This window comes from Stenotrophomonas sp. 80084_Sma (assembly GCF_056481995.1).
On sequence record NZ_CM151177.1, the window covers coordinates 169,337 to 280,958 of the forward strand.

Consider the following 111,622-nt stretch of genomic DNA (forward strand, 5'->3'; position numbering starts at 1 on the left):
ATGTCGCCGGTGGCCACGCCGATCACTTCACCATTGTCGCCGTACAGCACCTCGGCTGCGGCGAAGCCGGGGAAGATCGCCACTTCCAGCGCTTCGGCCTGCTGCGCCAGCCAGCGGGTCACTTCACCCAGGCTGATGATGTAGTTGCCTTCGTTGTGGAAGCACTCCGGCAGCAGCGCATTGGGCGTGCTGCGTGCGCCGGTTTCGCTGAGGAACAGGAATTCGTCGCGGGTGACCTTCTGCTTCAGCGGTGCGCCGCGCTCGGCCCAGTCCGGGAACAGTTCGGTCAGCGCGCGCGGATCCATCACGGCGCCGGACAGGACGTGCGCGCCCGGTTCGGAGCCCTTCTCCAGCACGCACACCGACAGGTCGCGGCCGGCTTCGATCGCGCGCTGGCGCAGGCGGATCGCGGTGGCCAGGCCGGCGGGGCCGGCGCCGACGATCACCACGTCGAACTCCATTACTTCACGCGGGGGCAGGGCGTTGGCTTCAGCGCTCATCGATTGCATGACTCGTGGGTAGGGCCGGCATCGGGGCCACCGGCGGTGCCTGGGAATCGCGCGTGCAGCCACGAGCGAAACGGTTGTTTGAATGTGTCAGGGTACCGGGCCGCGCGTGATCGAGCTAGATCGACGATGTTCACGTCATGATTGCTGCGGTGCAGCGTAATGCACGTGGCCGGGTAGGTGCCAACCTTGGTTGGCACATTGTTTCACCGCCCGGACCCGCTTCCGTGTGGACCAAGGTCCACACCTGCCAGACGCGATGCTTGCGGATGACCGACAATGGCCGGGTCCTGACTGCGCGTGAGTGCCATGGCTTTGCATCCGTACGATCTGTTCGATGTCCGTTCCCTGCTCAACGAGGAAGAGCGCGCGGTGCAGGAGAGCGTCGCCCGCTTCACCAACGAGCGCGTGCTGCCGATCATCGGCGATGCCTTCGACCAGGCCCGCTTCCCTTCAGAGCTTGTGCCGGAGATCGCCGCGCTGGGCCTGCTCGGTGCCACTCTTCCGGCCGAATACGGCGGCGGCGACCTCGGTGCGGTCAGCTATGGCCTGATCTGCCAGGAGCTGGAGCGCGGCGATTCGGGCCTGCGCAGCTTCGTCTCGGTGCAGAGCTCGCTGTGCATGTACCCGATCTATGCCTACGGCAGCGAGGAGCAACGCCAGCAGTGGCTGCCGGCGATGGCGCGCGGTGAGCTGATCGGCTGCTTCGGCCTGACCGAGGCACACGGCGGTTCCGATCCGGCCAGCATGAAGACCCGCGCGGTGCGCGACGGCAGCGACTGGCGCATCAGCGGCAGCAAGATGTGGATCACCAGCGGCCCGGTGGCCGATCTGGCCATCGTCTGGGCGCAGACCGAGGACGGCATCCAGGGCTTCGTGCTGGAAAAGGGCATGGCCGGCTTCACCACGCAGGAGATCAAGCACAAGATGAGCCTGCGCGCGTCGCTGACCGGCGCGTTGTTCTTCGACGACGTGCGCGTGCCCGACAGCCACCGCCTGCCGAACGTGAAGGGCCTGAAGGGCCCGCTGGGTTGCCTGACCCAGGCCCGCTACGGCATCAGCTGGGGCCCGATCGGCGCTGCCATTGCCTGCCTGGATGAAGCGCTGGGCTATGCCAAGGAACGCGTGCTGTTCGGTCGCCCGCTGGCGGCCACGCAGAGCGCGCAGATCAAGCTGGCCGAAATGGCCCGCCGCATCACCACCGCGCAGCTGCTGGCGCTGCAGCTGGGCCGCCTGAAGGAAGCTGGCCAGCTGCAGCCGCAGCAGGTCAGCCTGGCCAAGTGGAACAACTGCCGCATGGCCATCGACATCGCCCGTGAGTGTCGCGATCTGCTGGGCGGGGCCGGCATCACCACCGAGCATGTAGCGATCCGGCATGCGCTGAACCTGGAATCGGTGATCACCTATGAAGGCACCGAGACCGTGCACCAGCTGGTGATCGGCCGCGAACTGACCGGCATCAACGCGTTCTAGGCGGTGCGGGGAACACCATCCACGCATGGCGTGGATCTGCTGCACATGGCACCTGCCACGGCCACCTGGGATGTGCTTTGGTAGGTGCCAACCTTGGTTGGCACATTCCTTCAGCGCGCGACCGGGCATCGGTGCGGACCAGGGTCCGCACCCACCAGAAGCAGGTCCACACCCACCTGAGGCGGTTTACGCGCCGCCAGCAAACCCGTGCTGCCGCCACGCTTCGTACATCACCACCGCAACGGTGTTGGAAAGATTGAGGCTGCGGTTGTCCGGCCGCATCGGCAGGCGCAGGTGGCGGCCATCGGGCAAGGCATCGAGCACGTCCTGCGGCAGGCCGCGGCTTTCCGGGCCGAACAGGAAGGCATCGCCATCTTCAAAGGCCACGCTGTCGTAGCGCACGCTGGCCCGGGTACTCAGTGCGAACAAGCGCTTTGGTGCGATCCGCGCCAGCGCGGTGTCCAGGTCGGGGTGGACCTGCAGGCGCGAGTACTCGTGGTAGTCCAGGCCGGCGCGCTTGAGCTGCTTGTCTTCCAGTGCGAAGCCGAGCGGCTCGACCAGGTGCAGCTGCGCGCCGGTGTTGGCGCAGAGCCGGATCACATTGCCCGTGTTGGGCGGGATTTCCGGTTGGAACAGGATCACGTGGAACTGGGGCGCGGCATTCATCGGCGCAGTGTACCTGCGACGACCGCCGCCTTTACGGCGCACGCCCTGCGCTGGGCAGGGCGGCACCGCTTACGGGCGCAGCAGGACCTGGGCGGTTTCGGTGGCCAGAGCCTGCAGGTCGGCGGCGCTCGGGCGCACCTGCAGGGCCGGCAGGTTGACGATGACCGAGTTGGCGACGTTGGTGGCGGCAGCAGCCAGGGTGGCGGCGTAGCGCTGGGCTTCCATTTCGGCGGCCAGGGCGACGCGCTGTTCCAGGCTCGGGCGCACTTCCACCGAGGCCAGGGTGGTGATCGGCATCGCGGCAGCAACCGGGGCGGCAACGTAGCCGTTGCGCTCGGCCAGCTGGTCGGCGCTCGGGCGCACTTCCACGGTGGCCAGGGTCGGGATGCCGCTGGCCTGTTCCCAGGCCTGCTGGGCCAGCTGGTCGGCGGCCGGGCGGACCTGCACGGTGGCCAGGGTCGGGATGGATTCGGAGGCCTGCACCGACGAAACAACCGCGGTGCCGGCGATCAGGGCGATGGCGATGGCAATGGTCTTGGCGTTCATGACGGGGCCTGTTTAGTGTTGGTGATCAGTGGTGTGGTAGTAAGGTAGTACACCGATTCTGGGCTTGCAAGGAAAATTTTCGGTTTCCTGCATGTGTTCAGTCTTCAGTCAGCTTTCATCTGAAGCCCTTCCTGGCGCAGGAAGTACCAAGCAATCCCCGTGCCAACTTTTAGTTGTTGATTTGCAAGAGTTTTTGTTTGGTCGAGAAGTGTCCGGTAGGCGGACACCTGTCCATTCGATGTGCTGCGGACACTGTCCGGACGGTCCTGGCGGGCGCTTGTGACCGGTCAGGCAGCGCAGATCGGCGCTGCGGATGGGGCACAGGGGCAAACACCCCCAGTGACTGCTGGCCGATTCCTGCCGCTGCGTGCGCAGGCTAGGATCGGGGTTCACCTATGTGACCAAGGATCCGGATATGTCTCTCGCCCTTCGCCCGCGCGCTGCACTGCTGGCCGTCGCCCTCAGCACCGCCCTGGGCACGCTTGTGCCTTCCCATGCGCTGGCGGCCAAGCCGGCCGCACCGGCCAAGGTCGATATCCCGTATGAGCAGTTCACCCTGCCCAACGGCCTGCGCGTGATCGTGCATACCGATCGCAAGGCGCCGATCGTCGCCGTCAACGTCTGGTACCACGTGGGCAGCAAGGACGAACCGGCCGGCCGTACCGGCTTCGCGCACCTGTTCGAACACCTGATGTTCCAGGGCAGCGAAAACCACGACGGCGAATTCTTCGAACCGTTCAAGCAGGTCGGTGCCACCAACCAGAACGGCACCACCAATACCGACCGCACCAACTACTTCGAGAACGTGCCCACCACCGCGCTGGACATGGCGCTGTGGATGGAGTCGGACCGCATGGGCCATCTGGTCGGTGCGATCGACCAGGCGGCGCTGGACGAGCAGCGTGGCGTGGTGCAGAACGAGAAGCGCCAGGGCGAGAACCAGCCCTACGGTCAGGCCTGGGACCAGCTCAACAAGGCGCTGTACCCGGTAGGCCACCCGTATCACCACGGCGTGATCGGTTCGATGAACGATCTGAACGCGGCGTCGCTGGATGACGTGAAGACCTGGTTCCGCACCTGGTACGGCCCGAACAATGCGGTGCTGGTGCTGGCCGGCGACATCGACCTGGCCACTGCCAAGGAAAAGGTCGGCAAGTACTTCGGCAGCATCCCGGCCGGCCCGACCATGGCGCAGCCGGCAGTGAACGTGGCCAAGCGCAACGCCGACACGCGCGAGACGATGACCGACAAGGTGCCGCAGGCGCGCATCTACCGCGCCTGGAACGTGCCGCAGGTCGGCACCACCGATGTCGATCAGCTGCAGCTGTTCGCGCAGGTCCTGGGCGGTGCCAAGTCCTCGCGCCTGAGCCAGCGCCTGCAGCACCAGGACAAACTGGTGGACAGCATCGCCTCGGGCCTTTCGACCTCGCAGCTGGGTTCGAACTTCGTGATCATGGCGACGGTCAAGCAGGGCCAGGACCCGGCCAAGGTCGAGAAGATCATCGACGAGGAACTGGACCGCCTGATCAACCATGGCCCCACCGCGGCCGAGCTGGAGCGCGCCAAGACCGGTGCCCGCGCCGGCTTCATCCGCGGCATCGAGCGCATCGGCGGCTTCGGCGGCAAGGCCGACGCACTGGCCGAGTGCGCGGTGTTCACCGGCGACCCGGGCTGCTTCCGCACCTCGCTGGCCAACATCGAGAAGGCCAGTGCCGCTGATCTGAGCCGGCTGGGCGCGCAGTGGCTGGACAAGGGCAGCCACACCCTGGTGATCGCACCGGGTGAGCGTGTGGCGCTGAAGGAAGACCCGAGCCAGGCACCGAAGCCGTTCAACGTTCCCGCGGTGGACCCCAAGTACAGCACCCTGCCGGAGCAGGTCGACCGCAAGGCCGGCGTGCCGCAGACCCGCGAGTTCCCGCAGCTGAAGTTCCCGGCGCTGCAGCGCGCCACGCTGAAGAACGGCACCCAGGTGATCCTGGCCGAACGCCACGAGATTCCGGTGGTGCAGTTCAGCTACCAGTTCCCGGGCGGCTTCAGCGCCGACCAGGGCCGCAAGCCGGGCACCGCCAACTTCACCATGAGCCTGATGACCGAAGGCGCCGGCAAGCTCGGCTCGCTGGCCTTCGCCGATGCTGCCGATGCGCTGGGCGCCAGCCTGGATGCCTCGGCCGGCCTGGACTCGATGAGCGTGGACCTGTCGGCACTGAAGGAGAACCTGGCACCGTCGCTGGCGCTGTACCGCGACCTGCTGCGCGAGCCGCGCTTCGAGCAGGGTGAGATCGACCGGGTCAAGGCGACCTGGATCGCCGGCATCCAGCAGGAGAAGGTCAACCCGGGTGCGGTGGCGATGCGCGTGCTGCCGCCACTGCTGTATGGCAAGGGCCACCCGTATGCCATTCCGTTCACTGGCAGTGGTGATGAGGCGGCGATCAGCGGCCTGACCCGCGAAGATCTGGTTGATTTCCACCACGACTGGCTGCGCCCGCAGAACGGCACCCTGATCGTGGTCGGTGATACCACGCTGGCGGAAATCGTGCCGCTGCTGGACAAGCAGCTGGGCGACTGGAAGGCTGCCGGCGATGCTCCGCAGGTGAAGGCGGCGACCGACGTCGCATTGCCGAAGGGCCCGCGTGTGTTCCTGATCGACCAGCCGGGCGCGGTGCAGGCCAACCTGTTCGCCGGCCAGGTGGTCGCGCCGTCCAGCGCCACCAGCTCGACCCGCTTCGATATCGCCAACGGCGTGATCGGTGGCGACTTCACCTCGCGCCTGAACATGAACCTGCGTGAGGACAAGCACTGGTCGTACGGTGCGCGCAGCAGCGCGATCAATTCGGTGGGCCAGCGCCCGTGGATGGCCAGCGCGCCGGTGCAGATCGACAAGACCGGCCCGGCGATGGCGGAAATGCGCAAGGAAATCGCCGCGTTCGCCGACGGCAGCAAGCCGGCCACCGCCGCCGAGGTCAACCGCATCCGCAACATCCAGACCCTGAGCCTGCCCGGTGCCTACGAGACCGCCAGCGCGGTGGCGTCGACCATCGGTTCGATCGTGCAGTTCAAGCGCCCGGATGACTACGTGCTGCGCCGCAAGGCCGAGATCGAGGCGATGACACCGGCACAGGTGCAGCAGGCCGCCGCCGAGATCAAGCCGCAGGCGCTGACCTGGGTGGTGGTGGGTGACCTCAAGCAGACCGAAGCGGCCGTGCGCGCGCTGAACCTGGGCGAGGTGACGGTGATCGATGCCGAAGGCAATCCGGTCAAGAAGTAAGGCAATACCCGGCCCGCCATGGGGCGGGCCGGCTCCTCCGGTAGTGCCGGCCGCTGGCCGGCAACTCCGTGACCCGAAGGCGGGGTCAGGCTCCCCTGCGGGGGATCTGACCCCACCCACCCACCGGCTACCCCCGATTCAGGCTGTTCAGGCAGAATCCCCCCATACCCTCCCAGGATCTGCCCATGCGCGTTCTGCTGCTTTCCTCCCTGCTGCTCACCGTCACCGCCTGTACCTGGGTGCCGATCGAACCGGCCGGCAAGGCGACCCGCGTGCTGCCGGCAGGCCCGGTTCCCGCTGGCTGCATCGCCAAGGGCGAGGTGGTGGTGACCGTGAAGAGCAAGGTCGGCTTCTACAACCGCAACCCGCTGCGTGTGCAGGAAGAGCTGGAAACCCTGGCCCGCAACGAGGCGCCGAGCGCCGGTGCCAATGCCGTGCAGGCCGCCGCGGCTCCGGCCGATGGCAGTCAGCGCTTCGCCGCTTTCCAGTGCCCGCCGCGCTGAACGCTTCACCATACGGCCAAGCCTGAATTCGTAAAGATGCGGTGAAGGCCCCGGGGGTTATAGAATAGCGCCCCCTTTTGCCTGAGCCTTGGCGCTAACCTCGATGCTCTTCAAGAATGTCTCGATCGCCGGCCTGGCACACGTTGATGCGCCGCACACGCTGACGACCAAGGAAATCAACGAGCGGCTGCAGCCGACGTTGGATCGCCTCGGTATCCGCACCGACGTGCTCGGCGATATCGCCGGCATCCATGCCCGCCGCCTGTGGGACAACGGCGTGCTTGCGTCCGATGCCGCCACCATGGCCGGCCGCAAGGCGCTGGAAGACGCGGGCATCGATGCAACGCAGGTTGGCCTGCTGGTCAACACCTCGGTCAGCCGCGACTACCTGGAGCCGTCCACGGCCTCCATCGTGTCGGGCAACCTCGGCGTCAGCGACGAGTGCATGACCTTCGACGTCGCCAATGCCTGCCTGGCCTTCATCAACGGCATGGATATCGCGGCGCGCATGATCGAGCGCGGCGACATCGACTACGCGCTGGTGGTGGATGGCGAGACCGCCAACCTGGTGTACGAGAAGACCCTGGAGCGCATGACCGCCCCGGACGTCACCGCCGACGACTTCCGCAACGAGCTGGCCGCCCTGACCACGGGTTCGGGCGCCGCCGCGATGGTGATGGCGCGCTCGGAGCTGGTGCCGGATGCGCCGCGCTACAAGGGCGGCGTGACCCGCTCTGCCACCGAGTGGAACCAGCTGTGCCTGGGCAACCTGGACCGCATGGTCACCGACACCCGCCTGCTGCTGATCGAAGGCATCAAGCTGGCGCAGAAGACCTTCAGTGCCGCCAAGATCGCACTCGGCTGGGCCGTGGAAGAGCTGGACCAGTTCGTGATCCACCAGGTCAGCCAGCCGCACACCGCTGCGTTCATCAAGAACTTCGGCATCGACCCGAAGAAGGTCATGACCATCTTCGGCGAGCACGGCAACATCGGCCCGGCCTCGGTGCCGATCGTGCTGAGCAAGCTCAAGCAGCTGGGCAAGCTGAAGAAGGGCGATCGCATCGCGCTTCTGGGTATTGGCTCGGGCCTGAACTGTTCGATGGCTGAAGTGGTCTGGTAAGCAGCCCGCTGCCCGACCTCCTGTAGAGCCGAGCCATGCTCGGCTCACGCGCGCAGCGCGGCTCTTCCGCAGCGGACCGGAGAGCAGCCGAGCATCGGCTCGGCTCTACACCGCGCCGCGATTCTCCCCAGGTACTCCGCATGCGCGATCTTCCCGGTTACCCCGCCCACCCGCAGCGCTTCGAGGTCCGCCCCGGCCTGTCGATGAACTATCTCGACGAAGGCCCGCGCGATGGCGAAGTGGTGGTGATGGTGCATGGCAACCCTTCGTGGAGCTATTACTGGCGCACGCTGGTGGCCGGCCTGTCGGACACGTACCGCTGCATCGTGCCGGATCACATCGGCATGGGCCTGTCGGACAAGCCCGATGACAGCCGCTACGAGTACACGCTGCAGTCGCGCGTGGACGACCTTGATGCGCTGCTGAAGCACCTGGGCATCACCGGTCCGGTGACCCTGGCCGTGCACGACTGGGGCGGCATGATCGGCTTCGGCTGGGCGCTGTCGCACCACGACCAGGTGAAGCGCCTGGTGGTGCTCAACACCGCCGCGTTCCCGATGCCGGCAGCGAAGAAGATGCCGTGGCAGATCGCGCTGGGCCGGCACTGGAAGATCGGCGAGTGGATCATCCGCACCTTCAACGCGTTCTCGTCCGGTGCCTCGTGGCTGGGTGTGGAGCGGAAGATGCCGGCCGATGTGCGCCGCGCCTACGTGTCGCCGTACAACAGCTACGCCAACCGCATCAGCACCATCCGTTTCATGCAGGACATCCCGCTGTCGCCGGCCGACAAGGCCTGGTCGCTGCTGGAGCGGGCCGGCAAGGCGCTGCCGTCGTTCGCCGACCGCCCGGCCTTCCTCGGCTGGGGCCTGCGCGACTTCGTGTTCGACCACCACTTCCTGAAGGGCTTCCAGGCGGCGCTACCGCAGGCCCAGGTGCATGCCTTCGAGGATGCCGGGCATTACGTGCTGGAAGACAAGCACGAAGTGCTGGTGCCGGAAATCCGCGCGTTCCTGGACAAGAACCCGATCTGAGGTGTGCCGACCAACGGTCGGCACCCACCGGAAGAGGACATGGGTAGGTGCCGACCGTTGGTCGGCACACCCGAAGGGTTCATGAGGTTGCCGGCCAGCGGCCGGCGCTACCACTACGCCGCGATCGGCGCCTGCGGTGACGGGCTGTTGCCGTTGTCGTCCGGGTGGTCGTCGTCGTTGCCCGCTTCGTCGCGCCAGCGCCAGTCGGCCAGGGTCAACGGATCCAGGCCATAGGCAATGCGCGCCTTGTCGCACTGCGGGCTGGCCTTGCCGTACTCCCACGATGCATCCACCTCACGGCACACGCTGGGCCGGTTGGGGTGGATGGTGCAGCGTGAATACACGCCGATCTGCGCATCCAGCGCCACGCAGCGCACCGGCTTGGAGTGGGTGCCGCGCATGCACAGGCGATGCGGGTCCAGCACCTCGGTCAGCTGGTGCGGTACGCCGCCGGGGGTGACCTCGTCTGATTCCATCCAGTGGAAGGCCACGCGGTATTGGGTGCAGCAGGCGCCGCAGGTCATGCAGGGATGTTGCATGGGCAAGCCGCCTCGGGCGGCAGTCGGAATCAGGAACGAGGGTGCGGATTTTCCACGAAGTTCGCCGCCGCGCAAGAAATTCCGTAAGCGGCGACAATGAACGGATGAACCGACCCTGCAATATTGCCTCCCGTTTGCCTGAACTGGCGCGTGAACGGCCCGACCAGATCGCCATCCGCTGCCCGGGCCGCCGTGGCGCCGGCAACGGCATGGCCGCCTACGACGTGACCCTGGATTACCGCCAGCTGGACGCCCGCAGCGACGCCATGGCGGCTGGCCTGGCAGGCTACGGGATCGGCCGCGGGGTGCGCACGGTGGTGATGGTGCGGCCGTCGCCGGAGTTCTTCCTGTTGATGTTTGCCCTGTTCAAACTGGGTGCGGTGCCGGTGCTGGTCGACCCGGGCATCGACAAACGCGCGCTGAAGCAGTGCCTGGATGAGGCGCAGCCGGAGGCTTTCATTGGCATTCCGCTGGCACACGTGGCGCGGTTGGCGCTGCGCTGGGCGCCCTCGGCGACCCGCCTGGTCACCGTCGGCCGCCGCCTCGGCTGGGGCGGGACCACGCTGGCCGCGCTGGAGCGCGCCGGTGCCAACGGGGGGGCGATGCTGGCCGCCACCGATGGCGAGGACATGGCCGCGATCCTGTTCACCAGCGGCTCCACCGGCGTGCCCAAGGGCGTGGTCTACCGCCACCGTCATTTCGTCGGCCAGATCCAGCTGCTGGGCAGTGCCTTCGGCATGGAAGCGGGCGGCGTGGACCTGCCGACCTTCCCGCCGTTTGCCTTGTTCGACCCGGCGCTGGGCCTGACCTCGGTGATCCCGGACATGGACCCGACCCGGCCGGCACAGGCCGACCCGGCACGCCTGCATGACGCCATCCAGCGCTTCGGCGTGACCCAGCTGTTTGGCTCGCCTGCGCTGATGCGGGTGCTGGCCCGTCACGGCCGGCCGTTGCCGACGGTGACCCGGGTGACCTCGGCCGGTGCGCCGGTGCCGCCGGATGTGGTCGCCACCATCCGCAGCCTGTTGCCGGCCGATGCGCAGTTCTGGACCCCGTACGGCGCCACCGAGTGCCTGCCGGTGGCGGTGGTGGAAGGCCGCGAGCTGGAGCGCACCCGTGCCGCCACCGAGGCCGGTGCCGGTACCTGCGTGGGCAGCGTGGTTGAACCGAATGAGGTGCGCATCATCGGCATCGATGACGCACCGTTGGCCGACTGGTCGCAGGCGCGCGTGCTGGCCACCGGCGAGGTGGGCGAGATCACCGTGGCCGGACCGACCGCTACCGACAGTTACTTCAACCGCCCGCAGGCCACCGCGGCGGCGAAGATCCGCGAGACGCTGGCCGATGGCAGCACGCGCGTGGTGCATCGCATGGGTGACGTGGGCTACTTCGATGCGCAGGGCCGCCTGTGGTTCTGCGGCCGCAAGACCCATCGCGTGGAAACCGCACAGGGGCCGCTGTACACCGAACAGGTGGAGCCGGTGTTCAACACCGTGCCGGGTGTGGCGCGCACGGCACTGGTTGGCGTTGGCCCGGCGGGTGCGCAGGTGCCGGTGCTGTGCGTGGAACTGCAGCGTGGCCAGAGCGACAGCCCGGCATTGCGCGAGGCGCTGCGCGCCCAGGCCACCCTGCGATTGCCCGAGGCGAACCTGCAGCACGTACTGATGCACCCCGCGTTCCCCGTCGATATCCGTCACAACGCCAAGATCGGCCGCGAGAAGCTCGCCGTCTGGGCCAGCGCCGAACTGGAGAAGCGCGCATGAAGATCCTGGTCACCGGTGGTGGTGGTTTCCTTGGCCAGGCGCTGTGCCGTGGGCTGGTCGAACGTGGCCACCAGGTGCTGGCGTTCAACCGCAGCCACTACCCGGAACTGCAGGCCATGGGCGTGGGCCAGATCCGCGGCGATCTGGCCGATGCGCAGGCGGTGCTGCACGCGGTGGCCGGCGTCGATGCGGTATTTCACAACGGCGCCAAGGCCGGCGCCTGGGGCAGCTATGACAGCTACCACCAGGCCAACGTGGTCGGCACCGACAACGTGATCGCCGCCTGCCGCGCGCACGGCATCAGCCGGCTGGTCTACACCTCCACGCCCAGCGTGACCCACCGCGCGACCCACCCGGTGGAAGGCCTGGGGGCTGATGAGGTGCCGTACGGCGAGGACTTCCAGGCACCGTATGCGGCGACCAAGGCGATCGCCGAACAGCGCGTGCTGGCGGCCAATGACGCCTCGTTGGCGACGGTGGCGCTGCGCCCGCGCCTGATCTGGGGCCCGGGCGACCAGCAGCTGGTGCCGCGCCTGGCCGAACGTGCGCGGCAGGGCCGCCTGCGGCTGGTCGGCGATGGCAACAACAAGGTCGATACCACTTACATCGACAACGCCGCGCTCGCGCATTTCCTCGCCTTCGAAGCATTGGCACCGGGCGCGGCTTGTGCGGGCAAGGCCTACTTCATTTCCAACGGCGAACCGCTGCCCATGCGCGAGCTGGTCAACAAGCTGCTGTCCGCGGTGGGGGCACCAACGGTGGACAAGGCGATCAGCTTCAAGACCGCTTATCGAATCGGTGCGGTCTGCGAGCGGCTGTGGCCGCTGCTGCGCCTGCGTGGCGAGCCGCCGCTGACCCGCTTCCTGGCCGAGCAGCTGTGCACGCCGCACTGGTACAGCATGGAGCCGGCGCGCCGTGACTTCGGCTACGTGCCGCAGGTCAGCATTGAAGAAGGGCTGCGCAGGCTGAAGGCTTCATCTGCCGCATAGGTCGCCATCACTGGTTGCACACCGCCAGATCGGGAGGATGGACCCACGCCATCCAACGGCCCGGACATCTGCGAGGAGCACCATGCTGCATTACGCCGTTATTTTCTTCGTCATCGCCATCATCGCTGCCGTGCTCGGCTTCTCCGGCATCGCCGGTGCCGCCAGCAACATCGCCTGGATCCTGTTCGTTGTGTTCCTGGTACTGGCAGTGATTTCGATGTTCCGCAAGCGCGGCTAGAAGACCGCTGGGTAGTGCCGGCCGCTGGCCGGCACTGCTCTTTCCGGTGGGTGCCGACCGTTGGTCGGCACGCCATGGTCTGGTAGGTGCCTACCTTGGTTGGCACGCCTTTTGTAGAGTCGAACATCGCTCGACGCTACAGAGACACAGAGCGCCTCAACACAGCGCTGTGCAATCCGCGATCGGCTTCATGGCGCTCCAGCGCCAGTTCGATCAGGCGCGTGATCAGCGTGGTGTAGTCCACACCGCTGGCGCCCCACAGCTTCGGGTACATGCTGATGCGGGTGAAGCCCGGCAGCGTGTTGACCTCGTTGATGACGATCTCACCGCCTGCGGTGAGGAATACATCCACGCGCGCCATGCCCGCACACTCCAGCGCCTGGTAGGCCCGCAGCGCGATCTGCTGGATACGCGCCTGGGTTGCAGCATCGATATCCGCCGGCACGACCACCTCGGCGCCATCCTCGTTGATGTACTTGGTGTCGTAGGCGTAGAACTCGTCGTGCACCACCACCTCGCCGCACAGGCTGGCCTGCGGCTGTTCGTTGCCCAGCACCGCGCACTCGATCTCACGGCCGACCACCGCCGATTCGACCAGCACCTTGTGGTCATAGCGCAGCGCCAATGCAAGTGCCTCGGCGAAGCCCGCCGCATCCTTGACCTTGCTCACACCCACCGACGAACCCTGGTTGGCCGGCTTCACGAACAACGGCAGGCCGAGCTGCGCGATCACCGCATCGACATCGACGTCAGCGGCCTGGTGACGCCGGATGCACAGCCACGGTGCCACCTGCAGGCCAGCGTCGCGCAACAGGCGCTTGGTCACGTCCTTGTCCATCGCCACCGCCGAGCCCAGCACCGGCGAACCGACGAAGGGCAGGTTCGCCATGCGCAGCATCCCCTGCAGCGCACCGTCCTCGCCCAGCGGCCCGTGCACGATCGGCAGCACCACATCGATCTGGCCCAGCGCGCTGGCCGCATCGGACGGCTGCAGCTGTGCCTGCTCAGCACCCGGGCGTACCGCCAGCGACGTGCCGGACCGATGCAGCGCGATGCGCGACGGATCATCGGCATTTATCAGGAAGGTATCCGGCTGGCTCAGATGCCACTGGCCCTGCTTGTCGATACCGACCAGCACCGGCTCGAAGCGCTCGCGATCAAGCGCATCGAGGATGTTCTTCGCCGACTGCAGCGAAACTTCGTGCTCGGAGGACTTGCCCCCGAAGATGATGCCGATCCGGGTCCGTGCCATGGTGTTGCGATGTCCTGTGCGTTGCGTGGCCTCATAGCATGAACCTTCATCGGCCCTCCGCGTGAGGCACAGATGAACCAGAAATCCATCCACGCATGGCGTGGATCTAGCGTCCTCCATGGCCCATCAATAGGGGGTCAGAGCCCGTTGCGCAGCAACGGGATCCGACCCCGGATAGCCTGACAGATCGCAGGAACCTGTCGAAGGCGGGGTGGGGCCGGTTGCGGGGGCGTGAGCCGCATGGGCCCGAGGCATGCCTCGGGCGGGTTGGGCAGGACGCCCAACCCCGGTCTTGCCGTGTGCGCAGGACAGCGCACACGAGCATGCGGCGACCGAGCTTACAGGGACGTACTTGCAGCGGCCCCCGCAACCGGCCCCATCCCGCCTACCCACGGAATGCCCGCTGTTGCTTCGGCTGTTGCCGTTGCCGTTGCCGTTGCTGTTGCATCTGCGGGTGCCGGGCGGCAGCCCGGCCCAAGCCCCCCACCCACGCAGGTAGAATGCGCACATGGCTCTCTCCCTGCTCAAGTCCCTCAAGCCGGTCGCTGGCCGCGCCCTGCAGATCGCCCTGAACCGCGCGCTGGCGCTGGATCCGGATACCCGCCATGCACTGGCCAGCCTCGACGGCCGGCACATCGACCTGACCCTGGAAGCGCCGTCGCTGGCCATGCGCATCAGCGTCGACGGTGATGCACTGCGGGTCGGCCCGGTGGACGCGCAGGAAGCCGACCTGGCCGTGCGCAGCAGCCTGGCCGGCGTGCTGGCGCAGCTGCCGCTGCTGGCCAACGCACGGCGCGGCGACAACAACGGCAAGGGTCGCGTGCGCGTGGCCGGTGATGCCGAACTGGCGCGTCGCCTGCAGCAGCTGGCCAAGGGCTTCGACCCTGACTGGCAGCAGCCCTTCGTCAGCGTGTTCGGCGAGGTGCTGGGCGTGCAGGTGGCCAACACCCTGCGCGGTGCCCTTCAGCACGCGCGCCAGGGCGCGATCGACCTGGCCCACAGCGCCGCCGAGTTCATCACCGAGGAATCGCGTGACGTGGTGCCGCGCGCCGAGCTGGATGCCTTCCACGACGATGTGGACGTGCTGCGCGATGACGTCGAACGCCTCGGTGCCCGCGTGCAGCGTCTGCGGGGTGCTGCATGAAGGCCGTGCTGCGTGCCAGCCGCATCGGCCGGGTGATCCTGCGTTACCGCCTCGACGACCTGTTGCAGGGCACTCCTGCCGAGCGCTGGCTGCGCCTGGCCAAGCCGTTCGTGCCGCGCGCCTCGGCCGACATCGCCGCTCAGTCGCGCGGTGCACGCCTGCGTCTGGCGCTGCAGGATCTGGGCCCGATCTTCGTCAAGTTCGGCCAGATCCTGTCCACCCGCCGCGACCTGGTGCCGCCGGATGTGGCCAATGAACTGACCCTGCTGCAGGACCGGGTCAAGCCGTTCGATGGTGAGACCGCGCGTCGCATCGTCGAGGAAGCGCTGGGCCTGCCGGTCAGCGAAGCCTTCGCCAGCTTCGATACCGAACCGCTGGCCTCGGCCTCGATCGCGCAGGTGCACGCGGCGACGCTGGCCGATGGCCGCCAGGTGGTGGTCAAGGTGCTGCGCCCGGGCATCGAGAAGCAGATCGACGCCGATATCGCGTTGCTCAATTCGCTGGCTGCCCTGGTCGAGCGCACCCACCCGCGCGCCGACAAGATCCGCCCGCGCGAAGTGGTGGCCGAAGTCGAGAACACCCTGGCTGCCGAGCTGGACCTGCAGCGCGAAGGCGCCAATGCCAGCGTGCTGCGCCGCTTCTGGGAAAACAGCGACGATCTGTACGTGCCGGAAGTGATCTGGAGCCACACCGCCGAGCGGGCACTGACCCTGGAACGCGTGTGGGGCATCCCGTCCGATGACATCGCCGCACTGGACAAGGCCGGCATCGACCGCAAGGCGCTGGCCGCCAAGGGCGTGCGGGTGTTCTACACCCAGGTGTTCCGCGACAACTTCTTCCACGCCGATGCGCACGCCGGCAACATCTGGGTCGACACCGATCCGGCGCGCCGCGCCAACCCGCGTTTCATCGCGCTGGACTTCGGCATCATGGGCCAGCTCTCGCAGGAAGATCAGTACTACCTGGCCGAGAACTTCATGGCCATCTTCAACCGGGATTACCGCCGCATCGCCGAACTGCACGTGCAGGCGCGCTGGATGCCGGACAACGTGCGCATCGATGACCTCGAGGCCGCCGTGCGTTCGGTGTGCGAGCCGTACTTCACCCGGCCGCTGTCGCAGATCTCGCTGGCCGAAGTGCTGATGAAGCTGTTCCGCGTGGCCCAGCGTTACCAGCTGACCCTGCAGCCGCAGCTGATCCTGCTGCAGAAGACCCTGCTGAACATCGAAGGCGTCGGCCGCCAGCTCGACCCGCAGATCGACATCTGGGCGGTGGCCAAGCCGGTGCTGGCGAAGATCCTGCGCGAGCGTTACAGCCCGCGCCGGGTGGTACGCGAGATCGGCAAGCGCCTGCCGGAAATCATGACCCATGCGCCGGACATGCCGCGCCTGGTGCACGCCTGGCTGACCCAGCAGGTGGAAGGCCGCCACGAACTGTCGATGCGTTCGCGCGACCTGGCCGCACTGGATGCCAGCGTGCAGCGCCTGCAGAAGCATGCGGTCGGCGCGATCACCGGTGTCGGCCTGCTGGCCATCGCTGCACTGATGTATGTGCTGCAGCCGCCGGGCTGGTACTGGGGCGACGTGCCGGCGTGGAGCTGGCTGTCCGGTGCGGTCGGCGCAGTGGCGCTGCTGCGCGCGTGGTGGAAGTAGGCCCCATGCTGCAGGCACTCAAGGACGAACTGATCCGCTTCGGCGCCGACAACGACGCACGCGAAAGCGAGCGCGGCCGACGCATGCTCAACATCACGCCCGACACCGGTGAATTCCTGTCGGTGCTGGTGCGCTTCGGCAACGCTCGCCGGGTGCTGGAAATCGGTACGTCCAACGGCTATTCCACGCTGTGGCTGGCCGAGGCAGCCACAGCCATCGACGGCCACGTGACCACGCTGGAGTACGCCGACGACAAGGTGGCGATGGCGCGAGCCACGTTTGCACGGAGTGGCCTGGGTGATCGCATCAGCCTGGTCCGTGGCGATGCCGGGCTCTGGCTGGCGCAGGCCGCCGATGCCTGCATCGACCTGCTGTTCCTCGATTCGGACCGCGGGCAGTACGCCGGCTGGTGGCCGCAGCTGCGCCGCGTGCTGCGTCCCGGTGGCCTGCTGGTGGTGGACAACGCCACCTCGCATGCGGAAGAGATGCAACCGCTGCGCGTGCTGCTGGACGCTGATCCGGACTTCAGCACCAGCCTGGTGCCGGTGGGCAACGGCGAGCTGTTGGCCGTGCGCAGCGCCTGACCGCTCTACAGGTAGGTGCCAACCTTGGTTGGCACGCGGTTGCCGGCCGCTGGCCGGCAACCGCAGCCATCCGATTGCCCGGAGGCAGCCGGCCAGCGGCCGGCTCTACCCCATTCAGTGCCCAGCCCCGATAATCCTGCCGTGAGCACCGAACCCGATACCCTCGCCGCGGTCGAGACCGACACCGCGCCCCTGCAGCTGCTGCACCTGGATGAGCGCCTGGCCGTGGTCAACAAGCCTGCCGGGCTGATGGTCCACGACAGCAAGCTGGCCCGTGGCGAAGACGACTTCCTGGCCGACCGCCTGCGCGAGCAGCTGGGCCGCCCGATCTTCCTCGTGCATCGCCTGGACCGGGCCACCAGTGGCTGCCTGCTGCTGGGCTTCGACCGCGATACCGCCAGTGCGCTGGGCAAGGCCCTGATGGGCGGCGAAGTGCTGAAGGACTACCTGACGGTCTGCCGGGGCTGGCCGGCCGAGCTCACCTGGCAGGTCGATCATGATCTGGACGGCGGCCCGGGCAAGCCGGTGAAAAAGCCGGCGATCACCGACTTCCAGCGCCTGGCCACCGGCGAGCTGTCGGTGCCGGTCGGTGAATTCACCAGCTCGCGCTACGCACTGCTGCGCTGCCAGCCGCAGACCGGACGCTTCCGGCAGATCCGCCGGCACCTCAAGCACCTCTCGCATCACATGATCGGCGACACCAGCCACGGCGATGGTCGCCACAACCGCATCTTCCGCATGCAGGGCGTGCACCGCATGCTGCTGCACGCCGAGCGCCTGCGCTTCCCGCATCCGGACGGTGGCGCGGTGGACGTGCGTGCGCCGTTGGACGGTGGGTTCCAGAAGGCGCTGGACCTGTTCGGTTGGCAGGTGGATACCGATTGACGGTAGTGCCGGCCGCTGGCCGGCATCTGCGCGATTCCAGATGTAATGGGGAGCCGGCCAGCGGCCGGCACTACCTCATTTCTTTTCCGGCTCGTTGACGATCGCTTCCAGATCCTTCTGCAGGTCCGCAAACAGCGGCTGCATGCGCGCCTGGATCGCGACCATCACGTTCTGCATCAGCGCCGGGGTCTTGTCCAGCAGGCTCTGGCCGGCCGCGCTCTCGTAGAACTCGGCCATCGCCAACACGTCTTCCTTGCTGAAGGTCTTTTTGTACAGGTCCACGTACATCGGCCGCAGCTGCTGCCAGGACAGGGCCTGGCGCAGGGTCTGGCTGGTCCGCGCCTGGATCCGCTTCAGCTGTTCCTGCTGCTGGGCATTGAGCTGGCGCTGTGCGGCTACCTGCTGGAACTGCTGCTGCTGCATCGCCTCGATCTGCGGCAGCATGGTGTCGATCATGCTCTGCGCGCGCGAGGCCGACAGCAGGCGGTTGATGTCGCCATCGGTCGGCGGCGCGGCCAGGGCCGGAACGCTGGCCACGGCCAGCGCCAGCAGCAGGGCGGCGCGGCGCAGCAGGGACGGCAGGGCGGGTACGGTGCGGGTCATGCGGGGCTTCCTGCAGTACATGGGACGGCCAGCATACCCGCAGCCAAGGCGAAGGCGGCGTGTTCGGTACCTGATCGGCGGCATACGGGGCGCGATGCCGCACTCCGGTGCGTGGCTGCCGCTACAATGCGCGGATGGGCAGTGGACCGGTCACCATCAGCGCGCAGCTTGAAATCCCCGACGGCGAGATCGTCGAGCGGTTCGTGCGTGCCAGTGGCGCCGGTGGCCAGAACGTCAACAAGGTCTCCACCGCGGTGGAACTGCGTTTCGATGTGGCCAACTCGCCCTCGTTGCCCGAACCGTTGCGCGCGCGCCTGCTGGCGCGGCGTGACCGGCGCATGACCGGCGAAGGCGTGCTGGTCATCGACGCGCAACGTTTCCGGACCCAGGATCGCAATCGCGAGGATGCGCGCGATCGGCTGGCGGCCTTCATCCAGGCCGGGCTGAGCGTGCCCAAGCCGCGCAAGGCCACCAAGCCGACCCTCGGGTCGAAACTGCGTCGTCTGGACGCCAAACGCGGGCGCGCGCAGATCAAGCGCGGGCGCTCATCACGTGACTGGGAGTGATTGCTTGAACAACCCGACTTCGTTGCTGCCGGCCGTGCCGCCGCAGATGCCGCAGGTCAAACCCAACGCCTTCCTGCGCTGGCTGGCGCGCTGCACCCTGCGCATGGGCGGCTGGAAGGTGACCGGTACCCTGCCTGACATCCCCAGGCTGGTCTTCATCATCGCCCCGCATTCGTCCAACTGGGATGGCCTGTGGGGCATGGCCGCGAAGATCGCGCTGGGCATGAAGGTGAAGGTGCTGGGCAAGGCATCGCTGTTCTGGTGGCCGCTCGGCCCGCTGCTGCACAAGCTGGGTGTGATCCCGCTGGACCGCAGCTCGCCGCAGGGCACCGTCGGCCAGGCCGTGGACCTGCTGCGCAACAACGAGAAGATGTGGTTCGCCATCACGCCCGAGGGCACCCGCAAGGCCGTGAAGGACTGGAAGGCCGGCTTCCTGAAGATCGCGCGGATGGCCGACGTGCCGATCCTGGCCGCGTATTTCCACTACCCGGAGAAGACCATCGGCATCGGCCCGCTGTTCACGCCGACCGGCGATGACGCCGCCGACATGGCCGCCATCCGCGAGTTCTACCGGCCCTGGATCGGCAAGACCCGCGGTACGGTCTGAGCCGGCCGCAGGCTGCCGCATAGACGCCACGTCCGGCACATGCCGGGCGAGCGCGACAGGAGTAGGGTGGAGGGCTGGTATCCCGTACCGTCTGCCCAAGGAGTGTTTTACATGTCGCGTACCGTAGTCCTGGCCGCCGCCATCAGCCTGGCGCTGGCGGCCTGTTCCGGCAAGGAGTCCACCCCCGTGTCCGATGCCCAGAAAGCCCCGGCCCAGCAGCCGGCCGAAGCCTCCACCAATCCGCTGCTGAGCGCCAGCACGCTGCCGTTCCAGGCGCCGCAGTTCGACAAGATCAAGGACAGCGACTACCTGCCGGCGTTCGAAGAAGGCATGCGCCAGCACCTGGCCGACGTGCGCAAGATCGCTGACAGCAGCGAGCCGGCCACCTTCGACAACACCATCGTGGCGATGGAGCGCAGCGGCGAGACGCTGAACCGTGTGTCGCGCATCTTCTTCGGCCTGGTCCAGGCCGATACCAACGATGCGCGCCAGAAGATCCAGGAAGACGTGGCGCCGAAGCTGGCCGCGCACCAGGACGAGATCAACCTCGATCCGAAGCTGTTCGCGCGCGTGAAGTCGCTGTACGACCAGCGTGACACGCTGGAGCTGGACCCGGTGCAGAAGCGCCTGGTCGAGCACTACTACGACGGCCTGGTGCGCGCCGGTGCGCAGCTGTCCGATGCCGACAAGGCGAGTCTGCGCAAGCTCAACGTGGAAGAGACCACCCTTTCCACCCAGTTCCATACCCGCTTGGTGGCCGCCACCGCCGCTGCGGCCGTCGTTGTCGACGACAAGGCCAAGCTGGCCGGCCTGGACGAGGACGCGATCAACAACGCCGCCAACGCCGCCAAGGACCGCAAGCTGGATGGCAAGTTCCTGCTGCCGCTGCAGAACACCACCCAGCAGCCGGTGCTCGGCTCGCTGAGCGACCGCGACCAGCGTGCCGCCGTGCTGAAGGCTTCGGAAACCCGCGCCGAGCGTGGCGATGCCAACGACACCCGGCAGACCGTGCAGCGCCTGGCCCAGCTGCGTGCGCAGAAGGCCAAGCTGCTCGGCTTTGACACCTTCGCCGACTACCAGCTGGGCGACCAGATGGCCAAGACCCCGGCCGCCGCGCTCAAGCTGCTGACCGACACCGTGCCGGCCGCCACCGCCAAGGCGCGCGCCGAGGCCGGCGAGATCCAGAAGGTGATCGACGCGCAGAAGGGTGGTTTCCAGGTCGCTGCCTCGGACTGGGACTTCTACGCCGAGCAGGTGCGCAAGGCCAAGTACGATCTGGACGAGTCGCAGATCAAGCCGTACTTCGAACTGGACAACGTGCTGCAGAACGGCGTCTTCTACGCCGCCACCCAGCTGTACGGCATCACCTTCAAGCCGCGTACCGACATTCCGACCTACAACCCGGACATGAAGGTGTACGAAGTGTTCGACAAGGACGGCACCTCGCTGGCCCTGTTCTACACCGACTACTTCAAGCGTGACAGCAAGTCCGGCGGCGCCTGGATGGACGTGTTCGTCGAGCAGGACGGCCTGACCGGTGCCAAGCCGGTGGTCTACAACGTCTGCAACTTCACCAAGCCGGCCGCCGGCCAGCCTGCGCTGATCAGCTTCGACGACGTGACCACGATGTTCCATGAGTTCGGCCATGCGCTGCACGGCATGTTCTCGAACGTGAAGTACCCGTCGATCGCCGGTACCGCCACCTCGCGTGATTTCGTCGAGTTCCCGTCGCAGTTCAACGAGCACTGGGCGCTGGATCCGAAGGTGTTCGCCAACTACGCCAAGCACTACAAGACCGGCGAGGCGATGCCGCAGGAACTGGTCGACAAGATCCTCAAGGCACGCAGCTTCAACCAGGGTTATGCGACCACCGAGTACCTGTCGGCCGCGCTGCTGGACCTGGCCTGGCATACGCAGAAGGCCGATGCGCCGCTGCAGGATGTCGGCGCCTTTGAAGCCAGTGCGCTGAAGAAGTTCAAGGTCGACCTGCCGCAGGTGCCGCCGCGTTACCGCACCACCTACTTCGACCACATCTGGGGTGGTGGTTACTCGGCCGGTTACTACGCCTACTTCTGGGCCGAAGTGCTGGACCATGACGCCTACCAGTGGTTCACCGAACACGGTGGCCTGACTGCGGCCAATGGCCAGGAGTTCCGCGACAAGATCCTCTCGCGCGGCAACAGCGTGGAGCTGTCGACCCTGTACCGCGATTTCCGCGGCAAGGACCCGTCGGTGGAACCGCTGCTGAAGTTCCGCGGGCTGAAATAAGAAAGCGAAAACGGCGGGGGCAACCCCGCCGTTTTTCTTTCTGTAGCGTCGAGCTTGCTCGACATTCTTCTGTAGAGCCGAGCCTACGCTCGGCTGCGATTCCCGCCCTTGTAGAGCCGAGCCATGCTCGGCTGCCTTTCGATGAAAAACCAGTCGAGCATGGCTCGACTCTACAAACAACGTTACGTCCCCACGTGCACCCGGTTCGCCTGCTCGGCCAGGCCCAGGTGATCCAGCGCGATATCCAGCGCCAGCACATAGCTCTGCGCGCCGTAACCAGCGGCGATGCCCAGGCGCTGGCCGACACCGGCCGGCAGGCACGGCTCGGCCACTGCACCGTCGTCATGCACTTCCACATAGGCGTTGTGCAGGTAGGGCAGCAGGCGCTGCAGGCGCAGGCTGTTGGCACACGCACCCGGATCCAGCAGGGTCACCTCGCCGCGACTGTGGTCGGCCACGCGCAGCGCGTCCAGCAGTTCCTGTTCCGAACCACAGGCACGGATCGCCACGCTGGTGCCGGCGTCGATCGCACGATGCACCAGTGACTTGAGTACCGGTGCCGGCAACGGCATTGCCGTGCGGATCAGCGCACCGGCCGCTTCCGGGCCACGGATGATGAAGATCGACATGGCTCAGCCCTCCTGTGCCAGACGGCGGCCGACAATGGCCAGCGACAATGGATACCCCGCCTGCTGGCTGCGCTGGTCCACCACCACCGCAGCAGGACCATGCTGCAGGCGCAGGCGCGCATCCAGGCCGGGTTCGCTGGGTGACTGCAGTTCGATGTACTGCGCCGGCAACCGTTCCAGCGCCGCCTGCAGCGCGCCGCCCTCGGCCTGCCATTGCGCCTCGTCGGCCACGCCGACATCCAGCAGCACCCAGTCGGCCGAGCGCGCCTGCGGCTGGCACAGGCACTGGCGCACTTCAGACAGGCTGGCGCAGTCGCTGCACAGCACGCGATGGCCGGCCAGCTGCGCCGGCAGCTGCGGACGCGGCGCCGACGAAGATGCGTGGCGGATCACCAGGAGGGTCATACAACACCTTGCGGAATGCGCCCTGTGGCGCGGTGGGCACACGATGCGCGCGGTGGCCGTAAAGGTGCGATGCCCGCGCCCGGGCCGGGGCGTAAAACCTGCGTAACCCGTGTCCGGCGCTACCGGGAACCTCCTGCGCCCGGATGTGGTCTGATAGCGCTACCACTTGCTCGGAGCCTGTCATGGATGCTGTTGCCCGCCCCCCGTTTTCCGAACGCGCGCTGGTCTGGCTGAAGAAGGAGGCGCTGCCGTTGCTGGTGATGCTTGGCCTGCTCGCCGCCGCCCGCGATACCCTCGCCAACCACTACGTGGTGCCCAGCGGCTCGATGCAGCCGACCCTGCAGCCCGGCGACCGGGTGGTGGTGGACATGCGCGCCTATGGCCTGCGCCTGCCGTTTACCGGCAAGGAACTGATGGCGACCGGCACCCCGCAGCGCGGTGAAGTGGCGGTGTTCGATTCACCGGCCGACGGCACCCGCCTGATCAAGCGCGTGGCGGCGGTGGCCGGTGACCATGTGCAGATGCGCGAGGGCCATCTGAGCATCAACGGCCAGCCGCTGCAGATCGCCGACCTGCAGGACGTGGAAGCCTTCGGCGAGCGCCGTGCCCGCCTCGACCTGGACATGGGCGGCGGTCCGGACATTGCCGACCTGGTGGTACCGGCCGGCAAGGTGCTGGTGCTGGGTGACCACCGCGGCAACAGCTTCGACGGTCGCTTCTTCGGCTTCGTTGACGCCGACAAGCTCTACGGCCGCGCCGTGGCGGTGTACTACCGTCGTGGCGACGGTTTCGAGTGGCAGCGTCTGTAAGCTGAATTGATACTTCTTATGTATCAATCCTGACCTACCAGGTTATGGATCGACTGGATCGACGGGCCTAGTCTGAGGCCCGTTCCCTCCCACGCTTGGCCGCCCCACCGGCCCATCGATCCCATGACTGGCGAAACCGCGGCGGCCGTCGAACGCCGCCCCCCCACTGTCGATCCCATCGCCGAGACCCGCATCCAGCAGGGCACGCCAGCCTTCCGCCGCACCGCGCTGGCGCTGTTCCTGGCCGGCTTTTCCACCTTCGGCCTGCTGTACACCGTGCAGCCGCTGCTGCCGGAGTTCAGCCGTCACTTCGGCGTGTCCGCCGCCGGCAGCGCGATGTCGCTGTCGTTGACCACCGGCACGCTGGCGGTGGCGATGCTGCTGGCCGGCCTGCTCTCCGACGCGGTTGGCCGTCGCCCGATGATGATCGCCGCGCTGCTGGCCTCGGCCACGCTGTCGCTGTGCACGGCGCTGGTGGATGACTGGACCACGCTGCTGGTGCTGCGCACGCTGCTCGGCCTGGCGTTGAGCGGCGTGCCGGCAGTGGCGATGACCTACCTTGTCGAGGAAATGGACAGCCGCGCGCTGGGCCTGGCGATGGGCCTGTACATCGGCGGCAACGCCATCGGTGGCATGAGCGGGCGCCTGCTGGCCGGCATCATCGCCGACCATTGGGGCTGGCGATGGGGCATCGGCGTGGTTTCGATCATCGCCATCGCCAGTACCGTGCTGTTGTGGCTGCAGCTGCCACCGTCGCGGCACTTCCATGCACGTCGCGGCGGCCTGCGCCAGTTGCCATCACGCTGGCGCACGCTGTTCGCCGACCCGGGCCTGCCGTGGCTGTTCGCCACCTCGTTCGTGCTGATGGGCGTGTTCGTCACCCTCTACAACTACCTCGGGTATCACCTGCTGGCGCCGCCGTACCACCTCAGCCAGACCGTGGTCGGGCTGATCTTCAGCGTGTACCTGGTGGGCACCTTCAGTTCGGCGTGGATGGGCCAGCAGGCGACGCGTTACGGGCGCGGGCGCATCCTGTCGATCTCGTTCGCACTGATTGGTGCCGGCATCGCGCTGCTGGCGATGCCGTGGCTGAGCACGATGGCACTCGGTATCGCGCTGGTGACGTTCGGCTTCTTCGGCGGTCACTCCGTGGCCAGCAGCTGGGTCGGCAGCCGCGCCGGCGCGATGCGCGCCGAAGCCTCGGCGCTGTACCTGTTCGCCTACTACCTGGGTTCGAGCGTGCTCGGTGGTGTGGGTGGCCTGGCCTATGCGGCGTGGGACTGGCTGGGCGTGTGCCTGTTCGCCGCCGTGCTGACCCTGATCGGCGGTGGCATCGTCTGGGCGCTGCAGCAGCGCGCCCCTCAGCCGGTGACGGCGTGAACCTGCTCTGGTAGATGCCGACCTTGGTCGGCGCCGTGGCCGTGGGCCAACCAAGGTTGGCCGCTACCGGGTGGGTTGCACCTCACCCTTCCGCGAACGCCTCACGCAACAGCCCGGCGAAGTTGCGGATAAGCGGCGTCACACCCTCGCGGCGCCAGGCCAGCTGCACTTCCGAATGCGCACCGGCATCGGCCAGCGCGACGAAGCGCGCGCCCTCCACCCGGATGTGGTCGCACGACGACGGCAGGATCGCCGCACCCAGGCCAGCAGCGGCCAGACTGATCAGCGTCGACGCCTCACCGGCCTCCTGCACGATGCGCGGGGTGAATCCGGCGGCCGCGCACAACGCGATCATGTGGTCATGGATGCCCGCACCGGCGCTGCGGCGGAATGCCACGAACGGCTCCTGCGCGAAATCGCGCAGCGACAGCGTGCCCACCTTCGAAAGCCTGCGCAGGGCAGGGTGGTCGGCATGCACGATCAACGCCAGTGGATCGACGAACAGGCTGTGCGCCACCAGTTCCGGCGGCAACGCGCGCTTGCGGATGATGCCCACGTCCAGGCGGCCATCGAGCAGCGCATCGATCTGCTGCAGGGTGTTCATCTCGCTCAGCTGCAGTCGCACCTGCGGATAGCGTTGGCGGTACTGCAGGATCGAGCGCGGAATCTGCGGCGACAGTGGCGTCGCGCGGGTCAGCCCGATGCGCAGCTCACCCTGCTCGCCGCGCTGCGCACGCTGTACCTCGTCCACCGCCGTTTCCACCTGCTGCACGATGGCCCGTGCACGTTCCTGCAGCAGCTCGCCCGCCGGCGTCAGCTGCACACGACGGTGGCTGCGTACGAACAGGCGCGCACCGATCAGGTCTTCCAGCTGGCGGATCTGCTGGCTGAGCGGCGGCTGCGACATGCCCAGCCGCTCCGCCGCCTGGCCGAAGTGCAGCGTGTCGGCGACGGCAAGGAAGTAACGCAGATGGCGGAGTTCGATGGACATGGGTCCAGTCTAGCCAGACCGGCACCGGGCTTGTCGCCTTCTTCGATCGCTTTTCCGCCAGTCGAGCATGGCTCGACTCTACAAAATCCGGTTTCGATCATTTGCAGCGGGGGTCAGAGCCCATTGCGCAGCAACGGGATCCGACCCCGACAGATCGCGGGAATCTGTCAGAGGCGGGACGGCGTGGGTGGGCAGGACCGTTGGCGCCATGGATGGCGCCATCGAGCCCCCATGGGTGAGGGCGCTTTGCTTGCAAAGCACTGCTTCGCAAGCGCCCGAACGCACAGCCGCCAGCGGCTGGGCCGGACCGCGGAGCGGGGTTTACGGCGTGTCCTGCCCACCCACGCCGCCCCGCCATCCCACGGATAGCCCGCTGTTGCCGTTGCTTCGGCTTCGGCAGGTGCAGGGCGCAGCCCTGCCGCACACCCTCACCGCTCGGAATGCCCGCTCTGGTCGTAATCGCGCGGACTGAACAACTCCGGCTGGATCAGCTCCACAAACGCCCGCGCCTGCGCCGACAGCGCCTTGCCACGCCGCACGATCACCCCGTAACTGCGTTCCGGGAACCAGCGCTTCATCGACCGCGCCGCCAGCCGCTCGCGGTCGGCCTCGTTCAGGCACAGCGCCGGCACGATTGAAATGCCCATGCCCATCGCCACGTACTGCTTGATCACCTCCCAGCCACCCACTTCCAATGCCACGGTGTAGGCGATGCGGTGGCGCTGGAATACCTGGTCGACCAGGCGGTAGGTGATCTGCCGCTTCGGTGGCAGCACCAGCGGAAAACGCGCGATGTCGGCCAGTTCCAGCTCGCCACCGCTGGCCAGCGGATGGTCGTGCGGCGCGATCAGCACCTGCTCGAAACGGTAGGCCGGTGCGTAGCTGAGATCGGCCGGCACATCGGTCATCGAACCGATCGCCAGGTCGGCGGCGTCCTCGCGCAGCAGGTCGGTGCCGTCGGCGCTGATCGCGTTGTGCAGGGTCAGGCGCACGTCCGGATGATGCAGGCGGAAGCGTTCGACGATCTTCGGCAGCAGGTACAGGATGGTCGAGCTGTTGGCGGCGATGTTCAGTTCGCCCGCGTCCAGGCCGCGCACCTTGTCGCGGAAGCGCGCCTCCAGCCCGTCCAGGCTCTCCACCAGTGGCTGCGCCATCTCGTACAGCAGCTGGCCCTCGCGGCTGGGCACCAGGCGGCGCCCGCTGCGTTCGAACAACGGCACCCCCAGCTCTCGCTCCAAGGCCTGCAACTGCAGGCTGATAGCCGGCTGGCTGACGAAAAGCGCCTCAGCCGCCCGTGAGACCGAGCCCAGGCGCACGGTCTGGCAGAACGCACGCAGCGGTTTCAACCGGTCGGATTTGTAGGAAAAACGAGGACTTGGCGAAGGGCGCGTGGTCATGGCGTCACAAGTATTAGCACAATTTATGTAGAGCATTGCAAAAACTGTTTTGCCAAATACTCGATACCGGCGGCACCGTGGAGACGTTCCCCCACCGCTGGAGTCGCCCCATGTCCGCCGTCGCTTCCGCTGTTCCCACCCCCGCCAGCAAGGCCACCCCCGGTATCGCCCTGGCGACCCGCGTGGCCGGCCAGGACACCCTGCTGCCGGCGCCGCTGCTGGCCCTGCTGGTGTCGCTGCACCGTGCGGTGGAACCGGGCCGGCAGGCACGGCTGCAGGCACGCCGCGTGCGCCAGGCGTTCTTCGACCAGGGCGGCCTGCCGGACTTCCGCGAGGACACCGCCGCGATCCGCAGCGGCGACTGGCGTGTTGCCCCGCTGCCGGCCGCGCTGCAGGACCGCCGCGTCGAGATCACCGGCCCGACCGACCCGAAGATGGTCATCAACGCGCTGAACTCCGGCGCCAAGGTGTTCATGGCCGACTTCGAGGATTCGACCTCGCCGACCTGGCGCAACCTGCTGGCCGGGCAGCAGTCGCTGGCCGCCGCGGTGCGTGGCGATCTCGAGTACACCGCACCGGCATCCAACGGGAAGGCCGGCAAGCACTACACCTTGCGCCCGTTCGACGAACAGGCGGTGCTGATCGTACGCCCGCGCGGCTGGCACCTGGACGAGAAGCACGTGCGCATCGATGGCCAGTTCATCGCTGGTGGCCTGTTCGATGCGGCGGTGTTCGCCTTCCACAACGCCCGCACGCTGCAGGCCAAGGACCGCGGCCCGTACTTCTACCTGCCCAAGCTGCAGAGCATGGAAGAGGCGGCGCTGTGGGAGACCGCGCTGTCGCACATCGAGGGCATGCTCGGCCTGCCGCACGGCCAGATCAAGGTGACCGTGCTGATTGAAACCTTGCCGGCAGTGTTCGAGATGGACGAGATCCTGCACGCGCTGCGTGACCGCATCGTCGGCCTGAACTGCGGGCGCTGGGATTACATCTTCTCGTACCTGAAGACCTTCCGCCGCCACGCCGACCGCGTGCTGCCCGAACGCGGCCAGGTGACCATGACCCAGCCGTTCCTGAAGGCGTATTCGGAACTGCTGATCCAGACCTGCCACCGCCGCGGTGCGCATGCGATGGGCGGCATGGCCGCGCAGATCCCGATCAACAACGATGCCGCTGCCAACGAACAGGCGATGGCCCGCGTGCGCGCCGACAAGCTGCGCGAAGTGACCGCCGGCCACGACGGCACCTGGGTCGCGCATCCGGCGCTGATTCCGGTGGCGATGGCGATCTTCGACGAGCACATGCCCGGTGCGAACCAGCACAGCGTGCTGCGCCAGGATGTGCGCGTCGGCCGCGACGAACTGATCGCGCGGCCGCCGGGCACCATCACCCGCGCCGGATTCGAAGGCAACGTGGAAGTCTGCGTGCGCTACCTGGCCGCCTGGCTGGATGGCAACGGCTGCGTGCCGATCCACCACCTGATGGAGGACGCGGCCACCGCCGAGATCAGCCGCAGCCAGCTGTGGCAGTGGCTGCATACGCCGGGCCAGCAGCTGGACGATGGCACTGCGATCGACCTGGTGCTGCTGGATTCCACCCTCTCGCAGCTGCCGGCACGGCTGGGCGATACCGCCGCGCTGCCCGGTGGTGCACGCATCGGCGAGGCCATCGCCCTGCTCGGCGAACTGAGCCGCAGCGAAGAGCTGACTGATTTCCTGACCCTGCCGGCCTACGCGCGCATCGACTGACCGACCGCTCGCAATTCCGCCGTTTCCCTCCCCGCTGCACGCACGAACCGAACTGGAGAAAGACATGAGCAAGCTGCCCACTGCCGAACAGATCCAGCACGACTGGGATACCAACCCGCGTTGGGAAGGCATCCAGCGCAACTACAGCGCCGCTGACGTGGTGCGCCTGCGCGGCACCGTCCACATCGAGCATTCGCTGGCCCGCCTGGGTGCGGAGAAGCTGTGGGCGACGCTGCATGAGCGCGAGTTCGTCAACGCGCTGGGTGCATTGACCGGCAACCAGGCCATGCAGCAGGTCAAGGCGGGCCTGAAGGCGATCTACCTGTCCGGTTGGCAGGTGGCGGCCGACGCCAACCTGGCCGGGCAGATGTACCCGGACCAGTCGCTGTACCCGGCCGATTCGGTGCCGGCGGTAGTCAAGCGCATCAACAACACGCTGCTGCGCGCCGACCAGCTGCACCACGCCGAAGGCAAGGACGACATCGACTTCCTGCAGCCGATCGTGGCCGATGCGGAAGCCGGTTTCGGCGGCGTGCTCAATGCGTTCGAACTGATGAAGGCGATGATCGAGGCCGGTGCCGCTGGCGTGCACTTCGAAGACCAGCTGGCCTCGGTGAAGAAGTGCGGCCACATGGGCGGCAAGGTGCTGGTGCCGACCCGCGAGGCCATCGAGAAGCTCAACGCCGCGCGCCTGGCCGCCGACGTGCTGGGCGTGCCGACCCTGCTGGTGGCGCGTACCGATGCCGAGGCCGCGGATCTGCTGACCAGCGACATCGATGGCAACGACAAGCCGTTCGCCACCGGCGAGCGCACCGTGGAAGGCTTCTACAAGACCCGTAATGGCCTGGACCAGGCGATCAGCCGCGGCCTGGCCTATGCGCCCTATGCCGACCTGGTGTGGTGCGAGACCGGCAAGCCGGACCTGGAATTCGCACGCAAGTTCGCCGAGGCGATCCATGCGAAGTTCCCCGGCAAGCTGCTGGCCTATAACTGCTCGCCCAGCTTCAACTGGAAGAAGAACCTGGACGACGCCACCATCGCCAAGTTCCAGAAGGAGCTGGGCAGCTACGGCTACAAGTTCCAGTTCATCACCCTGGCCGGCTTCCATGCGCTGAACTACGGCATGTTCAATCTGGCCCACGGCTATGCACGTCGACAGATGAGCGCGTTCGTGGAACTACAGGAAGCCGAGTTTGAAGCGGCCGAGCGCGGCTTCACTGCGGTCAAGCATCAGCGTGAGGTTGGCACCGGCTACTTCGATGCGGTGACCCAGGCGATCCAGCAGGGCCAGTCGTCGACCACCGCATTGACCGGTTCGACCGAGGAAGAGCAGTTCCACGGCGGGCGCAGCGAACGCGCGGCGTGATGCGGTAGTGCCGGCCGCTGGCCGGCAACCGCGTGATCCTTCGGGCACCACAGGGAAGCCGGCCAGCGGCCGGCGCTACCGAAGCTTCGGAATCCGATCAGGGTGGCCAGGGAAGGGCCAGACAACGCCGGCCGGTCGGGGGACCTGCCGGCGTTGTTGTATCGATGCAAGGGAGCAGCGCGCAGCCAGCGTCAATCAGGCGCACCCACGCGTGCCGGCAACTTGGCCGAAAGCCTGTGAAATCCAGCATCGGATTGATCCAGCAGGGGTTTTGCCCGGACACCCGTGACCAGAACGGGCCACCACCGATCTTCACATCAATCAAGATCGGCAGACGGGTCAAAATGAGATAGGGCGCACACTTTAAAGCGGTGCTATGCTCCGCGGCTCACCAGGGGACGCTGGCGGCGGGTGCAGGGAATGACCGGCAGGGGTGCGGCCGAGAACAGTGATGTGACGTCAGGTATCGCCCGGGTGGCGATGGCCGAGATCGTGCACGCGCTGCTTTCCGCTGCCGAGGTTGCATTGTTCGCCAGATTTGCCCGTCCATGCAAGCTTCATGCCGGACAGTGGTTGTTCCAGCGTGGCCATCGCGGCGAACGGATGTATGTGATCCTCCAAGGCCAGATCGAACTGGACTTCGGAGAGGACCTGGTGATCAAGACGCTCGGCCAGCATGAGTTCTTCGGTGAGCTTGGCCTGCTGGTCGGCGATCACCTGCGCAGCGCCAGTGCACGCGCGCTGGCCGACTGTGAAGTACTGGAGCTGGGCCCGGCCGACTTCCATCGCCTGGTGGAATCCGATCCCGGCCTGGTCGCCTACTTCCTGCGCCGTACGATCATGCGCGTGCTGACCAACGAGCAGGCGCTGATCAGCCAGCTGCGCCGGCGCAACCACGATCTGGAAACCGCGCTGGACAACCTGTACATCACCACCCACCAGTTGACCCACACCCGTGAACTGGTACGTACCGATGAACTGACCGGGCTGCACAACCGTCGTGGCCTCACCCTGTACCTGCAGGAATGCCGCGCCGATGGCGAAGGGTTGCCGCAGGCACTGCTGCTGATCGACTGCGACCGCTTCAAGCAGATCAATGATCGCCACGGCCACCAGGCCGGCGACCGTGTACTGCAGAGCATGGGCAACATCCTGCGCTCGATGGCCGGTGAGCAGGACCTGGCCTGCCGCCTCGGCGGCGATGAGTTCTGCCTGATCCTGCGCCGTGGCAACCATGAGATCGTGCAGCACGCGGCCGAGTTCATCCTCAGCGCGGTGCATGGCCTGCTCGAACGCAGTCATGGCACGCCGCACGTCAGCCTGGTCAGCATCGGTGCCAGCCTGCTGGCGCCGGAGGCGGGCTGGAGCGAGTGGTACGCCAACGCGGACCGCGCGCTGTACCAGGCCAAGCGCGATGGTGGCAACTGCCTGCGCTGGGCGGATGCAGCGGACATACCTTGATCGGGAGAGACCGGCGATGAATGGCGACAACGGAACGTCGACGCCGCACAACCAGCAACTGCGTGCGCTGCTGTTCACCGATCTGTGTGATTCGCTGCTGCTGGTCGAACGCATCGGCGATGTGGCTGCCGCCGAGCTGTTCCAGGAACACGACCGCTTGGTGCTGGCGCTGCAGCAGCGCTGGCACGGCCAGCTGATCGACCGCTCCGACGGATTGTTCATGCTGTTCGAGCGCCCGATTGATGCGCTCGGATTCGCCCTGGATTACCAGCGTGGCCTGCAGCCGCTGGGGCAGGCGCGTGATCTCCGACTGCAGGCGCGGGCCGGGTTGCACGTGGGTGAGGTCATCCTGTGGAACAACAGCTCGGAATCGATCGCGCTTGGAGCCAAGGCTGTGGAGGTGGAGGGCCTGGCCAAGCCGATGGCAGCGCGCCTGATGCAGTTGGCTCCCCCCGGACAACTGCTGATGTCGGCGGCTGCTGAATCGGTGGTGCGCCGTGCAGCGACGGAGCTGGGTGAACTGGGCGGTCGCCTGCAGTGGAGGTCATTCGGTCGCTGGCGCTTTCGCGGTGTGGCGCAACCGATGGAAGTGCTGGGCGTGGCGGTGGCGGGGAAGGGCATGCTTTCCCGGCCGCGTGCCAGCGACAAGGCGCGCCCTGATGTTCCGGTCTGGCGGCGTCCGCTGGCGATGGCCGCGCAGGCGGCCCTGATTGTCTCTGTCGGGCTGGGCCTGTGGCTGCTGGCCCGACCACAGCCGGCGATTGCCTTCGCCGAACGCGACTGGGTGGTGATGGCCGATGCGCGCAACCTGACCGATAACCCGGTCCTGGACGACGCCCTGAACCAGGCGTTGCGCATCGGGCTTGAGCAGTCGCGTTACGTAAACGTGATCAGCGACATGAAGGCGCGCGACACCATGGCGCGCATGTTGATGCCAGAAAACACCGAGATCGATCGTGCGGCCGCTGTCCAGATCGCAATGCGCGATGGCGCGCGCGCGGTACTCGATCCCTCGATCCGTGAGGTACACGGCCAGCTGCGTGTGGCCGTCGATGTCGTCAATCCTGCCACTGGCGAGACCGTCTACTCGGTTTATTCCGATGGCAAAGGCCTGCCTTCCGCGCTGACCTCCAGTGACCAAGTGGTGGTGCAATTGCGATCGCGGTTGGGCGAAGCGATGGCGCAGATCGGCAAGACATCGGCACCGTTGCCGCAGGTGGCAACAGCCAACCTCGACGCACTGCATGCCTACGCACGCGGACAGCTTGCCTATGGCCGCGGACAGACCGAGTCGTCGTTGAAATTTTTCCAGATCGCAACGCGCATTGATCCTGACTTCGCCATGGCCTATGTCGGGCAGATGCGATCGATGTTCAGCCAGGGCCAACTGGAGGACGCGCGCGGTTTGCTGACCAAGGTCAGGACGCTGCGTCATCGGCTGAGCACGCGTGAGGGCCTGTATCTGGATGCATGGCAGGTGGAGCTGGAGTCCGGTTCTGAATCCGCCGCTGGCGAGGCCTGGAAGGTACTGGCCGATCTGTATCCGGATCATCACGGGGCCAGCGTCAACCATGGTCTGGCCGAGTTCGTGCTGGGCCACTACGAAAAGGCGGAGCAGGCCGTTGCCCATGCCAACGTGGAGCAGAACCCGTTGCGCAGCGTGACGCTGGAGCTGCTCGGGCGCATCCAGTTGGCACGGGGAAAGGTCGATGAGGCGGTAGCAACGCTGCATCGTGCCATGCAGCTCGCCGAAGGTCGCCCGAACCGGCAGCTGGTTGCGGCGCTGGCCGTGTCCGGGCGAAATGCAGAGGCCAGTGCAGTGCTGGCGCGGTTGCCGGAGAACGGGCCGGGACGGTGGCTGGAAGGGACTTCACTGGCCATTGATGAGGGGCGATTCGAGGAGGCGTTGGCAGCCTCGGTCGCGTCCGCAGGCCGGTGCAATGGCGGTCCCTTCGTATGTGATCTGCTGGGCACGGTCAATTTGGCTGTTCACGCCGCGGCGGCTCGATGCGTAGCGCCACGCGACTTCGCAACGCAGGCCAGCGCGCTGCTGCGGAATGCGGCACGCCCCGAAAACGGTGAACGCGGACAGTATCTGTATTTCGCTGCGGCCAGCTTGTATGCGGCACAGCGCTTGGGCCTGCAATCCTCGATCGGCCGGCAGGTGGCCGAGCTTGACGTATTGGCGGCCGACGCCGTCGACCCACGTGCGCGCCAGTTGGCGGCGGTGGTCAAGGCCAATGCGTTGCATCTGTCCGGTGACAGCGCGCAGGCAATCAAGATGCTGCAGGCGATGGTTGATGGCAGCGAGCTGTTCCAGGTCCACAGCGTGCTGGCAGCGGCCTACGCCGCACAGGGCGCGATACAGGAGCAGCAGTCGCAGCTGGACTGGATGCGTCGGCACCGCGGGCGCGCCTATACCGAATTCGCAGGCTCGTCCGTGTTGCAGGCATTGAATGTAGGCGACAGCCAGCGTGGGCCATCACGCCCGGGATGCGCCCTCTCACCGGACGCATCCTGAGCGATCGGCACCAAGGTCAGGGCGTCGGTGCCTGCGAACCGTCGATGAAGCAATGCGGATGGCTGAACACCGCGCGCTCGGTCAGCTGCTGCACCAGATTGTCGCGTGCAGCGGCCAGATCTTCATTGGAGGCCAGGTCGGCGGACAGCATGCAGCCCTGCGCGGCGGCACCCGCCTCGACACTGATCTGCTGCAGGGCTGTTGCCGGGTCCTGCTTGAATGCTGTGCGGAAGTCTGCGTCGGTGGTGAGCAGATCAAGCAGCGTGGTGGCGTCAGCGAGGGACAGTGGGGATTTGCGGTTGGTCATGAGCGTGGGATCCAAGGAGACAGGGAAGGTCGAACAAGTGGCGCGTGCCTTTGACCGTAGTCATAGCGGCGCGGATCGATGGGTCTTGAACGCGGTACTGGGCCATACTTACCCAGCTCCACCGGCAGCACATTGCCGGAATCCCATTTGCCACAGGAACGTCGATGACCTCTTCGCGGTACCGCCGATGCCACGCGCTGGCTGTTGTTCCCGATGAACAACCATCGTTCTCCCTGAACAGCCTGCTGGCTGGTGGAACCGGTGTGGAGTTCGTGCAGCAGTTGCAGGTGCGTGCTGCCCATCTCGATCAGCCTGTGACGCTCGATGCCGACGCTTGTGCGTTGCTGTTGCAGACCAGCGCCGAGCGCTGGCAGGTCTTGCCGGATGACCTGCAGAACCGCGCCCGAGTGGCATCGCTGCTGGAGGCGGGGTTGCTCATCGCCGAGAAGGGCGCGCCCGAGGCGGCGCGACAGGCTGACCAGCGTGTTCGCGACGGACACTGGTGGGCCTTGTCAGCCATCCATCATCGCCATTCCCGCTGGGCGGGCGTAGACAGTGCCGGCGATATGGAGAAGCACCGGATGGTGACCGCACAGGACCTGGTGCAGCAGCTCGGCAAGCCACCGGCCGAAGCCCCGGTGCGGCAGCCGGGTGCCATCGCTCTGCCGGTCGCGGCACCCGATGCCGTGGCACAGCTGTTGGCTGCACGTACCACCTGCCGCAACTACGCCGAGGACAAGCCTCTATCGCTGGAGATGCTGGCGGGCATGATGCAGCACGTGCTGATGGCGCAGGCACAGGTAGAAACCGAACCCGGCGTGCGCTTCCTGAAGAAGAACGTACCGTCCGCGGGTAGCCTGCATCCGCTGGAAGCGTACGTGATTGCGCGCAAGGTCGATGGCCTGCAGCCTGGGTTGTATCACTACCATGCTGTGGCTCACGAGCTGGCACGGCAACAGGCACAGCCCGCCCAGCTGGACGATTTCTGCCTGCGCCTGTTGTCGGGCCAGCACTGGTTCGCTTCGGCCCACGCCATGGTGGTGCTGGTCTGCCGTTTCGGTCGCAACTTCTGGAAGTACCGCAACCACGCCAAGGCCTATCGCGCCGTTAGCCTGGATGTCGGCCATGTGTCGCAGGCACTGTATACAGCGGCCACGGCCAATGGCTTGGGCGGCTTCGTCACCGCGGCGATCAATGAGACGGAGATCGAGTCGCTGCTGGGGTTCGACCCGATGGTCGACGGCGCAATGGCGGTGTGCGGATTCGGTTGGCGTGCGCAGAGCATGACCACGGCGGAGCTGGACCCTGCGGGGCATGTCTGGAAGCGCGAGGCCCGCGATTGAACAAGCCCGGCAGGGCGCTGGAGTACCCAGCGCCCCTTGTCGGGTGCATTACTGGATGATGCGGTGGACGTGACCGGCTTCGAAGGTGAAGACCACGGTCATGGATGCGCGGTGGCTGGAGAGATAGTTCACCAGGGCATCGCGGGCCTGGCTCAGCTCTTCCTTGCTGGCCAGCTTGCCGGTGCTCAGGCAGGGCGGCACCTGCGCCATCGAGTCGAATGCCAGGCCGATCTGCCGGCAGGCCTGCAGCGGGTTCCTGCTGAACTGCGCACGGAACACATCATCGCTGCACAGGCGGTCGAGCAGGGCAATGGCGGTTTGCGGCTCAAAGCGCGGCGACTCGGTGGTGGTGTGTTCGCTGGAGAACCGGGTACGAGTGGATGGCAACATCGAATCTACCTCTGAAGTGGATTGAGGGGCGTTCAAGCGGCCTGCGGTACGGCGGAGTGGTGCACGCTTCCCTGCAGATGCCCGGATTCGAACATGAAGGGGACAGTGAATGCGGCGCGCTGGGCCAGGAGCGCGGCGATCTGCTGGCGCACCTGTTGGAACTCTTCCTTGCTGGCCAGGACGTTGTGGATGGCGCAGGGGCTTGTGCCGGACTGTGCCTGCAGCCCATGCCGCGCCATCGCAGCGCCGGCATCGGCTGTGAACTCTGCGCGGAAGGCGTCGTCAGAACACAGCAGGTCGAGCAGCCGACCGGCATTGACAGTGGTCATCGGGGACTTTGCGGACATCGCAAACACTCCTTGTGGGTCAATGTCCGCCGATTAAACCACGTGTGACTACCGCGAGCGTGCCGCAGCGCAGCGTCAAGCAAGGCGCGCCGAGCCGGTACAGGCCAGTGGTCCTGCTGGGCATGGCACCGTGGTTCCAGAAACGTTGGAAGAGCGCACCGGAGATGCCAGCTTGACGTTCCTGCGACACAGTTTCAGGGCGGTGTCCAGGTCGGAGGCGTCGTCGGCGACCTGGCCCATCGAGCACGAATTTGGCCTAGATCCGCGTTCCGAGGGCGTCCTCGCCGTATGCGGTTTTGGCTGGCGCGCCCCGACCATAACCACGACCGAACTGGACCCGGCAGGTGTGATCTGGAATCCCGAGGACCGCGCGGTCTGAACCCACGCGGCCCCCGCCACGTCACGCCGCTTCGAAGTCCACCAGCACCGCACCATCACCCACCTGGTCGCCGGCCTTGGCGCGGTAGCCCTTCACCGTGCCGTCTGCCGGTGCCTGCAGGGTGTGCTCCATCTTCATCGCTTCCAGCACCACCAGCGGCGTGCCGCGCTTGACCTCGGTGCCGGCCGCGACCAGTGTCGCGACGATCCTGCCCGGCATCGGCGCCAGCAGGCTGCCGGCATCGGCCACGGCGTGGTCCGATTCGCCCACCGGATCGTGCAGGGTGAAGCGGTGCTGGCCATCGGCGCCGAACAGATACAGCTGGTCGCCTTCGCGCAGTAGCTGCAACGACCAGCGGCGCTCGCCCAGCAGCACGGTCAGATGCTGCGCATCGGCCGTGCCAAGCACCTGCACCGGCGCGGCGTCATCGCACTGCACGCGCCAGCCATCGGTCTGCGTCCACACCTTCAGCGTGTGCTTGCGTTCGCCCTGCTGCAGCGGCAGCACGCGCGGTGCCGATGCGCCAAGGCGCCAGCCGTCCTGGGCCTGCCACGGCGAATGCGGATCGCGCGCGTCGGTGCTGGCGCCGCCCGTGCTTGCAACCGCAGCCACCGCAGCCAGCTGCCACAGGGCATCATCCGTGTCGCCCACTGCACTCAATGCCGCCTGCTCGCGCTCGATAAGCGCGGTGTCCAGCTTGGCCTGCGCGAACGAATCGGTGTTCACCAGGCGGCGCAGGAAGCCGGCATTGGTGGTCACGCCCACCACCTGGCAGTCCGCCAGCGCCTGGCTCATGCGGCGCAGGGCGGCATCGCGGTCCACGTCCCAGACGATCAGCTTGGCAATCATCGGATCGTAGTACGGGGTGATGCTGTCGCCTTCCTCCACGCCGGTATCCACGCGCACATGGGCCGACGGGGTCGGCAGGCGCAGGCGGCGCAGGGTGCCGGTGGAGGGCAGGAAGCCCCGGTCGGCATCTTCGGCATACAGGCGCGCTTCGATAGCGTGGCCGTGGATCGCCAGCTGTTCCTGGCGCAGCGGCAGCGGCTGGCCCGAGGCCACGCGCAGCTGCCACTCCACCAGGTCGGTACCGGTGATGTACTCGGTCACCGGGTGCTCGACCTGCAGGCGGGTGTTCATTTCCATGAAGTAGAAATCGCCGTCCGGGCCGGCAATGAACTCCACCGTGCCGGCACCGACGTAGCCCACCGCGCGCGCTGCATCGACTGCCGCCTTGCCCATTGCAGCACGACGTTCTGTGCTCATGCCCGGCGCCGGCGCCTCTTCCAGCACCTTCTGGTGGCGGCGCTGCACCGAGCAGTCGCGCTCGAACAGGTACACCGCCTCACCGTGGCTGTCGCCGAACACCTGGATCTCGATATGGCGCGGGCGCTCGACATACTTCTCGACCAGCACGTGGTCGTTGCCGAACGCCGAGGCCGCCTCGCGCTGGCAGCTGGCCAGTGCATCGACGAAGTCCTCGCTGCGCTCGACCTTGCGCATGCCCTTGCCACCGCCGCCGGCGCTGGCCTTGATCAGCACCGGGTAGCCGATGCCGTCGGCCTGTGCGCGCAGGAAGTCCGGCGCCTGCTGGTCGCCGTGATAGCCGGGGGTCAGCGGCACACCGGCCTTGGCCATCAGCGCCTTGGCCGCGCTCTTGTCGCCCATCGCGCGGATGGCGCTGGCCGGCGGGCCGATGAAGGTGATGCCGGCCGCCGCGCAGGCATCGGCGAAGTCGGCATTCTCGGACAGGAAGCCGTAACCGGGGTGGATCGCCTGCGCGCCGGTCAGGCGTGCGGCATCGAGCAGGGCATCACCGCGCAGGTAGCTCTCACGTGCGGCGGCAGGACCAATGTGGATGGCTTCGTCGGCCAGGCGCACGTGGCGGGCGTTGCGGTCGGCATCGGAATACACCGCCACGGTGGCGATGCCGAGGCGGCGGCAGGTGGCGATGACGCGGCAGGCGATCTCGCCGCGGTTGGCGATCAGGACTTTGGTGAACATGGCAACAGGCTCGGTCATGGCACGGGTTACATGCGGAACACGCCGAAGCGCGTCTGCTGCGGGGCGGCGTTGAGGCTGGCCGACAGCGCCAGGGCGAGCACGCGGCGGGTGTCGGCCGGATCGATCACGCCGTCATCCCACAGGCGCGCGCTGGCGTAGTACGGATGGCCCTGCTGTTCGAACTGCTCGCGGATCGGTGCCTTGAACGCATCCTCTTCCGCCGCCGGCCACTGGTCGCCCTTGGCTTCGATGCCATCGCGCTTGACCGTGGCCAGCACGCTGGCGGCCTGTTCGCCGCCCATCACGCCGATGCGCGCGTTCGGCCACATCCACAGGAAGTTCGGCGAGTATGCGCGGCCGCACATGCCGTAGTTGCCGGCACCGAACGAACCACCGATGACCACGGTGAACTTGGGCACCTTGGCGCAGGCCACGGCCATCACCAGCTTGGCGCCGTCCTTGGCGATGCCGCCCTGTTCGTACTTGCGGCCGACCATGAAGCCGGTAATGTTCTGCAGGAACACCAGCGGGATGTTGCGCTGGGTGCACAGCTCGATGAAGTGCGCGCCCTTCAGTGCCGACTCGGAGAACAGGATGCCGTTGTTGGCGATGATGCCGATCGGGTAGCCGTTCAGATGCGCAAAGCCGGTCACCAGCGTTGCGCCGTAGCGCGGCTTGAATTCATCGAAACGCGAACCATCGACCAGGCGCGCGATCACTTCGCGCACGTCGTAGGGCTTGCGCGTGTCGGCCGGGATCACCCCGTACAGGTCGTATGCCGGCAACAGTGGTTCCTCGTTGGCCTGCACCGCCATCGCCGGTTCCGGCTTGCGCCAGTTCAACTGCGCGATGATCGCGCGCACCCGTGCCAGCGCCTGCAGGTCGTTGTCGGCCATGTGGTCGGCCACGCCGGAAATGCGCGTGTGCACGTCGGCACCGCCCAGTTCCTCGGCCGTCACCACTTCACCGGTGGCCGCCTTCACCAGCGGTGGGCCGCCGAGGAAGATCGTGCCCTGCTCGCGCACGATCACCGTCTCATCGCTCATCGCCGGCACATAGGCGCCGCCGGCGGTGCAGCTACCCATCACGCAGGCAATCTGCGGGATGCCCTGCGCGGACAGGTTGGCCTGGTTGTAGAAGATGCGGCCGAAATGATCGCGGTCGGGGAACACCTCGTCCTGCAGCGGCAGGAAGGCGCCACCGGAATCGACCAGGTAGATGCAGGGCAGGTGGTTCTGCTCGGCGATCTCCTGCGCGCGCAGGTGCTTCTTCACCGTCATCGGGTAGTAGGTGCCGCCCTTCACCGTGGCGTCGTTGGCCACGATCACGCATTCCACGCCGCTGACGCGGCCGATGCCGGCCACCACGCCCGCGGCGGGCACGGCGTCTTCGTACATGCCGTGCGCGGCCAGCGGCGCGATTTCCAGGAAGGCGCTGCCGGGATCGAGCAGGGCGTCGATGCGGTCGCGCACCAGCAGCTTGCCGCGTGCGGTGTGCTTGGCGCGCGCGGCTTCGCTGCCGCCCAGCGCGGTGCGGGCGAGGGTGGCATGCAGGTCGTCGACCACGGCCTGCATGGCGGCGCGGTTGCTTTCAAACGTTTCGCTGCCCGGTTGCAGCTGGCTGTTCAGGACGGTCATCGCGTTGGCCTTACAGGGTGCGCTGGAACAGTTCGCGGCCGATCAGCATGCGGCGGATCTCCGACGTGCCGGCGCCGATTTCATACAGCTTGGCGTCGCGCCACAAGCGGCCGGTCGGATATTCGTTGATGTAGCCGTTGCCGCCCAGGATCTGGATCGCCTGGCCGGTCAGCCAGGTGGCCTTCTCGGCGGCGTACAGAATGGCACCGGCGGCATCCTGGCGGGTGGTGCGGCCCTGGTCGCAGGCGCGCGCGACGGCATAGACGTAGGCGCGGCACGCGCCCAGGCCCACGTACATGTCGGCGATCTTGGCCTGGATCAGCTGGAAGCTGCCGATCGGTTCGCCGAACTGGTGGCGCTCGTGCACATAGGGCATGACCACGTCCATGGCCGCGGCCATCAGGCCCAGCGGGCCACCGGACAGCACCACGCGCTCGTAATCCAGGCCGGACATCAACACGCGCACGCCACCACCGACCTGGCCCAGCACGTTTTCTTCGGGAATCTCGCAGTCCTGGAACACCAGCTCGCAGGTGGGCGAGGAGCGCATGCCCAGCTTGTCCAGCTTCTGCGCGGTGGAGAAGCCCTCCATGCCCTTCTCGACCAGGAACGCGGTGATGCCCTTGGCACCCGCTTCCATGTCGGTCTTGGCATAGACCACCAGCACGTCGGCGTCCGGGCCGTTGGTGATCCACATCTTGTTGCCGTTGAGCACGTAGCGGTCACCGCGCTTGTCGGCGCGCAGCTTCATCGACACCACGTCCGAACCGGCACCCGGCTCGCTCATCGCCAGCGCGCCGACCAGGCTGCCGTTGCACAGGCCGGGCAGGAAGCGCTGCTTCTGTTCTTCGTTGCCGTTCTTGCGTAGCTGGTTCACGCACAGGTTGGAGTGCGCGCCATAGGACAGGCCGATGCCGCCGGAGGCACGCGAGATTTCTTCCATCGCCACCACATGGGCCAGGTAACCCATGCCGGTGCCGCCGTATTCTTCTTCCACGGTGAGGCCGAGCAGGCCCTGTTCGCCCAGCTTCGGCCACAGGGCCAGCGGGAACTGGTTGCTGGCATCGGCCTCGGCGGCCAGCGGTGCGACCTCGGCGGCGGCAAAATGGGCCACGCTCTGGCGCAGCAGGTCGATGTCTTCGCCAAGATCGAAGTTCAGGGATGGCACGTGCATTGTGGTGGCTCCACGGCGGGATGGCAGGAAATGGACGCACCCGGCGGGGGAGCGGGCGGCGGTCTGCAGGACCGCTGCCCGCACGGGCGATTGGACCCCAGCGTAGCGGGGTTCGGGTAAGAAGTGAATACAAATTCAAAAATTGAAACTAGAATCAAAACATGGCCTACAAACGCTCTGCACTGATGGAAGAACGCCTGGCCGGGGCCCGTGAACGGATCCTGCTGGCCACCCGTGAGCTGGTCGCCACCGGCGGCTGGCGCAATGCCCCGGTGACCGCCGTGGCGACCCAGGCGGGGGTGTCCACCGGCCTGATCTACCGCCACTTCCCGTCCAAGGCCGAGCTGTTCGTGGAGGTGCTCAACGCCGCGGTGGCCCACGAGGTCGCGATCATGGAGCGCATCGCCAGCGGCCCGGAGGTGGCCAGCGAGCGCCTGCGGTTGGCGATCACCGCCTTCGTCCGCCGCGCCCTGGCCGGGCCGGGGCTGGCGCATGCCTTCATCGTCGAACCGGTCGACCCGGACGTGGAAGCCGAGCGCATGCGTGGTCGTCGTGCCTTCGGCGACGTGTTCCTGCGGCTGGTGGAGGAGGGCGTGGCCGCCGGTGAGCTGCCGGCGCAGGACGCGCATGTGGCCGCCGCCTGCCTGGTCGGCGCCTTCACCGAGGCGATGGTCGGCCCGACCGCGCCCAGCCGCGAAGCACACCGCGACGAAGACGCACTGGTGGATGCGATCTGCAGCTTCTGCCTGCGCGCGATCGGCGCCCGGTAATCCGGTAGAGCCGGCCGCTGGCCGGCTTCTGCACGATCCATCCGGCGGGCTGGCGATGCCGGGCAGCGGCCGGCACTACCGGGTCCGAATGCTGCGCCGCACCAGCAGTGACGCCTGTTGTCGCACGCAAAGCGCGTTCTATACTCGGTCCATCACGCAGTCGCTCAGCCGTGGTCCAACGACTATCAGCCAGGGGTAACGAAGAGTGCGGAATTACGATCTGGAGTTCCTGAAACGCTTCTCCATGGTGATCGCGCTGCTGGCGACCATCACCCTCGGCCTCATCCTCCTTGCCGCTTACATCCACACCCGGATTCCGCCCGAGGTGTCGCCGACCGCGGCCAAGCGCACCGAACAGCGCATCTCGCCCACCGGCGCGGTCTATGCCGGCAGCACCGGCGCCGCCGCGCAGGCTGCGGCCAAGGCCGCCGCGCTGGCCAAGGCCGCCTCGCAGGTGGCCTACGGCGGCACCAAGGACGGCAAGGTCATCTTCGACAACCTGTGCACCGCCTGCCACACCACCGGCGTGGGCATGGCGCCGACGCTGGACCATTCGCACTGGGACAAGCGCATCGCACAGGGCAAGGACACTCTCTACAAGCACGCCATCGAGGGCTATACCGGTCCGGATGGCGGCATCATGCCGCCCAAGGGCGGCAACCCGGCGCTGACCGAGGAACAGATCCACGCCACCGTGGACTGGATGCTGGGCAACCTGAAGTAACCGGTAGTGCCGGCCGCTGGCCGGCAACCACGCATTGCACGAAGGTCATGAGGTTGCCGGCCAGCGGCCGGCACTACCAGGCTTTGCCCACCAAGGCCTGATCGCCCATATCCCCCCGCTGCGCAGGCGGGGTTTCGCATTTCAGGGTTAGTCTGTGCGCCTATTCCATGGAGTCGCCCGTCGATGCGCCGCCGTTCCCTCGCCCTTGCCCTGTCCCTGCTGCTGCCGGCCGGCGCCTTTGCCCAGGCCCAGCCGCAGGCCGCACCGGTCGCGTCGCCGTCCGCCGCGCGCAGCAGCGCCACCGTGGTGCTGACCACCGCGCCGGCCGACTGGCGTGCGCTGGATGGCCAGCGCGTGCGCATCGCCGCACCGCTCACCCTGGCCGGCACCGATGGCCTGGAGCGCTTTGGGCAGCTCACCGTGGCCTTCGATGGCCGCCTCTGGCAGCCGACCGAAGTGGCCGCGCCGGGTACTGCCGGCTATGAGCAGGTGATGGCCGACATCCAGCGCCGCCGCCTGCTGCTGGACGACGGTAGCGAAGCCCGCGACCCGGCCAGCGTGGCCTACCTGCCAGCCAACCCGGTGCTGCGCACCGGCATGCAGCTGCGCAATGTGGAAGGTGTCGTGCACGTGGACGCACAGGGCCGTCCGCGCCTGCAGGTCGAGGGTGCACTCACGTTGCCCGAGCTGAAGCGTCCGGCGGTGCCGACGGTGCCGGGCAGCCTGCATATCGCTGCATTCAACCTGGAGAACTTCTTCAATGGCGATGGCCAGGGCGGTGGCTTCCCGACCCTGCGCGGCGCGCGCACGCTGGAAGAGCACAAGGCGCAGGTCGGCAAGCTGGTGGCCACGGTCAACGCGCTCGGTGCCGACATCGCCGCGTTGATGGAACTGGAAAACGATGGCTATGGCCCGCAGTCGGCCATCGCCGAACTGGTCAGCGCCCTCAACGCCGGTCTTGCCGCCGACAAGCAGTGGGCCTTCGTCGATGCCGGCGAGGGGCCGGGCAGCAACCCGATCCGGGTTGGCATCATCTATCGCAGGAGCGCGTTCAAGCCGCTGGGCAAGCCGTTGACCAGAACCGACGGTCCTTTCGCCGAACACAGCCGCGCACCGCTGGCGCAGGCCTTCCAGGGCAAGGGCGCACCGTTCATGGTGGTCGCCAACCATTTCAAGTCCAAGGGCTGCCGTGATGCCAGCGGCGGCGATGCCGACCGCAACGATGGCCAGGGTTGCTGGAATGCCACCCGGGTGGAATCGGCAAAGCAGTTGAACCAGTGGGTGCAGGCCGAAGCTGGCCGCCTGAAGGTGAAGGACGTGGTGCTGCTGGGCGATTTCAACGCCTACGCGATGGAAGACCCGATCCGCACCCTGCATGACCTGGGCTGGCAGGACGCATTCAAGGTCGCCCAGGTCGAGCATCCTTACAGCTACGTCTACAACGGCTATACCGGCCGCCTCGACCATGCGCTGCTGAGCCCGGGCATGGCCCAGCGCCTGCGCGGTGCCGCCGAGTGGCACAGCAATGCCGACGAACAGGACGCCAGCGGCTACCAGGGCCGCAACGTGCAGGGCCCGTGGCGCAGTTCCGACCACGATCCGCTGCTGCTGGGCTTCGATAAGTAACGCCCAGCGTCGGGTCGGATCCCATTCCACCGAAATGGGCTCTGACCCCGAGGCCGGGCTCAGCCCCAGGCGATCAATCCAATCGCCAGCACCGCCAGCGCCAGCCCGGCGCGGTTCCACTTCGTGGTGGCCTCGCCGAAGGCGAACACGCCCACCAGCGCGCCCAGCACCACCACGCCGATGTTCATGCCGGCGAACACGGTGGCCGGGTTCTCCGGCATGGACTGATGCGCGTGCACATAGAAAAGAATGTTGCCGCCGTTGAGCAGGCCCAGCAGCGCGCCCGCACCGAGGTTGCGCCAAGCCAACCGGCTGCGGCCACTGGCGTGCCGCCACAGCTGCAGTGCCAGCATCAGCACGAAGGCCACGCTGAAGCTGGCCAGCACCGCCGCCATCGACGGCGTGCCGGACAGCGCCACCTGCTTGAGCAGCACGTCGACCACCGCGAACCCGGCCCAGACGCCCAGCAGCCAGCCCCAGCCGCCGGGTGAGGACGCCACCGCCGGGCCGCGCGGGCGCAGGCTGATCGCCACCATCGCCAGCAGGCCCAGGCCGAGACCGGCGAGCTTCCACGGCGTCGCAGTCTGGCCGAAGAACAGGAAGGCGGCGGCCAAAGACAGCAGCAACGACAAGCGCTGCGCCACGTCGCTGCGGACGATGCCGGCCACCGCCACCGCGCGGCCCAGCACCAGGAAGATCGATGGCAGCACCACCGCCAGTGCCAGCAGCGACAGCCACGGGGCATGTGGCGCGCGCAGTGCGTCCAGCGGCGGCTGCAGCACCACGGCGGTGAGCGTTGCCGCCACCAGATAGTTCCAGGTGACCATCTGCGAAACATCCAGCTGGCGGCGTCCGGCCACCTTCAACAACACCGAAACCAGCACGCTGCAGATCACGGCCAAGGACAGGTAGAGCATGGGGCGGGCACAGGGCAGGGGCAGGGGACGGTATCATGGTGCCATGCACAAGCCTTCGTTCCCCGTCGCCCCCGGCGAAACCGCCTGCCTCGAACTGGCCGGCCCGGCCGGCCCGCTGGAAGTGGTCGTCGACCTGCCCAAGGCCGATGTGCCGGCGCAGCCGATCGTGGCCATCATCTGCCATCCGCTGTCCACCGAAGGCGGCACCCTGCACAACAAGGTGGTCACCATGACCGCCACCACCCTGCGCGAGCTTGGCATCGCCACGGTACGCTTCAACTTCCGCAGCGTCGGCGCGTCGGCCGGTGAGTTCGACCATGGCGTGGGCGAGCAGGATGACCTGAAAGCCGTCGCCGCCTGGGTGCGCAGCCAGCGGCCCGACGACCGTCTGTGGCTGGCCGGTTTCAGCTTCGGCTCGTTCGTATCGCTGAAGGCGGCTGCCGCGCTGCAGCCGGAAGCGCTGATCTCGATCGCACCGCCGGCCGGCCGCTGGGATTTCGATGGCATCGCGCCGCCGGCCCGCTGGCTGGTGATCCAGGGCGAGCAGGACGAGATCGTCGACCCGCAGGCCGTCTACCAGTGGCTGGACACGCTGGACGTCCCGCATGAGCTGGTGCGCATGCCCGAGACCAGCCATTTCTTCCACCGCAAGCTGATCGACCTGCGCGGCGCGCTGACCCACGGCGTCAAGCACTGGCTGGGCGCAGCGGCATGAGTGCAACCGAGCTGACCCCGTCGCAGCGGTACGCGGAAGGGGTTGCCCGTGGCGACTGGCAGAACGACCCGGCCCAGCACGCAGCGCTGGCCGAACTGGACCGCATCCACCTGGGCCTGGTCGACAGCGCCGAAGACGGCTGGCTGGACCGCCTGTCCTCGTTCTGGAAGAAGCCCGAGCCGGTGAAGGGTCTGTACTTCTGGGGCGGCGTCGGCCGTGGCAAGACCTTCCTGGTCGACCTGTTCTACGACGGCCTGCCGATCAAACAGAAGTACCGCACGCATTTCCACCGCTTCATGCGCAGCGTCCACGAGCGCCTGCGCGAGCACCAGGGGCAGAGCGACCCGCTGGCGAAGATCGCCCAGGAATGGCGCAGCAACCTGCGGGTGCTGGTGCTGGACGAATTCTTCGTCACCGACATCGGCGACGCGATGCTGCTGGCACGGCTGCTGGAGCGCCTGTTCGCCGAGGGCGTGACCCTGGTGACCACCTCCAACACGGCGGTGGAGAACCTGTACCTCAACGGCCTGCAGCGTGAGAGCTTCATGCCGGCCATCGGCCTGCTGCAGCGCTTCTGCGTGGAGCTGTACGCCGAGGGCACCGAGGATTACCGGATGCGCGCGCTGACCCGCTCGCCGGTGTACCGCGCACCGTTGGCTGCCGACAGCGATGAGTGGCTGGCCACGCGCTGGAACGAACTGAGCGGCGGCCAGCCGGCCAAGCCCGGCAACATCGAGATCGAAGGCCGCAAGATCCCGGTGCGCGGCCGTGGCAAGAGCATCGCCTGGTTCGATTTCGCCGCGTTGTGCGAGGGCCCGCGTGGCCCGTCGGACTACATCGAGATCGCGCACGAGTTCAACACCGTGCTGCTGGGCGGCATCCCCGCCTTCGACCGTTTGAACGAAGATGCCGCGCGCCGCTTCGTCAATCTGATCGACGAGCTGTACGACCGCCACGTCAACCTGGTCTGCACCGCCAGCACCTCGCCGATCGAGCTGTACACCGGCCAGCGCCTGCAGGGCGCGTTCGAGCGCACCGCCTCGCGTTTGATCGAGATGCAGAGCGCCGAGTACCTGGGTACCCCGCACCGGGCGTGAGGGTGCCGCTGGTTGTAGAGCCGAGCCCATGCTCGGCTGCTTCAAATATTCCGGTAGAGGTGATTCATGAGCCAGGAAATCGACAAGCACGTTGCGCGAGCCCTCGTTGACCTCGCCATATTTCTCGAGTTTTCGGCGGATGATGTAGTGGATCCCGATGCTGCAATCCAGCGGCTCGAACAACTGGCTTCGACATTGCAGATGATGGACTTGGAGTCCCGATCATCGTTGTGCTCGCAGTTCAGAAGCATCGCAGTGGACTATTCAGATGAGCAGGCAGGCTTTGTGGAAAGCCTGGGCGAAGCGCTGGGGCTGATCGAGAAGTAATCTACTCGTCTCTACAGGCTCAGGATTGTTCGGGTATCCGGGCTGTCTGCCGGCCAGCGGCCGGCACTACCCCGCAGCGCCCCCGGTAGTGCCGGCCGCTGGCCGGCATCCACAGCGCAGCTATCTGCTTGGCACCACCGCATCATCCTGCGGCTGCTCGCGCACGCTGGCCGCCACCTGCACGCCCTCACTGCGCTGGATCAGCCGCAGCGGCTGCCCTTGGTAGCGGACCTCCAGCGCGTCGTGGGCCTCGGCCACGGCGGCCACCAGCGGGCACAGCGCCTGCGCGCGGGCCTCGATGCGCTCGGCGCGGCCTTCCAGCTGCTGTTCCATCTGCGCGTCCAGGCGGTCGGCGCGTTCCTCCATCGCATCGCTGCGGCCGGTGAACACCTGCCACAGCACGCTGCGGGCGATGGACGCGGACAGCGACTCGGCCATGTCCTGCACCTTGGCCTCGAAGCCCGGCCCGAACACTGCCTGTTCCCAGTAACCCTTGCCCAGCGTGCCGCCGATCCAGTCATCGGCCTGCCGGCGCAGGCGCCGGACCTTGCGGCTGTTGGCGGTGCCGGTGAGGCTCTCATAGACCCCGTCGAGCACGTCGAAGCTCAGCCCACTCACTTCATGGGCCAGCGCGGTGGCCGCCGGCATCAGCTGCCGCGCCCCGGCCTCCATCTGCCGCAGGCGGGCGGCGTCGGCCTCGCTGACCGGCACGACCGTGTCGTCCAGGCTCAGCACGCCATCGTGGAACACCACCTCGTGCGGCGCCTGCGGGCCATGCCGCAGCCAGATGCCGCCGCTGTCCACCAGCACGTCGTAGTCGGTATGGATGCCGCACTGGTCCGAACGCAGGTCCGGCCCCTCGGCGGCCAGCGCTGGGGCAATGAACAGGGCAGGCAGCAGGGCCAGCGCGGGCAACCGCAGGTGCATCGGAGCATCCTTTTCCGGGAGCGAGCGGCCAGCATCCGCTGCCAGCGCGCGGGCGTCACCGGCCGGAAGTCACCCGTCCACCGGATTCCCACCGGCTGCCCACCAGCTATCCACAGGGTTGTCCCTAGCCAGTTTCATCACTGTCATGTGAAGCTGTCATTGTTCCGTTTTCGCGGTGCGTTGTACCACCGCGATGACGCCTTTCGGGCTTGACTGCGCAGCCCGTTCCGGCAGGTCTGAAGCGTCTGATCCGGGCGCCGATGGCACGATCCTTGCGGCGCAAGGGATTGCCGAATTTCACTACATTTGGCGTTGACGGACCCCATTACCCCCACTATCTTGTGGCCGTCGGTCGCAGCAACCCCAATTCCAGGGGGTGCCCGGGGTACCCATCCGCGATCGTCAACGGCAGTGGCAGGCGCAGGGTCTCATCCCCTGCGACGCCGTCCTGCCATCCTGGGCTGTCATGTCCCGGGCTGCGTCACCCGATGCATCGAGCACCCACCAATCACGCCAAGAGGACACACGCCGTGACCACCGAATCCAGCGCCACCATCGAGAAGGAAAGCGAATTCCTGTTGACGTCGCCGCCGACGGCCAACGCGATGAGTGTGACCAAGCGCAATGGCACGACCGAACTGGTGGACCTGAACAAGATCGTGCGCGCGGTGCAGCGTTCCTCCGAAGGCCTGCACGCCGTCGATCCGATGCGCGTGGCCACCCGCACCATTTCCGGCCTGTACAACGGCGCCACCACCCGCGAGCTTGACGAACTGTCCATCCGCACCGCCGCCCTGCTGATCGGTGAAGAGCCCGAGTACGGCCGCCTCGCTGCGCGCCTGCTGGCCAACTACATCGCCAAGGAAGTCTCGGGCCAGGAAATCTACGCCTTCTCGCAGTCGGTCAGCCGTGGCCATGAAGTCGGCCTGATCAACGACCGCCTGCTGAACTTCGTGCAGACCAACGCGCGCAAGCTCAACGATGCCATCGACATCTCGCTGGACCTGAACTTCGATTACTTCGGCCTGCGTACCCTGTACGACCGTTACCTGCTGCGCCATCCGCACACCCGCAAGGTGATCGAGACCCCGCAGCAGTTCTTCCTGCGCATTGCCAGCGCGCTGAGCGAGGATGTGTCCGAGACCCTGGCGCTGTACAAGCGCATGGGCAACCTGGACTACCTGCCGTCCAGCCCGACCCTGTTCAATTCCGGCACCACCCACGAGCAGCTGTCCTCGTGCTTCCTGCTGGATTCGCCGCAGGACTCGCTGGAGTCGATCTATTCCAAGTACGGCGACATCGCCCAGCTGTCGAAGTTCTCCGGCGGCATCGGCGTCAGCTACACCCGCGTGCGTTCGCGTGGTTCGCTGATCAAGTCGACCAACGGCCACTCCAACGGCATCGTGCCGTGGCTGAAGACCATGGATTCGTCCGTGGCCGCGGTGAACCAGGGCGGCAAGCGCAAGGGCGCAGCCTGCGTCTACCTGGAAACCTGGCACGCCGACGTCGAGGACTTCCTCGAGCTGCGTGACAACACCGGTGACGAAGCCCGCCGTGCGCACAACCTGAACCTGGCCAACTGGGTGCCGGACCTGTTCATGAAGCGCGTCGAGGCCGACCAGGAATGGTCGCTGTTCGATCCGCGCGTCGTGCCGGAGTTCACCGATCTGTTCGGCGAAGCCTTCGAGCAGGCCTACCTGCAGGCCGAAGCCCAGGGCAAGGCGAACCGCACCATCTCCGCGCGCAAGCTGTACGCCCGCATGATGCGTACGCTGGCCGAGACCGGCAACGGCTGGATGACCTTCAAGGACAAGTGCAACCGCGCCAGCAACCAGACCCTGCGCGCCGGCAACGTGATCCACCTGTCCAACCTGTGCACCGAAATCCTGGAAGTCACTTCCAACGATGAAACCGCAGTGTGCAACCTGGGTTCGATCAACCTGGGCAACCACTTCGACGAGCACAACGAGTTCGACTTCGAGAAGCTGGCCGAGACCGTGCGCCTGGCCGTGCGCCAGCTCGACCGCGTCATCGACCTGAACTTCTACCCGATCGAAACCGCCCGCCGCGCCAACCTGCGCTGGCGTCCGGTCGGCCTGGGCTGCATGGGCCTGCAGGACGTGTTCTTCCGCAAGCGCCTGCCGTTCGACAGCGCCGAAGCCCGCGCCCTGTCGAAGAAGATCGCCGAAGCGATCTACTTCCACGCGCTGGAAACCTCCTGCGAGCTGGCCCAGGAACGCGGCAAGCACCCGTCGTTCAACGACACCCGCGCCGCCGGTGGCGAACTGCAGTTCGACGCCTGGAACGTGGTGCCGGAAGACACCGCGCGCTGGGATGCCCTGCGTGCCCGCATCAAGGAGCATGGCCTGCGCAACTCGCTGATGATCGCGATTGCACCGACCGCCACCATCGCCTCGATCGCCGGCTGCTACGAGTGCGTCGAGCCGCAGGTGTCCAACCTGTTCAAGCGCGAGACCCTGTCCGGTGACTTCCTGCAGGTCAACCGCTACCTGGTGAACGAGCTGAAGAAGCTGGGCCTGTGGACCGCCGACATGCGCGATGCCATCAAGCTGGCCGAAGGCTCCATCGCCGGCGTGGCGCAGATTCCGGAAACGCTGCGCGAGGTCTACCGCACCGCGTGGGAACTGCCGATGCGTTCGCTGATCGACATGGCCGCCGAGCGTGGTGCCTTCATCGACCAGTCGGCCTCGCTCAACCTGTTCATGGAAAGCCCGAACATCGGCGCGATGTCTTCCATGTACATGTACGCCTGGAAGCAGGGCATCAAGACCACCTACTACCTGCGTTCGCGCCCGGCCACCAAGATCGCCAAGACCACGGTGAGCAGCGCAGCCCCGGCCAAGGTGTTCAGCCCGGACGAAGCCATCGCCTGCTCGCTGGAAAACCCGGAAGCCTGCGAGGCCTGCCAGTAATCAATCTGATTTGGAGGTTCGATCATGTCGTGGAATCTTAGAAAGAAGCCCACTGGCGTTAAGAAGATCCGTCCGATTCAACCAATCAAACCGATCAAGCCCATCAAGGCGATCCAACCACTGAGGCCGATCAAGCCGATTGCTCCACTTGGTTATACCTATTACTGGAAGCCAGATAAGTGAGAGTTGGAGTGGTGGAGACTTGTTGAGAGCTTTGGCACAAGGATGTGCCTTTGTGATCTCGTTGAGAATTCTTCACGAAAATCGTTTAGTACTTATTGTCTAACGATCTGAGTGCAAATCTGAGTAAAGGAAACACCCATGGCCGACAAGCCCAAGCAGATGCTGCTCGATCCCGGTTTTGAACTGACCCTGCGCCCGATGCGCTACCCGCAGTTCTATGACATGTACCGGAATGCGATCAAGAACACCTGGACGGTGGAAGAGATCAACTTCCAGATCGACATCACCGACCTGCACAGCAAGATGTCGCCGGGTGAGCGCCACCTGATCCACCGCCTGGTCGCGTTCTTCGCCACCGGCGACTCGATCGTGTCCAACAACCTGGTGCTGAACCTGTACCAGCACTTGAACGCGCCGGAAGCGCGCATGTACCTGTCGCGCCAGCTGTACGAAGAAGCGCTGCACGTGCAGTTCTACCTGACCCTGCTCGACAACTACCTGCCGGATCCGGAAGAGCGCGTCAAAGCCTTCGCCGCGGTGGAGAACATCGACTCGATCAAGAAGAAGGCCGACTTCTGCTTCAAGTGGATCGACTCGATCCAGGACCTGAAGCGCATCGAGACCCGTGCCGAGCGCCGCCAGTTCCTGCTCAACCAGATCTGCTTCGCCGCCTGCATCGAAGGCCTGTTCTTCTTCGCTGCCTTCGCCTACGTGTACTACTTCCGTTCGCGCGGCCTGCTGCCGGGCCTGGCCTCGGGCACCAACTGGGTGTTCCGCGACGAGAGCGCGCACATGGAGTTCGCGTTCGAGTCGGTGCGCGTGGTGCGTGAGGAAGAACCGGACCTGTTCGACGACGAGATGAAGCAGCAGGTCTACGACATGCTGGCCGAAGCCATCGAATGCGAAGTGCAGTTCGCCGAGGACGTGCTGTCCGGTGGCGTGGCCGGCATCTCGACCCGTGACATGCGCCAGTACCTGCAGCACTGCGCCGACCAGCACTTCGCCAAGCTGGGCATGGAAAAGAAGTACAACGTGCGCAACCCGCTGCCGTTCATGGAACTGCAGGACGTGCAGGAACTGACCAACTTCTTCGAACGCCGCGTCTCTGCCTACCAGGTCGGCGTGCAGGGCGAAGTCGCCTTCGACATGAACTTCTGATCGAAACGATCAGATCTGTCGCAACGAAAAACCCCGGCCAACCCCGGGGTTTTTTGGTGGGGGGGGGGGGGCCCGCCGGGGGGGGCCCCCGGGGGGGCGCCGGCCGGCGCGGCGGGGGGGGGGGGGTGGGGGGGGCTTGCTCGACTGCCGTTCGCGCAAAGCGGTCGAGCAAGCTCGACTCTACAATCAGCGTCGCCCTTCCACCGCCATGCGTACCGCCAGCCCGGCCAGCACCGTGCCCATCAGCCAGCGCTGCACCACCTGCCAGGTCGGGCGCGCGGCCAGGAAACCGGCGATGCTGCCAGCGGTCAGCGCAATCATGCCGTTCACGGTCACACTCACCGCGATCTGGGTGGAGCCCAGCACGATCGACTGCATCAGCACACCGCCTTCGCCGTCCGGATGCAGGAACTGCGGCAGCAGCGACAGGTACATCACCGCCACTTTCGGGTTCAGCAGGTTGGTCAGGAAGCCCATCGTGAACAATTTGCGCGGGCTGTCCTGCGGCAGTTCGCGCACCGCGAACGGCGAACGGCCACCGGGCTTGAGCGCCTGCCAGGCCAGGTACAGCAGGTACAGCGCGCCGCCGATGCGCAGCGCGTCGTAGGCGAACGGCACGGTCATCAGCAGGGCGGTGATGCCCAGTGCCGCACACAGCATGTAGAACACGAAGCCCAGCGCCACCCCGCCCAGCGAGATCAGGCCTGCCATCGGCCCCTGGCAGATCGAGCGTGAGATCAGGTAGATCATGTTCGGTCCGGGCGTGAGCACCATGGCCAGTGAAACCAGCGCGAAGGCCAGCAGGTCGGAAGTGGCGGGCATGGGCGGTCCTGGCAGTGGGCGTGGCGCAGTTTAACGCCTGCCGCAGGCGCGGCCTGCGCAGGCACCGCTGCCGGGTGACCGTTGCACGTGCATTCCGATGGCCATCACGCCGGTCGCTTAGAATTCGCAGCACCCCACACCGAAGCCCCCCATGACCCCCATCCCCGAGACCGTGCCGCCCACCGAAGTGCGCATGGCCGAAATCGTCTTTCCCAACCACACCAACCACCTTGGCACCCTGTTCGGTGGCCAGGCGCTGGCGTGGATGGACAAGGCCGCCTTCCTGGCCGCCGCCCGTTACTCGCGCCGCACCGTGGTGACCGCGCGCAGCGACCAGGTCGACTTCAAGCTGCCGATCCGCATCGGCCAGATGGTGGAAACCATCGGCCGCATCGTCGAAGTCGGCCGCAGCTCGATGAAGGTGGAGGTGGAACTGGTCGCCGAAGACCTGCACAGCGGCGAGCGCAAGCTGTGCACCCGCGGCCACTTCGTGATGATCGCGCTGGACGAGGAAGGCCACCCGATCGCGGTACCGCCGCTGCCGGCGGCCTGACCCGGCCAACGGACCGGCGCTTGCGGGGGCGCCACCGCGCCCCCATCTGGCAGCCATGACCCTGCCACTGACCGACTTCATCGACCGTGCCCAGCGCCTGTTCGTGCTGACCGGCGCCGGCTGCAGCACCGCCTCGGGCATTCCCGATTACCGGGATGCCGACGGCCAGTGGAAACGCACGCCGCCGGTGACCTACCAGGCCTTCATGGGCGAGGCGGCCACCCGCCAGCGCTACTGGGCGCGCAGCCTGCTCGGCTGGCCGCGCTTCGGCCTGGCCCGGCCCAACGGCACCCACCAGGCCCTGGCCGCGCTGGAACGCCGCGGCACGCTGCAGGTGCTGCTGACCCAGAACGTGGACGGCCTGCACCAGCGCGCCGGCAGCCACAACGTGATCGACCTGCATGGCCGCCTGGACCTTGTGCGCTGCATGGGCTGTGAGCGTCGCAGCGATCGTGAAGGCTTCCAGCAGCGCCTGCTGGACGCCAATCCCGGCTGGGACGCGCTGGAGGCAGGCATCGCGCCCGATGGTGATGCCGATCTGGAGACCGATTTCTCCGCGTTCGTGGTGCCCGAGTGCCCGCATTGCGGCGGCCTGTTGAAGCCGGATGTGGTGTTCTTCGGCGAAAACGTGCCGCGGGAGCGCGTGCAGGCGGTGCAGGAGCACCTGCAGCAGGCCGACGCCGTGCTGGTGGTGGGTTCATCGCTGATGGTCTATTCCGGCTTCCGCTTCGTGCAGGCCGCAGCCAAGGCGGGGCTGCCGGTAGCCGCGTTGAACCGTGGCCGCACCCGCGCCGACGACCTGCTGCAGTTCAAGGATGAACGGGACTGCGCCGAGGCGCTGGCCGCGTGGGCTTCGTCCTGAGCCGAGCACACGCTCGGCTGCACGCCCACCGCGAAACAGCGATCCATCCAGACGGTTGATTCGCAGGCCGTGCGGCGGTGCAATACGCACCCCCTACGTCGTTCATCACCGTCTTGAGCCAGCTGTTTTCGCCGATCTCGTTCGGCCCCCTGACCCTGTCCAACCGCATCGTCATCGCGCCGATGTGCCAGTACTCCGCCGAAGATGGCCGCGCCAGCGACTGGCACGCCATGCATCTGGGCAACCTGGCGCAGTCCGGTGCCGGCCTGCTGATCCTGGAAGCCACCGCGGTCGAACCGCGCGGCCGCATCAGCTGGGCCGACCTGGGCCTGTGGGATGACGGCACCGAGGCCGCACTGGCGCAGGTGCTGGCCAGCGTCCGCCGCTGGTCGCCGATGCCGCTGGGCGTCCAGCTGGGCCATGCCGGCCGCAAGGCCTCGGTGAGGCGTCCGTGGGACGGTGGTGGCCAGTTGCCGGCTGATGATGCGCGTGGCTGGGCCACCGTGGCGCCGTCGCCGCTGCCGTTCCATGCCGCCGATCCGGCACCGCAGGAACTGGACGAGGCCGGCATCGCCGAGGTCATCGCCGCCTTCGCCGCCAGTGCGGTGCGCGCCGAGCGCCTGGGCTTCGAGCTGATCGAGCTGCATGCCGCGCACGGTTATCTGCTGCACCAGTTCCTGTCGCCGCTGAGCAACCGCCGCACCGATGGCTACGGTGGCTCGCTGCCGAACCGCCTGCGCCTGCTGGTGGAGGTTTTCGATGCTGTGCGTGCGGCAGTGTCCGACAAGGTCGCGGTGGGCGTGCGCATCTCCGCCAGCGACTGGGTCGATGGCGGCTGGGATCTGGTGCAGAGCGAAGCGCTGGCGCAGGTGATGGACGCGCGCGGCTGCAACTTCCTGCATGTCTCCAGCGGTGGCCTGGACGAGCGCCAGAAGATCACCGTCGGCCCGGGCTATCAGGTGCCGTTCGCGGCGGCGATCAAGGCCAAGGTGCGCATGCCGGTCATCGCCGTGGGCATGATCACCGAGCCGGAGCAGGCCGAATCGATCCTGCGCCATCGCCACGCCGATGCGGTAGCCCTGGCGCGCGGCATCCTCTACGACCCGCGCTGGCCGTGGCATGCCGCCGCCGCGCTGCGTGACAGCGTGGAGCCGGCACCGCAGTACCTGCGCTGCGAGCCGCGTGATGCGCGCGGCGTGTTCAAGACGCGCTGAGGCTCACACCCGCCAGGCCGGCGCCATGCCGGCCTGCAGGTGCTCGAACAGCGCGCGGATCTTGGCAGTGAAATCGCGGCGGTCGCTGACGCAGAAATAGACCTCCATCGGCTCCGGGCGCCATGCAGTGTCGGCGCCGAACACTGCCTGCAGGCGGCCATCGCGCAGGTACGGCTCTGCCACGAATGCGGCCAGCCGGGTGATGCCGGCACCGGCTGCGGCCAGCGTCGCCAGCGCATCGATGTCATCGCAGACCATGCTCGGCGGCAGTGCGGCGTCCACGCGCTGGCCATCCTTCAGCAGTCCCCAGCGCAGCGGCCGGCCGTCGGTGGGAAAGCGGTGCAGCAGCCCGCGATGGCCGCTCAGCTCGGAGGGTTGCTGCGGGGTGCCGTGTGCCTTCAGGTAGGCCGGCGAGGCGCAGAACACGAACGGCACGCGCGCCAGCTGCCGTGCGACGACCCCGTCCTCCAGCTGTGCACCGATGCGGATGCTGGCATCCACCGCTTCCGGGCCGTGCTGCACGGCGCGATCGGTCAGCCGCAGCTCCAGCTGCAGTTGCGGGTAGCGCTGCTGCAGCGAAGGCAGCAACGGCGCAAGCACGTGGCGACCGAACGCGCTGCTGCTGGCGATGCGCAGCGGTCCTGCCGGTTCGATGTCACCGGAGGTGACCATCGCCTGCGCGCGCGCCAGGTCGGCTTCGATGTGGCGCACCTGCGCCAGGTACAACGCGCCGGCCTCGCTGAGGGCCAGCTGGCGCGTACTTCGGTTCAGCAACCGTACGCCCAGATGCGCCTCCAGCCGGTTGATGTTCTGGCCGACTGCGGTGGCGCTGATGCCAAGGATGCGGGCCGCTGCGGCAATGCTGCCGGTCTCTGCGGTGCGGGTGAAGCTGCGGATCAGTTGCAACAGGTTCATGACCGACCAGCTTGCCATGGAGAAACCCAAGTATCGCTTGGGACTGAACCAAGCAGGTCGGTTGCATCGGTGACCATCGATCCCGAGGACAGGCTGCTGCCCTACACTCGGGCGATGCGCCCCGATTCCATCCTCACCCTGTCCTGCCCCGACCGTACCGGCATCGTCTACCGCGTATCCGGCCTGCTGTTCGACCACGGCTGCAACATTCTCGACGCCCAGCAGTTCGGCGACGAGGAGAGCGGCCGCTTCTTCCTGCGCGTGCATTTCGATCGCGATGCTGGCCTGCCGCTGGAGACCGTGCACGCCGCCATGGCCACGCTCGCCGCCGGCTTCGGCATGGACTGGCAGCTGCATGATGGCCGCCGCCGTGCACGCCTGCTGGTGCTGGTCAGCAAGCAGGGGCACTGCCTCAACGACCTGCTGTTCCGTGCCCACAGCGGCCAGCTGAAGGTGGACATTGCCGCAGTAGCGTCCAACCACGCCGACTTCGCGCCGCTGGCGGCGTCCTACCAGGTGCCGTTCCACCACCTGCCGGTGACCGCTGATACGCGCGCGGTGCAGGAGCAGCAGATCATCGACCTGGTCGAGCGCGAACGCATCGATCTGGTGGTGCTGGCGCGCTACATGCAGATCCTGTCACCCACGCTGTGCCGCGCGCTGGCCGGCCGTGCGATCAACATCCACCACAGCTTCCTGCCCAGCTTCAAGGGCGCGCAGCCGTACCACCAGGCACACGCGCGCGGGGTCAAGATCATCGGCGCCACCGCGCACTACGTCACCGAGGATCTGGACGAAGGCCCGATCATCGAACAGGACGTGGCCCGCGTGGACCACGCGATGGCGCCGCGCGAGCTGGTGCGGCTGGGCAGCGATACCGAATCGCTGGTGCTGGCGCGCGCCGTGCGCCGCCATGTGGAACACCGCATCCTGCTCAACGGGCACCGTACGGTCGTGTTCCGGTAATCGCCCATCCCGCGTCCGCCGGGCATGGCCCGGCGCTACCACGGGTGCTATCCGGTAGTGCCGGCCGCTGGCCGGCAACTGCAGAGATCCCGAGGTTGCCGGCCAGCGGCCGGCACTACCGAATCCTGATTTCATCCAATGAAAAGCCCCCGGTTCGGCCGTCCCGCGATCTGTAGGGGGGGCGTAGTTAGGGGGCTGGATGAATCGATTGTGTTGTCGTGGGCAGGAGCGCGCAAGCGGCATAAGCGACGTGCGCGGTAGCGCCGGGCCATGCCCGGCGGTCACGCCTCAGGCGATCGAAATCCCCGCCTTGCCCAGCGCTTCACGCACCATCGCGTCGTTGGCGTCGGTCACCGGCTTGGTCAGCTCCCACAGGAATTTCACCCGGAAGCCGGACTTCACCGCGTCCTGCGCGCTCCACAGCACGCAGTAGTCGCGGGCCAGGCCGCACACGTGCACTTCGCGGATGCGGCGTTCGTGCAGCCAGCCGGCCAGGCCGGTGGCCGGGCGCTCGCCATCGGGGCCATGGTTCTCGCGGAAGGCGCTGTATGAATCCACCTGTTGGCGGGTGCCCTTGCGCAGAATCAGGTCGGCCACGGTCCAGTCCACGCCCGGATGCAGCGCGGCACCGGCGCTGCCCTGCACGCAGTGGTCCGGCCACAGGGTCTGCGGCTGCGCGTGCAGCAGGATGGTCTCGAAGGGGCGTTGGCCGGGGTGCTGGCTGGCGAACGAGGCATGGTCGGCCGGGTGCCAGTCCTGTGTTGCCACCACGGTGCGGTAGCGGCGCTGTGCCAGCAGATCGGCGATCGGTGCCACCAGCGCATCGCCTTGGTCGCAGGCCAGCGCGCCACCGGGCATGAAGTCCGGCTGCAGGTCGATCACCAGCAGGGCGACATCGGCGGGCAGGGCGGTCATGGCAGTTCCGGTACAGCAGAAGGGGCGACCAGCGTGGCCGCCCCATGCCCACACGTCAATCGCCCTGCGGCGTCTCAGCGTCCTGCCCGTAGTACAGCAGGCCGATCTTGATCCGTTCGCGGCCATTCTCGCGGCGGTGACGGTTGGCATCGCGCAGCGAGTACACGCAGCCGCAGTATTCCTGCTGGTAGAACTGCTCGCGCTTGCTGATCTCGATCATGCGGCTGGCACCGCCGCCCTTGCGCCAGTTGTAGTCCCAGTACTGCAGGCCTTCATAGCGCGACGCGGCACGGATGCCGCAGTCGTTGATCTGCGCCATGTTCTTCCAGCGCGAGATGCCCAGCGACGAACTGATGGTGTCGTAGCCGTGCTCGTGCGCATACAGCGCGGTGCGCTCGAAACGCATGTCGAAGCACATCGTGCAGCGGATACCACGCTCGGGCTCGTTCTCCATGCCGCGTGCACGGCTGAACCAGTTGTCCGTGTCGTAATCGCAGTCGATGAAGGGAATGTTGTGCTGTTCGGCGAAGCGGATATTCTCCTGCTTGCGCAGCTCGTACTCCTTCACCGGGTGGATGTTGGGGTTGTAGAAGAAGATCGCGTAGTCGATCCCGGAGGCGGTGATCGCCTCCATTACTTCGCCGGAACAGGGCGCGCAGCACGAATGCAGCAGCAGGCGCTTGCCGTCGGCGGGCAGGGTCAGGGTGGGGCGTTGGAGCTCGGTCATCGTCAGGTACCGCATGGACCGCCGGCAACGGCGGTGGCCCATGCATCAGCGCGTGGGTGAACAGGGCTGGCCGGATACCGTGAACAGGACGCGCGCGGCCGCATCGCCTGCACGCGCAGGACAACGACGGCCCCGGCAACCTCCCCGCGGAGATTCCAGGTCGAGTCAGGGGACGGTCGTGTCCCCCGGCCGGGGCCGGTATTCGGGCTGATGGACACGGGCCGCAGCCCACCTACTACCCGCCGCTTCCCAGGCGTGAGCCCAGTGCTGTTGGCAGGATTCGTTTCCATTCACCGCTGCGGGGCAGCTCCGGAATGGGCGCGCGAGGCGCCTTCACCGGATTCCCGTTTAAATCCCTGCCGCCATCAAGGCCACGGCAGGGATACCTTCGGCGTGCCAACGGTGGACGCGTCGAGGCCAATGGTCAAGGGCCAATGAAAGCGCAGGGCTGTGGCTCGCTTCTCAGGCTGTGAGAGCGCCTCTTGCCATACTGGGCACCGACAGACGGGAGGTGGCTCGTGGCGGCGAAGTACTGCGATCTGGTCATGAAAGGCGGCATCACCAGCGGCATCGTGTACCCCAATGCGGTACTGGCGCTGGCGCGCGAGTATCGCTTCAAGAGCATCGGCGGCACCTCGGCCGGCGCCATCGCTGCAGCCGTAGCGGCCGCGGCGGCATGCGGTGATCGCCGCCAGCAGGCCGGCGAGCACCTGCCCGGCGATGCCGGCTACGGCGGGCTGTCGGCGGTGTCGGCGCAGCTGTCGCGGCGCGGCTTCATCTACAGCCTGTTCCAGCCGGCACGGGGGGCGCGCGCCGCCTACCGGTTGCTGGTGGTGCTGACCGGCAATGCCCGCCTGCCACACAAGCTGCTGTGCCTGGCCATCGCGGTGTTCGAGATTGCGCCACTGGAGGTGCTGGTGTCGCTGGCGCTGCTGCTCGGCCTGGGCTGGTGGGGCGGCGATTGGAGCGGCGTGGCCGCCACGCTGCTGCCATCACTGCTGTGCGCGTACGGTGCCGGCGTGGCCGGTGCCGCGCTGCGGGTAGCGCGGGTGGCGCGCCGTAACCTGCTGGGCCTGTGCAGCGGCCTCGGCCGCGATGCACGCACGCCGGCGTTGACCGAGTGGCTGCATGAATGCCTGCAGCAGCTGTCCGGCAAGCCGCTGGATGCACCGCTCACCTTCGCCGACCTGCACGATGCGCCGCGCTATGCCGGCGAGCCGGACAGCCCGCATGCGATCAGCCTGCAGATGATCACCACCTGTGTGTCGCACAACGAGCCGCGCACGCTGCCGCTGGGCGGCGCGCAGTTCTGGTTCCTGCGCGAGGAGTTCGAGCAGCTGTTTCCGGCCAGCGTGGTGCAGTGGCTGGTGACGCAGGCCGGCCCGCCACTGGAGGTGGATGGGCGCCGGTACTACCACCTGCCGCAGGGCCCGAAGCTGCCGGTGCTGGTGGCCACGCGCATGAGCCTGAGCTTCCCGCTGCTGATCAGCGCGGTGCCGTTGCATGAGCCCTCACGCCGCGAGCGTCGCTGTGAACCGACCGCACCTGCGGCCGACCAGGAGCACAACGTCGCCGACAGCATGGAAGGGCTGACCAGTGCCGGGCAGACCTGCGGACCGGTGATCACCGCGTTCCGCATCTGCTGGTTCTCCGATGGTGGCATCAGCAGCAACTTCCCGATCCACCTGTTCGATGCCGCGTTGCCGCGCTGGCCGACCTTCGCCATCAATCTGGTCTACCCGCAGCACGCCGAAGACGTGAGCCACGGCAGCAGTGGCCGACAGGCGCTGGAACATGCTGTGTTCCTGCCCACCGAGAACCGCCACGGTTGGCAGCGTACCTACCAGTCGATCGCCACGCCGTTGGCGGCCGCCGAGCTGGGCCGCTTCCTGTTCGCGGTGGTGGCGACCATGCAGAACTGGCGCGACCTGCTGCAGGCGCGTGCCCCGGGCTACCGCGACCGCATCGTGCATGTGAGCCTGCAGGGCGACGAGGGCGGCATGAACCTGGACATGCCGCAGGACGTGCTGACCCGCATCGCCGACAAGGGCAGCCTGGCCGGTGCGCGCTTCTGTTCGTTCTCGTTCGAGAACCACTATTGGATCCGCTGGCGCAACCTGGCCTCGGCCTACCAGCGCTACACGCTGGAAGTGGCGCGCACCGACGACCCGGCGCAGCAGGTACTGGCCTACCGCGCGGCGTACTCGATGGTTGCCAGTGGCCAGCCGACGCCACCGTCGTACAAGCTGGGCTCGGAAGACAAGCGGCTGGCATCGCAGCAGTTGTGGGGGCTGATGGTCGAGCAGGGACGTACCTGGGAGGACCTCGGCCCGGACCTCACCGACGGCGCACCGCGCCCGCTGCCGCAGATGAAGGTGACGCCGATCTACTGACCCGGTAGTAGATCCACGCCATGCGTGGATGGAACCCCATCGAAATCGAATATTTCGAACATTCATCGAAGAGCATCCCTGCACGACGTGGATCCACCGTGTCGACCAAGGTCGACACCTACCCACAGCAGCAAAGGATGCCGTTTCGACAGCTCGCGGAGACCTGTCGAAGGCGGGTGGGTCCGGTTGCGGGGGCGTGAGCCGCATGGGCCCGAGGCATGCCTCGGGCGGGTTGGGCAGGACGCCCAACCCCGGTCTTGCCGTGTGCGCAGGACTGCGCACACGAGCAAGCGGCGACCGAGCTTACATGGGTGAGGGCGCTTTGCTTGCGAAGCATTGCTTCGCAAGCGCCCGAACGCACAGCCGCCAGCGGCTGGGCCGGGCCCCGGAGGGGGACTTGCAGCGTCCCCCGCAACCGGATCCACCCCGCCATCCCACGGAAAGCCCGCTGTTGCTTTTGCTGTTGCCTTGGATTGAAGCAGGTGCAGGGCGCAGCCCTGCCGAACCAACCCTACCGCCCCGGCAACTGCGCGAATGCGCGCTGCATGCAGTCCTCGCGCGGGCACACCCGGCACCCCGGTCCGATCGACACCGAATTACCCGGGCTCTGCACATCCAGCCCCAATGAATACACCAGCCGCTCGGCATGCTGCAGATCGCAGCCCAGCGCCACCGCGAACGTCTTCCGCGGTTGGCCATGGCCGACCGGGCCGCTGCTGACCTGCCGCGCCAGCCAGAAATGGCGGCGCCCGTCGGGCATGCGCGCGGTCTGGGTAAGGATGCGGCCGGGCTGGTTGAACGCCTCGTAGACGATCCACAGGGGGCACGAGCCGCCCACCTGCGAGAAGTGGAAATCGGTGGCCGAATGACGCTTGGACACATTGCCGGCGCGGTCCACGCGGATGAAGAAGAACGGCAGGCCGGGTGCGCTGCGCCGTGCCAGCGTGCTCAGCCGGTGGCAAACCGCTTCGAAGCCGACGCCGAACTGATGCGCCAGCAGCTCGATGTCGTAGCCGCTGGCTTCGGCCGCACGCAGGAAGCGCATGTACGGCATCACCAGCGCGCCGGCGAAATAGTTGGAGAGACCAATCCGCGCCTGCGCGATGCGTGCCTCATCGGTAAACCCTGCGCGCGCCACCACCGCATCGATCTGCGGCAGGTAGCCATGAAGGGCCAGCTCGGCCGCCATCTGGAACGCCTGCTGTCCGGGCTCCAGGTAATCGGGTAGCCACAGCCGCCGCGCACCGGCATCGTATTGCCGCTTTTCGCGCCCGGCCTGCAGTGCGGCCACTTCCACCAGCACGCCATGGCGGTCGGCCAGCAGCTGGCGCAGCCGCGGTGCCACGTGCCCGGGCGACAGCCCCCACTCGGCGAACAGCTGCTCGGCCAGCTCGTCCAGCTCGGGAATGTGGTTGTGCATGCGGTTGAAGAACTCGCGCACCTGATCGCCAGCGGGCAGGGTGCTGCCGGCGCCGGGCTCGCCCAGCTGGAATTCCAGCGCGGCGGCATGCTCGCGCAGCGCCAGGTGGCGGCGGTGCAGGTCCAGCAGCGCGCGGCTGACCTGCGGCAGGTTGCCGGCCAGCGCGCGCAGTTCGGTGGCGCTGACCTCGGCCAGGCCAAGGTCGCGCAGGGTCTCGCCCAGCGCTTCCTGCAGCGCGGCGGGCTCATCGTCGTCGAACAGGGCGGAAACATCGCCCAACACCTCGCCCAGCTTCTTCTGCACGGCCGGCGTCAGTGGGCGCTTGTTGCGCTCGATCTGGTTCAGGTAGCTGGCCGACAGCCCCAGCGCCCGTGCCAGATCCGCCTGGCTGTAGCCGCGCTGCTCGCGCAGCCGCAGCAGGCGCAGGCCAAGTTGTCGCTGGGGGGCTGAATAATTCACAGAATTAACATGAATCGTCTGGCGTGTTGGCCAGATTAAGCGGATTCAGCCCGGAAATCGAGGTGGGTGCTGTGAATAATGCCAAGCATCTTTCGCACCCTGTGGGATTGTCGTCATGACTGTTGCAGCGCCCCGTATCCGCATGCTGATCGATGGCCAGTTCGTTGAATCGGCCACCTCCCACTGGCAGGACGTGATCAATCCGGCCACCCAGGACGTGCTGGCCAAGGTGCCGTTCGCCACCACCGGCGAAGTGGACGCCGCCGTCGCCGCCGCCAAGGAAGCCTTCAAGACCTGGCGCAAGACCCCGATTGGCACCCGTGCGCGCATCTTCCTGAAGTACCAGCAGCTGATCCGCGAGAACATGAGCGAGCTGGCCCACATCCTCACCGCCGAACAGGGCAAGACCCTGCCGGACGCCGAAGGCGATGTGTTCCGCGGCCTGGAAGTGGTCGAGCACGCCGCCGCCATCGGCAACCTGCAGCTGGGCGAACTGGCCAACAACGTGGCCAATGGCGTGGACACCTACACGATCATGCAGCCGCTGGGCGTGTGCGCCGGCATCACCCCGTTCAACTTCCCGGCGATGATCCCGCTGTGGATGTTCCCGATGGCGATTGCAACGGGCAACACCTTCATCCTCAAGCCGTCCGAGCAGGACCCGATGGTCACCATGCGCCTGGTCGAGCTTGCGCTGGAAGCCGGCATTCCGAAGGGCGTGCTGAACGTCGTCCACGGTGGCGAGGAAGTGGTCAACGCGATCTGCGACCACCCGGACATCAAGGCCGTGTCGTTCGTCGGTTCCACCCGCGTCGGCACCCACGTCTACAACCGTGCCTCGCTGGCCGGCAAGCGCGTGCAGTGCATGATGGGCGCCAAGAACCACGCCGTGGTGCTGCCGGACGCCAACAAGGAGCAGACCCTCAACGCGATGGTCGGTGCCGCCTTCGGTGCCGCTGGCCAGCGCTGCATGGCCGCCTCCACCCTGGTGCTGGTCGGTGAAGCACGCAACTGGGTGCAGGACCTGGTCACCAAGGCCAAGACCCTGAAGGTCAGCGGCGGCACCGTCGCCGGCACCGACGTCGGTCCGGTCATTTCCTGCAGCGCCCGCGAGCGCGTGGAAGGCCTGATCGCGTCGGGCGTGGAGCAGGGCGCCAAGCTGGTGCTGGATGGCCGCAAGCCGCAGGTCGATGGTTTCGAGAAGGGCAACTTTGTCGGTCCGACCATCTTTGCCGGTGTCACCACCGACATGCGCATCTACCAGGAAGAAATCTTCGGGCCGGTGCTGGTCATCCTCGAAGCGGAGACGCTGGAAGAGGCCATCGCGATGGTCAACAGCAACCCGAACGGCAACGGGACCGCACTGTTCACCCAGTCCGGCGCCGCCGCGCGCAAATTCCAGGAAGACATCGACGTCGGCCAGGTCGGCATCAACGTGCCGATCCCGGTGCCGGTGCCGCTGTTCTCGTTCACCGGTTCGCGCGCGTCCAAGCTGGGCGACCTGGGTCCGTATGGCAAGCAGGTGGTGTTGTTCTACACCCAGACCAAGACGGTCACCGCGCGCTGGTTCGATGACGAGACGCTCAGCCACGGCGTCAACACCACGATCAGCCTGAAGTAACGGCAGGAGCAGCCATGAGCCACTCGATGACGACGGAACTGGAAGAAGCGCAGCAGGCGTACCGCGAGGCGGCGCACGACTTCGCACAGGCCGAACTGGCGCCGCACGCCGCGCGATGGGATGCGGAGGGCATCTTTCCGCGCGAGGCGATCGCCAAGGCCGGTGAACTGGGCTTCTGCGGCCTGTACATGGACCCGGAAGTGGGCGGCAGCGGCCTGAGCCGACTGGACGCCGCCGTCGTCATCGAGGAGCTCGCCAACGTCGATCCGTCGACCGCGGCGTACATCAGCATCCACAACATGGCCTCGTGGATGGTGTCCAAGTGGGGCCAGCCGGCACTGCGCGATGCGTGGGGCACCGATCTGTCTTCGGGCAACAAGCTGGCCTCGTACTGCCTGACCGAACCCGGTGCAGGTTCCGATGCGGCCTCGCTGAAGACCACCGCCGTGCGCGATGGCGACTTCTATGTGCTGAACGGCTCCAAGGCCTTCATTTCCGGCGCCGGTGCCACTGAACTGCTGGTGGTGATGGCGCGTACCGGTGGTGCCGGTGCCGGCGGTGTCAGCGCCATTGCGGTGCCGGCGGACCTGCCGGGCATCAGCTTCGGCCGCAAGGAAGAGAAGATGGGCTGGAACAGCCAGCCCACCCGTGGCATCACCTTCGAAAACGTCCGCGTGCCGGTCAGCCACCTTCTGGGAGAGGAAGGCGGCGGCTTCAAGCTGGCGATGAAGGGGCTCGATGGCGGCCGCATCAACATCGCCGCCTGCTCGCTGGGCGCCGCGCAGGGTGCGCTGGACGCTGCACGCCGCTACATGGGCGAGCGCCGCCAGTTCGGCAAGGCACTGGCCGAGTTCCAGGCCCTGCAGTTCAAGCTGGCCGACATGGTCACCCAGCTGGTGGCCGCCCGGCAGATGGTGCACACCGCTGCGCGCAAGCTCGATGCCGGTGCCAGCGACGCCAACGTGTGGTGCGCGATGGCCAAGCGCTTCGCCACCGATGCCGGTTTCAACGTCTGCAACGAAGCACTGCAGATCCATGGTGGCTACGGCTACATCCGCGAATACCCGATCGAGCGCCTGCTGCGTGACTGCCGCGTGCACCAGATCCTGGAAGGCACCAACGAGATCATGCGGGTGATCGTTGCCCGTCACCTGCTCAACACCGAAGAGGAACTGCGATGAAGGATTGGCGTACCCAGGAGCACGTAGGCCTGAAGGTCGAGGTGGATGGCCACACCGCCATGGTCACCCTGAACAACCCGCCGGCGCATACCTGGACCGTGCACAGCCTGTCGGCGCTGCGCGACCTGGTGGGCGCGCTCAACGCAGACCGCGACATCTACGCGCTGGTGATCACCGGTGACGGCGAGAAATTCTTCTCCGCCGGTGCCGACCTCAACCAGTTCGCCTCCGGCGACAAGGCCGCTGCGCGTGAAGCCGCGCGCCGCTTCGGTGAAGCCTTCGAGGCGCTGTCCGGTTTCCGTGGTGTGTCGATTGCCGCGATCAACGGCTACGCCATGGGCGGTGGCCTGGAATGCGCGCTGGCCTGCGACCTGCGCATCATTGAAGACCATGCCCAGGTTGCGCTGCCGGAGGCCACCGTCGGCCTGCTGCCGTGCGCCGGTGGCACCCAGAACCTGCCGCGCCTGGTCGGCGAGGGCTGGGCCAAGCGCATGATCCTGCTGGGCGAGCGCATCAACGCCGACACCGCACTGCGCATCGGCCTGGCCGAAGAAAAGGTCGGCAAGGGCGAAGCCAAGGCGCTGGCGCTGGAATGGGCGAAGAAGGCCGGCAAGCAGAGCCCGACCAGCATCGCCGCCTGCAAGACCCTGGTGCAGGCCACCCGCACCGGCACCCACGCTTCGGCGCTGGTGGCCGAACGCGAAGCCTTCGTCGATCTGTTCGACACCGCCGACCAGGTCGAGGGCGTGACCGCCTTCCTGGAAAAGCGCGCCGCGCAGTGGAAGAACGCATGAGCACCGACACCGCTGCCGACGACGCACCGGTGCTGTTCGAAGAGCGCGCCGCCAGCAACGGCACGCGCATCGGCATCGCCACGCTCAATGCGCCGCGTACGCTCAACGGTTTCTCGCTGCCGATGGCGCACCTGCTGCTGAAACAGCTGAATGCCTGGGCCGACGACGATGGCATCGCCATGGTGGTGCTGCAGGGCGCCGGCGAAAAGGCGTTCTGCGCCGGCGGTGACCTGCACAGCCTGTACAAGAGCATGGTCGCCTTCCGCGAGGCCGGCCGCAGCGACATCCGCGAGAACGACTACGCGGCCGAGTTCTTCGACGTCGAATACCGCGTCGATTACCTCATCCACACCTATGCCAAGCCGATCCTGTGCTGGGGCCATGGCATCGTGATGGGCGGTGGCATCGGCCTGATGTCCGGTGCCAGCCACCGCGTGGTCAGCGAGCGCTCCAAGCTGGCCTTCCCGGAAATCACCGTCGGCCTGTTCCCGGATGTGGGTGGTAGCTGGCTGCTGCCGCGCGTACCGGGCAAGGGCGGCCTGTTCCTGGCGCTGACCGGCGCGCTGCTCAATCCGGGCGACGCCATCTACGCCGGCCTGGCCGACGTGCACGTGGCCGAAGAACGCCGCAGCGCGGTGTTCGATGCGCTGCTGCAGGTCGCGTGGTCCAGCGATGCCGCACACAACCACGAACGGCTCAGCCATCTGCTGCAGTCGCATGCCAGTGACGCCGCCACCGGCCCGTTGCTGGCCAATGCGGCGCGGGTCGATGCGCTGTGCGAAGGCGATGACCTTGAAGCGATCGTTGCGCGCATTGCCGGCCTGCAGACCGACGATGCCTGGCTGCAGGCGGCGCAGAAGACCCTCGCCGCCGGTGCACCCGGTTCGGCACGGCTGTCGTACGAACTGCAGCGCCGCAGTGCCGGCCAGGGCCTGGCCGCGATCTATCGCCTGGAGTACATCGTCGCCCTGCATTGCGCCGCCCACGGTGATTTCGCTGAAGGCATCCGCGCGCTGCTGATCGACAAGGACCGCAATCCGCAGTGGAACCCGGCCACTCTGGCCGAGGCCACCGGCGCGTGGGCCGACACCTTCTTCGCTTCCCCCTGGGCCGATGCCGCGCATCCGCTGGCCGACCTGGGCACTCCCCTTGTTGAAAGGAGCCTTGCATGAGCCGCATTGCATTCATCGGGTTGGGCAACATGGGTGGCCCGATGGCCGCCAATCTGGTCAAGAACGGCCACACCGTGCGCGTGTTCGATCTGGTCCCGGCCGCGGTGCAGGCCGCCGTCGATGCCGGCGCCAGCGCGGCCGCATCGGCGCGCGAAACCCTGGCCGATGCCGAGGTGGTGATCTCGATGCTGCCGGCCAGCCGCCACGTCGAAGGCGTGTACCTGGGCGATGACGGCATTCTTGCCGCGATTCCGGCCGGCGCACTGGTCATCGACTGCAGCACGATCGCACCGGCCAGCGCCCGCAAGGTCTCTGAAGCCGCTGCCGCACGTGGCCTGCAGATGATCGACGCACCGGTGTCCGGCGGTACCGCCGGTGCCCAGGCCGGCACCCTGACCTTCATCGTCGGTGGCGAGGAGGATGCGCTGGAGCGCGCCCGCCCGGTGCTGCAGGCGATGGGCAAGAACATCTTCCATGTCGGCGCCAGCGGTGCCGGCCAAGTGGCCAAGCTGTGCAACAACATGGCGCTGGGCGTGATCATGGCGGTCACCGGCGAAGCCATCGCCCTCGGCGTGGCGCACGGGCTGGACCCGAAGGTGCTGTCGCAGATGATGGCGGTCAGCACCGGCCGCAGCTGGGCCACCGAAGTGTGCAACCCGTGGCCGGGCGTGCTGGAAAACGCCCCGGCCTCGCGCGGCTACAGCGGCGGCTTCGGCAGTGATCTGATGCTGAAGGACATGGGCCTGGCGGTGGAAGCGGCGATGAGTGTCGGCGCCTCGATCCCGCTGGGCGAAGTGGCCCGCAACCTGTACTCGATGAACCACCAGGCTGGCCGCGGCAAGCTGGATTTCTCCAGCGTCGTGCAGCTCATTACGAGCGAGAAGTGACCTGGTAGTGCCGGCCGCTGGCCGGCAACCTCATGCCCCCGTGCGGGACAACGAAGGTGGGATGGGCGGATGTTCGGTTTCGACCGGCATCCGCCCATTTTTTTCTGCAGTGGTAGTGCCGGCCGCTGGCCGGCATCACCGCATCAGGCAACGATCAGCGTCACGTCGATGTTGCCGCGGGTGGCGTTGGAGTACGGGCACACGATGTGCGCCTTCTGCACCAGATCTTCCACCTGCTCGCGCGGCACGCCCGGCACGTTGATGGTCAGCTCGGCTTCGATGCCGAAACCGGTCGGGATCTGGCCGATGCCGACCTTGCCGGTCACGGTGGTGTCGGCCGGCAGCGCGACCTTGGCCTGGCCGGCCACGAACTTCAGCGCGCCCAGGAAGCAGGCCGAGTAGCCGGCGGCGAACAGCTGTTCCGGGTTGGTGCCCGGGCCGCCGGCGCCGCCCAGCTCGCGCGGGGTCGACAGCTGGATATCCAGCACGTTGTCGGAGGAGACGGAACGGCCTTCACGGCCGCCGGTGGAGGTGGCCTGGGCGGTGTACAGAACCTTTTCGATGGACATCGGGATGCTCCTGGTCGGTGGGTGGGTGTTGCGTTGGAGCCTACTTTGCCCGGTTTCTGCGTACGTTGGGTTGCAATGCGTACGAAAAACTTGATCGATCGTCCTGCTGGCCTAGATCGTCCACTCGCGGTCGGTGGTGAACATGATGGTCAGCCAGCGGTCCGGCGAGGCCTCGCCCAGTGCATCGCCGATCTCGTCGCGCAGCTGGTCCCATTCCACCAGGGGCCGCGGCGGGTCGTTTTCCGGTACCACGAAGAACAGCTCGATCTGCTCGCCACGCCCCACCTGGGCCACGTAGCTGCGGTGCTCGACGAAGCCGTGCTTGGCCACGATCCCGCGTGCCACTGCATCCACATGGGCCTGCAGTTCCGGCGGGGTGACCAGCAGGATGCCGGCCAGCGCCCGGCGCACCGTGCCGAGCGGGGCGATCATCACCAGCACGCAGACGAAGGCGAGGATGGCCGGGTCGATGTACGGCCCGACCCACGCCAGCGACGTGCCCTGCACCAGTACGCCGCCGAGGAAAGCCAGCAGGTAGCAGGCCGACATGCTGGCCGCGATCACCCAGTTCTTCGCGTCCAATGCGATGAACTCCGAGCCGATGCGGCGGTTGGCGCGCAGGATGAACCAGGCCAGCGCGCCTTCGCCCACGATCGACAGCCCGGCGAAGGCAATGGCCGGGCCGAGGGCGATGTGGCGGCCCCCGGACATCAACGCGTCCACCGCATTGACCAGCGCATACAGCGCCGCGCCGATCATCAGCGTGCCGCTCACCCCCAGCACGATCGGCTCCAGGTGCCAGAAGCCCATGGTGAAGCGCTGGTTGAGCCGCGACTGCAGGGCGTCGGTCTGCGTGGACAGCGCGATCAACCGCGCCACCAGCAGCGACAGCCAGGTCATTACCACGTCGATCAGGCCGTAGATGCCGTCGAAGATGATCAGCGAGGAATTGGCCAGCAGGCCGAACACCACTGCGGCGGCGGCCAGCAGCAGCGAGGCGGCGATCGACAGGCGCAGCACGCCCTGTTCGGTGGCGGGGTCGAAGAACTGCGGGCGGTTGGCGGCCATGGTTCAATTGTAGAGCGGAGCCAGGCTCCGCTGCCTTTCGCTGCCTTCGCCGGCCAACCGCGCTACCCCCGTGGGGCCGCTTCCCGTAGACTGCGCCCCTCCCACGTACCGACGCCCGCCTGCAGTGATCACGCCACCCTGACCCTTGCCGCACATCGGCAGCCGGCCCGCCCGGCTCAGGAACCCGTGTCTTTCCACTGCAGCGCCATGCGGCCACGCCCGCCTGTGCGCGGAGCTTTCCCATGCAAACGTCCTACCCCCTGCGCCAGCAATGGCTCGGCAACATCCGTGGCGACCTGCTGTCCGGCATCGTCGTCGCCCTGGCCCTGATTCCCGAAGCCATCGCGTTCTCGCTCATTGCCGGCGTCGACCCCAAGGTTGGCCTGTACGCCGCGTTCTCGATTGCCGTCATCACTGCCATTGCTGGCGGCCGCCCTGGCATGATCTCCGCCGCCACCGGTGCGATGGCGCTGGTGATGGTCGACCTGGTCAAGGACCATGGCCTGCAGTACCTGTTCGCCGCCAGCATCCTGGCCGGCCTGCTGCAGGTGCTGGCCGGCGTGTTCAAGCTCGGCTCGTTGATGCGCTTCGTCTCGCGCTCGGTCATCACCGGCTTCGTCAACGCGCTGGCGATCCTGATCTTCCTGGCGCAGATGCCCGAGCTGATCGGTCGCGGTCCTACGGTCTATGTGCTGTGCGCCGCCGCGCTGGCGATCATCTACCTGTTGCCACGCCTCACCCGCGCCGTGCCATCACCGCTGGTGGCCATTGTGGTGCTGACCGCCGTGGTGATCGGCTTCGGCGTTGACGTACGCAGCGTCGGTGACATGGGCCAGTTGCCTGACAGCCTGCCGCATTTCCTCATTCCCGATGTGCCGCTCACCTGGGAAACGCTGCGCATCCTGCTGCCGGTGTCGGCCACGCTGGCCGTGGTCGGCCTGCTCGAATCGATGATGACCCTGCAGATCGTCGAGGACATCACCGAGACGCCCAGCGAGCGCAACCGCGAATGTGTCGGCCAGGGCGTGGCGAACACGGTGACCGGCTTCCTCGGCGGCATGGCCGGCTGCGCGATGATCGGCCAGTCGGTGATCAACGTGACCTCCGGTGGCCGCGGCCGCCTGTCCTGCCTGGTGGCCGGCGTGTTCCTGCTGGTGCTGGTGGTGTACGGCAGCGATCTGGTGCGGCAGATCCCGATGGCGGCGCTGGTGGCGGTGATGATCATGGTCAGCATCGGCACCTTCAGCTGGCGCTCGCTGCGCGACCTGCGCACGCATCCGCGTAGTTCCTCCGCGGTGATGCTGCTGACCGTGGTGGTCACCGTGGCCACCCATGATCTGGCCAAGGGCGTGCTCAGCGGTGTGCTGCTGTCGGCCCTGTTCTTCGCACGCAAGGTCGGCCGCATGCTGGACGTGCAGCGCGACGATGCCGGTGACACCCAGGTCTACCGCGTGCGTGGGCAGGTGTTCTTTGCCTCGGCAGGGCAGCTGGGTGCGGCGTTCGATTACCAGCACGTGGCGCCGAAGGTACAGATTGATCTGCGCGATGCGCACCTGTGGGACCTGACTGCCGTGGCCGCGCTGGAGCGGGCGCAGGAAAAGCTGGCCGCGCATGGGGCGGAGGTGACGGTGGTGGGGCTCAATGCGGCCAGCCAGACCCTCATTGAACAGGTGGGTGGCAAAGGCGCTGCTGGCAGCGCGCATTGACGCTATCGGCTCTCGTGGAGCAACTGCAACGCCATGGCCGCTGTTGCGGTTGCTGCATCTTCAGCCTGTGAACCCCACCCAAGGTGGAAGAATCGCCGCGATCGTGCTCCGTTGTGATCCTCACGACGGAGTACTTCTGCCGGAATGGATTCGCTCTTCAACAACGCCACCACGCTGCTGACCTTTCTGCTGCCGGGTTTCCTGTCTGCATGGGTGTTCTATGGGCTGACATCCCATCCCAAGCCGCCGCAGTTCGAACGGACCGTGGAAGCGTTGGTGTTCACCTTCGCGGTCCAGGTGCTGGTGAAGTTCACCGAACTGATGCTCCTGCTGGCGGGTCGCTGCTTTGTGCTGGGGACCTGGACCGAGACCAGCAGCCTGCTATGGGGTTTTGTCCTCGCCGCACTGCTGGGGGCAGGATTGGCCCTCGCTGCGAACAAGGATTCCCTCCACAGGGTTCTCCGTCGTGCAGGCTTCACCACGAGGACATCCCACCCGAGCGAGTGGTACTGCGTGCTGGGTACGCGTCCTGCCTTCGTGGTGCTGCAATTGAAGGATGGCCGTCGATTGACCGGCTACCCCAAGGAGTGGCCGATCAGCCCCGCTGCGGGACAGTTCTACATGCAGATGCCGGCCTGGCTGGTGGATGCGGATCCACCCGATGAAGGTGCCGATCCAGCAGCGGATCCCGTGGCCAGCCCCGCCGTGGTCGAGCTTCCGCAGCTCGATGGCATACTGATTCACGCAGTGGATGTGCAGTGGGTCGAGATTCTCCAGGAGACAGACGATGGCTAAGTTGAGGAAGGGTTCCAACCCACCACTGGACCAGTTGGTCGTATCCATGGAGAACGCGAACCCCAAGCTCCCCGAGGGCAGGAAGCGTCCGCCGCCACCGCCCAGCCCGCCCCGGCCGCCAGCCGGAGCCGGGCCCAACCGGCGCTCGCCGCGCGGCTGACCGGGCGCATTCAGCCGCCCGGTGTAAACTATTGATCTCACTGGCAATGCCAGTCTCCACGATCAATGCCCCGATGACGTCCGCCACCGCCCGTTACGCCGATTCCCTGCGCCTGTCCGTTGCCCCGATGATGGACTGGACGGACCGCCATTGCCGCGTGTTCCATCGCGTGCTGGCGCCGGGCGCGCGCCTGTACACGGAAATGGTGCACGCCAACGCGGTCATCCACGGCGATCGCGAGCGCCTGCTCGGCTTCGACCGCAGCGAACAGCCGCTGGCCCTGCAATTGGGTGGCAGTGATCCAGCGCTGCTGGCGCAGGCCGCCCGCATCGCCGCCGAATGGGGTTATGACGAGGTCAACCTCAACTGCGGCTGCCCGTCTGATCGCGTGCAGGCCGGGCGTTTTGGCGCGTGCCTGATGCGCGAGCCGGCGCTGGTGGCCAAGTGCGTCGCGGCGATGGTCGACGCGGTTGATATCCCGGTGACGGTGAAGTGCCGCCTGGGCGTGGACGAGGACAACGACTACGACGTGTTTGCCAGCTTCGTCGACTGCCAGGTTGCCGCCGGTGCGGCGATGGTGGTGGTGCACGCGCGCAACGCGTGGCTGAAGGGCCTGTCGCCGAAGGAGAACCGCGAGGTTCCGCCGCTGAAGTACGACTGGGCCTACCGCCTGAAGCAGGAGCGCCCGGCACTGCCGGTGGTGATCAACGGTGGACTGGCCAGCCTCGAGGCGGTGCAGGCGCAGGCCGCGCACGTCGATGGCGTGATGCTGGGCCGTGCGGCTTACCACGACCCCTACCTGCTGCATCAGCTGGACGCGCTGCACACCGGCGTCCCGCTGCAGGCCCGTGGCGATCTGCTGCGCGCGATGCGCCCCTACATCGAGGCGCGGCTGGGCGAAGGCCTGGCGCTGAAGCACATCACCCGCCACGTGCTCGGCCTGTTCCACGGCCAGCCCGGCGGCCGCGCATTCCGCCAGGTGCTGAGCGAGGGCGCACACCGTCCGGGCGCCGGCTGGAGCCTGATCGAACAGGCTCTGGCGGTCACCGACCGCGAAGCTGATCGCGCCGCAGCGTGACCGCAGTCACATTCCTGACTTGACAAGGGACGGCGATTCGTCCCGAATGTTCACTTAGCTGAACGACTCGGGCGCAGGGCCGGAAAAGTTCAGACCGGATTCACCGCTGTAAACCAAGAATTTGCAAAAGATTTGTAAAACGCTGGGTTTCGAACCCGGCGCCGGATTTACGACTTTTGAACGAATCGCCGTGCTCGGCTAGGATCGCATCGATGTCTTCCGCTCCCTTCCATCGCCGCATTGCCCTGGCCACCTGCGTGGTGCTGGCGGCTGCGCCGCTGTCTTCGGCGCTGGCGCAACAGCCGCCGCGCGGCGACCAGGGGCGGGCGGAGATGATGGAGCGGGGCGAGCGCGGTGGCCGTGGCGACGAGCGTTCGCTGTCCGATGCCGTGCGCCGCGTGCAGCGCACCACCGGCGGCCACATCCTCGGCGCCGAGCGCGTGCCGTTCGACGGTCGTGATATCAACCGGGTGAAGTACATGGACGATCGGGGCCGGGTCCGCTACATGGACGACCCCGCGCCGTCGCGTTCACAGCCGCGCACGCCGCGGTCGGATATGTCATCACTACGCGGCGATAACCCCTGAACAGGGATAGTCGTCGCTATCAACCCGTACCCCACAGGCCTCCGGGCCACACCCAGGACACTAGGGAGAGTTCATGCGTATCCTTCTGGTCGAAGACGAAGCCCCGCTGCGTGAGACCCTGGCAGCCCGGCTCAAGCGCGAAGGCTTTGCCGTCGATGCTGCGCAGGACGGCGAGGAAGGCCTCTACATGGGGCGCGAAGTTCCGTTCGATGTCGGCATCATCGACCTCGGCCTGCCCAAGATGTCGGGCATGGAGCTGATCAAGGCCCTGCGTGACGAAGGCAAGAAATTCCCGGTGCTGATCCTGACCGCGCGTTCGAGCTGGCAGGACAAGGTCGAAGGCCTGAAGCAAGGCGCCGATGATTACCTGGTCAAGCCGTTCCACGTCGAAGAACTGCTGGCCCGTGTCAACGCGCTGCTGCGCCGCGCCGCTGGCTGGAGCAAGCCGACGCTGGAATGCGGCCCGGTCGCCCTGGATCTGGCTGCCCAGACCGTTAGCGTGGCCGGCAGCAATGTCGACCTCACCAGCTACGAGTACAAGGTGCTGGAGTACCTGATGATGCACGCCGGTGAACTGGTCTCCAAGGCCGACCTCACCGAGCACATCTACCAGCAGGACTTCGACCGCGACTCGAACGTGCTGGAAGTCTTCATCGGCCGCCTGCGCAAGAAGCTGGACCCGGATGGCGAGCTGAAGCCGATCGAGACCGTGCGCGGTCGCGGCTACCGTTTCGCGATCCCGCGCAACGAGGGCTGAGCCGGCTCACCCTGGCGATAACACGATGTCCGGCCGTCTGTGGTTCTTCCGACGCTGGCGGCCGCGCTCACTGCAGGCGCGCCAGATGCTCGCCGCGTCCGTGGGCCTGGTCGCGTTCCTGGCACTGGCCGGTTACGCGCTCGATGCCGCCTTCGCCGATACGGCGAAGGCGAACCTGCGTGAGCGCCTGAAGAACTACGCGACGGCCTACGCGGCCGGCATCGACTTCACCCGCGACCGCTCGCTGTACATCCGCGAGCAGCCGCCGGATTCGCGCTTCGACGTGCCGGGCAGTGGCCTGTACCTGCAGGTGGTGATGCCGCACGGCAAGGGCAATTCGATGTCCGCCGAAGGCCCGATGCTGCCCACCGTCGGCGGCGGCCTGCTGGCGCCACGCCAGGAAGTGTTCGAAGGCCCGTTGCCGATGATCCAGATCGACGGCAGCCAGGGCTCGGTGTACCGGTACGGCCTGGGCCTGGTGTGGGACGCCGACGCCGACCCCGCTACCGAATTCCCGTACACCATCTATGTGATGGAAGACTCGCGCGCGCTGGGTGCGCAGCTGCGTGTGTTCCGTGGCCGGGTCTGGTTCTACCTGGGCGGCATCGGCCTGATCCTACTGTTGCTGCAGACCGTCATCCTGCAGTGGAGCCTGCGGCCCCTGCGTCGCGTGATCACCGAGCTGACCAAGGTGCAGCGTGGCGAGACCGCGCGCATGAGCGAGCGCCACCCGCGCGAGCTGGAACCCCTGACCGACAGCATCAACGCCTTCATTGAAAGCGAGCGCGAGAACCTCGAGCGTCAGCGCAATACCCTGGCCGACCTGGCGCACAGCCTGAAGACGCCCATTGCGGTGCTGCGCACGCAGATGGACAGCGGCGCGGGCGATGGTGCGCTGCGCGAGGAGCTGGACGTGCAGCTGCAGCGCATGAACAACCTGGTCTCCTACCAGCTGGCACGTGCTGCGTCGTCGGGCCACAAGCTGTTCTCCGCGCCGCTGCCGATCGAATCCAACGCCGAGGAAATCGTGCGTGGCCTGGAAAAGGTCTATGCCTCGAAGGGCGTGCTGTGCGAATTCGATATCGACCCGGCCGCACGCTTCCACGGCGAACCGGGTGACCTGCAGGAACTGCTGGGCAACCTGCTGGAGAATGCCTTCAAGTGGGCCAACCGCCGCGTGCTGCTGACCGCGCAGCCGCTGCCGGCACCGAACGCGCGCCGCGCCGGCCTGCTGCTGGCGGTGGACGACGATGGCCCGGGCATCGCCCCGGACGACATCGGCAAGGTGCTGCAGCGTGGCGTGCGTGGCGACGAGCGCGTGCAGGGCCACGGCATCGGCCTGTCGATCGTGCAGGACCTTATCAAGGATTATCGCGGTGAACTGGCTGTGGGCCGCTCCGAGGAACTGGGCGGCGCCCGTTTCGAAGTGCGCCTGCCGCCGGGGCCGTAACTCGCGCGTTCCTGTCCGCCGGGCATCGCCTGGCACAACAGCGCGTAGTGCTCCGGTAGTGCCGGCCGCTGGCCGGCAACCTCATGAACTTCGGTGGCATTGCCAAGGTGCCGGCCAGCGGCCGGCACTACCGTGTTTCGATCGCCGGCGGCTCGCCATAGAACCGCCGCAGCCGCGCGTTCCCGTCCGCCGGCCATCGCCTGCGCAATAACGCGTGGTGTTCCGGTAGTGCCGGCCGCTGGCCGGCAACCTCATGATCTTCGGTGGCATTGCCAAGGTGCCGGCCAGCGACCGGCACTACCGTGTTTCGATCGTCGGCGGCTTGCCATAGAACCGCCGCAGTTGCGCAGCGACGTCCGGCAACGCCTGCTGCAGCAGATCCGGCGCGGAGAAGTGGTACTCGCTGGTCACCGCGAAGAATTCTTCCGGTGCCTCGGCCGCATACGGATCGATCAGCGTTTCTTCGCCCGCATCGACCTGGGCACAGAAGGCATCGTAAGCCTGCTGGAACGTGGCCGCCCACTCGCGCTGCCATGCGCGCGGCAGCGGCGGCGTGCCGTCCATCGCACCATCCAGTGCATCCAGCTTGTGCACCATCTCGTGCACCGCCACGCAGTAGCCCTCGTGTGGCGCGGCCAGGTCGGCCTGCACGTCGGCCCAGGACAGGATCAACGGTCCGCTGTCCCACGATTCGCCAATCAGTTCGTCATCCCACTCGTGCAGCACGCCGGCCGCATCCATGTGGCTGCGGTGCACGCGGAATGCATCCGGGTAGACGATCAGCTGCGACCAGCCTTCCAGTCCCACCTCGCCGAATTGCAGCAGCGGCAGGCAGCACAGCGCGGCCAGCAGCACGCCATCGCCGGCCTGCAGCTGCAGCTCACCAATCGGGGTAATGGTCTTCTCATGCAGGAAGCGCGTGGTCAGCACACGCAGGCGCGCGCGGCGTTCGTCGTCCAGTCCGTGCAGCCACGCCGCGCGACGGCAGGCGTCTTCCCAAAGTGCATCGTCGATCGGCCGCGGCGCAGGCCGCAGCCACTGCAGCAACGACTTGATCAGCGGAACATTCCCGGCAGGTAGCTGTGCCACTTCGGCGCGCGGATGCGCGGCAGCACGTCGTCGTCGCTGCCACCGCCACCGGTGGTGGTGCTGGCCGCCGGGCGTACCGGCGCCGCCTTGGTACTGGCGGCCGATGCGCTGGCGGTGGGCGCGCGCTGCGAGGCGGCATCGCCATTGGAGGACACGCAGGCCCCACGGCTGTCGTCCAGCGCTGCCGTCGCAGACGCCGCGAAGGGCATCAGCAGCAGGATCAGGCAATGGGCATAACGGCGCATTGACGACATCCACGTTAAGGGAGGGTGAGTTCCCGATTCTAGCCCGAACCCGGCGCCCCGTTGGAAGCCCCCGCGGAACCCAGCGTGGCGGGCGTCGCTGGCGGCTTTCCCGCATAATTCCTTCCTGACTTCGTGGAAGCTGCCGTGGACGATCGCCAATTGCTGGCCAAACTCGCTGCCGGTCGCCTGTCCGGCGACGCCCTGGCCCGTGAGCTGGGCCAGACCCGGGCGGCCATTTGGAAGCGTATTCAAGGACTTAGGGCCGCCGGTGTGGACATCGAGGGCCGTGCTGGCGAAGGCTATGGCCTGACCCGTCCGGTCGACCTGCTGGACCCGGACGCGATCCGCGCCGGCTTGCCTGCCGACGTCCAGACCCTGCTGCACGAGCTGCAGGTGGCCTGGACGGTGGACTCGACCAACGCCGAATTGCTGCGTTGCAGCGCGCCCCAGCGCGGGGTGAGCGTTCTGCTGGCCGAACGCCAGACCGGCGGCCGTGGCCGTCGCGGCCGTGCTTGGGCCTCGCCGCTGGCCGCGCATATCTACCTGTCGGTGCTGCGCCTGTACTCCGGTGGCCTCGGCCGCCTGGCCGGGCTGAGCCTGGTGGCCGGTATCGCCGTGGCCGAAGCGCTGCACGACCTGGGCTACACCCAGGCGCAGCTGAAGTGGCCGAACGACCTGATCGTCGATGGCAAGCGCAAGCTGGTCGGCCTGCTCGCAGAAGGCGGTGGCGAGTACGCCGGCCCGGCGCGCGCGGTGATCGGCATCGGCATCAACACGCACATGCCGCCGTCGTTCGCCGAGCAGATCACCCAGCCGTGGGTAGACCTGGATACGCTGGCTGGCAAGCCGGTGGACCGCAACGTGGTCGTTGCTGCCGTGCTGACGCGGCTGCTGCCGGCGCTGGAAGAATTCGATCGCGAAGGCCTCGCTCCGTTCCTGCCGCGCTACGCCGCCTTCGACATGCTGGCCGGCCGCGAAGTGCGCGTGGAACTGGACGGGCAGTGGCAGCACGGCACCGCACTTGGCCTGGCCGATGACGGCGCGCTGCGCGTGCGCATTGATGGCCAGGAACGCCTGCTGCACGCCGGCGAAGTCAGCGTGAGGGCGGCATGAGCGATTGGTTGTTCGACCTCGGCAACTCGCGCTTCAAGTTCGCGCCGTTGCAGGGTGACCGCGCCGGCGACGTACAGGCCTGGGCGCACGGCGCCGAAGGCATGGCCGGGCAGCCGCCGCACAGCCTGCCCAGCGGCACCACCGCGTTCGTGGCCAGCGTGGCCGCACCGTCGCTGACCAGCGCCATGCTGGACCAGCTACAGCGCCGCTTCGAACACGTGCACGTGGTGCGCACCAGCGCCGAATGCGCGGGCGTGCGCATTGCCTATGCCAAGCCGGAAAAGTTCGGCGTCGACCGCTTCCTGGCCCTGCTGGCTGCGGCCAAGGCGCAGCGCCCGGTGCTGGTGGTCGGCGTGGGCACCGCACTGACGATTGATCTCCTTGACGCCAATGGCCAGCATCACGGCGGGCGCATTTCCGCGTCGCCCACCACCATGCGCGAAGCGCTGCACGCGCGTGCCGTGCAGTTGCCGGCCACCGGGGGTGACTACAGCGAGTTCGCCAACGACACCGCCGATGCGCTGGCCTCCGGCTGCGATGGCGCCGCCGTGGCGCTGATCGAACGCAGCGCGCAGCAGGCGCATGCGCTGCTGGGCGTGGCACCGTCGCTGCTGGTGCACGGTGGCGGCGCACCGGCGCTGATGCCGTTGCTGCCCGGCGCCGACTACCACCCCTCGCTGGTGCTGGATGGCCTCGCCCGCTGGGCGGTGCACCAGCCCGCAGGCTAGTATCCGCGCATGCTGACCCGTGCCCTGATCGTCGTACTGGCCATCCTCAATCTTGGCGTCGCCTGCTGGTGGCTGCTGCGCGATGCACCGCAACCGCCCGCGCCGCCGCCGCAACCGGCTGGCGTAGCCGAGCTGCGGTGGGTGCCCGGTGGCGTGGATGCCGCTGCGGCCGCCGAGGCCACTGCCGCCGCCCCGACCGCGCCGCTGGTGGAACGCGAACCGGCCACGAAGACGGTTGTGGCTGCGACGCCCGCGCCTGCACCGGCCGTGCCGGCCCAGCCAGATGTTGCCAAGCCGCAGGTGGCTGAGGCTACGCCGGTTGCTGGCGCTGCCAAGCCGGTAACGCCGCCTGCACCGGCCCCGGCGCCGGAAAAACCCGTAACCCCGCCCGTGGCCGCGGAGCCACCGCGCTGCATCGCGCTGGGCCCGTTCGCCGACCGCGCCGCCGCGAGCAGCGCGCAAGGCAAGGTCGGCGCGCTGCTCGGCCAGGTGCGCCTGCGCGAACAGCCCGCTGCCAGTGGCAGCGCCCGTTTCCGGGTGATGCTGCCGGCCGCCGCCAGCCGCGAAGAAGCCCAAGCTACGGTGAAGCGTATCGTCGCCGCCGGCCTGAGCGACTACTACATCATCAGCCAGGGCGAGGACATCAACGCCGTGGCGCTGGGCCAGTACCGCAATCGCGAAGGCGCCGAGCGCCGCATGGCGGCGGTGCAGGCCGCCGGCTTCCAGCCGCGCCTGGTCGCCAGCGGCGACGCCGGCCAGTGGTGGCTGGAAGGGCAGCTGGCGGCGGGCACGCAGCCGGCCCAGGCCCAGCAGCGCAGCGGCGCGGCACAGAGCCGGTCGCTGGAATGCACGCGGTTGCGCTAGAATCCCCCCACCGCGGCGCTGCCGCCGGTGATCCAACCTTGCCGCTTTAGCTCAGTTGGTAGAGCAACTGTCTTGTAAACAGTAGGTCATCCGTTCGATTCGGATAAGCGGCACCATCTTCGATCCCTTGGCATCCGCACATGTCTACGGGGAACAATCAACCCGCTGAAATAGCGGGTTTTTTTGTGCGTTGCCGTTCCGGAAAGAATGCGGGTCTGCAGGCGTGTTCAACGCGACCTCGTAAGACCCCTTCTGAGTTGGTTGCAACGCTGGAGCATACGTTCGCCAGACTGTTCATTCATTCGAATGCGGCCATCGACGAGAAGGGGATAGGTCTCGAGACGGACACGATAGGCTGCTTGCGAAGACAGCTGCACTGCAGCGTCGTCCGTGCCGATGGCGGCTCCAGGCAGCGAATCCTCTCGAACAACGCCATTTACCTGAAGCTGTGCGCAGAGCCCGGCGTAGTAGGCGACGCGTTCATCAAGCGCCTGAGGGTGCCTTGTGGCATGACCCAGCGCATGGAATGTCTCGTGTGCGACCAGATCGACAAGGTTTGCAACTGTCCGTCCGCGGTCGTCATGTATCGAAGCCGCAAGTGCCAATGTCTTCCCACCCGAGAACGATCCCAAAGCACGCGACTGTATCGTCGCGGCGGTATCCATTGGCACGAGAAGAATCCGGTATCTGTTCGCCTTTGCTTCTATCCATGATTCGGAGAATTTCGCTGCTGCATCAATGCGCGTACAGGTATCGGCAACGTCAATCTGTGATCCTGCAGCCATCAAGAGCAGGATTCCGTGCTGGGTGTTGGTGCAGTGAAACGATTCCAGAGCGGGCAGGTCCTTGTGCCCTGGAACAATGGAGAGAGACCGGAAGTAGCGGAATGGCCCGAGAGGCGTGGACACCAGCTCGGTATAGCCATCCGGAGGGATGCCTTGTGGAAATCCAATCGTTGTGGCGCAGCCTGCCAGGATGGAGGCGGCGAATGCGGCGAGTACGACTCCTTTCATCGCTTCTCCCAAAGGTGCGGGTGCTCAAGGTGCACCCGCACCTCCTGTTGTTTACTACATCTCCATGCACAAGTGCGGCGACGGGTGGTTGACGCAATCCCGTCCTTCGAACTCCAGGTAGTAGCTCGCCTTGGTAATGCCTTCCTGTTTGGCTTGCCCAGCGATAACCTGCGGGCCATTTCCGTATGCCGAATGGAAGGGGAGCAGGTCGTAGCTCAAGGCATCGCCATTGCCCACATTTGCGTATATCCAGGCATTCACCGCGTTAGGATCCGCAACTCGGATCACGGTGCCTGTCCTGACCCATGAAAACGTTTGGGACGCGCTGATTGCGCCGGTAGCGACGTTCTTTACCCGGAGTATCGCATTGCCCGTGGCAGGATACGGTATGGTTGATCCGGATGTATCCAGCTCAAACGTCGCGGCATCTGGGAGTACGCTGAGAGACGAGAGCAGGGAGTTGTAGATGCTCCTCTTCCCACCACCGTCCCCTTCCCAGATAACTTCCATACCCGCCTTGCACTCTCCGCCACCTGCTTGTTTTCCACTGCACTCGCCATAAGCTCGAACACTCTTCAGGGTGCAACCTGTGAACAGAAGTGCGCTTCCCAATGCGATAGTGGAGGCGGCCAGTATGCTCTTGGAATTCATTCTCATGCTAGATCTCTCCTTGGTCTAGAAGGATGCGTGGTCCACCGTGGTTTCGAAACCACGCGGAGCAGTTGAAATGAGATCGACAGAGGTAGATGTGACTTCGGTCTTGGAATTGAGTATCCGTCGGTGTCGTCGAGTATCACTCTCGGAAATGAGGCGCGTGTGCGAGTGCAAGGAAGCATTCCACAGCGAAGTAGAATCCGGGCGTTTGTGCAGAAGCTCTCGCCAGCTACCTCCCACCCACCTGCAACGCCACATACTCCGCCAAACCACGGCAGGCCAATATCAGCCCCTCGCGCGCACCATCGCCGATATCGTCTTTCTCTTCCCCGTCTACGCGCACGCGCTCAGCGGCGTGATACAGCTCCAGCAGCGACACCAGGCCAACCGCAGCGCGGTGCCGGCGTGCGGCGGCCACGGCCTGGCCGGGTGTGCTGGCGGGCCCCGTCCACGGCTGTCCGTCGGCGGCATCACCGGCGCGGATGCGTTGCAGGCAGCTGGGCAGGTTGATTGGCGCGGGTGCCTCGTTCGCAGCGGCGAAGGCCGCTTCCAACGGCTGCGCCAGTTCCGGCGGCAGGCGCAGGGCGGCCTCGCCCAGGATTGCGGTCAGGTACGGGTGATGGGCGTTGGACATGCGGGCATCCTCGTCAGGAACAGAGGTGCCGCCACGATAGGGTGGCGGGCGATGCGTGGCTTCCAAGACCGGGAATCGATGAGCCGGCGGGCACGGGGCCCCCACGCACCGCCCGCCGTCGATCGGCGAACGGATTGCCAGCCGGCGCCGCTCTTGGGAAGACGGCGCCGGCTGGCAAGCGTATACAGCATCGATTACGCGGGCTTGGAAGACCCGACCACCTTTGCAGGTGGCGATTCATCATGCGCACGTGAAATCACCGCCTGCCAGTCGTTTGTTTCGATGGCATCGGGTGATCTGAAAGGAAAAATGAACTATCGCGTTTGGCCCGTTTCGGGCATTGCAATGCCAGAAGCGACATATCGCGCCGAGCTGTAGCCAACGACGAATCCTGGTGCGTCTTGCTGTCGCACAACCCTTCATGGCCCAGGAAGTAAAGCTGGCTTAACCGTCCCGGCAAAGCTCCAAGAACACCCTATCAGACATGAATCCCCGCGCGCGCCACGCGGATCTTGATAATCCTCACGGACAGCCCGCAGCGCCCTACCGCATACTGCCGCCACAAGCCCCCCCTGGGCCCTTTCGGGATAAGCACATGCGTCGCCATGCCCTGCCGCCCACCGTCGCACTGTTGTCCACCGCCTTCATGGCGCCGGCCATGGCGGCGGTACCGTTCTTCAACGCCAGCTGCCCGGGCGGCATCGATGTGCACGCCGACGATGGCGGACCGGTCTACGTGCAGGGCCGCGAGGCCACGCTAAAGCGCTTCAACGATCGCTACTTCGAAGCACGCGATGCCAACAGCGGCATCACCCTGTCGATCAGCCGCAACGATGAAGGCACGCCGCAGATCAGCTACACCGGCCGAGACGGCGCCAATGGCATCTGCCAGGTCATTGTCAGCGGAACGCCCGCATCGTCTGAACATCGCGACCACCGTCGCCACGATGACGACAACGACACGGCACTACCGCGCGAAGTCACCTGCGAGTCCACCGACCAGCGCCAGGTGTCGTGCGACATGGATACCCGTGGCAACGTGGAAATCGAGCGCCAGCTCAGCCACACCCGTTGCGAACAAGGCCAGAACTGGGGCCTGTCGCGGCATTCGGTGTGGGTCAATGGCGGGTGCCGCGCGGTGTTCCGCAATGTGTCCAAGGCGGCCAACAGCGCGCCGGCGGGCGATACCGCGCTGGGTTCCTGCAACATGCGCAAGGGCGCGCAGGGCACGCTGGTGACCCAGATGCCGGTGGGCAGCGATTACCAGGAACTCATCATCGATTATCCCGATGGCCGCTTCCTGTGCATGATGCGCAACAACGGCCAGGTGCAGAGCGTGACGCCGGTTCGCCGCCGCGGCGGTTGAGTTCGTCGCAGGCTGGGACCTCCGTCAGCCGCCTGATGTTCGCAGCAACACCCATATCAGCATCAGAGCGAACATGCCGACGACGGTCAGGCCGAACCACAGCGCGGCCACCTTCACATTGCCGATCAACGCCGTCAGCATCCGCTGCAGTTCGCTCTTCAGGATTGGATCTTCAGCGTGTGCCTTGCGCAGACGCTGCCAACCCAACCCGAGGAATACCAGGATCGAGAACGGCACCACCAGCAGCGTCGCCTGCATCAGCCAGCCATTCGGCGATGCATCGATCGAGTTGCTCAAAAAAACTGCGAAAACGGCGATGGGCAGCGCCACGGTGAAAAAGCGTGGCCACGCGGTATTGATGAAGGGCGACATCGCAATCTTCCATGAAGGACGGTCGGGTCCGCGCGGCATCATGCCATGCCAATGCCCTGCTGCACCGCCGCGAGTGGTGTCACACAGCTCTGGCTAGACTGTGCTTCTTTTTCCCCCCGCAGGAGGCACCCATGGCCCATCCCATTTCCGTATCCCTGATTGGCGTTCCCACCGACGTGGGTGCGGGCCATCGTGGTGCCCGGCTTGGCCCGGAAGCGCTGCGCGTGGCGGGCCTGCCGGAGGCGCTGGAGGCGCGCGGCGTGGACGTGCGCGACCTGGGCAACCTGGACGGCCCGCGCAACCCGTGGACCGCCCCGGTCGAGGGTTACCGCCACCTGGATGAAGTGGTGGCGTGGAACCATGCACTGATGGAAGCCAGCTACGCCGAACTGCAGGCTGGCCGCATGCCGATCATGCTCGGTGGCGACCACTGCCTGGGCATTGGTTCGATCACCGCCGTGGCGCGCTGGTGCCGCGAACAGGGCAAGACCCTGCGCGTGCTGTGGCTGGATGCCCATTCGGATTTCAACACCAGCGACGTGACCCCGTCGGGCAACATCCACGGCATGCCGGTGGCCTGCCTGTGCGGCCTCGGCCCGGATGCGTTGACCCGCCTCGGCGGCACCGTGCCAGCGATCACCCCGGCGCAGATGCACCAGATCGGCATCCGTTCGGTGGACCCGGACGAGAAGCGCCTCATCAAGACCCACAAGGTGGATGTCTATGACATGCGCTACATCGACGAGAACGGCATGAAGCGCGCGGTGGAAGCCGCACTGGCCGGCATCGACGAGAACACCCACCTGCATGTCAGTTTCGATGTGGACTTCCTGGACCCGAGCATCGCGCCGGGCGTGGGCACCACTGTGCCGGGCGGGGTGAACTACCGCGAGGCGCAGCTGGTGATGGAGATGATCGCCGACACCGGGCGCATGGGTTCGCTGGACATCGTCGAGCTCAACCCCTTGCTGGACAAGCAGAATGCCACCGCCGAACTGGCCGTGGACCTGGTCGAAAGCCTGTTCGGCAAGTCCACCCTGATGCGTGACTGACGGCGCCGCCTGAACGGATCTGTGATCCGTTCACGCCCGCTCCACGCCACTGCCGCCAGATTGCACTTCACGCGGCGGTGGTGGGCGTTGGCCTTCTCCCGCCGAGCGAAACAATCCCATCCGCGAATGAAGCGGTGTAGCGGCAAACCCAAGGAGAAGCCCATGAAGCGCGTAGTTGCCCTGATGCTGTTGTCGATGTTCTCGGTGGCCCTGCTGGCCGGCTGCAACACCATTGCCGGTGCCGGCAAGGACGTGCAGAAGGCGGGCGAGAAGGTCGAGGACACCGCGAAGGGCCGTTGAGCCCTGCACGGAACGGAAAGAGAAAAGGCCGGGGATTTCCCCGGCCTTTTTTGTGCGTGCTTTTCGCTGCGTGCTGTCGAAGCGGAGTGAACCATTCAAGCAGGTGAGCATCTATTTCATTGCTGGTTGACCGGTATTCAACAGCCGCTGCGCGAAGCTGGAGCCACGGTAAGAACGCCGTTGCAACCAAGGACTCCCAGCAATGAACAAAGACATCATTTCCGGCAAGTGGTCGCAGCTGAAGGGCAAGGCCCAGGCCAAGTGGGGCGATCTGACCAACGACGACTTCGATGTGGCCGAAGGCAATGCCGAGTATCTGGCCGGTCGCCTGCAGGAACGTTATGGCTGGGCCAAGGACCGCGCGGAGAAGGAAGTGCGTGAGTTCCAGGACGCCGTGAGCAAGGACTACCCGGACTACAAGTAAGCACTTCGGTTTCCCCCACAACACAACGCCCGCACCGAGAGGTTGCGGGCGTTGTGTTGTCTGGGCGGGACGATCAGCGCGCCGGCGGGTCCGGCACATAGCGGTTCGGGAACGCCTGCGGCTCGCGCGGCAGGCGCGAGGGCGAATCCACCAGGATGCCGCGTGCGCGCAGGTTGCGGGCGCTGTCGTAACGCAGCTGCAGTACCTGTGCGGGGCTGCGGCTGGCGCGTTCGAAGTCGGTATCGCGCACCGAAGACTGCTCGCGAGCACCGTGGCCGGTGCCCAGCGCTGGCGCCTGCGACTTGCTGGAATAGCCCTCGATGCGGCTGCTGCTCGCGCTGGCATCGGCCGACGCTTCCGCCGCCGGGGCTGGCAGCGGCAGGCCACGGCGCAGGATCGGTTGCGGGTACCAGCGGCGCGCTTCCTCGAACACCGCCACGCCCACCACGCCGATGTTGTCCGGGCGGCCGGTGCGGCTGGCATAACTGCCGCTGGGGCTGCTGAACACGAACTGCGCCACTTCGTCCTGGCTCTTGCGCCAGCCGGTGATGTCGGCGCGCTGGCCGGGATTGAGCACGTAGCCGGTCTGCGAGGGATCGGCATCTTCGCCGGAGATGGCGTTGACGCCGTCCACCGACAGCACCACCAGCACCCGGCGCGGGCTGTCGTTGTACAGGCGCACGGCGTAGCGGTGGCCGCGCTCGCCGGCCACCCAGCGCTGGCCCTCGGCGGGGTAGCTGCGCAGTTCGGTGCCGCGGTTGCGGTCGACCAGGGCCATGCGCACGGGGCCGCCCTCGTACACCGGCGGCGGCATCGGGGCCGGGCGGAAGCCGGCCAGGGGCAGGATCAGCAGCAGGGGCAGCAGGCGTTTCATCGGGCGTCTCCAGCGGGGTTGCGTGAATGAACGCGCCGCAGGCCCTGACGGGGTTGGTGGCGTGCAAGGTAAACTGGCCCCGTTCATCGAAGGTTACCCCACGCAGTCATGACGACCCGAGTCCTTACCGGCATCACCCCCTCCGGCACGCCCCACCTGGGCAACTACGTTGGCGCCATCCGTCCGGCCATCGCGGCCAGCCGCGCGCCGGGGATCGAGAGCTTCTTCTTCCTGGCCGACCTGCACAGCCTGATCAAGTCGCAGGACCCGCAGCGCACCCAGCGCGCGACCCTGGAGATCGCGGCCAGCTGGCTGGCCTGCGGGCTGGACCCGGAACACGTGTGGTTCTACCGCCAGAGCGACATCCGCGAGACCACCGAGCTGATGTGGTTCCTGACCGCCATCGCCAGCAAGGGCATCCTCAACCGCGCGCATGCCTACAAGGCGGCCGTGGACAAGAACCGCGAGGAAGGCGTGGACGAGGATGCAGGCGTCAGCGCCGGCCTGTTCATGTACCCGGTGCTGATGGCCGCCGACATCCTGATCTTCAGGGCCAACCAGGTGCCGGTGGGCCGCGACCAGATCCAGCACATCGAGATGGCGCGCGACTTCGCCCAGCGCTTCAACCATGTGTACGGCAAGGAGTACTTCCCGCTGCCGGACGTGGTGATCGACGAGCAGGTGGCGACGCTGGCGGGCCTGGATGGCCGCAAGATGAGCAAGAGCTACCACAACACCATTCCGCTGTTCGTGCCGCGCGAGGAGCTGAAGAAGCTGGTGTTCTCGATCCTGACCGACTCGCGCGCACCCGGCGAGCCGAAGGACACCGAGGGCTCGGCGCTGTTCCAGATGTACCAGGCGTTCGCCACCCCGGAACAGACCGCGGAATTCGCCAAGGCGTTCGCTGCCGGCATCAGCTGGGGCGATGCCAAGCAGCAGCTGTTCGAGCGCATCGACAGCGAGCTCTCGCCGCTGCGCGAGCGCTACAACGCGCTGATGGCCGAGCCGGAGAAGATCGAGGCGCTGCTCAAGCGCCGTGGCCAGCAGCTGCGCGAGCAGCTGGCGGCACCGCTGCTGGACGAGCTGCGCCATGCGGTCGGCCTGCGTGATCTGTCCAGCGCGGGCGATATCGCCAGCGAGGATGCCGGCGTGGCCCGCGTGGCACCGCCGCTGTTCAAGCAGTACCGCGAAAAGGATGGCCGCTTCTACTTCAAGCTGACCGCTGGTGACGGCACGCTGCTGATCCAGAGCGAAGGCTTCGATTCGCCGCGCGATGCGGGCCAGCTGATCGCGGTGATCAAGCAGGCCGAGCAGGGTGACCAGCTGCAGAGCGAGCTGTTCAAGCTGGACGCCGAGGTGGACGCCGTGCTGGCTGCCCTGGCCATGCTGCGCGAAGCGTAAGGGGTAGTGCCGGCCGCTGGCCGGCAACTGCATAGGAAATGCCGGCCAGCGGCCGGCACTACCACGGCACTGCATAGGAAAACGCCGGCCAGCGGCCGGCACTACCCGTGAACGAAGGTCATGGCATGATGTCCGCGCGCCTCCGGCGCGATGACATGGAGTCTGCGATGGCCTGGTTGTCGCTGCTGCTGTTCCTGCCCTGGTTCCTGCTGCTGGGCAGCCTGTACTGGCTGTTCCCGCGCCAGCCGCGCACCGCGCGGCGGCGCCTGTTCGACAGCACCACCCTGGTGCTCGCATTCGCGCTGAGCATCGTGTCGATGCTGTGGGGCTACCGCATTGGCGTGGTGCAGCCGGGCGCCGGCCCGATCTGGCCGCAGGTGCTGGCGGTGCTGTACGCCTACGGCGCGTTCCTGGCGGTGCTGGTGTTGGCCCTGTTGCTGCGGCCGCGGTTCGCATTGCGCTCCGGCTGATCGGTAGTGCCGGCCGCTGGCCGGCACATGCATTCTCCTGGCTATCCCGAGGTTGCCGGCCAGCGGCCGGCACTACCCGACCAAAGCCGCATCGAACCCGGGCCGCCTGCGCGCCTACCATGGGGGTCTGTTCCCGATCCTGCCAGGTGCGTGCCGATGACCGCCGACCCCAGCATCCACACCATCGATACCGGCTTCCAGCGCCCGGATTTCGACGCGGCGTACCTGATCGTTGAAAACGGCCGCGCTGCGTTCGTCGACTGCGGTACCGGCCTGTCGGTGCCGGCGATGCTGCAGGCGCTGGCGGAGGCCGGCCTGGGCGTGGAGGCGGTGGACTGGCTGCTGCTCACCCACGTGCATCTGGATCATGCAGGCGGTGCAGGCCTGCTGATGCAGCAGTTGCCGAATGCGAAGGCGGTGCTGCACCCGCGCGGTGCGCCGCACATGATCGATCCGACCCGCCTGATTGCGGGTGCCACGGCGGTATATGGCGCCGAAGAGATCGCGCGCAGCTATGGCCGCATCGAGGCGATTCCGGAGCACCGTGTGGTGGTGGCCGAAGACGGCCACCGCATCGATCTGGCCGGCCGCGAGCTGGTGCTGCTGCATACCCCGGGCCACGCGCTGCACCACTACTGCGTGTGGGATGCGCGCAGCCGCAGCTGGTTCACCGGCGATACGTTCGGTATCTCCTACCGTGAGCTGGACAGTGCGCAGGGTGCTTTCATCTTCCCCACCTCATCGCCGGTGCAGTTCGATCCGGAGGCGATGAAGGCCTCGATCCGGCGCATGCTCGATTACGCGCCGCAAGCGATGTACCTGACCCACTACGGTCGTGTGGAACAGGTGGAGAAACTGGCCGACGACCTGTTCGAGCAGATCGATGCGATGGCCGCCATCGGCCGCCAGTGCGATGGCCGACCGGACCGCCACCGCTGCCTGCTGGCTGCGCTGCAGGCGCTGTACCTGGAACGTGCACAGCTGCATGGCTGTGCGCTGGACGATGCCGCGGTGACCGCTGTTCTGGCGATGGACATCGAACTCAACGCGCAGGGCCTGGCCTGCTGGCTGGACCGCGTATCGCGCTGACCTGGGCGCGCCCTGCCGGCGGGAATCCGGTGTGCCACTGGTAGATCCACGCCATGCGTGGATGACGTGGGCCCAGGCTGCGCCGTGATGTCACGACCACGTTACACTCTGGTGACTTCCAAGCTAGCCGTGGTACTGCCGTGAATCCGATGCGCGTGTTGCTGCTGTCGTCCTGCCTGTTTGTCGGTGGCCTGGCCCATGCGGCCAACGACCTGCCGGGTGGCGGTATCGATCCGCAGGCACTGTCGCGCCATGTGCATGTGCTGGCGTCGGATGAATTCGAGGGCCGCGCGCCGGCCACCGAGGGCGAAGAACGCACGGTGCAGTACCTGATCGAGCAGTTCCGCAGCTACGGCCTGCAGCCGGGTGGCGTGGATGGCAGCTGGGTGCAGCCGGTGCCGCTGGTGCGCGCACAGCTGGAGGGCGCGGCCAAGGCCAGCCTGTCGCTGAAGCAGGGCAAGCGCGCGCTGGCCAACGGCGTGGACGTGACCCTGCAGAGCCTGCAGCCGCGCAAGCGCGTGCAGATCAAGGATGCGCCGCTGGTGTTCGTCGGCTACGGCATCGACGCGCCGGAACGCCAGTGGAACGACTACAAGGATGTGGACCTGCACGGCAAGATCGCCGTCGTGCTGATCAATGACGCCGATTTCGAAGCCGATGCGCCGGGCGCGTTCGACGGCAAGGCGGTGACCTACTACGGCCGCTGGACCTACAAGTTCGAGGAAGCCGCGCGCCGTGGCGCCGAGGGCGTGCTGATCGTGCACGAGACCGCACCGGCCGCCTATGGCTGGGCCACGGTGAAGAGCTCGGGCACCTCGCCGCTGTTCGACATCGAGCGCGGCCAGGCCGAGGCGATGGCGCAGCACACGCCGCTGCGTGGCTGGATGCAGCGCGAACTTGCCGAGGCGATCTTCGCTGACGCCGGCTTGGACTTCGATGCCGAGAAGCGCAAGGCGATGCGTGCGGACTTCCGCCCGGTGGCACTGGACAACGCGAAGCTGAGCGTGGATTTCGCGCTCAAGCGCGAGCAGGTGGTGACCCGCAACGTGGTGGCCAAGCTGCCCGGTGGTGAACACGCCGACGAGGCGGTGATCTTCTCCGCGCACTGGGATGCCTTCGGCATCGGCCAGCCGGACGCCAAGGGTGACCGCATCCGCCGCGGTGCGATCGACAACGCCACCGGTGTGGCCACCGTGCTGGAACTGGGCCGCGTGTTCGCCGCCGGCCCGCAGCCGCAGCGCACGCTGTACTTCGTGGCCCTGACCGCCGAAGAGAAGGGCCTGCTGGGTGCCAGCTACTACGCCGCGCACCCGCTGGCGCCGCTGGACAAGACCGCTGCAGTGCTGAACATCGAAATGTTCAGCCCGGATGGCGCGACCCGTGACATCGCGTCGTGGGGCAAGGGCCGGGTCTCACTGGAGGGTGACCTGGAGCGCGTGGCCAAGGTCCGCGGCCGCAGCTACAGCCCGGACCCGAACCTGGAAGCCGGCTTCTTCTACCGTGCCGACCATTTCGCCTTCGCCCGCCTGGGCGTGCCGGCGATCACCATCGGCCCGGGCCTGGACAAGCTGGACGGTGGCGTTGAAGCCGGCCGCGCGCTGCGCGAGAAGTACTTCGCCGACTGCTACCACCAGGCCTGCGATGCGTGGACGCCGAGCTGGGACCCGAGTGGCCACGCCGCCGACACCCTGCTGGTCTACGACCTGGGAGCCGAGCTGGCCAACAGCCGCCGCTGGCCGACGTGGGAAAAGGAATCGGAGTTCCGCGGCGCGCGCGACAAGAGCGAAGCGGCCCGCCGTTGAGGTAGTGCCGGCCGCTGGCCGGCAACTCCCTGCTCTTTCCGGAGGTTCATGAGGTTGCCGGCCAGCGGCCGGCACTACCGAAAGAGGTGGCGTTGCCGGCCAGCGGCCGGCACTACCGAAAGAGGTGGCGTTGCCGGCCAGCGGCCGGCACGCCCGGGTATTCGTCAGCGCCGGCGCAGCAGCGTCCACGCACCCCAGCCACTGGCGGCGAGCGCTGCCAGATAGCACGCCACCATCGTGCGCAGTCCAACCGGCGACCCTGCATTGATGCCGCGATGCAGGCGCAGCTGCAGCGAGCTGTGGCCGCTGCCCAGGTCCACCGCCAGCTGCAGCGCCAGCGCGGCGCAGAACACCAGCAGGGCAATCCCGAATCCGATGCGCGGCCACGCGGCCTGTGCGCTGGGGCGGCGCAGCAGCCAGGCCAATGCCGTGGCTGTGGCCAGCGTCGCCGCGATCCACATCAACGGCGTGGCGGGAGACGCAGCGGCCACCGGCATTGCACCGGTGGCCGCGATCAGGGCAACGCGCTTACTTGCGGGTGCCGTCGAGCCAGTTCGGGCCCTTGTTGGTGAGGAAGAACACATAGACCACCAACGATACCGCGATCGTCGCGGTCACGTAGATGGCGAACCAGTCGACGTGGCCGGTCTTCAGCGCGCCCTGGTACAGCAGTGGGGCGGTGCCGCCGAACAGCGAGTTGGCCAGTGCGTAACCCAGGCCCACGCCCAGTGCGCGCACATGGGTGGGGAACAGCTCGGCCTTCACCACCGCGTTGATGGAGGTGTAGCCGGTGAGGATGACGAACGCCATGGCCAGGGTCAGGAAGGCCAGGGTGGCGTCATGCTGGTGCGGCAGCTGGGTGATCAGGTACCAGCTGTACAGCACGCCGCCGACGCCGAAGAACACCAGCAGGGTCTTGCGCCCGATGATGTCCGACAGCCAGCCACCGACCGGCTGCAGCACCATCAGGAACGCCAGCACGCCCAGGTTGATCAGGGTGCCGGTCATCGGATCGTTGCCGGCGAAGGCGCTCTGGATCATCTTCGGGCCGTTCACCGAGTAGGTGTAGAAGGCCACGGTGCCGCCGGCGGTGATCAGGAAGCACAGCAGCAGCGGCCGCCACTGGTGCACGAACAGTTCGTACATCGAGCCGGACTTCTGCGCCTTGCCCTCGCGTGCGGCCTCGATGGACGACTCCGACAGCGACTCGTCCATGCCACGACGCAGCCAGAACACCACCACTGCGGCGATGCCACCGATGCCGAAGGCGATGCGCCAGCCCCACTCGGAGATTTCCGGCTTGCCCCAGAAGGTCAGCATCAGCAGTAGCGTCAGCTGGGCCAGCACATGACCACCGACCAGGGTGACGTAGTGGAAGGACGACAGGAAGCCGCGGCGGCCGGGAATGGCGGCCTCGGACATGTAGGTGGCGCTGGCACCATATTCGCCACCGGTGGCGAAGCCCTGCAGCAGGCGCGCGAACAGCAGGATCACCGCGGCCCAGATGCCGATGCTGGCGGCGGTGGGGGTGATGGCGATCAGGAACGAACACAGCGCCATCAGCGTGACCGAGACGGTCAGCGCAAGGCGGCGGCCATGGCGGTCGGCGAAGCGGCCGAAGAACCAGGCACCGATCGGGCGCATCAGGAAGGTCGCCGCGAAGATCGCCCACACGTACATCGTGGAGTTCTTGTCGTCGGGCGAGAAGAACTGCGATTCGAAGTACACGGCGAACACCGAGTACACGTAGACGTCGTACCACTCCACCAGGTTGCCGGCGGAGCCTTTGAGGGTGTTGGAGATCGACCGCCGCAGGGCGGCGCGGTCGTTCGCGGGGACAGCAGGTTGGGACGTGGTGCTCATCTGGGTGGGAATCCTCGATGCGGCGCGTCCGTGCGCAGGGAAAACGGCGCCCGGCCTTGGGGCGGCGCGGCCGGGCAGCCCTCTTGGTACTGCATCGACCGTCAACACGGGGTAGCAGACCAGAGCAGGGTGCATGGATGGATGACAGCGTGCCACCGTATGGGGTCCCGGACCATACTCAAAACGTCCTAGAATCCGCCTTCCCCCGGCTCCCTGGTGTGTCATGTCGGCTCCCCCCTCTTCGTCTGCGGCTGCCCCCCGGGGTGGCCTTGTCGCGCTGGCACTGCTGCTGGTCTACGTGGTCTGGGGCTCGACCTACCTGGGCATCGCCAAGGCCCTGCACGGCGGCGCACTGCCGCTGACGATGGTCTCCGGCAGCCGCTTCATCATTGCCGGTGGCCTGATGTTCCTGGCCTTGCGCCTGTTCTGGAAGATGCCGAACCCGACCCTGCGGCAGTGGCGCAACCTGGTCATCATGGGCGTGACCATGCTGGTGCTGGGCAACGGCATGGTGGTGCTGGCCGAGCGCGAGGTGTCCTCGGGCCTGGCCGCCACCGCAGTGGCCTCGGTGCCGCTGTGGATGGCGCTGTTCTCGGCGCTGCGTGGCCAGCACGCCAGCAAGGGCGAATGGCTGGGCATCGCCATCGGTTTCCTGGGCGTGGTCTGGCTCAACGCCGGCAGCAGCCTGACGGCCTCGCCGACCGGGCTGGTGCTGCTGCTGATCGCGCCGATCGGCTGGGCCTTCGGTTCGGTGTGGGCGCGTGGGCTGGACCTGCCGGGCCCGTTCATGACCGCTGCCGGGCAGATGGTCTGCGGTGGCGTGCTGCTGGTGCTGATCGGCCTGGCGGTAGGCGAGCGCCCGACCACGCTGCCCGATACCGGTGGCCTGCTGGCGATGGCCTACCTGTGCGTGTTCGGCTCCATCGTCGCGTTCACCGCCTACGTGTGGCTGCTGCAGAACGTGCGCCCCGCGCTGGCGGGCAGCTACGCGTACGTCAATCCGGTGATCGCGGTGCTGCTGGGCGCACTGCTCAACGGTGAACGGTTCGGCTGGCGCGACCTGTTGGCGATGGTGGTGATTCTTCTGGGTGTGGTGGTGCTGACGATGGCAAGGACGAGAAAGAAATGAGCATGGATGAGAAAGAACAACGCCGGGGCCTGCTGGTCACTGCGTCCACCTTCGTGATCTGGGGCCTGGTCCCGGTGTACTGGCACCTGCTCAACGAGGTGCCCTCGTTCCAGATCATCGCCCACCGCATCATCTGGAGCACCGTGCTGGTGCTGGGCTGGCTGCTGATCAGCTCGCGCCTGGGCTGGTGGCAGAAGATCGCCGCACAGCCGCGCGCGCTGCCGATCCTGCTGGTGTCGAGCCTGACCATCGCCTTCAACTGGGGCCTGTACATCTGGGCGGTCAACGCCGGCCATGTCATCGAGACCAGCCTGGGCTACTTCATCAACCCGCTGGTGAACGTGCTGCTGGGCGTGCTGGTGCTGAAGGAACGCCTGCGCCGCCTGCAGTGGGTGGCGGTGGCGATGGCGGCGGTGGGCGTGGCCTGGCTGACCATCGACGCCGGCACACCACCGTGGATCGCGCTGGGCCTGGCCTGTTCGTTCGGCCTGTATGGCCTGCTGCGCAAGCTGGTTTCGGTCGACCCGGTGGCCGGCTTGGGCGTGGAAAGCATGTACCTGTTCCTGCCGGCGCTGGCCTTCGCGATCTGGGCCGAGAATGGCCACGGTGGCGCGTTCTTCCATGGCTGGGGCTGGCGCAACGACCTGCTGCTGATCTTCGGCGGCGCAGTCACCGCCGTGCCGCTGATCGGCTTCGCCTACGGCGTGAAGCGCATTCCGCTGTCGCTGGTCGGCATCCTGCAGTACATCGCGCCGAGCCTGCAGCTGCTGCTGGGTGTGTTCTTCTTCCACGAAGCGTTCGACACCGCCAAGGCGATCGGCTTTGCCGCGATCTGGGCCGGCCTGGTGCTGTTCGTCGGCGACAACATCCGCACGATGCGCGCCAAGCGCTAGCGCCGCGTCCGCTCGGCTGACACGTGTGCACAAAAAAGAGCGGCGCCCCGAGGGGCGCCGCTCTGCTTCCATCCACAGCCAGGAGAGAGTTGGCTGTGACGGGAACGCGGTTGCAGGCTTAGAAGCGCTGCTGGTACTTCATGTACATGAAGCGGCCGATGTCGAAGCCACCGTAGTAGGTGAAGCTGCTGTTCGGCTGGCTGTACATGATCGGACCCTGGTGGTCGAAGACGTTGTTCACGCCCAGCGACACGGTGCCGTCCCACGGCAGGCTGTAACGCAGCTGCAGGTCGTGGAAGGTGTTGGAGCCTACCTTGTTGGTCGGCGATGCACTGGTGTACGACGAACTGAAGCCCGGCAGGTTGCACTCGTCCATGTACGAGCACTTCTCCTTCATGCTGGAGTAGTAGCGCGCGGTCCAGCCGATGCCGAGGTCGCCGTACTGCCAATCCAGGTTGAAGGTCGAGCGGACGCGGAAGTCGCCGCCCCAGCTGGTGCGCTGCTCCACCGGCGTGGTCGCGGCGTTGTCGTTGCGCTGCTTCAGGTAGTCGGTGTAGGTGGTGTTCCAGTTGACGGCGAACTGGCCGAACGTGGTTTCCGGCAGGCGGTAACGCACGTTGATGTCATAGCCGGCGGTTTCGCGGAAACCGGCATTGACCAGCGAGCGGTCCAGGCTGTTGACCTGGCCGTTGCTGCCACGGGTGAAGCGACCACAGGCGGCGTCCGAACCTTGCACATAGCACTGCTCGAGAATGCTGTTGGTGGTCTCGGAGACGATGGCGTTGTTGATGCGGATCTTCCACCAGTCGAGGCTGACATCCAGGCCGGCCACGAAGTCCGGGCTGTACACCAGGCCCACGGTCCAGGTCTTGGCGGTTTCCGGCTTCAGCGCCGCGTTGGAACCCGAGTTGAAGTCGACGGTCGACTGCTGGCCCGGCTTGGTGGCAACGGTGCCATCGCTGTTGAGCTGGCGGAAGTTGGCCGGCACCTTCAGCGCCTGGCAACGGGCAGCAACGGTCGGGCTGGTGGCCGCGGTACCGAACGAGGTATCGCACGGATCGGTGAACGAATCGCGGGTGCTGACGGTACCGCCGTACAGGTCATCCACGGTGGGCGCACGGAAGCCGGTGCCATAGGTTGCGCGGACCAGCAGGCTGTCGATCGGCTTCCACTTCAGGCCGAACTTGCTGTTGGTGGTCGAGCCGAAGTTGTTGTAATCCGAGTAGCGACCGGCCACGTCCAGCGACAGTTCGCGCGCGAACGGCAGATCGGCCAGCAGCGGCACCTGCAGCTCCAGGTAGACCTCGTTGAGCGAGTAGTCGCCACGGGTCGGCTGGCCGCTGGTGCCGGTAATCTCACCCTTCTGCACCCGCATGTCCGGCGTGTAGCTGGCTTCTTCGCTGCGGTGCTCGAAGCCCATCGCGCCCATGATGTCGCCGGCCGGCAGGGTGAACAGCGAACCGGAGATGTTGGCGCTGGCCACCTTGGTGGTGCTCTTCATCTTGTCGACGAAGCGGGCGAACAGGTAGTCCTGTACGTCCTGGTTGCTCAGCGAGCCCGGGCCGGTATAACCCATCGGCGCAGCCGGGTTCCACGGCACGCAGCCGGCGATCACCGCACCCGGTGAGCCGCAGCGGGCCACGTTGCCATCCATGAAGGACGGGCCGACGGCCTGGTTGACGTGCGGCTGGTACATGCTGCCGGTACCGATGCGCTCGCCTTCATTGCGGTTGTACATGTAGCTGACGTTCCAGTCCCAGTACCGCGAACCGGTTTCGAAGCTGCCTTCCAGGCCGATGCTGGCGCGCTTGGTCTCCAGATTGTTCTCGGTGCCGCGCGGCAGCTCCTCGGAGCGGTGCGCGAACAGCACATCCTGGCCCCACAGGTTGAACGTGCTGTCCTTGGACAGGGCGGCACGGCTGCCGTTGCGCGCCTGGGCGGCGCTGACCGAGTACGGGTAGCCGGCCAGCTGCTTGGTCGATTCGCGCTTGCTGTACAGCGCGTCGGCGACGATGCGCAGGTCGTCGGTGATCGAGAAGCCGCCGTTGGCGAACACCGAGGTGCGCTCCAGGCCGGTCAGCAGGCTCATGTTGGTCTTGCTGTTGGCACCATCGGCCGGATCCGGCGCGTGGAAGTTGCCCTTCTGGCTCGGATCGCCGCCCGGGCCCACGGTCAGGTTCTTGCCACCGACGGTGACGTAGCCCCACGGGGTGTTGCCGTTCAGGTTGTCGGTCGGGTGGCGCGGGCCGTTGGGATAGCGGCTGAACTCGCGATCCTTGCCCAGCACTTCGTCTTCCTTGGTGCGCTCAGCACCCACGGTGAACCAGCCGCGGTCGAAGGTCTTGCCGAAGGTGGCGCTGTAGGAGCGCTTCTGGCCGTCGCCTTCACCGTACTGGCCGACGTAGACGCTGGCTTCGCCACCGTCGAAGTTCTTGCGGGTAATGATGTTGACCACGCCGGCGATGGCGTCCGAGCCGTACAGCGCGGACGCGCCATCGGTCAGCACTTCCACGCGCTCGACGATGGCCGACGGAATCGAGGCCAGGTCGGAGTAGCCGCCGGCGCTGACGCCCATGCGGCGGCCGTCGATCAGCACCAGGCTGCGTTCCGGGCCGAGGTTGCGCAGGCTGACGTACATGCCGCCGAAGTCGCGCGAGGAGGTCAGCGAAGACGCGCGGCTCATGCTCGGCGAACCAGCAGCGGGAATGTCCTGCAGGATGTCGGCGACGTTGACGTAGCCCTTCTTCTCGATCTCGGCGCGGTTGAGCGCGATCACCGGCTGTGCGGTCTCGACACTGGCCTGGCGGATGCGCGAGCCGGTGATTTCGATGCGGTCGAGGGTGGTGGTGGCGTCGCCGGTGCTCTGTGCGAAGGCGGGGGTGGTGCAGCTGGCGGCCAGCGCGATGACGATCGCGTTGCGCAGCGGATTGGTTTTCAGGGACATCCGTGAAATCTCGTGTTTCAGTAAAAACAAGCGCCCGTTCTATGGGCGCGTGGGGTGCTGCAAACCAACGTGGGGGGCGCGATTCTAGAATGTTTCCATTCGTAACTGTTTGTCTCTGCGCCACGGATGTGCGCGAAAATGAATCGCAACCAACAATCCACAGATGCGCTGTGCGCAGCGTCACGCGCGCTGCGTTTGCGATGGGCAGAGGCATCGATAGCGGCGGATTTCCCGCAATCTGTAGCAGTGCGTGTGCGCAGGCATCCATCCACGCATGGCGTGGATCTACTGGACGTACTGGTTCATCACCCGGCCTGGCTGCATCGCCCTGAGTAGATCCACGCCATTCGCGGATGACGCGCAAGAAAAAGGGACGGAGCGTTCGCTCCGTCCCCTGCGCAATGCGCGTTGTATCGCTGCGTGATGCTCAGGTTTCGCGCAACGCCGTGGTGATGGGCAACCGCGCCGCGCGCAGCGCCGGGAACAGGCCGCCGACCAGGCCGATGCCCAGCGCCCATTTCAGGCCGGTCCACAGCAGTTCCGGCGACACATGGAACTTGAACACCACTGCGCTGAAGTTGCTGCCGATGGTGGACACGCTGTAGCCATTGAACAGCAGCCATGCCACCGCGCACCCCAGCAGGCCGCCGAGCAGTGCCAGCAGCATCGTCTCCAGCATCACCGCCGTCACCACCGGCAGGCCGCGGAAGCCGATCGCGCGCATGGTGGCGATCTCGCGCGCACGCGTGGCGACCGCCGCGTACATGGTGTTGAGCGCGCCGAACACCGCACCGACCGCCATGATGGTGCCGATCACCTTGCCGAGGATGTCGATCAGCTTGGTCAGCCCGCCGCCCTGCTTGCTGTAGTAGACGCGGGTGGTTTCCACGTCCAGTTTCAGGCGCGGGTCGGCGGCGACGGCGGCCTTGAACTGCTCGAAGCCGGCCTTGCCATCGGTGCGCACGCTGATCGACTGCCACGCACTGCGCTGGTAGGTGGTGGCCAGCGTATCGGCGTCGGTCCACAGTTCCGAGTCATGCGCATCGCCGGTGGCGAACACACCCACCACGGTCCAGGTCTGGTTGCCCAGGGTCAGCGTCTTGCCAACGTCCAGATCGCGGAACTGGCCCTTGGCGCCCTGGCCGACCACGATCTCGCGCAGGCCGGTGGCGAACGTGCGGCCTTCGACGATCTTGACCTTGTCATGCACCGCCCACGCCTGCGGGCCGACGCCGCGGAACTGCGCGTTGACGTCGGTGCCGTCGGACTTCGATACCAGGTTGACCACCTGCGACAGCTCCGGCGACAGCAGCGGCCGGCCTTCGGCATCGCGAGTGATGCCGGGCAGAGTGGACAGCGTCGGCACCTGTTCGCGGGTGATGACCGAGTTGGTTTCGGCCTGCGAGCCGCCGCGCAGCACGATGGCAGTGGTGTCATCGCCGGTGTTGTTGAGCGTGGCCTGGAAGCCTTCGCCCATCGCCAGCATCGCCACCAGCACGCCGACCACGCCAGCGATGCCGACCACGATCACCGAGGACGCGCCCCAGCGCTGCGGCAGGCTGGCCACGCCGATGCGGGTGGCGGCCAGTGCCAGTCGCCCACCGCGGGTCAGCAGCAGCCACAGTGCCACCAGCACGGCCACGGCCAGCACGCCGATCCACGGCAGGCTGATCCACAGCACCAGGCCGATCACCAGCAGCAGCACCGTCACGCCGTTGCCCAGCCACTTCTTGAGTTTGCTCTTGAACATGTCTGCGTTCTCCTCAGCGGCCGGCCAGTGCGTCGACGATCTTCAGGCGCTTGGCACGCAGCGCCGGCAACAGGCCGACGATGATGCCGATCACCACGATCAGGCCCAGCCCCATCAGCCAGGTCGGGGTCGGCACGTGCGGCGGCAGCATGCCCATGCTCTTCGGCCCGATCGCCGGCAGGATCAGCGCGGCCAGGCCCATGCCGATCAGGCCGCCCAGGCCGATCAGCAGCACCGACTCCACCATCACCAGGGTGAGCACGGTGCTGTCCTTGAAGCCCAGTGTCTTCAGCGTGGCCAGTTCGGGTACGCGCTCGCGCACGGCCTGCGCCATGGTGTTGCCGGTCAACAGCAGCAGGGTGAAGAACACCGCGCCCATGATCGAGGTGACGATCATGCCGATGTCCGCGAACTGCTTGACGAAGGCCTGCTGGAACGCTGATTCGGTCTGGGTCTTGGTCTCGTGGTCGGAGTTGGCCGAGATCGCGTCGATCGCCTGCGCCACCCGCGAGGACTGGTCCGGATTGTCCAGCGTCACCGTGTACCAGCTCACCTGGTTCTTGATGTAGTCGTTGGATTCATCGAAGTACTTCCAGTTCATCATCAGCTGGCGTTCTTCGTTGGCGGCCAGCGCACGGTCCTTGGAGCGGTAGATGCCCTTCAGTTCCAGCGGCCAGTCGTTGCTGCCGCCACGCGGGAAGATCGTTGCCTGCAGCGGGATGGTGTCGCCGATCTTCCAGCCGAACTGCTTGGCCAGGGTCTCGCCGACGATGGCACCGGTGCGGGTCTGCTTCCAGTCCTCCAGCTGCGCCGGGTCGATCTGCAGCTCGCGGTAGACATCGAAGTAGTTGGGTGACACCGAGAAGTTCGGGAAGAAGTTCTTCGGATCCTGGTAGATGCCGCCGAACCACATGCCGTAGGCCACATCACGCACACCGGCCACCTGGCGGATCTGCGTTTCCAGGCGGATCGGCAGAGACTGGGTGATCGACAGCCGCGACGCCACCACCAGGCGGTTGGCGCCTTCCACGCTGCCGCCGGAGGTGAATGCCACGCGTACCGAGTCGAGCATGCCGAACAGCAGGAACGCAGCCACCACCGACAGCAGGGTCAGCAATGTACGGGTGCGGCTGCGGAACAGCTGCGCCCACACCAGGGAGAAATACTTCATCGCCGTAGCCTCCGTCAGTGGGCCAGCGGCGCGTCGGCCAGCTCGCCCTTGTCCAGGTGCACCGTGTGCGTGGCGTACTCGGCGGCCTTCGGGTCATGGGTGACCATGATGATGGTCTTGCCGTGCTCGCGGTTGAGCTGCTGCAGCAGGCCGAGGATTTCCTCGGCAGACTGGCGGTCGAGGTCGCCGGTCGGTTCGTCGCAGATCAGGAAAGTCGGGTCGGAGACGATTGCGCGCGCGATCGCCACGCGCTGCTGCTGGCCGCCGGACAGTTCATTCGGGCGGTGGCTGCGGCGGTCGGCCAGGCCGACCAGGGTCAGCGCGATCTCGGCGTTGCGCTTGCGCTGCGCCGCATTGAGATGGGTCAGCAGCAGTGGCAGTTCCACGTTCTTCTGCGCGGTCAGCATCGGCATCAGGTTATAGAACTGGAACACGAAGCCGACGTGGTGGCTGCGCCAGGTCGACAGCTGGCCGCCACTCATCTGGTCGATGCGCTCGCCTTCGATGCTGATCTCGCCGCCGCTGGGGTTGTCCAGACCACCGATCAGGTTGAGCAGGGTGGTCTTGCCCGAGCCGGACGGGCCCATCAGCGCAACGAAGTCGCCGCTGGCGATGTCCAGGTCGATGCCGTGCAGCACCTGCACCTTTTCGGGGCCGCGCTGGTAGGTCTTGGTGATGTTGCGCAATGAAACCAGGGTCGACATGGGTGGTTCTCCACGGAAGGCGGGAAACGGGGAAGCACCACGGCGGTGGCCGCAGGCATGCGTCGAGCGGTGTTGCCGGCGGCGCCCGCAGGCGCCAGGCCGTTACTGCGCTTGTTTCTGTTGCACCTTGGCGCCGTCGCGCAGGGTGTCCGGCGGGTTGACCACCACCGATTCACCCGCGCTCACGCCCTTGAGGATCTGGCGATCCTTGCCCATCGCCTGGCCAGCCTCGACCGTGCGCTGCTGCACGCGGTTCTGGTCGCCCAGCACGAAGGCCACCGAGGCGCCCTCGCGCTGGACCACGGCGCCACTTGGCACGCGCACGCCCTGCGGCTTGGCGGCCGCCTGCGGCTGTGCCTGTTCCAGGAAGCTGACCCGCACGCCCATCTCCGGCACGATGCGCGGGTCCTTCACCTTCAGCGCCACGCGTACCTTCACCGTGGCCTTGCCGCGGTCGGCGGTGGGGATGATGGCGATCACCTCACCCGGAATCTTCCATTCCGGGTAGGCGTTGAGCGTGGCTTCCACCGGCATCTTCGGCTGCACGCGGCCGATGAAGGCTTCGCCGACCTCGACTTCGATCTCCAGCGAGTCCATGTCGACGATGGTGCCGATACCGGTGCGGGTAAAGCCGCCGCCGGCCGACAGCGGCGAAACGATTTCGCCGGGCTGCGCAGCCTTGGCGGTGACCACGCCGGAGAACGGCGCGCGCACGATGTTGTTGTCCACGCCCAGGTCGGCGATGGCCAGCTGGTCGTTGGCCACCTTGACGTTGCGCTGTGCGGTGTCCAGCTGTGCCCGCAGGCTGTCGCGCTGGGCCACCGCCTGGTCGTACTGCGAGCGCGACACCAGCTGCTGGCCGACCAGTGCCTGCAGGCGGCTGGCTTCAGCGGCGGCCTGCTTCTGCTGTGCTTCCAGCCCGGCCACCTGGCTGCGTGCGGCCTGTAGCTGCGAGGCATACAGGCTGCGCTGCGCGTCGGCATCGATCGGGTCCAGCGTGGCCATGATCTGGCCCTGCTCCACGCGCATGCCTTCCTCGATCATCACCTCGCGAACCTTGCCAGTGATCTTGGCCGAGACCGTGGCCATGCGCCGCGCAACGACATAGCCGCTGGCGTCGAGCACCGAACTGCTGGCGTTGCCCTGCTGGATGGCCACCGCCGGCGCGGTTTCCACGTCCACCGCTGGCGTACGCCCGAACAGGGCGAAAGCGACAGCGGCCAGCAACAAGACGACCACGATGATCGCGATCCACAGCCAGCGGCGGCCACCACCACTGCCACTCCCTCCGGAGGCGGGCGGCGGGGACTTGCGGTCGATACGGAGTTCCTTCAACAGCTCGGCAGAAGCGTTCATTCGTTCCATCACAGGCGTTCGGGCGGGTGTGACCGGAAGGGCGGACGGCGGCGGTTCCGGCGGTGGAGCGTGCGGCACAGCATGAAGGCAGGCACAGCGATGACGGCAGTGACAGCTGTCACCCGATGACACTGACGGCGGCAACTGCGAAATGTGACCACGGCGGCACAGGATGGCAACGTCCCCGCTACCGGTACCGCCCATGGATCCGATCGCCCCGTCGCTGGCCCGCCTGCAGCAGGTGCAGGTGCGTTACCGCGACCATACCGCCCTGCATGGCATCGACCTGCAGGTCCGCGCTGGCCAGGTGCTGGCGCTGCTGGGCCGCAACGGTGCCGGCAAGAGTACCGCGATCAGCGTGTTGTTGGGCCTGCGCCGCGCCGATGGCGGGCAGGTCGAACTGCTCGGCGGCGACCCGCAGCAGCGCGCCAGCCGTATCGGCCTGGGCGTGATGCTGCAGAGCACCAGCCTGCCGCCGATGCTGCAGGTGGACGAACTGGTGGCACAGGCCAGCGCCTGCTATCCCGACCCGATGCCGTTGCAGGAGGTGCTGCAGCGTGCTGGCCTGCAGGCGCTCGCGCGCCGCCGCTACGGCCAGCTGTCAGGTGGCCAGCAGCGCGCCGTGCAGTTCGCCATCGCGCTGTGTGGCCGCCCGCGCGTGCTGTTCCTGGACGAGCCCACCACCGGCCTGGACATCCAGGCGCGGCAGGCGATGTGGCAGGCGATCCGGCAGCTGGTGGCCGAAGGCTGTGGTGTGCTGCTGACCACCCATTACCTGGAGGAAGCCGAAGCGCTGGCGCAGCAGGTGGTGGTGCTGGAGCAGGGCCGGGTACTGGCCGACGCGCCGCTGAGCGAGCTGCGGCTGGCCGATCGGCCGCGCCGCATCCGCTGCCGCAGCGGGTTGCCCATTGCGGACGTGCAGCAGTGGCCGGGCGTGCAGGAGGTGCAGCGCGACGGCGAGCACCTGCAGCTGCTGGCGAGCCCGGCCGAGCCTGTGGTGGCGCGCCTGCTGGCCGCCGATGCGCAGCTGCGCGAACTGGAAGTACAGGGCGCGGCGCTGGCCGACGCCTTCCTCGACATGACCCGGGAGGCCGCATGAACACCCTTGTCCGTACCACCGGATTGCCGCTGCCTGCATGGCGACAGGCACTACGTCCGTACCGCGCCGAGCTGATGGCCGAACTGCGCCGCGCCTGGCGCACGCCGGCGTTCGCGGTGCCCTCGCTGCTGTTCCCGGTGCTGTTCTACCTGCTGTTCGGCGTGCTGCTCGGGCGCGGTCATGCGCCGTTGTACCTGTTGGCCACCTACTGCGTGTTCGGCGCGATGGCCCCGGCCCTGTTCGGCTTCGGCGTGCAGTTGGCGCTGGATCGTGAAGGCGGCCTGCTGACCCTCAAGCGCGCGCTGCCGATGCCGGCGGCGGCACCGCTGCTGGCACGGCTGGCGATGGCGGTGATGTTCGCGCTGCTGGTGGCGTTGCTGCTGATCGGCGTCGCACGCGTGTTCGGTGGTGTGCAGCTGCAGGCGTTGCAGATGGTGCAGCTGCTGGTGGTGGCGGGCCTGGCGGCACTGCCGCTGGGGGCGATTGGCTTGCTGATCGGCAGCCATGTCAGTGCCAGCGCGGCACCGGCGATGGTCAATCTGGTCTACCTGCCGTTGGCCCTGCTGTCGGGCCTGTGGCTGCCGTTGTCTGTGCTGCCCACGCTGTTCTCGACGATGGCCCCACTGTGGCCGACCTGGCATCTGGCGCAGCTGGCGCTGCCGGTGGTCGGGCTGCCGTCGGTGGGCAGCCTCGCCGGCCACCTGCTGGTGCTGCTGGCGGTCACGGTGGTGGCGCTGCTGCTGGCGCGCCGTCGCCTGCGCCGGATCGGCTGAACTGGCATGATCGGCAGCGATCGTCCCCGCCTGGATTCTCCCGTGTCGTCGAGCTGGCTTGCGTCCCTGCTGCGCCCTGCGCCGGATTCGGCGGTGGCCGAACTGCTGCGACGTGGCAAGTCGCCCTGGAGCGGAGCGATCCACCTGCTGTGGTCGGTATGGATCTTCCTCACCCCGGTGCTGGGCAATGGCTTCACGCTGCGCTGGCTGCTGCTGACCCTGGCCAGCTACCCGCTGTTCCTGCTGCTCTATGCCAGGGTGATGCTGTCGCCACGGCACCATGGGTGGCGCTATGCGCTGGGTATGATCGTGATGGCCCTGGTACTGCTGCCCTGGTACCCCTCGGGACTGAGCTACTTCGTGTTCGGCTGCGTGATGATCCGCATGAGCGGGCGCAGCAGCTGGTGGGCGTACCTGCTGCAGCTGACCGCGCTGAACCTGCTGTTCTGCGGCACCGCGCTGTACTTCGGCTATCCGTGGCAGGCCATGGTGTGGATGCCGGCGGTGTCGTTCATCGTCGGGCTGGTGGTGAACGTGGAGGCCCTGAGCCAGCAGCGCGACGTTGCCCTGCAGCTGTCGCAGGACGAGGTGCGGCGACTGGCCACCACCGCCGAGCGCGAGCGTATCGGCCGCGACCTGCATGATCTGCTGGGGCACACGCTGTCGCTGATCACGCTGAAGCTGGAGCTGGCACGCAAGCTCTACGATCGCGATGACGCGCGTGCACGGCAGGAGATCGGCGAGGCCGAGGACATTGCACGCGAAGCGCTGGCACAGGTGCGCAGTGCAGTGACCGGCATCCGCGCCAGCGACCTTGCTGGCGAGCTGGCATCGGCGCGCCTGCTGCTGGAATGCCAGCAGGTACATCTGCAGTACACGGCGCCACCTGCGATGCCGGTGGAGGTGGAGCGCGGGCTGGCGTTGGTGTTGCGCGAGGCGGCGACCAACATCGTGCGCCATGCGCAGGCGACCCGGGTGCAGGTGGATTTCATGCTTGAGGAACGACAGTTGGCGATGCAGATACGCGATGACGGCCGTGGCGGCGTGCAGGCCGAGGGCAATGGGTTGAGTGGCATGCGTGAGCGGGCCGCAGCACTGGGTGGCCAGTTGACGCTGCAGTCGCCGCGCGGGGCGGGCACCGTGCTGACGGTACGCGTGCCGTTGATGGCCGCGACCACGCCGCTGTCGCCCACGTCGTTGGCGCAGGACGGTGTCGCATGATCCGCATCCTGCTGGCCGAAGACCAGGCCATGGTGCGCGGTGCGTTGTCGGCGCTGCTCGGCCTGGAGCCGGACATCGAAGTGCTGGGCAGTGCTGCCGATGGCGAGGCCGCGTGGCGGATGCTGCAGCAGCTGCAGCCGGACATTCTGGTCACCGACATCGAGATGCCTGGCTTGTCCGGTCTGGAACTGGCGCAGCGCATCGCCCGCCACGAACTGCCGATCAGGGTGGTGATCGTGACCACCTTCGCCCGCGCCGGTTTCCTGCGTCGCGCGCTGGAGGCGGGGGTGCTGGGCTACCTGCTGAAGGACGCACCGGCCGAGAACCTGGCCGATGCCCTGCGCAAGGTGAAGCAGGGCATTCGTGCGATCGATCCGCAGTTGGCGCTGGATGCATGGTCGCAGGCCGACCCGCTGACCGACCGCGAACGCCGCGTGCTGCGGCTGGCGGGCGAGGGCCGCACCGCCAGCGAGATCGCCGAGCAGCTGGGGTTATCGCACGGTACGGTGCGCAACTACCTGTCCGAGTGCATCGGCAAGCTGGGCGTGGCCAATCGGATCGAGGCGTACCGGCTGGCGCGGCAGAAGGGGTGGCTGTAGCAGCGCCCTGCCTTTCCCGGTGATGTCATTTCCGCGACCGCGGGTGGGTGTCACTTTCTTTGCTCGTGCAAAGAAAGTAACCAAAGAAACACGCCGCCAGAGCGCGAGCCGTCGCTGCGCGCCGGTTCCCTGCGCTTCTCGGTGAATCAGGGGACGGCGCCGAACTCGCTGCGCTCAGACACCGGCGCCTCTTCGCCCCTGATTCCCCTGCGATGCTCGGCTCGCTCAAGGCGGACCCAACGTCAAAGGCAAAAGCTGCACCCAGTAGATCCACGCCGCGCGTGGATGCTCTTGTTGTTGATCTTGACCTTCAAGTCCGCCTTGAGCGAGCCGAGCACCGCAGGTCCGGCGAGGGCGAAGAGGTGCGGGTGTCTGAGCGCAGCGAGTTCCCGCACCGTCCCTCGCCGGACCGAGGAGCGCAGGGCACCGGCGTGCGAAGCGCGCCGGCTCGCGGCCGGCGGAGCGTTTCTTTGGTTACTTTCTTTGCGCGCAAAGAAAGTGACACCCCCCGCGGTCGCGGAAACGATCCGCCGGGAACACCCGGCGAACCCTTTCAATCCTTCCCGCGCGCCATCGCCTGGAACACGCCATCACGCCGCACCCACAGGTGGAACAGCGCCGCACCCACATGCATCAGCACCGTGGCGAACAACACATACGCCAGCAGGCTGTGCGCGTTGCGCAACGCGGCATACAGCGCCGGGGTGTGCGGCACGATCGGCGGCAGGTGCAGGCCGCCCCACAGCACGATCGGATAACCGCCGGCCGACAGCATCGCCCAGCCGATCAGGGGCATCGCCAACATCAGCGCGTACAGCATCCAGTGCGAGGCCTTGGCCGCCATCACCTGCCATACCGGCAGATCCGCCGGCAGCGGTGGCGGGCGATGGCGCAGCCGGTTGTACAGGCGCAGCAGCACCAGTACGCCGATGGCGATGCCCAACGGGCGGTGCAGGTCGATCAGCATCGGCCGCAGGTGCAGCGAGGCGACCATGGTCACGCCGATGAACAGCATGGCGATGATCATCAGCGCCATGGACCAGTGCAGCACGCGCGCGAGCAGGTTGAAGTGGCCGTTGCCGGTGCTCATCGTGCGGCCTCCTTCGGTTGCTCGACGTTGCCGGTGGCGCGCTCGCGTTCGCGGCGGTTGAAGGACTGCGAATACACCGCCGAGCGGGCGGCCAGGATCGGATCGTCACTGCCACGCACGCCACTGGGCAGGATCAGCGGATCGAAGTTGATCTGGCCGCACGCGCCCTGCTCCTGCGACTGCATGCGGTCCAGGCTGAGTACGCCGGCCACCACCTGATCACGCGACTCGGGCCACGGCACCGACGGATCATCGATGGCATCGCCGGGCTCGGCGGTGGTCACGACCAGGTTCCAGCGCACCGGGCCGCTGGCCAGGCGCTGCTGCAGTTCCTGGCTGAGGAAATCGACGCTGGCGTTCTTGCGCGTTTCCGCATCCATCTCCACCACCGGCGCCTGCGGCTGCCAGCGCCAGCGCACCGCGCGTTTCTGGCCCTGCGCGTTGGTGAACCAGAAGCTGTTGACGCTGTTGAAGGTGGTGTCGGCCCAGCTGCTGGTCCACGGCGCGGTCTTGGCCCACTGCTGGAACGCTTGTGCACTGGGGTATTTCGCCAGCACCGCGGCCATTTTCTGCGGGTCGGGCTTGCCGGTGGCCGGGTCCGGGA

106 protein-coding genes, 1 tRNA gene, 1 pseudogene and 1 riboswitch (2 of these 109 cut by a window edge) are annotated in these 111,622 nt (G+C 66.9%); of the genes and pseudogenes, 67 read left to right on the forward strand and 41 right to left on the reverse strand.

Annotated elements, in window-relative coordinates; translation table 11 throughout:
* A protein-coding gene (locus tag ACZK3W_RS00720) for an electron transfer flavoprotein-ubiquinone oxidoreductase (protein ID WP_049461849.1) crosses the window boundary here: on the reverse strand, positions 1-500 show its start. The gene continues 1,177 nt to the left of window position 1, outside the view; 500 of the gene's 1,677 nt are visible here — the first part of the coding sequence; its start codon is at positions 498-500; the stop codon falls past the left edge of the window.
* Positions 501-815: 315 nt separating this feature from the next.
* Here ACZK3W_RS00720 and ACZK3W_RS00725 point away from each other — a divergent pair, with 315 nt between their 5' ends.
* A complete protein-coding gene (locus ACZK3W_RS00725) occupies positions 816-1,979 on the forward strand; it encodes an acyl-CoA dehydrogenase family protein (protein ID WP_071228793.1) in 1,164 nt (387 codons plus the stop codon).
* A gap of 186 nt (positions 1,980-2,165) precedes the next feature.
* Here the strand turns inward: ACZK3W_RS00725 and ACZK3W_RS00730 are convergent, their stop codons facing one another.
* Entirely contained in the window at positions 2,166-2,645 is a 480-nt protein-coding gene (locus ACZK3W_RS00730) for a tRNA (cytidine(34)-2'-O)-methyltransferase (RefSeq protein WP_293798866.1), read from the reverse strand.
* A gap of 69 nt (positions 2,646-2,714) precedes the next feature.
* Positions 2,715-3,191 carry an XAC0231 family protein gene (locus tag ACZK3W_RS00735; RefSeq protein ID WP_125893093.1) on the reverse strand — a complete coding sequence of 159 codons (477 nt, stop codon included), beginning with the start codon at positions 3,189-3,191 and terminating at the stop codon, positions 2,715-2,717.
* Between the two features lie 415 nt (positions 3,192-3,606).
* Between ACZK3W_RS00735 and ACZK3W_RS00740 the strand changes: the two genes are divergently transcribed.
* From ACZK3W_RS00740 to ACZK3W_RS00755, 4 genes are all read left to right on the forward strand, one after another.
* Positions 3,607-6,456, forward strand: a complete 2,850-nt coding sequence (locus tag ACZK3W_RS00740) for a M16 family metallopeptidase (protein ID WP_478450305.1) — start codon at positions 3,607-3,609, stop codon at positions 6,454-6,456.
* Between the two features lie 185 nt (positions 6,457-6,641).
* Entirely contained in the window at positions 6,642-6,959 is a 318-nt protein-coding gene (locus ACZK3W_RS00745) for a DUF4156 domain-containing protein (RefSeq protein WP_005407628.1), read from the forward strand.
* Positions 6,960-7,062: 103 nt separating this feature from the next.
* Complete coding sequence (locus tag ACZK3W_RS00750; protein ID WP_107431623.1) at positions 7,063-8,079, forward strand: 3-oxoacyl-ACP synthase III; 1,017 nt, start codon at positions 7,063-7,065, stop codon at positions 8,077-8,079.
* 140 nt (positions 8,080-8,219) lie between these two features.
* Positions 8,220-9,110, forward strand: a complete 891-nt coding sequence (locus tag ACZK3W_RS00755) for an alpha/beta fold hydrolase (protein ID WP_478446540.1) — start codon at positions 8,220-8,222, stop codon at positions 9,108-9,110.
* Between the two features lie 113 nt (positions 9,111-9,223).
* Here ACZK3W_RS00755 and ACZK3W_RS00760 read toward each other — a convergent pair whose 3' ends face one another.
* Complete coding sequence (locus ACZK3W_RS00760) at positions 9,224-9,649, reverse strand: YkgJ family cysteine cluster protein (protein ID WP_004135417.1); 426 nt, start codon at positions 9,647-9,649, stop codon at positions 9,224-9,226.
* 104 nt (positions 9,650-9,753) lie between these two features.
* Here ACZK3W_RS00760 and oleC point away from each other — a divergent pair, with 104 nt between their 5' ends.
* The 3 genes from oleC (at position 9,754) to ACZK3W_RS00775 (ending at position 12,639) form a co-directional block, all read left to right on the forward strand.
* Positions 9,754-11,412, forward strand: a complete 1,659-nt coding sequence (oleC, locus tag ACZK3W_RS00765) for an olefin beta-lactone synthetase (RefSeq protein ID WP_478450306.1) — start codon at positions 9,754-9,756, stop codon at positions 11,410-11,412.
* Positions 11,409-12,401 (forward strand): 2-alkyl-3-oxoalkanoate reductase, encoded by a 993-nt coding sequence (oleD, locus tag ACZK3W_RS00770; protein WP_032130147.1) that lies wholly within the window; start codon positions 11,409-11,411, stop codon positions 12,399-12,401. The genes oleC and oleD overlap by 4 nt, the downstream gene beginning before the upstream one ends.
* Before the next feature lie 82 nt (positions 12,402-12,483).
* Positions 12,484-12,639 (forward strand): DUF1328 domain-containing protein, encoded by a 156-nt coding sequence (locus ACZK3W_RS00775; RefSeq protein WP_004153593.1) that lies wholly within the window; start codon positions 12,484-12,486, stop codon positions 12,637-12,639.
* A 136-nt stretch (positions 12,640-12,775) separates the two neighbouring features.
* Here the strand turns inward: ACZK3W_RS00775 and ddlA are convergent, their stop codons facing one another.
* Complete coding sequence (gene ddlA / locus ACZK3W_RS00780) at positions 12,776-13,891, reverse strand: D-alanine--D-alanine ligase (RefSeq protein WP_478450307.1); 1,116 nt, start codon at positions 13,889-13,891, stop codon at positions 12,776-12,778.
* Between the two features lie 508 nt (positions 13,892-14,399).
* Between ddlA and ACZK3W_RS00785 the strand changes: the two genes are divergently transcribed.
* From ACZK3W_RS00785 to ACZK3W_RS00800, 4 genes are all read left to right on the forward strand, one after another.
* Complete coding sequence (locus ACZK3W_RS00785; protein ID WP_132808782.1) at positions 14,400-15,035, forward strand: ubiquinone biosynthesis accessory factor UbiJ; 636 nt, start codon at positions 14,400-14,402, stop codon at positions 15,033-15,035.
* A complete protein-coding gene (gene ubiB / locus ACZK3W_RS00790; protein ID WP_110710728.1) occupies positions 15,032-16,687 on the forward strand; it encodes a ubiquinone biosynthesis regulatory protein kinase UbiB in 1,656 nt (551 codons plus the stop codon). Before ACZK3W_RS00785 ends, ubiB begins: the two co-directional genes overlap by 4 nt.
* 5 nt (positions 16,688-16,692) lie before the next feature.
* Complete coding sequence (locus ACZK3W_RS00795) at positions 16,693-17,271, forward strand: O-methyltransferase (RefSeq protein ID WP_125895905.1); 579 nt, start codon at positions 16,693-16,695, stop codon at positions 17,269-17,271.
* A gap of 117 nt (positions 17,272-17,388) precedes the next feature.
* The gene (locus tag ACZK3W_RS00800; RefSeq protein WP_428993086.1) at positions 17,389-18,156 is read left to right on the forward strand and encodes a pseudouridine synthase; all 768 of its coding nucleotides are present in this window, start codon (positions 17,389-17,391) and stop codon (positions 18,154-18,156) included.
* A gap of 75 nt (positions 18,157-18,231) precedes the next feature.
* On the opposite strand, the gene ACZK3W_RS00805 is transcribed toward ACZK3W_RS00800, so the two are convergent.
* Entirely contained in the window at positions 18,232-18,759 is a 528-nt protein-coding gene (locus ACZK3W_RS00805) for a DUF2059 domain-containing protein (RefSeq protein WP_125895907.1), read from the reverse strand.
* 134 nt (positions 18,760-18,893) lie between these two features.
* Between ACZK3W_RS00805 and arfB the strand changes: the two genes are divergently transcribed.
* From arfB to dcp, 3 genes are all read left to right on the forward strand, one after another.
* A complete protein-coding gene (gene arfB / locus ACZK3W_RS00810; RefSeq protein WP_032130467.1) occupies positions 18,894-19,325 on the forward strand; it encodes an alternative ribosome rescue aminoacyl-tRNA hydrolase ArfB in 432 nt (143 codons plus the stop codon).
* A gap of 46 nt (positions 19,326-19,371) precedes the next feature.
* Positions 19,372-19,932 carry a lysophospholipid acyltransferase family protein gene (locus ACZK3W_RS00815; protein ID WP_223276957.1) on the forward strand — a complete coding sequence of 187 codons (561 nt, stop codon included), beginning with the start codon at positions 19,372-19,374 and terminating at the stop codon, positions 19,930-19,932.
* A gap of 111 nt (positions 19,933-20,043) precedes the next feature.
* Complete coding sequence (gene dcp, locus ACZK3W_RS00820) at positions 20,044-22,200, forward strand: peptidyl-dipeptidase Dcp (protein ID WP_032130469.1); 2,157 nt, start codon at positions 20,044-20,046, stop codon at positions 22,198-22,200.
* A gap of 182 nt (positions 22,201-22,382) precedes the next feature.
* Here the strand turns inward: dcp and ACZK3W_RS00825 are convergent, their stop codons facing one another.
* Positions 22,383-22,829 (reverse strand): 3-dehydroquinate dehydratase, encoded by a 447-nt coding sequence (locus ACZK3W_RS00825; protein WP_004153636.1) that lies wholly within the window; start codon positions 22,827-22,829, stop codon positions 22,383-22,385.
* A gap of 3 nt (positions 22,830-22,832) precedes the next feature.
* Entirely contained in the window at positions 22,833-23,234 is a 402-nt protein-coding gene (locus tag ACZK3W_RS00830) for a hypothetical protein (RefSeq protein WP_021203742.1), read from the reverse strand.
* 182 nt (positions 23,235-23,416) lie between these two features.
* On the opposite strand from ACZK3W_RS00830, the gene lepB reads away from it, so the two are divergent.
* Both lepB and ACZK3W_RS00840 read left to right on the forward strand, forming a co-directional pair.
* A complete protein-coding gene (gene lepB, locus ACZK3W_RS00835; protein WP_293799083.1) occupies positions 23,417-24,043 on the forward strand; it encodes a signal peptidase I in 627 nt (208 codons plus the stop codon).
* A gap of 123 nt (positions 24,044-24,166) precedes the next feature.
* Positions 24,167-25,423, forward strand: coding sequence for an MFS transporter (locus tag ACZK3W_RS00840; RefSeq protein ID WP_180844591.1), 1,257 nt, complete (start codon positions 24,167-24,169; stop codon positions 25,421-25,423).
* A gap of 82 nt (positions 25,424-25,505) precedes the next feature.
* On the opposite strand, the gene ACZK3W_RS00845 is transcribed toward ACZK3W_RS00840, so the two are convergent.
* Positions 25,506-26,414: a LysR family transcriptional regulator gene (locus tag ACZK3W_RS00845; RefSeq protein ID WP_293799078.1), complete on the reverse strand. Its 909-nt coding sequence runs from the start codon at positions 26,412-26,414 to the stop codon at positions 25,506-25,508.
* Between the two features lie 428 nt (positions 26,415-26,842).
* The gene (locus ACZK3W_RS00850) at positions 26,843-27,811 is read right to left on the reverse strand and encodes a LysR family transcriptional regulator (protein ID WP_125895444.1); all 969 of its coding nucleotides are present in this window, start codon (positions 27,809-27,811) and stop codon (positions 26,843-26,845) included.
* A 110-nt stretch (positions 27,812-27,921) separates the two neighbouring features.
* On the opposite strand from ACZK3W_RS00850, the gene aceB reads away from it, so the two are divergent.
* From aceB to ACZK3W_RS00870, 4 genes are all read left to right on the forward strand, one after another.
* The gene (aceB, locus tag ACZK3W_RS00855; protein ID WP_180837245.1) at positions 27,922-29,559 is read left to right on the forward strand and encodes a malate synthase A; all 1,638 of its coding nucleotides are present in this window, start codon (positions 27,922-27,924) and stop codon (positions 29,557-29,559) included.
* Between the two features lie 64 nt (positions 29,560-29,623).
* Complete coding sequence (gene aceA / locus ACZK3W_RS00860) at positions 29,624-30,925, forward strand: isocitrate lyase (protein ID WP_125895446.1); 1,302 nt, start codon at positions 29,624-29,626, stop codon at positions 30,923-30,925.
* Positions 30,926-31,345: 420 nt separating this feature from the next.
* Entirely contained in the window at positions 31,346-32,386 is a 1,041-nt protein-coding gene (locus ACZK3W_RS00865; protein ID WP_049400576.1) for a GGDEF domain-containing protein, read from the forward strand.
* Positions 32,387-32,402: 16 nt separating this feature from the next.
* A complete protein-coding gene (locus ACZK3W_RS00870) occupies positions 32,403-34,907 on the forward strand; it encodes a putative peptide modification system cyclase (RefSeq protein WP_049421011.1) in 2,505 nt (834 codons plus the stop codon).
* Between the two features lie 16 nt (positions 34,908-34,923).
* Here ACZK3W_RS00870 and ACZK3W_RS00875 read toward each other — a convergent pair whose 3' ends face one another.
* Complete coding sequence (locus ACZK3W_RS00875) at positions 34,924-35,214, reverse strand: NHLP-related RiPP peptide (RefSeq protein WP_012509741.1); 291 nt, start codon at positions 35,212-35,214, stop codon at positions 34,924-34,926.
* Positions 35,215-35,378: 164 nt separating this feature from the next.
* Here ACZK3W_RS00875 and ACZK3W_RS00880 point away from each other — a divergent pair, with 164 nt between their 5' ends.
* A complete protein-coding gene (locus tag ACZK3W_RS00880; protein WP_125895447.1) occupies positions 35,379-36,557 on the forward strand; it encodes a putative peptide maturation dehydrogenase in 1,179 nt (392 codons plus the stop codon).
* A 48-nt stretch (positions 36,558-36,605) separates the two neighbouring features.
* Here ACZK3W_RS00880 and ACZK3W_RS00885 read toward each other — a convergent pair whose 3' ends face one another.
* Together ACZK3W_RS00885 and ACZK3W_RS00890 are read right to left on the reverse strand one after the other, a co-directional pair.
* Positions 36,606-36,947 (reverse strand): NHLP-related RiPP peptide, encoded by a 342-nt coding sequence (locus tag ACZK3W_RS00885; protein ID WP_080355176.1) that lies wholly within the window; start codon positions 36,945-36,947, stop codon positions 36,606-36,608.
* A gap of 32 nt (positions 36,948-36,979) precedes the next feature.
* Complete coding sequence (locus tag ACZK3W_RS00890; RefSeq protein ID WP_125895448.1) at positions 36,980-37,294, reverse strand: NHLP-related RiPP peptide; 315 nt, start codon at positions 37,292-37,294, stop codon at positions 36,980-36,982.
* A 238-nt stretch (positions 37,295-37,532) separates the two neighbouring features.
* Between ACZK3W_RS00890 and ACZK3W_RS00895 the strand changes: the two are divergent.
* Positions 37,533-37,673, forward strand: a pseudogene (locus ACZK3W_RS00895) (putative peptide maturation dehydrogenase); the annotation flags it as partial.
* A 21-nt stretch (positions 37,674-37,694) separates the two neighbouring features.
* Here ACZK3W_RS00895 and ACZK3W_RS00900 read toward each other — a convergent pair.
* The 3 genes from ACZK3W_RS00900 to ACZK3W_RS00910 are packed head-to-tail and all read right to left on the reverse strand — an operon-like array spanning position 37,695 to position 42,488.
* Positions 37,695-39,677 (reverse strand): acetyl/propionyl/methylcrotonyl-CoA carboxylase subunit alpha, encoded by a 1,983-nt coding sequence (locus tag ACZK3W_RS00900; RefSeq protein ID WP_125895449.1) that lies wholly within the window; start codon positions 39,675-39,677, stop codon positions 37,695-37,697.
* Between the two features lie 26 nt (positions 39,678-39,703).
* Positions 39,704-41,314, reverse strand: coding sequence for a carboxyl transferase domain-containing protein (locus ACZK3W_RS00905; protein ID WP_125895450.1), 1,611 nt, complete (start codon positions 41,312-41,314; stop codon positions 39,704-39,706).
* 10 nt (positions 41,315-41,324) lie between these two features.
* Positions 41,325-42,488, reverse strand: a complete 1,164-nt coding sequence (locus tag ACZK3W_RS00910) for an isovaleryl-CoA dehydrogenase (RefSeq protein WP_032128216.1) — start codon at positions 42,486-42,488, stop codon at positions 41,325-41,327.
* A gap of 161 nt (positions 42,489-42,649) precedes the next feature.
* Here ACZK3W_RS00910 and ACZK3W_RS00915 point away from each other — a divergent pair, with 161 nt between their 5' ends.
* From ACZK3W_RS00915 to ACZK3W_RS00925, 3 genes are all read left to right on the forward strand, one after another.
* Positions 42,650-43,258 (forward strand): TetR/AcrR family transcriptional regulator, encoded by a 609-nt coding sequence (locus tag ACZK3W_RS00915; protein ID WP_005407661.1) that lies wholly within the window; start codon positions 42,650-42,652, stop codon positions 43,256-43,258.
* A gap of 205 nt (positions 43,259-43,463) precedes the next feature.
* Positions 43,464-43,982 carry a c-type cytochrome gene (locus tag ACZK3W_RS00920; RefSeq protein ID WP_005407662.1) on the forward strand — a complete coding sequence of 173 codons (519 nt, stop codon included), beginning with the start codon at positions 43,464-43,466 and terminating at the stop codon, positions 43,980-43,982.
* A gap of 183 nt (positions 43,983-44,165) precedes the next feature.
* Positions 44,166-45,608, forward strand: a complete 1,443-nt coding sequence (locus ACZK3W_RS00925) for an ExeM/NucH family extracellular endonuclease (protein WP_180838040.1) — start codon at positions 44,166-44,168, stop codon at positions 45,606-45,608.
* Between the two features lie 59 nt (positions 45,609-45,667).
* On the opposite strand, the gene ACZK3W_RS00930 is transcribed toward ACZK3W_RS00925, so the two are convergent.
* A complete protein-coding gene (locus ACZK3W_RS00930; RefSeq protein WP_180838041.1) occupies positions 45,668-46,525 on the reverse strand; it encodes an EamA family transporter in 858 nt (285 codons plus the stop codon).
* Positions 46,526-46,568: 43 nt separating this feature from the next.
* Here ACZK3W_RS00930 and ACZK3W_RS00935 point away from each other — a divergent pair, with 43 nt between their 5' ends.
* The 3 genes from ACZK3W_RS00935 to ACZK3W_RS00945 all read left to right on the forward strand — a co-directional run bounded on the left by ACZK3W_RS00935 (position 46,569) and on the right by ACZK3W_RS00945 (position 48,664).
* Entirely contained in the window at positions 46,569-47,240 is a 672-nt protein-coding gene (locus tag ACZK3W_RS00935) for an alpha/beta hydrolase (protein ID WP_478450308.1), read from the forward strand.
* Positions 47,237-48,337 carry a cell division protein ZapE gene (gene zapE, locus ACZK3W_RS00940; RefSeq protein WP_125895454.1) on the forward strand — a complete coding sequence of 367 codons (1,101 nt, stop codon included), beginning with the start codon at positions 47,237-47,239 and terminating at the stop codon, positions 48,335-48,337. The genes ACZK3W_RS00935 and zapE overlap by 4 nt, the downstream gene beginning before the upstream one ends.
* Positions 48,338-48,403: 66 nt before the next feature.
* On the forward strand, positions 48,404-48,664 hold the full coding sequence (locus ACZK3W_RS00945) for a hypothetical protein (RefSeq protein WP_053511174.1): 261 nt from the start codon (positions 48,404-48,406) through the stop codon (positions 48,662-48,664).
* 120 nt (positions 48,665-48,784) lie between these two features.
* On the opposite strand, the gene ACZK3W_RS00950 is transcribed toward ACZK3W_RS00945, so the two are convergent.
* Positions 48,785-49,591: a DUF2884 family protein gene (locus tag ACZK3W_RS00950; protein WP_125895455.1), complete on the reverse strand. Its 807-nt coding sequence runs from the start codon at positions 49,589-49,591 to the stop codon at positions 48,785-48,787.
* Positions 49,592-50,121: 530 nt separating this feature from the next.
* Here ACZK3W_RS00950 and ACZK3W_RS00955 point away from each other — a divergent pair.
* From ACZK3W_RS00955 to ACZK3W_RS00965, 3 genes are all read left to right on the forward strand, one after another.
* A complete protein-coding gene (locus ACZK3W_RS00955; protein ID WP_049462817.1) occupies positions 50,122-52,524 on the forward strand; it encodes a ribonucleoside-diphosphate reductase subunit alpha in 2,403 nt (800 codons plus the stop codon).
* A 24-nt stretch (positions 52,525-52,548) separates the two neighbouring features.
* A complete protein-coding gene (locus tag ACZK3W_RS00960) occupies positions 52,549-52,707 on the forward strand; it encodes a hypothetical protein (protein WP_185749974.1) in 159 nt (52 codons plus the stop codon).
* 138 nt (positions 52,708-52,845) lie between these two features.
* A complete protein-coding gene (locus tag ACZK3W_RS00965) occupies positions 52,846-53,865 on the forward strand; it encodes a ribonucleotide-diphosphate reductase subunit beta (RefSeq protein WP_008264781.1) in 1,020 nt (339 codons plus the stop codon).
* A gap of 186 nt (positions 53,866-54,051) precedes the next feature.
* Here the strand turns inward: ACZK3W_RS00965 and ACZK3W_RS00970 are convergent, their stop codons facing one another.
* The gene (locus ACZK3W_RS00970; protein WP_125895456.1) at positions 54,052-54,687 is read right to left on the reverse strand and encodes a LysE family translocator; all 636 of its coding nucleotides are present in this window, start codon (positions 54,685-54,687) and stop codon (positions 54,052-54,054) included.
* Positions 54,688-54,838: 151 nt separating this feature from the next.
* On the opposite strand from ACZK3W_RS00970, the gene ACZK3W_RS00975 reads away from it, so the two are divergent.
* From ACZK3W_RS00975 to ACZK3W_RS00985, 3 genes are all read left to right on the forward strand, one after another.
* Complete coding sequence (locus tag ACZK3W_RS00975; RefSeq protein WP_004153688.1) at positions 54,839-55,240, forward strand: acyl-CoA thioesterase; 402 nt, start codon at positions 54,839-54,841, stop codon at positions 55,238-55,240.
* A gap of 55 nt (positions 55,241-55,295) precedes the next feature.
* Positions 55,296-56,102 carry an NAD-dependent protein deacetylase gene (locus ACZK3W_RS00980; RefSeq protein ID WP_125895457.1) on the forward strand — a complete coding sequence of 269 codons (807 nt, stop codon included), beginning with the start codon at positions 55,296-55,298 and terminating at the stop codon, positions 56,100-56,102.
* Between the two features lie 113 nt (positions 56,103-56,215).
* Positions 56,216-57,316, forward strand: a complete 1,101-nt coding sequence (locus ACZK3W_RS00985) for an NADH:flavin oxidoreductase/NADH oxidase (RefSeq protein ID WP_032128207.1) — start codon at positions 56,216-56,218, stop codon at positions 57,314-57,316.
* 3 nt (positions 57,317-57,319) lie between these two features.
* On the opposite strand, the gene ACZK3W_RS00990 is transcribed toward ACZK3W_RS00985, so the two are convergent.
* A complete protein-coding gene (locus ACZK3W_RS00990) occupies positions 57,320-58,231 on the reverse strand; it encodes a LysR family transcriptional regulator (protein ID WP_049399772.1) in 912 nt (303 codons plus the stop codon).
* A gap of 114 nt (positions 58,232-58,345) precedes the next feature.
* Here ACZK3W_RS00990 and purU point away from each other — a divergent pair, with 114 nt between their 5' ends.
* Positions 58,346-59,197 (forward strand): formyltetrahydrofolate deformylase, encoded by an 852-nt coding sequence (gene purU / locus ACZK3W_RS00995; protein ID WP_032128205.1) that lies wholly within the window; start codon positions 58,346-58,348, stop codon positions 59,195-59,197.
* Positions 59,198-59,485: 288 nt separating this feature from the next.
* On the opposite strand, the gene pncA is transcribed toward purU, so the two are convergent.
* Both pncA and ACZK3W_RS01005 read right to left on the reverse strand, forming a co-directional pair.
* Positions 59,486-60,112 (reverse strand): bifunctional nicotinamidase/pyrazinamidase, encoded by a 627-nt coding sequence (gene pncA / locus ACZK3W_RS01000; protein ID WP_032128204.1) that lies wholly within the window; start codon positions 60,110-60,112, stop codon positions 59,486-59,488.
* Positions 60,113-60,167: 55 nt separating this feature from the next.
* Positions 60,168-60,854, reverse strand: coding sequence for an epoxyqueuosine reductase QueH (locus ACZK3W_RS01005; RefSeq protein ID WP_422348122.1), 687 nt, complete (start codon positions 60,852-60,854; stop codon positions 60,168-60,170).
* Between the two features lie 161 nt (positions 60,855-61,015).
* Positions 61,016-61,230, reverse strand: a riboswitch (cobalamin riboswitch).
* Positions 61,231-61,357: 127 nt separating this feature from the next.
* On the opposite strand from ACZK3W_RS01005, the gene ACZK3W_RS01010 reads away from it, so the two are divergent.
* On the forward strand, positions 61,358-63,232 hold the full coding sequence (locus ACZK3W_RS01010) for a patatin-like phospholipase family protein (RefSeq protein ID WP_125895983.1): 1,875 nt from the start codon (positions 61,358-61,360) through the stop codon (positions 63,230-63,232).
* 511 nt (positions 63,233-63,743) lie between these two features.
* Here the strand turns inward: ACZK3W_RS01010 and ACZK3W_RS01015 are convergent.
* Positions 63,744-65,111 carry a helix-turn-helix domain-containing protein gene (locus ACZK3W_RS01015; RefSeq protein ID WP_293794145.1) on the reverse strand — a complete coding sequence of 456 codons (1,368 nt, stop codon included), beginning with the start codon at positions 65,109-65,111 and terminating at the stop codon, positions 63,744-63,746.
* Positions 65,112-65,226: 115 nt separating this feature from the next.
* Here ACZK3W_RS01015 and ACZK3W_RS01020 point away from each other — a divergent pair, with 115 nt between their 5' ends.
* Genes ACZK3W_RS01020 through mmsB form a run of 5 tightly spaced genes read left to right on the forward strand, consistent with a single transcriptional unit; the run spans position 65,227 to position 70,766 of the window.
* Positions 65,227-66,732 carry a CoA-acylating methylmalonate-semialdehyde dehydrogenase gene (locus tag ACZK3W_RS01020; RefSeq protein WP_049399840.1) on the forward strand — a complete coding sequence of 502 codons (1,506 nt, stop codon included), beginning with the start codon at positions 65,227-65,229 and terminating at the stop codon, positions 66,730-66,732.
* A gap of 14 nt (positions 66,733-66,746) precedes the next feature.
* Complete coding sequence (locus tag ACZK3W_RS01025) at positions 66,747-67,913, forward strand: acyl-CoA dehydrogenase family protein (protein ID WP_253143785.1); 1,167 nt, start codon at positions 66,747-66,749, stop codon at positions 67,911-67,913.
* Positions 67,910-68,707 (forward strand): enoyl-CoA hydratase, encoded by a 798-nt coding sequence (locus tag ACZK3W_RS01030; protein ID WP_180838049.1) that lies wholly within the window; start codon positions 67,910-67,912, stop codon positions 68,705-68,707. Before ACZK3W_RS01025 ends, ACZK3W_RS01030 begins: the two co-directional genes overlap by 4 nt.
* Positions 68,704-69,879 carry an enoyl-CoA hydratase/isomerase family protein gene (locus tag ACZK3W_RS01035; RefSeq protein WP_180838050.1) on the forward strand — a complete coding sequence of 392 codons (1,176 nt, stop codon included), beginning with the start codon at positions 68,704-68,706 and terminating at the stop codon, positions 69,877-69,879. The genes ACZK3W_RS01030 and ACZK3W_RS01035 overlap by 4 nt, the downstream gene beginning before the upstream one ends.
* Positions 69,876-70,766 carry a 3-hydroxyisobutyrate dehydrogenase gene (gene mmsB, locus ACZK3W_RS01040; RefSeq protein ID WP_004136647.1) on the forward strand — a complete coding sequence of 297 codons (891 nt, stop codon included), beginning with the start codon at positions 69,876-69,878 and terminating at the stop codon, positions 70,764-70,766. The genes ACZK3W_RS01035 and mmsB overlap by 4 nt, the downstream gene beginning before the upstream one ends.
* Before the next feature lie 143 nt (positions 70,767-70,909).
* On the opposite strand, the gene ACZK3W_RS01045 is transcribed toward mmsB, so the two are convergent.
* Entirely contained in the window at positions 70,910-71,335 is a 426-nt protein-coding gene (locus ACZK3W_RS01045) for an organic hydroperoxide resistance protein (protein ID WP_065724136.1), read from the reverse strand.
* A gap of 111 nt (positions 71,336-71,446) precedes the next feature.
* Positions 71,447-72,403 carry a cation diffusion facilitator family transporter gene (locus ACZK3W_RS01050; RefSeq protein ID WP_032128195.1) on the reverse strand — a complete coding sequence of 319 codons (957 nt, stop codon included), beginning with the start codon at positions 72,401-72,403 and terminating at the stop codon, positions 71,447-71,449.
* Between the two features lie 242 nt (positions 72,404-72,645).
* Here ACZK3W_RS01050 and ACZK3W_RS01055 point away from each other — a divergent pair, with 242 nt between their 5' ends.
* The 6 genes from ACZK3W_RS01055 to ACZK3W_RS01080 all read left to right on the forward strand — a co-directional run bounded on the left by ACZK3W_RS01055 (position 72,646) and on the right by ACZK3W_RS01080 (position 78,936).
* Positions 72,646-74,109, forward strand: coding sequence for a SulP family inorganic anion transporter (locus tag ACZK3W_RS01055; protein WP_125895196.1), 1,464 nt, complete (start codon positions 72,646-72,648; stop codon positions 74,107-74,109).
* A gap of 144 nt (positions 74,110-74,253) precedes the next feature.
* Complete coding sequence (locus ACZK3W_RS01060; protein ID WP_049399849.1) at positions 74,254-74,904, forward strand: DUF6338 family protein; 651 nt, start codon at positions 74,254-74,256, stop codon at positions 74,902-74,904.
* Between the two features lie 206 nt (positions 74,905-75,110).
* The gene (gene dusA, locus ACZK3W_RS01065) at positions 75,111-76,142 is read left to right on the forward strand and encodes a tRNA dihydrouridine(20/20a) synthase DusA (protein ID WP_293794165.1); all 1,032 of its coding nucleotides are present in this window, start codon (positions 75,111-75,113) and stop codon (positions 76,140-76,142) included.
* A gap of 212 nt (positions 76,143-76,354) precedes the next feature.
* Positions 76,355-76,729: a hypothetical protein gene (locus ACZK3W_RS01070; RefSeq protein WP_005407693.1), complete on the forward strand. Its 375-nt coding sequence runs from the start codon at positions 76,355-76,357 to the stop codon at positions 76,727-76,729.
* Positions 76,730-76,802: 73 nt separating this feature from the next.
* A complete protein-coding gene (locus tag ACZK3W_RS01075) occupies positions 76,803-77,486 on the forward strand; it encodes a response regulator transcription factor (RefSeq protein ID WP_004136763.1) in 684 nt (227 codons plus the stop codon).
* Positions 77,487-77,511: 25 nt separating this feature from the next.
* Positions 77,512-78,936, forward strand: a complete 1,425-nt coding sequence (locus ACZK3W_RS01080; protein WP_032128221.1) for an ATP-binding protein — start codon at positions 77,512-77,514, stop codon at positions 78,934-78,936.
* 297 nt (positions 78,937-79,233) lie between these two features.
* Here ACZK3W_RS01080 and ACZK3W_RS01085 read toward each other — a convergent pair whose 3' ends face one another.
* Both ACZK3W_RS01085 and ACZK3W_RS01090 read right to left on the reverse strand, forming a co-directional pair.
* Positions 79,234-80,025, reverse strand: a complete 792-nt coding sequence (locus tag ACZK3W_RS01085) for a M90 family metallopeptidase (protein WP_185749985.1) — start codon at positions 80,023-80,025, stop codon at positions 79,234-79,236.
* Positions 79,992-80,270 carry a hypothetical protein gene (locus ACZK3W_RS01090; RefSeq protein WP_125895929.1) on the reverse strand — a complete coding sequence of 93 codons (279 nt, stop codon included), beginning with the start codon at positions 80,268-80,270 and terminating at the stop codon, positions 79,992-79,994. Before ACZK3W_RS01090 ends, ACZK3W_RS01085 begins: the two co-directional genes overlap by 34 nt.
* 144 nt (positions 80,271-80,414) lie before the next feature.
* On the opposite strand from ACZK3W_RS01090, the gene birA reads away from it, so the two are divergent.
* The 4 genes from birA to ACZK3W_RS01110 all read left to right on the forward strand — a co-directional run bounded on the left by birA (position 80,415) and on the right by ACZK3W_RS01110 (position 83,091).
* A complete protein-coding gene (gene birA / locus ACZK3W_RS01095) occupies positions 80,415-81,383 on the forward strand; it encodes a bifunctional biotin--[acetyl-CoA-carboxylase] ligase/biotin operon repressor BirA (RefSeq protein WP_125895928.1) in 969 nt (322 codons plus the stop codon).
* Complete coding sequence (locus ACZK3W_RS01100; protein ID WP_012509777.1) at positions 81,380-82,111, forward strand: type III pantothenate kinase; 732 nt, start codon at positions 81,380-81,382, stop codon at positions 82,109-82,111. The genes birA and ACZK3W_RS01100 overlap by 4 nt, the downstream gene beginning before the upstream one ends.
* Before the next feature lie 9 nt (positions 82,112-82,120).
* Positions 82,121-82,975, forward strand: a complete 855-nt coding sequence (locus ACZK3W_RS01105; RefSeq protein WP_478450309.1) for an SPOR domain-containing protein — start codon at positions 82,121-82,123, stop codon at positions 82,973-82,975.
* 40 nt (positions 82,976-83,015) lie between these two features.
* A tRNA-Thr gene (locus ACZK3W_RS01110) sits at positions 83,016-83,091 on the forward strand.
* Positions 83,092-83,202: 111 nt separating this feature from the next.
* Here ACZK3W_RS01110 and ACZK3W_RS01115 read toward each other — a convergent pair.
* The 3 genes from ACZK3W_RS01115 to ACZK3W_RS01125 form a co-directional block, all read right to left on the reverse strand.
* Positions 83,203-83,988 (reverse strand): hypothetical protein, encoded by a 786-nt coding sequence (locus ACZK3W_RS01115; protein ID WP_478450310.1) that lies wholly within the window; start codon positions 83,986-83,988, stop codon positions 83,203-83,205.
* 54 nt (positions 83,989-84,042) lie between these two features.
* Positions 84,043-84,645, reverse strand: coding sequence for a hypothetical protein (locus tag ACZK3W_RS01120; protein WP_152911148.1), 603 nt, complete (start codon positions 84,643-84,645; stop codon positions 84,043-84,045).
* Between the two features lie 226 nt (positions 84,646-84,871).
* On the reverse strand, positions 84,872-85,276 hold the full coding sequence (locus ACZK3W_RS01125) for a hypothetical protein (RefSeq protein ID WP_317218396.1): 405 nt from the start codon (positions 85,274-85,276) through the stop codon (positions 84,872-84,874).
* A 204-nt stretch (positions 85,277-85,480) separates the two neighbouring features.
* Here ACZK3W_RS01125 and ACZK3W_RS01130 point away from each other — a divergent pair, with 204 nt between their 5' ends.
* Together ACZK3W_RS01130 and ACZK3W_RS01135 are read left to right on the forward strand one after the other, a co-directional pair.
* Positions 85,481-85,654: a hypothetical protein gene (locus ACZK3W_RS01130; RefSeq protein ID WP_478450311.1), complete on the forward strand. Its 174-nt coding sequence runs from the start codon at positions 85,481-85,483 to the stop codon at positions 85,652-85,654.
* A 217-nt stretch (positions 85,655-85,871) separates the two neighbouring features.
* The gene (locus tag ACZK3W_RS01135; RefSeq protein ID WP_317218395.1) at positions 85,872-86,642 is read left to right on the forward strand and encodes a DUF3011 domain-containing protein; all 771 of its coding nucleotides are present in this window, start codon (positions 85,872-85,874) and stop codon (positions 86,640-86,642) included.
* Between the two features lie 24 nt (positions 86,643-86,666).
* Here the strand turns inward: ACZK3W_RS01135 and ACZK3W_RS01140 are convergent, their stop codons facing one another.
* Positions 86,667-87,014 carry a hypothetical protein gene (locus tag ACZK3W_RS01140; RefSeq protein ID WP_317218394.1) on the reverse strand — a complete coding sequence of 116 codons (348 nt, stop codon included), beginning with the start codon at positions 87,012-87,014 and terminating at the stop codon, positions 86,667-86,669.
* Between the two features lie 131 nt (positions 87,015-87,145).
* On the opposite strand from ACZK3W_RS01140, the gene rocF reads away from it, so the two are divergent.
* The 3 genes from rocF (at position 87,146) to ACZK3W_RS01155 (ending at position 88,790) form a co-directional block, all read left to right on the forward strand.
* Entirely contained in the window at positions 87,146-88,066 is a 921-nt protein-coding gene (gene rocF, locus ACZK3W_RS01145; protein ID WP_049462319.1) for an arginase, read from the forward strand.
* Positions 88,067-88,228: 162 nt separating this feature from the next.
* Positions 88,229-88,366: an entericidin A/B family lipoprotein gene (locus ACZK3W_RS01150; protein ID WP_008266021.1), complete on the forward strand. Its 138-nt coding sequence runs from the start codon at positions 88,229-88,231 to the stop codon at positions 88,364-88,366.
* Between the two features lie 202 nt (positions 88,367-88,568).
* A complete protein-coding gene (locus tag ACZK3W_RS01155) occupies positions 88,569-88,790 on the forward strand; it encodes a CsbD family protein (RefSeq protein WP_004153772.1) in 222 nt (73 codons plus the stop codon).
* Between the two features lie 73 nt (positions 88,791-88,863).
* Here ACZK3W_RS01155 and ACZK3W_RS01160 read toward each other — a convergent pair whose 3' ends face one another.
* Positions 88,864-89,664, reverse strand: coding sequence for a hypothetical protein (locus ACZK3W_RS01160; protein ID WP_478450312.1), 801 nt, complete (start codon positions 89,662-89,664; stop codon positions 88,864-88,866).
* A gap of 108 nt (positions 89,665-89,772) precedes the next feature.
* Between ACZK3W_RS01160 and ACZK3W_RS01165 the strand changes: the two genes are divergently transcribed.
* The 4 genes from ACZK3W_RS01165 to ACZK3W_RS01180 all read left to right on the forward strand — a co-directional run bounded on the left by ACZK3W_RS01165 (position 89,773) and on the right by ACZK3W_RS01180 (position 94,426).
* Positions 89,773-91,065, forward strand: coding sequence for a tryptophan--tRNA ligase (locus ACZK3W_RS01165; protein WP_478450313.1), 1,293 nt, complete (start codon positions 89,773-89,775; stop codon positions 91,063-91,065).
* 167 nt (positions 91,066-91,232) lie between these two features.
* Entirely contained in the window at positions 91,233-91,535 is a 303-nt protein-coding gene (locus ACZK3W_RS01170) for a hypothetical protein (protein WP_065724234.1), read from the forward strand.
* A gap of 156 nt (positions 91,536-91,691) precedes the next feature.
* Positions 91,692-92,624, forward strand: a complete 933-nt coding sequence (locus ACZK3W_RS01175) for an MBL fold metallo-hydrolase (RefSeq protein WP_478445317.1) — start codon at positions 91,692-91,694, stop codon at positions 92,622-92,624.
* Between the two features lie 149 nt (positions 92,625-92,773).
* Entirely contained in the window at positions 92,774-94,426 is a 1,653-nt protein-coding gene (locus tag ACZK3W_RS01180) for a M28 family metallopeptidase (protein WP_125895969.1), read from the forward strand.
* Between the two features lie 164 nt (positions 94,427-94,590).
* Here the strand turns inward: ACZK3W_RS01180 and ACZK3W_RS01185 are convergent, their stop codons facing one another.
* A complete protein-coding gene (locus ACZK3W_RS01185) occupies positions 94,591-94,887 on the reverse strand; it encodes a hypothetical protein (RefSeq protein ID WP_125894903.1) in 297 nt (98 codons plus the stop codon).
* A gap of 67 nt (positions 94,888-94,954) precedes the next feature.
* On the reverse strand, positions 94,955-96,289 hold the full coding sequence (locus tag ACZK3W_RS01190; protein WP_010486964.1) for an MFS transporter: 1,335 nt from the start codon (positions 96,287-96,289) through the stop codon (positions 94,955-94,957).
* A gap of 223 nt (positions 96,290-96,512) precedes the next feature.
* Between ACZK3W_RS01190 and yedA the strand changes: the two genes are divergently transcribed.
* Both yedA and rarD read left to right on the forward strand, forming a co-directional pair.
* Positions 96,513-97,418 (forward strand): drug/metabolite exporter YedA, encoded by a 906-nt coding sequence (gene yedA / locus ACZK3W_RS01195; RefSeq protein ID WP_125894900.1) that lies wholly within the window; start codon positions 96,513-96,515, stop codon positions 97,416-97,418.
* The gene (gene rarD, locus ACZK3W_RS01200; RefSeq protein ID WP_032128173.1) at positions 97,415-98,311 is read left to right on the forward strand and encodes an EamA family transporter RarD; all 897 of its coding nucleotides are present in this window, start codon (positions 97,415-97,417) and stop codon (positions 98,309-98,311) included. Before yedA ends, rarD begins: the two co-directional genes overlap by 4 nt.
* Positions 98,312-98,429: 118 nt before the next feature.
* Here the strand turns inward: rarD and ACZK3W_RS01205 are convergent, their stop codons facing one another.
* From ACZK3W_RS01205 to ACZK3W_RS01225, 5 genes are all read right to left on the reverse strand, one after another.
* The gene (locus ACZK3W_RS01205) at positions 98,430-101,255 is read right to left on the reverse strand and encodes a TonB-dependent receptor (RefSeq protein ID WP_478450314.1); all 2,826 of its coding nucleotides are present in this window, start codon (positions 101,253-101,255) and stop codon (positions 98,430-98,432) included.
* Positions 101,256-101,682: 427 nt separating this feature from the next.
* Positions 101,683-103,005, reverse strand: a complete 1,323-nt coding sequence (locus tag ACZK3W_RS01210; RefSeq protein WP_032128171.1) for an ABC transporter permease — start codon at positions 103,003-103,005, stop codon at positions 101,683-101,685.
* A 13-nt stretch (positions 103,006-103,018) separates the two neighbouring features.
* Entirely contained in the window at positions 103,019-104,176 is a 1,158-nt protein-coding gene (locus tag ACZK3W_RS01215) for an ABC transporter permease (RefSeq protein WP_049421437.1), read from the reverse strand.
* A 14-nt stretch (positions 104,177-104,190) separates the two neighbouring features.
* The gene (locus ACZK3W_RS01220; protein ID WP_049399872.1) at positions 104,191-104,880 is read right to left on the reverse strand and encodes an ABC transporter ATP-binding protein; all 690 of its coding nucleotides are present in this window, start codon (positions 104,878-104,880) and stop codon (positions 104,191-104,193) included.
* A gap of 102 nt (positions 104,881-104,982) precedes the next feature.
* Positions 104,983-106,236: an efflux RND transporter periplasmic adaptor subunit gene (locus ACZK3W_RS01225; protein ID WP_478450315.1), complete on the reverse strand. Its 1,254-nt coding sequence runs from the start codon at positions 106,234-106,236 to the stop codon at positions 104,983-104,985.
* Positions 106,237-106,438: 202 nt separating this feature from the next.
* Between ACZK3W_RS01225 and ACZK3W_RS01230 the strand changes: the two genes are divergently transcribed.
* From ACZK3W_RS01230 to ACZK3W_RS01245, 4 genes are read left to right on the forward strand one after another with little or no spacing between them, the layout of a single operon-like run.
* Positions 106,439-107,335, forward strand: coding sequence for an ABC transporter ATP-binding protein (locus ACZK3W_RS01230; RefSeq protein WP_125894894.1), 897 nt, complete (start codon positions 106,439-106,441; stop codon positions 107,333-107,335).
* Positions 107,332-108,108: an ABC transporter permease gene (locus ACZK3W_RS01235; RefSeq protein WP_125894892.1), complete on the forward strand. Its 777-nt coding sequence runs from the start codon at positions 107,332-107,334 to the stop codon at positions 108,106-108,108. The genes ACZK3W_RS01230 and ACZK3W_RS01235 overlap by 4 nt, the downstream gene beginning before the upstream one ends.
* Before the next feature lie 6 nt (positions 108,109-108,114).
* A complete protein-coding gene (locus ACZK3W_RS01240) occupies positions 108,115-109,329 on the forward strand; it encodes a sensor histidine kinase (protein ID WP_478450316.1) in 1,215 nt (404 codons plus the stop codon).
* Entirely contained in the window at positions 109,326-109,928 is a 603-nt protein-coding gene (locus ACZK3W_RS01245; protein ID WP_478450317.1) for a response regulator transcription factor, read from the forward strand. Before ACZK3W_RS01240 ends, ACZK3W_RS01245 begins: the two co-directional genes overlap by 4 nt.
* A gap of 553 nt (positions 109,929-110,481) precedes the next feature.
* Here the strand turns inward: ACZK3W_RS01245 and ACZK3W_RS01250 are convergent.
* Positions 110,482-111,018, reverse strand: coding sequence for a cytochrome b (locus ACZK3W_RS01250; RefSeq protein ID WP_012509795.1), 537 nt, complete (start codon positions 111,016-111,018; stop codon positions 110,482-110,484).
* A protein-coding gene (locus tag ACZK3W_RS01255) for a catalase family peroxidase (RefSeq protein WP_478450318.1) crosses the window boundary here: on the reverse strand, positions 111,015-111,622 show its 3' portion. Its footprint extends 496 nt past the window's final position; 608 of the gene's 1,104 nt are visible here — the last part of the coding sequence; the start codon falls outside the window, past its right edge; its stop codon occupies positions 111,015-111,017. Before ACZK3W_RS01255 ends, ACZK3W_RS01250 begins: the two co-directional genes overlap by 4 nt.

Coding starts and splice junctions, on each gene's coding strand:
- ACZK3W_RS01165 (WP_478450313.1), top strand. CDS start 89,773: ATGACGACCCGAGTCCTTACCGGCATCACCCCCTCCGGCACGCCCCAC.
- ACZK3W_RS00870 (WP_049421011.1), top strand. CDS start 32,403: ATGAATGGCGACAACGGAACGTCGACGCCGCACAACCAGCAACTGCGT.
- ACZK3W_RS00755 (WP_478446540.1), top strand. CDS start 8,220: ATGCGCGATCTTCCCGGTTACCCCGCCCACCCGCAGCGCTTCGAGGTC.
- ACZK3W_RS01245 (WP_478450317.1), top strand. CDS start 109,326: ATGATCCGCATCCTGCTGGCCGAAGACCAGGCCATGGTGCGCGGTGCG.
- purU (WP_032128205.1), top strand. CDS start 58,346: ATGCGCCCCGATTCCATCCTCACCCTGTCCTGCCCCGACCGTACCGGC.
- ACZK3W_RS01105 (WP_478450309.1), top strand. CDS start 82,121: ATGCTGACCCGTGCCCTGATCGTCGTACTGGCCATCCTCAATCTTGGC.
- ACZK3W_RS01215 (WP_049421437.1), bottom strand. CDS start 104,176: ATGAAGTATTTCTCCCTGGTGTGGGCGCAGCTGTTCCGCAGCCGCACC.
- ACZK3W_RS01020 (WP_049399840.1), top strand. CDS start 65,227: ATGACTGTTGCAGCGCCCCGTATCCGCATGCTGATCGATGGCCAGTTC.
- ACZK3W_RS01055 (WP_125895196.1), top strand. CDS start 72,646: ATGCAAACGTCCTACCCCCTGCGCCAGCAATGGCTCGGCAACATCCGT.
- ddlA (WP_478450307.1), bottom strand. CDS start 13,891: ATGGCACGGACCCGGATCGGCATCATCTTCGGGGGCAAGTCCTCCGAG.
- ACZK3W_RS01100 (WP_012509777.1), top strand. CDS start 81,380: ATGAGCGATTGGTTGTTCGACCTCGGCAACTCGCGCTTCAAGTTCGCG.
- ACZK3W_RS01090 (WP_125895929.1), bottom strand. CDS start 80,270: ATGCGCCGTTATGCCCATTGCCTGATCCTGCTGCTGATGCCCTTCGCG.
- ACZK3W_RS01140 (WP_317218394.1), bottom strand. CDS start 87,014: ATGTCGCCCTTCATCAATACCGCGTGGCCACGCTTTTTCACCGTGGCG.
- ACZK3W_RS00825 (WP_004153636.1), bottom strand. CDS start 22,829: ATGTCGATCTTCATCATCCGTGGCCCGGAAGCGGCCGGTGCGCTGATC.
- ACZK3W_RS01155 (WP_004153772.1), top strand. CDS start 88,569: ATGAACAAAGACATCATTTCCGGCAAGTGGTCGCAGCTGAAGGGCAAG.
- ACZK3W_RS00885 (WP_080355176.1), bottom strand. CDS start 36,947: ATGTTGCCATCCACTCGTACCCGGTTCTCCAGCGAACACACCACCACC.
- ACZK3W_RS01125 (WP_317218396.1), bottom strand. CDS start 85,276: ATGTCCAACGCCCATCACCCGTACCTGACCGCAATCCTGGGCGAGGCC.
- arfB (WP_032130467.1), top strand. CDS start 18,894: ATGGGCAGTGGACCGGTCACCATCAGCGCGCAGCTTGAAATCCCCGAC.
- dusA (WP_293794165.1), top strand. CDS start 75,111: ATGCCAGTCTCCACGATCAATGCCCCGATGACGTCCGCCACCGCCCGT.
- ACZK3W_RS01070 (WP_005407693.1), top strand. CDS start 76,355: ATGTCTTCCGCTCCCTTCCATCGCCGCATTGCCCTGGCCACCTGCGTG.
- ACZK3W_RS00965 (WP_008264781.1), top strand. CDS start 52,846: ATGGCCGACAAGCCCAAGCAGATGCTGCTCGATCCCGGTTTTGAACTG.
- lepB (WP_293799083.1), top strand. CDS start 23,417: ATGGATGCTGTTGCCCGCCCCCCGTTTTCCGAACGCGCGCTGGTCTGG.
- ACZK3W_RS00805 (WP_125895907.1), bottom strand. CDS start 18,759: ATGACCCGCACCGTACCCGCCCTGCCGTCCCTGCTGCGCCGCGCCGCC.
- mmsB (WP_004136647.1), top strand. CDS start 69,876: ATGAGCCGCATTGCATTCATCGGGTTGGGCAACATGGGTGGCCCGATG.
- ACZK3W_RS00980 (WP_125895457.1), top strand. CDS start 55,296: ATGACCCTGCCACTGACCGACTTCATCGACCGTGCCCAGCGCCTGTTC.
- ACZK3W_RS01180 (WP_125895969.1), top strand. CDS start 92,774: ATGCGCGTGTTGCTGCTGTCGTCCTGCCTGTTTGTCGGTGGCCTGGCC.
- rarD (WP_032128173.1), top strand. CDS start 97,415: ATGAGCATGGATGAGAAAGAACAACGCCGGGGCCTGCTGGTCACTGCG.
- ACZK3W_RS00735 (WP_125893093.1), bottom strand. CDS start 3,191: ATGAACGCCAAGACCATTGCCATCGCCATCGCCCTGATCGCCGGCACC.
- ACZK3W_RS00970 (WP_125895456.1), bottom strand. CDS start 54,687: ATGCCCGCCACTTCCGACCTGCTGGCCTTCGCGCTGGTTTCACTGGCC.
- ACZK3W_RS01150 (WP_008266021.1), top strand. CDS start 88,229: ATGAAGCGCGTAGTTGCCCTGATGCTGTTGTCGATGTTCTCGGTGGCC.
- ACZK3W_RS00880 (WP_125895447.1), top strand. CDS start 35,379: ATGACCTCTTCGCGGTACCGCCGATGCCACGCGCTGGCTGTTGTTCCC.
- ACZK3W_RS01050 (WP_032128195.1), bottom strand. CDS start 72,403: ATGGCCGCCAACCGCCCGCAGTTCTTCGACCCCGCCACCGAACAGGGC.
- ACZK3W_RS00975 (WP_004153688.1), top strand. CDS start 54,839: ATGACCCCCATCCCCGAGACCGTGCCGCCCACCGAAGTGCGCATGGCC.
- aceA (WP_125895446.1), top strand. CDS start 29,624: ATGAGCAAGCTGCCCACTGCCGAACAGATCCAGCACGACTGGGATACC.
- ACZK3W_RS00865 (WP_049400576.1), top strand. CDS start 31,346: ATGACCGGCAGGGGTGCGGCCGAGAACAGTGATGTGACGTCAGGTATC.
- ACZK3W_RS00740 (WP_478450305.1), top strand. CDS start 3,607: ATGTCTCTCGCCCTTCGCCCGCGCGCTGCACTGCTGGCCGTCGCCCTC.
- dcp (WP_032130469.1), top strand. CDS start 20,044: ATGTCGCGTACCGTAGTCCTGGCCGCCGCCATCAGCCTGGCGCTGGCG.
- ACZK3W_RS01030 (WP_180838049.1), top strand. CDS start 67,910: ATGAAGGATTGGCGTACCCAGGAGCACGTAGGCCTGAAGGTCGAGGTG.
- ACZK3W_RS01035 (WP_180838050.1), top strand. CDS start 68,704: ATGAGCACCGACACCGCTGCCGACGACGCACCGGTGCTGTTCGAAGAG.
- ACZK3W_RS00910 (WP_032128216.1), bottom strand. CDS start 42,488: ATGCACGTGCCATCCCTGAACTTCGATCTTGGCGAAGACATCGACCTG.
- ACZK3W_RS00875 (WP_012509741.1), bottom strand. CDS start 35,214: ATGACCAACCGCAAATCCCCACTGTCCCTCGCTGACGCCACCACGCTG.
- aceB (WP_180837245.1), top strand. CDS start 27,922: ATGTCCGCCGTCGCTTCCGCTGTTCCCACCCCCGCCAGCAAGGCCACC.
- ACZK3W_RS01185 (WP_125894903.1), bottom strand. CDS start 94,887: ATGTGGATCGCGGCGACGCTGGCCACAGCCACGGCATTGGCCTGGCTG.
- ACZK3W_RS01220 (WP_049399872.1), bottom strand. CDS start 104,880: ATGTCGACCCTGGTTTCATTGCGCAACATCACCAAGACCTACCAGCGC.
- ACZK3W_RS01235 (WP_125894892.1), top strand. CDS start 107,332: ATGAACACCCTTGTCCGTACCACCGGATTGCCGCTGCCTGCATGGCGA.
- ACZK3W_RS01230 (WP_125894894.1), top strand. CDS start 106,439: ATGGATCCGATCGCCCCGTCGCTGGCCCGCCTGCAGCAGGTGCAGGTG.
- rocF (WP_049462319.1), top strand. CDS start 87,146: ATGGCCCATCCCATTTCCGTATCCCTGATTGGCGTTCCCACCGACGTG.
- ACZK3W_RS01080 (WP_032128221.1), top strand. CDS start 77,512: ATGTCCGGCCGTCTGTGGTTCTTCCGACGCTGGCGGCCGCGCTCACTG.
- ACZK3W_RS01045 (WP_065724136.1), bottom strand. CDS start 71,335: ATGTCCATCGAAAAGGTTCTGTACACCGCCCAGGCCACCTCCACCGGC.
- ACZK3W_RS00745 (WP_005407628.1), top strand. CDS start 6,642: ATGCGCGTTCTGCTGCTTTCCTCCCTGCTGCTCACCGTCACCGCCTGT.
- ACZK3W_RS00840 (WP_180844591.1), top strand. CDS start 24,167: ATGACTGGCGAAACCGCGGCGGCCGTCGAACGCCGCCCCCCCACTGTC.
- ACZK3W_RS00750 (WP_107431623.1), top strand. CDS start 7,063: ATGCTCTTCAAGAATGTCTCGATCGCCGGCCTGGCACACGTTGATGCG.
- ACZK3W_RS00775 (WP_004153593.1), top strand. CDS start 12,484: ATGCTGCATTACGCCGTTATTTTCTTCGTCATCGCCATCATCGCTGCC.
- ACZK3W_RS00905 (WP_125895450.1), bottom strand. CDS start 41,314: ATGACCGTCCTGAACAGCCAGCTGCAACCGGGCAGCGAAACGTTTGAA.
- ACZK3W_RS00935 (WP_478450308.1), top strand. CDS start 46,569: ATGCACAAGCCTTCGTTCCCCGTCGCCCCCGGCGAAACCGCCTGCCTC.
- ACZK3W_RS00930 (WP_180838041.1), bottom strand. CDS start 46,525: ATGCTCTACCTGTCCTTGGCCGTGATCTGCAGCGTGCTGGTTTCGGTG.
- ACZK3W_RS01210 (WP_032128171.1), bottom strand. CDS start 103,005: ATGTTCAAGAGCAAACTCAAGAAGTGGCTGGGCAACGGCGTGACGGTG.
- ACZK3W_RS00850 (WP_125895444.1), bottom strand. CDS start 27,811: ATGACCACGCGCCCTTCGCCAAGTCCTCGTTTTTCCTACAAATCCGAC.
- ACZK3W_RS00950 (WP_125895455.1), bottom strand. CDS start 49,591: ATGCACCTGCGGTTGCCCGCGCTGGCCCTGCTGCCTGCCCTGTTCATT.
- ACZK3W_RS00915 (WP_005407661.1), top strand. CDS start 42,650: ATGGCCTACAAACGCTCTGCACTGATGGAAGAACGCCTGGCCGGGGCC.
- ACZK3W_RS01175 (WP_478445317.1), top strand. CDS start 91,692: ATGACCGCCGACCCCAGCATCCACACCATCGATACCGGCTTCCAGCGC.
- ACZK3W_RS01225 (WP_478450315.1), bottom strand. CDS start 106,236: ATGAACGCTTCTGCCGAGCTGTTGAAGGAACTCCGTATCGACCGCAAG.
- oleD (WP_032130147.1), top strand. CDS start 11,409: ATGAAGATCCTGGTCACCGGTGGTGGTGGTTTCCTTGGCCAGGCGCTG.
- ACZK3W_RS01075 (WP_004136763.1), top strand. CDS start 76,803: ATGCGTATCCTTCTGGTCGAAGACGAAGCCCCGCTGCGTGAGACCCTG.
- ACZK3W_RS00900 (WP_125895449.1), bottom strand. CDS start 39,677: ATGTTCACCAAAGTCCTGATCGCCAACCGCGGCGAGATCGCCTGCCGC.
- ACZK3W_RS00815 (WP_223276957.1), top strand. CDS start 19,372: ATGCCGCAGGTCAAACCCAACGCCTTCCTGCGCTGGCTGGCGCGCTGC.
- ACZK3W_RS01060 (WP_049399849.1), top strand. CDS start 74,254: ATGGATTCGCTCTTCAACAACGCCACCACGCTGCTGACCTTTCTGCTG.
- ACZK3W_RS00760 (WP_004135417.1), bottom strand. CDS start 9,649: ATGCAACATCCCTGCATGACCTGCGGCGCCTGCTGCACCCAATACCGC.
- ACZK3W_RS00960 (WP_185749974.1), top strand. CDS start 52,549: ATGTCGTGGAATCTTAGAAAGAAGCCCACTGGCGTTAAGAAGATCCGT.
- ACZK3W_RS01025 (WP_253143785.1), top strand. CDS start 66,747: ATGAGCCACTCGATGACGACGGAACTGGAAGAAGCGCAGCAGGCGTAC.
- ACZK3W_RS01160 (WP_478450312.1), bottom strand. CDS start 89,664: ATGAAACGCCTGCTGCCCCTGCTGCTGATCCTGCCCCTGGCCGGCTTC.
- yedA (WP_125894900.1), top strand. CDS start 96,513: ATGTCGGCTCCCCCCTCTTCGTCTGCGGCTGCCCCCCGGGGTGGCCTT.
- ACZK3W_RS00890 (WP_125895448.1), bottom strand. CDS start 37,294: ATGTCCGCAAAGTCCCCGATGACCACTGTCAATGCCGGTCGGCTGCTC.
- ACZK3W_RS01250 (WP_012509795.1), bottom strand. CDS start 111,018: ATGAGCACCGGCAACGGCCACTTCAACCTGCTCGCGCGCGTGCTGCAC.
- ACZK3W_RS00990 (WP_049399772.1), bottom strand. CDS start 58,231: ATGAACCTGTTGCAACTGATCCGCAGCTTCACCCGCACCGCAGAGACC.
- ubiB (WP_110710728.1), top strand. CDS start 15,032: ATGAAGGCCGTGCTGCGTGCCAGCCGCATCGGCCGGGTGATCCTGCGT.
- ACZK3W_RS01170 (WP_065724234.1), top strand. CDS start 91,233: ATGGCCTGGTTGTCGCTGCTGCTGTTCCTGCCCTGGTTCCTGCTGCTG.
- ACZK3W_RS01135 (WP_317218395.1), top strand. CDS start 85,872: ATGCGTCGCCATGCCCTGCCGCCCACCGTCGCACTGTTGTCCACCGCC.
- ACZK3W_RS01205 (WP_478450314.1), bottom strand. CDS start 101,255: ATGTCCCTGAAAACCAATCCGCTGCGCAACGCGATCGTCATCGCGCTG.
- ACZK3W_RS01115 (WP_478450310.1), bottom strand. CDS start 83,988: ATGAAAGGAGTCGTACTCGCCGCATTCGCCGCCTCCATCCTGGCAGGC.
- zapE (WP_125895454.1), top strand. CDS start 47,237: ATGAGTGCAACCGAGCTGACCCCGTCGCAGCGGTACGCGGAAGGGGTT.
- ACZK3W_RS00925 (WP_180838040.1), top strand. CDS start 44,166: ATGCGCCGCCGTTCCCTCGCCCTTGCCCTGTCCCTGCTGCTGCCGGCC.
- pncA (WP_032128204.1), bottom strand. CDS start 60,112: ATGACCGCCCTGCCCGCCGATGTCGCCCTGCTGGTGATCGACCTGCAG.
- ACZK3W_RS00730 (WP_293798866.1), bottom strand. CDS start 2,645: ATGAATGCCGCGCCCCAGTTCCACGTGATCCTGTTCCAACCGGAAATC.
- ACZK3W_RS00785 (WP_132808782.1), top strand. CDS start 14,400: ATGGCTCTCTCCCTGCTCAAGTCCCTCAAGCCGGTCGCTGGCCGCGCC.
- ACZK3W_RS01120 (WP_152911148.1), bottom strand. CDS start 84,645: ATGAGAATGAATTCCAAGAGCATACTGGCCGCCTCCACTATCGCATTG.
- oleC (WP_478450306.1), top strand. CDS start 9,754: ATGAACCGACCCTGCAATATTGCCTCCCGTTTGCCTGAACTGGCGCGT.
- ACZK3W_RS01190 (WP_010486964.1), bottom strand. CDS start 96,289: ATGAGCACCACGTCCCAACCTGCTGTCCCCGCGAACGACCGCGCCGCC.
- ACZK3W_RS00845 (WP_293799078.1), bottom strand. CDS start 26,414: ATGTCCATCGAACTCCGCCATCTGCGTTACTTCCTTGCCGTCGCCGAC.
- ACZK3W_RS00725 (WP_071228793.1), top strand. CDS start 816: ATGGCTTTGCATCCGTACGATCTGTTCGATGTCCGTTCCCTGCTCAAC.
- ACZK3W_RS01240 (WP_478450316.1), top strand. CDS start 108,115: ATGATCGGCAGCGATCGTCCCCGCCTGGATTCTCCCGTGTCGTCGAGC.
- ACZK3W_RS00795 (WP_125895905.1), top strand. CDS start 16,693: ATGCTGCAGGCACTCAAGGACGAACTGATCCGCTTCGGCGCCGACAAC.
- ACZK3W_RS00945 (WP_053511174.1), top strand. CDS start 48,404: ATGAGCCAGGAAATCGACAAGCACGTTGCGCGAGCCCTCGTTGACCTC.
- ACZK3W_RS01005 (WP_422348122.1), bottom strand. CDS start 60,854: ATGCGGTACCTGACGATGACCGAGCTCCAACGCCCCACCCTGACCCTG.
- ACZK3W_RS00830 (WP_021203742.1), bottom strand. CDS start 23,234: ATGACCCTCCTGGTGATCCGCCACGCATCTTCGTCGGCGCCGCGTCCG.